Annotated in this window: 88 protein-coding genes, 1 tRNA gene and 3 pseudogenes; 38 read left to right on the top strand and 54 right to left on the bottom strand. The window is 70.6% G+C overall.

What is annotated here, in order from left to right; translation table 11 throughout:
- Positions 1-268, bottom strand: a 268-nt coding sequence (locus tag AB0E85_RS22185) for a response regulator (RefSeq protein ID WP_361929765.1), incomplete at its 3' end; no start/stop codon positions are given.
- Between the two features lie 116 nt (positions 269-384).
- Between AB0E85_RS22185 and AB0E85_RS22180 the strand changes: the two genes are divergently transcribed.
- Positions 385-1,044, top strand: coding sequence for a PepSY domain-containing protein (locus tag AB0E85_RS22180; protein ID WP_361929763.1), 660 nt, complete (start codon positions 385-387; stop codon positions 1,042-1,044).
- A gap of 449 nt (positions 1,045-1,493) precedes the next feature.
- Here the strand turns inward: AB0E85_RS22180 and meaB are convergent, their stop codons facing one another.
- Positions 1,494-2,450 (bottom strand): methylmalonyl Co-A mutase-associated GTPase MeaB, encoded by a 957-nt coding sequence (meaB, locus tag AB0E85_RS22175; protein ID WP_361929760.1) that lies wholly within the window; start codon positions 2,448-2,450, stop codon positions 1,494-1,496.
- Between the two features lie 47 nt (positions 2,451-2,497).
- The gene (locus tag AB0E85_RS22170) at positions 2,498-3,706 is read right to left on the bottom strand and encodes an acetyl-CoA C-acetyltransferase (RefSeq protein WP_361929757.1); all 1,209 of its coding nucleotides are present in this window, start codon (positions 3,704-3,706) and stop codon (positions 2,498-2,500) included.
- Between the two features lie 148 nt (positions 3,707-3,854).
- Here AB0E85_RS22170 and mce point away from each other — a divergent pair, with 148 nt between their 5' ends.
- The 7 genes from mce to AB0E85_RS22135 all read left to right on the top strand — a co-directional run bounded on the left by mce (position 3,855) and on the right by AB0E85_RS22135 (position 13,755).
- Entirely contained in the window at positions 3,855-4,295 is a 441-nt protein-coding gene (gene mce, locus AB0E85_RS22165) for a methylmalonyl-CoA epimerase (protein WP_031107947.1), read from the top strand.
- Positions 4,296-4,528: 233 nt separating this feature from the next.
- Positions 4,529-8,476 (top strand): polarized growth protein Scy, encoded by a 3,948-nt coding sequence (scy, locus tag AB0E85_RS22160; protein WP_361929753.1) that lies wholly within the window; start codon positions 4,529-4,531, stop codon positions 8,474-8,476.
- Positions 8,477-8,659: 183 nt separating this feature from the next.
- Complete coding sequence (locus AB0E85_RS22155; RefSeq protein WP_031107949.1) at positions 8,660-9,595, top strand: cellulose-binding protein; 936 nt, start codon at positions 8,660-8,662, stop codon at positions 9,593-9,595.
- A gap of 86 nt (positions 9,596-9,681) precedes the next feature.
- Complete coding sequence (locus AB0E85_RS22150) at positions 9,682-10,650, top strand: ABC transporter ATP-binding protein (RefSeq protein ID WP_361929750.1); 969 nt, start codon at positions 9,682-9,684, stop codon at positions 10,648-10,650.
- A 2-nt stretch (positions 10,651-10,652) separates the two neighbouring features.
- The gene (locus AB0E85_RS22145; RefSeq protein WP_359156658.1) at positions 10,653-11,423 is read left to right on the top strand and encodes an ABC transporter permease; all 771 of its coding nucleotides are present in this window, start codon (positions 10,653-10,655) and stop codon (positions 11,421-11,423) included.
- Between the two features lie 122 nt (positions 11,424-11,545).
- Positions 11,546-12,877: an ABC transporter ATP-binding protein gene (locus tag AB0E85_RS22140; protein ID WP_361929746.1), complete on the top strand. Its 1,332-nt coding sequence runs from the start codon at positions 11,546-11,548 to the stop codon at positions 12,875-12,877.
- Positions 12,874-13,755 (top strand): ABC transporter permease, encoded by an 882-nt coding sequence (locus tag AB0E85_RS22135; protein WP_361929744.1) that lies wholly within the window; start codon positions 12,874-12,876, stop codon positions 13,753-13,755. The genes AB0E85_RS22140 and AB0E85_RS22135 overlap by 4 nt, the downstream gene beginning before the upstream one ends.
- Positions 13,756-13,761: 6 nt before the next feature.
- On the opposite strand, the gene AB0E85_RS22130 is transcribed toward AB0E85_RS22135, so the two are convergent.
- On the bottom strand, positions 13,762-14,094 hold the full coding sequence (locus tag AB0E85_RS22130; RefSeq protein WP_361929741.1) for an ATP/GTP-binding protein: 333 nt from the start codon (positions 14,092-14,094) through the stop codon (positions 13,762-13,764).
- Between the two features lie 264 nt (positions 14,095-14,358).
- On the opposite strand from AB0E85_RS22130, the gene AB0E85_RS22125 reads away from it, so the two are divergent.
- A complete protein-coding gene (locus AB0E85_RS22125) occupies positions 14,359-15,387 on the top strand; it encodes an LLM class flavin-dependent oxidoreductase (RefSeq protein WP_361929738.1) in 1,029 nt (342 codons plus the stop codon).
- An 84-nt stretch (positions 15,388-15,471) separates the two neighbouring features.
- On the opposite strand, the gene AB0E85_RS22120 is transcribed toward AB0E85_RS22125, so the two are convergent.
- Positions 15,472-15,864, bottom strand: coding sequence for an SCO5389 family protein (locus tag AB0E85_RS22120; RefSeq protein WP_361929736.1), 393 nt, complete (start codon positions 15,862-15,864; stop codon positions 15,472-15,474).
- A gap of 253 nt (positions 15,865-16,117) precedes the next feature.
- Between AB0E85_RS22120 and nucS the strand changes: the two genes are divergently transcribed.
- Complete coding sequence (gene nucS / locus AB0E85_RS22115) at positions 16,118-16,789, top strand: endonuclease NucS (RefSeq protein ID WP_361929733.1); 672 nt, start codon at positions 16,118-16,120, stop codon at positions 16,787-16,789.
- Positions 16,790-16,864: 75 nt separating this feature from the next.
- Here nucS and AB0E85_RS22110 read toward each other — a convergent pair whose 3' ends face one another.
- The 3 genes from AB0E85_RS22110 to AB0E85_RS22100 form a co-directional block, all read right to left on the bottom strand.
- Complete coding sequence (locus AB0E85_RS22110; protein WP_361929730.1) at positions 16,865-19,378, bottom strand: ATP-binding protein; 2,514 nt, start codon at positions 19,376-19,378, stop codon at positions 16,865-16,867.
- Positions 19,379-19,644: 266 nt separating this feature from the next.
- Positions 19,645-19,968, bottom strand: coding sequence for an STAS domain-containing protein (locus tag AB0E85_RS22105; RefSeq protein ID WP_361929727.1), 324 nt, complete (start codon positions 19,966-19,968; stop codon positions 19,645-19,647).
- Positions 19,969-20,118: 150 nt separating this feature from the next.
- Positions 20,119-20,967, bottom strand: coding sequence for a 3-hydroxyacyl-CoA dehydrogenase family protein (locus AB0E85_RS22100; protein WP_361929724.1), 849 nt, complete (start codon positions 20,965-20,967; stop codon positions 20,119-20,121).
- A gap of 277 nt (positions 20,968-21,244) precedes the next feature.
- Here AB0E85_RS22100 and AB0E85_RS22095 point away from each other — a divergent pair, with 277 nt between their 5' ends.
- The gene (locus AB0E85_RS22095) at positions 21,245-21,817 is read left to right on the top strand and encodes a cob(I)yrinic acid a,c-diamide adenosyltransferase (RefSeq protein ID WP_361929721.1); all 573 of its coding nucleotides are present in this window, start codon (positions 21,245-21,247) and stop codon (positions 21,815-21,817) included.
- Here AB0E85_RS22095 and AB0E85_RS22090 read toward each other — a convergent pair whose 3' ends face one another.
- Complete coding sequence (locus AB0E85_RS22090) at positions 21,818-22,006, bottom strand: DUF5708 family protein (protein ID WP_361929718.1); 189 nt, start codon at positions 22,004-22,006, stop codon at positions 21,818-21,820.
- The gene (locus AB0E85_RS22085) at positions 22,003-22,581 is read right to left on the bottom strand and encodes a hypothetical protein (RefSeq protein WP_361929715.1); all 579 of its coding nucleotides are present in this window, start codon (positions 22,579-22,581) and stop codon (positions 22,003-22,005) included. Before AB0E85_RS22085 ends, AB0E85_RS22090 begins: the two co-directional genes overlap by 4 nt.
- Before the next feature lie 152 nt (positions 22,582-22,733).
- Here AB0E85_RS22085 and AB0E85_RS22080 point away from each other — a divergent pair, with 152 nt between their 5' ends.
- From AB0E85_RS22080 to AB0E85_RS22070, 3 genes are all read left to right on the top strand, one after another.
- Positions 22,734-23,927: a histidine kinase gene (locus AB0E85_RS22080; protein WP_361929713.1), complete on the top strand. Its 1,194-nt coding sequence runs from the start codon at positions 22,734-22,736 to the stop codon at positions 23,925-23,927.
- Positions 23,924-24,565 carry a response regulator transcription factor gene (locus AB0E85_RS22075; protein ID WP_361929711.1) on the top strand — a complete coding sequence of 214 codons (642 nt, stop codon included), beginning with the start codon at positions 23,924-23,926 and terminating at the stop codon, positions 24,563-24,565. The genes AB0E85_RS22080 and AB0E85_RS22075 overlap by 4 nt, the downstream gene beginning before the upstream one ends.
- A 123-nt stretch (positions 24,566-24,688) precedes the next feature.
- Positions 24,689-26,512 (top strand): glycoside hydrolase family 18 chitinase, encoded by a 1,824-nt coding sequence (locus AB0E85_RS22070; protein WP_361929708.1) that lies wholly within the window; start codon positions 24,689-24,691, stop codon positions 26,510-26,512.
- Between the two features lie 100 nt (positions 26,513-26,612).
- On the opposite strand, the gene AB0E85_RS22065 is transcribed toward AB0E85_RS22070, so the two are convergent.
- The 26 genes from AB0E85_RS22065 to AB0E85_RS21940 form a co-directional block, all read right to left on the bottom strand.
- Entirely contained in the window at positions 26,613-27,059 is a 447-nt protein-coding gene (locus tag AB0E85_RS22065) for a DUF2550 domain-containing protein (protein WP_361929706.1), read from the bottom strand.
- A 131-nt stretch (positions 27,060-27,190) separates the two neighbouring features.
- Positions 27,191-27,568, bottom strand: a complete 378-nt coding sequence (locus AB0E85_RS22060; RefSeq protein WP_033312984.1) for a F0F1 ATP synthase subunit epsilon — start codon at positions 27,566-27,568, stop codon at positions 27,191-27,193.
- A 111-nt stretch (positions 27,569-27,679) separates the two neighbouring features.
- On the bottom strand, positions 27,680-29,116 hold the full coding sequence (atpD, locus tag AB0E85_RS22055; RefSeq protein ID WP_361929703.1) for a F0F1 ATP synthase subunit beta: 1,437 nt from the start codon (positions 29,114-29,116) through the stop codon (positions 27,680-27,682).
- 3 nt (positions 29,117-29,119) lie between these two features.
- The gene (locus AB0E85_RS22050) at positions 29,120-30,034 is read right to left on the bottom strand and encodes a F0F1 ATP synthase subunit gamma (RefSeq protein WP_361929700.1); all 915 of its coding nucleotides are present in this window, start codon (positions 30,032-30,034) and stop codon (positions 29,120-29,122) included.
- A gap of 20 nt (positions 30,035-30,054) precedes the next feature.
- Complete coding sequence (gene atpA / locus AB0E85_RS22045; protein WP_361929698.1) at positions 30,055-31,644, bottom strand: F0F1 ATP synthase subunit alpha; 1,590 nt, start codon at positions 31,642-31,644, stop codon at positions 30,055-30,057.
- 126 nt (positions 31,645-31,770) lie between these two features.
- Positions 31,771-32,586, bottom strand: coding sequence for a F0F1 ATP synthase subunit delta (locus AB0E85_RS22040; protein ID WP_361929695.1), 816 nt, complete (start codon positions 32,584-32,586; stop codon positions 31,771-31,773).
- Complete coding sequence (locus tag AB0E85_RS22035) at positions 32,583-33,131, bottom strand: F0F1 ATP synthase subunit B (RefSeq protein ID WP_142159450.1); 549 nt, start codon at positions 33,129-33,131, stop codon at positions 32,583-32,585. The genes AB0E85_RS22040 and AB0E85_RS22035 overlap by 4 nt, the downstream gene beginning before the upstream one ends.
- Before the next feature lie 39 nt (positions 33,132-33,170).
- The gene (locus AB0E85_RS22030) at positions 33,171-33,407 is read right to left on the bottom strand and encodes an ATP synthase subunit C (RefSeq protein WP_010040161.1); all 237 of its coding nucleotides are present in this window, start codon (positions 33,405-33,407) and stop codon (positions 33,171-33,173) included.
- Positions 33,408-33,485: 78 nt separating this feature from the next.
- Positions 33,486-34,253, bottom strand: a complete 768-nt coding sequence (gene atpB / locus AB0E85_RS22025; RefSeq protein ID WP_094055975.1) for a F0F1 ATP synthase subunit A — start codon at positions 34,251-34,253, stop codon at positions 33,486-33,488.
- 273 nt (positions 34,254-34,526) lie between these two features.
- On the bottom strand, positions 34,527-34,964 hold the full coding sequence (locus tag AB0E85_RS22020; protein ID WP_361929692.1) for a hypothetical protein: 438 nt from the start codon (positions 34,962-34,964) through the stop codon (positions 34,527-34,529).
- 297 nt (positions 34,965-35,261) lie between these two features.
- Positions 35,262-36,608, bottom strand: coding sequence for an MraY family glycosyltransferase (locus tag AB0E85_RS22015; protein WP_361929689.1), 1,347 nt, complete (start codon positions 36,606-36,608; stop codon positions 35,262-35,264).
- Between the two features lie 129 nt (positions 36,609-36,737).
- Positions 36,738-37,976, bottom strand: a complete 1,239-nt coding sequence (gene glyA / locus AB0E85_RS22010) for a serine hydroxymethyltransferase (protein WP_361929686.1) — start codon at positions 37,974-37,976, stop codon at positions 36,738-36,740.
- Between the two features lie 194 nt (positions 37,977-38,170).
- Positions 38,171-38,851 (bottom strand): low molecular weight phosphatase family protein, encoded by a 681-nt coding sequence (locus tag AB0E85_RS22005; RefSeq protein WP_033312994.1) that lies wholly within the window; start codon positions 38,849-38,851, stop codon positions 38,171-38,173.
- Complete coding sequence (locus AB0E85_RS22000; protein WP_361929683.1) at positions 38,848-39,495, bottom strand: L-threonylcarbamoyladenylate synthase; 648 nt, start codon at positions 39,493-39,495, stop codon at positions 38,848-38,850. The genes AB0E85_RS22005 and AB0E85_RS22000 overlap by 4 nt, the downstream gene beginning before the upstream one ends.
- 88 nt (positions 39,496-39,583) lie before the next feature.
- Positions 39,584-40,423 carry a peptide chain release factor N(5)-glutamine methyltransferase gene (gene prmC / locus AB0E85_RS21995; protein ID WP_361929680.1) on the bottom strand — a complete coding sequence of 280 codons (840 nt, stop codon included), beginning with the start codon at positions 40,421-40,423 and terminating at the stop codon, positions 39,584-39,586.
- 95 nt (positions 40,424-40,518) lie between these two features.
- The gene (gene prfA, locus AB0E85_RS21990; RefSeq protein WP_361929678.1) at positions 40,519-41,595 is read right to left on the bottom strand and encodes a peptide chain release factor 1; all 1,077 of its coding nucleotides are present in this window, start codon (positions 41,593-41,595) and stop codon (positions 40,519-40,521) included.
- A 105-nt stretch (positions 41,596-41,700) separates the two neighbouring features.
- Complete coding sequence (gene rpmE / locus AB0E85_RS21985) at positions 41,701-41,922, bottom strand: 50S ribosomal protein L31 (RefSeq protein WP_003992975.1); 222 nt, start codon at positions 41,920-41,922, stop codon at positions 41,701-41,703.
- Positions 41,923-42,093: 171 nt separating this feature from the next.
- Entirely contained in the window at positions 42,094-43,230 is a 1,137-nt protein-coding gene (locus AB0E85_RS21980; RefSeq protein ID WP_361929675.1) for an LCP family protein, read from the bottom strand.
- Between the two features lie 207 nt (positions 43,231-43,437).
- Entirely contained in the window at positions 43,438-45,225 is a 1,788-nt protein-coding gene (locus AB0E85_RS21975) for a trypsin-like serine protease (RefSeq protein ID WP_361929770.1), read from the bottom strand.
- A gap of 139 nt (positions 45,226-45,364) precedes the next feature.
- Positions 45,365-47,419: a transcription termination factor Rho gene (gene rho / locus AB0E85_RS21970; protein ID WP_361929672.1), complete on the bottom strand. Its 2,055-nt coding sequence runs from the start codon at positions 47,417-47,419 to the stop codon at positions 45,365-45,367.
- A 402-nt stretch (positions 47,420-47,821) separates the two neighbouring features.
- Positions 47,822-48,751 (bottom strand): homoserine kinase, encoded by a 930-nt coding sequence (thrB, locus tag AB0E85_RS21965; protein WP_361929670.1) that lies wholly within the window; start codon positions 48,749-48,751, stop codon positions 47,822-47,824.
- Between the two features lie 361 nt (positions 48,752-49,112).
- On the bottom strand, positions 49,113-50,171 hold the full coding sequence (gene thrC / locus AB0E85_RS21960) for a threonine synthase (RefSeq protein ID WP_361929667.1): 1,059 nt from the start codon (positions 50,169-50,171) through the stop codon (positions 49,113-49,115).
- Between the two features lie 6 nt (positions 50,172-50,177).
- The gene (locus AB0E85_RS21955) at positions 50,178-51,470 is read right to left on the bottom strand and encodes a homoserine dehydrogenase (RefSeq protein ID WP_361929665.1); all 1,293 of its coding nucleotides are present in this window, start codon (positions 51,468-51,470) and stop codon (positions 50,178-50,180) included.
- Positions 51,471-51,635: 165 nt separating this feature from the next.
- Positions 51,636-53,027 carry a diaminopimelate decarboxylase gene (lysA, locus tag AB0E85_RS21950; RefSeq protein WP_361929663.1) on the bottom strand — a complete coding sequence of 464 codons (1,392 nt, stop codon included), beginning with the start codon at positions 53,025-53,027 and terminating at the stop codon, positions 51,636-51,638.
- A 16-nt stretch (positions 53,028-53,043) separates the two neighbouring features.
- Positions 53,044-54,087 carry an ArgS-related anticodon-binding protein NrtL gene (nrtL, locus tag AB0E85_RS21945; RefSeq protein WP_361929660.1) on the bottom strand — a complete coding sequence of 348 codons (1,044 nt, stop codon included), beginning with the start codon at positions 54,085-54,087 and terminating at the stop codon, positions 53,044-53,046.
- A 103-nt stretch (positions 54,088-54,190) separates the two neighbouring features.
- On the bottom strand, positions 54,191-54,724 hold the full coding sequence (locus AB0E85_RS21940; protein ID WP_361929657.1) for a response regulator: 534 nt from the start codon (positions 54,722-54,724) through the stop codon (positions 54,191-54,193).
- 115 nt (positions 54,725-54,839) lie between these two features.
- On the opposite strand from AB0E85_RS21940, the gene AB0E85_RS21935 reads away from it, so the two are divergent.
- Together AB0E85_RS21935 and AB0E85_RS21930 are read left to right on the top strand one after the other, a co-directional pair.
- Positions 54,840-54,911 (top strand) — tRNA-Arg (locus AB0E85_RS21935).
- A gap of 240 nt (positions 54,912-55,151) precedes the next feature.
- Positions 55,152-55,817: a hypothetical protein gene (locus AB0E85_RS21930; RefSeq protein WP_361929654.1), complete on the top strand. Its 666-nt coding sequence runs from the start codon at positions 55,152-55,154 to the stop codon at positions 55,815-55,817.
- A 6-nt stretch (positions 55,818-55,823) separates the two neighbouring features.
- Here AB0E85_RS21930 and AB0E85_RS21925 read toward each other — a convergent pair whose 3' ends face one another.
- Both AB0E85_RS21925 and AB0E85_RS21920 read right to left on the bottom strand, forming a co-directional pair.
- A complete protein-coding gene (locus AB0E85_RS21925; protein ID WP_361929652.1) occupies positions 55,824-56,015 on the bottom strand; it encodes a mobile element transfer protein in 192 nt (63 codons plus the stop codon).
- Entirely contained in the window at positions 56,015-56,206 is a 192-nt protein-coding gene (locus AB0E85_RS21920; protein ID WP_361929649.1) for a hypothetical protein, read from the bottom strand. Before AB0E85_RS21920 ends, AB0E85_RS21925 begins: the two co-directional genes overlap by 1 nt.
- A gap of 139 nt (positions 56,207-56,345) precedes the next feature.
- On the opposite strand from AB0E85_RS21920, the gene AB0E85_RS21915 reads away from it, so the two are divergent.
- Together AB0E85_RS21915 and AB0E85_RS21910 are read left to right on the top strand one after the other, a co-directional pair.
- Positions 56,346-56,834 carry a hypothetical protein gene (locus AB0E85_RS21915; protein ID WP_361929646.1) on the top strand — a complete coding sequence of 163 codons (489 nt, stop codon included), beginning with the start codon at positions 56,346-56,348 and terminating at the stop codon, positions 56,832-56,834.
- Positions 56,835-56,932: 98 nt separating this feature from the next.
- Positions 56,933-57,057 (top strand): annotated as a pseudogene (locus AB0E85_RS21910) (IS5/IS1182 family transposase); the annotation flags it as partial.
- Positions 57,058-57,474: 417 nt separating this feature from the next.
- Here AB0E85_RS21910 and AB0E85_RS21905 read toward each other — a convergent pair.
- The 3 genes from AB0E85_RS21905 to AB0E85_RS21895 all read right to left on the bottom strand — a co-directional run bounded on the left by AB0E85_RS21905 (position 57,475) and on the right by AB0E85_RS21895 (position 61,163).
- Positions 57,475-58,431, bottom strand: coding sequence for a BsuBI/PstI family type II restriction endonuclease (locus tag AB0E85_RS21905; RefSeq protein ID WP_361929639.1), 957 nt, complete (start codon positions 58,429-58,431; stop codon positions 57,475-57,477).
- A complete protein-coding gene (locus AB0E85_RS21900) occupies positions 58,428-59,888 on the bottom strand; it encodes an N-6 DNA methylase (protein ID WP_361929636.1) in 1,461 nt (486 codons plus the stop codon). The genes AB0E85_RS21905 and AB0E85_RS21900 overlap by 4 nt, the downstream gene beginning before the upstream one ends.
- A 252-nt stretch (positions 59,889-60,140) precedes the next feature.
- Positions 60,141-61,163, bottom strand: a complete 1,023-nt coding sequence (locus AB0E85_RS21895) for a hypothetical protein (RefSeq protein ID WP_361929634.1) — start codon at positions 61,161-61,163, stop codon at positions 60,141-60,143.
- Positions 61,164-61,475: 312 nt separating this feature from the next.
- On the opposite strand from AB0E85_RS21895, the pseudogene AB0E85_RS21890 reads away from it, so the two are divergent.
- Positions 61,476-61,643 (top strand): annotated as a pseudogene (locus AB0E85_RS21890) (CopG family transcriptional regulator); the annotation flags it as partial.
- A gap of 217 nt (positions 61,644-61,860) precedes the next feature.
- Here the strand turns inward: AB0E85_RS21890 and AB0E85_RS21885 are convergent.
- Both AB0E85_RS21885 and AB0E85_RS21880 read right to left on the bottom strand, forming a co-directional pair.
- Entirely contained in the window at positions 61,861-62,466 is a 606-nt protein-coding gene (locus AB0E85_RS21885; protein WP_361929631.1) for a dihydrofolate reductase family protein, read from the bottom strand.
- Positions 62,467-62,581: 115 nt separating this feature from the next.
- Entirely contained in the window at positions 62,582-63,025 is a 444-nt protein-coding gene (locus AB0E85_RS21880) for a hypothetical protein (RefSeq protein ID WP_361929628.1), read from the bottom strand.
- Positions 63,026-63,231: 206 nt separating this feature from the next.
- On the opposite strand from AB0E85_RS21880, the gene AB0E85_RS21875 reads away from it, so the two are divergent.
- Positions 63,232-63,705, top strand: a complete 474-nt coding sequence (locus AB0E85_RS21875) for an Asp23/Gls24 family envelope stress response protein (RefSeq protein ID WP_361929625.1) — start codon at positions 63,232-63,234, stop codon at positions 63,703-63,705.
- A gap of 16 nt (positions 63,706-63,721) precedes the next feature.
- Here the strand turns inward: AB0E85_RS21875 and AB0E85_RS21870 are convergent.
- Positions 63,722-64,003: pseudogene (locus AB0E85_RS21870) on the bottom strand (MBL fold metallo-hydrolase); the annotation flags it as partial.
- 217 nt (positions 64,004-64,220) lie between these two features.
- Positions 64,221-65,261 (bottom strand): Ku protein, encoded by a 1,041-nt coding sequence (locus tag AB0E85_RS21865; protein WP_361929768.1) that lies wholly within the window; start codon positions 65,259-65,261, stop codon positions 64,221-64,223.
- Between the two features lie 54 nt (positions 65,262-65,315).
- Between AB0E85_RS21865 and ligD the strand changes: the two genes are divergently transcribed.
- Complete coding sequence (ligD, locus tag AB0E85_RS21860) at positions 65,316-66,197, top strand: non-homologous end-joining DNA ligase (RefSeq protein WP_361929622.1); 882 nt, start codon at positions 65,316-65,318, stop codon at positions 66,195-66,197.
- A gap of 254 nt (positions 66,198-66,451) precedes the next feature.
- Here the strand turns inward: ligD and AB0E85_RS21855 are convergent, their stop codons facing one another.
- Entirely contained in the window at positions 66,452-67,255 is an 804-nt protein-coding gene (locus AB0E85_RS21855; protein WP_361929619.1) for a nuclease-related domain-containing protein, read from the bottom strand.
- A 119-nt stretch (positions 67,256-67,374) separates the two neighbouring features.
- On the opposite strand from AB0E85_RS21855, the gene AB0E85_RS21850 reads away from it, so the two are divergent.
- The 11 genes from AB0E85_RS21850 (at position 67,375) to AB0E85_RS21800 (ending at position 77,629) form a co-directional block, all read left to right on the top strand.
- Positions 67,375-67,878, top strand: a complete 504-nt coding sequence (locus tag AB0E85_RS21850; protein ID WP_229856394.1) for a dual specificity protein phosphatase family protein — start codon at positions 67,375-67,377, stop codon at positions 67,876-67,878.
- Between the two features lie 141 nt (positions 67,879-68,019).
- Positions 68,020-68,781 carry a hypothetical protein gene (locus AB0E85_RS21845; RefSeq protein ID WP_361929616.1) on the top strand — a complete coding sequence of 254 codons (762 nt, stop codon included), beginning with the start codon at positions 68,020-68,022 and terminating at the stop codon, positions 68,779-68,781.
- Positions 68,778-70,049 carry an ATP-binding protein gene (locus AB0E85_RS21840; RefSeq protein WP_361929613.1) on the top strand — a complete coding sequence of 424 codons (1,272 nt, stop codon included), beginning with the start codon at positions 68,778-68,780 and terminating at the stop codon, positions 70,047-70,049. Before AB0E85_RS21845 ends, AB0E85_RS21840 begins: the two co-directional genes overlap by 4 nt.
- A gap of 113 nt (positions 70,050-70,162) precedes the next feature.
- Positions 70,163-70,774: an SH3 domain-containing protein gene (locus AB0E85_RS21835; RefSeq protein WP_361929610.1), complete on the top strand. Its 612-nt coding sequence runs from the start codon at positions 70,163-70,165 to the stop codon at positions 70,772-70,774.
- Positions 70,775-70,826: 52 nt separating this feature from the next.
- On the top strand, positions 70,827-72,191 hold the full coding sequence (locus tag AB0E85_RS21830) for an FtsW/RodA/SpoVE family cell cycle protein (RefSeq protein ID WP_361929607.1): 1,365 nt from the start codon (positions 70,827-70,829) through the stop codon (positions 72,189-72,191).
- Positions 72,188-73,648 (top strand): penicillin-binding transpeptidase domain-containing protein, encoded by a 1,461-nt coding sequence (locus AB0E85_RS21825; protein WP_361929604.1) that lies wholly within the window; start codon positions 72,188-72,190, stop codon positions 73,646-73,648. Before AB0E85_RS21830 ends, AB0E85_RS21825 begins: the two co-directional genes overlap by 4 nt.
- 62 nt (positions 73,649-73,710) lie before the next feature.
- Complete coding sequence (locus tag AB0E85_RS21820) at positions 73,711-74,220, top strand: DUF3291 domain-containing protein (protein WP_361929601.1); 510 nt, start codon at positions 73,711-73,713, stop codon at positions 74,218-74,220.
- A 124-nt stretch (positions 74,221-74,344) separates the two neighbouring features.
- Positions 74,345-75,283 (top strand): diiron oxygenase, encoded by a 939-nt coding sequence (locus AB0E85_RS21815; RefSeq protein WP_033313517.1) that lies wholly within the window; start codon positions 74,345-74,347, stop codon positions 75,281-75,283.
- A 37-nt stretch (positions 75,284-75,320) separates the two neighbouring features.
- A complete protein-coding gene (locus AB0E85_RS21810) occupies positions 75,321-75,974 on the top strand; it encodes a TetR/AcrR family transcriptional regulator (RefSeq protein WP_361929597.1) in 654 nt (217 codons plus the stop codon).
- A gap of 10 nt (positions 75,975-75,984) precedes the next feature.
- The gene (locus AB0E85_RS21805; RefSeq protein WP_361929594.1) at positions 75,985-76,284 is read left to right on the top strand and encodes a hypothetical protein; all 300 of its coding nucleotides are present in this window, start codon (positions 75,985-75,987) and stop codon (positions 76,282-76,284) included.
- 106 nt (positions 76,285-76,390) lie between these two features.
- Entirely contained in the window at positions 76,391-77,629 is a 1,239-nt protein-coding gene (locus AB0E85_RS21800; protein ID WP_361929591.1) for an NlpC/P60 family protein, read from the top strand.
- On the opposite strand, the gene AB0E85_RS21795 is transcribed toward AB0E85_RS21800, so the two are convergent.
- From AB0E85_RS21795 to AB0E85_RS21775, 5 genes are read right to left on the bottom strand one after another with little or no spacing between them, the layout of a single operon-like run.
- Complete coding sequence (locus AB0E85_RS21795; protein WP_361929589.1) at positions 77,593-78,855, bottom strand: styrene monooxygenase/indole monooxygenase family protein; 1,263 nt, start codon at positions 78,853-78,855, stop codon at positions 77,593-77,595. The two genes, AB0E85_RS21800 and AB0E85_RS21795, sit on opposite strands and share 37 nt — an antisense overlap.
- Positions 78,856-78,867: 12 nt before the next feature.
- Entirely contained in the window at positions 78,868-79,515 is a 648-nt protein-coding gene (locus AB0E85_RS21790; RefSeq protein ID WP_361929587.1) for an ATP/GTP-binding protein, read from the bottom strand.
- Positions 79,496-79,918, bottom strand: coding sequence for a DUF742 domain-containing protein (locus AB0E85_RS21785; protein ID WP_361929584.1), 423 nt, complete (start codon positions 79,916-79,918; stop codon positions 79,496-79,498). Before AB0E85_RS21785 ends, AB0E85_RS21790 begins: the two co-directional genes overlap by 20 nt.
- Positions 79,915-80,439, bottom strand: coding sequence for a roadblock/LC7 domain-containing protein (locus AB0E85_RS21780; protein ID WP_361929582.1), 525 nt, complete (start codon positions 80,437-80,439; stop codon positions 79,915-79,917). Before AB0E85_RS21780 ends, AB0E85_RS21785 begins: the two co-directional genes overlap by 4 nt.
- Positions 80,436-83,621 carry a nitrate- and nitrite sensing domain-containing protein gene (locus AB0E85_RS21775; RefSeq protein WP_361929580.1) on the bottom strand — a complete coding sequence of 1,062 codons (3,186 nt, stop codon included), beginning with the start codon at positions 83,619-83,621 and terminating at the stop codon, positions 80,436-80,438. The genes AB0E85_RS21780 and AB0E85_RS21775 overlap by 4 nt, the downstream gene beginning before the upstream one ends.
- 367 nt (positions 83,622-83,988) lie before the next feature.
- Between AB0E85_RS21775 and AB0E85_RS21770 the strand changes: the two genes are divergently transcribed.
- Positions 83,989-84,774: a protein phosphatase 2C domain-containing protein gene (locus tag AB0E85_RS21770; protein WP_361929577.1), complete on the top strand. Its 786-nt coding sequence runs from the start codon at positions 83,989-83,991 to the stop codon at positions 84,772-84,774.
- Positions 84,775-84,794: 20 nt separating this feature from the next.
- Here AB0E85_RS21770 and AB0E85_RS21765 read toward each other — a convergent pair whose 3' ends face one another.
- Entirely contained in the window at positions 84,795-85,283 is a 489-nt protein-coding gene (locus tag AB0E85_RS21765) for a MarR family transcriptional regulator (RefSeq protein ID WP_062929039.1), read from the bottom strand.
- A 190-nt stretch (positions 85,284-85,473) separates the two neighbouring features.
- Positions 85,474-87,888, bottom strand: a complete 2,415-nt coding sequence (gene lon / locus AB0E85_RS21760; RefSeq protein ID WP_361929574.1) for an endopeptidase La — start codon at positions 87,886-87,888, stop codon at positions 85,474-85,476.
- Between the two features lie 175 nt (positions 87,889-88,063).
- On the opposite strand from lon, the gene AB0E85_RS21755 reads away from it, so the two are divergent.
- Positions 88,064-88,723 (top strand): GNAT family N-acetyltransferase, encoded by a 660-nt coding sequence (locus AB0E85_RS21755; protein WP_361929571.1) that lies wholly within the window; start codon positions 88,064-88,066, stop codon positions 88,721-88,723.
- Positions 88,724-88,829: 106 nt separating this feature from the next.
- Here the strand turns inward: AB0E85_RS21755 and AB0E85_RS21750 are convergent, their stop codons facing one another.
- A complete protein-coding gene (locus AB0E85_RS21750) occupies positions 88,830-89,633 on the bottom strand; it encodes a rhomboid-like protein (protein ID WP_361929569.1) in 804 nt (267 codons plus the stop codon).
- Between the two features lie 170 nt (positions 89,634-89,803).
- Here AB0E85_RS21750 and AB0E85_RS21745 point away from each other — a divergent pair, with 170 nt between their 5' ends.
- The 4 genes from AB0E85_RS21745 to AB0E85_RS21730 all read left to right on the top strand — a co-directional run.
- The gene (locus tag AB0E85_RS21745; RefSeq protein ID WP_361929566.1) at positions 89,804-90,481 is read left to right on the top strand and encodes a spermidine synthase; all 678 of its coding nucleotides are present in this window, start codon (positions 89,804-89,806) and stop codon (positions 90,479-90,481) included.
- Positions 90,482-90,616: 135 nt separating this feature from the next.
- Positions 90,617-91,357, top strand: a complete 741-nt coding sequence (locus tag AB0E85_RS21740; RefSeq protein ID WP_030851757.1) for a response regulator transcription factor — start codon at positions 90,617-90,619, stop codon at positions 91,355-91,357.
- The gene (locus AB0E85_RS21735; RefSeq protein ID WP_361929563.1) at positions 91,354-92,463 is read left to right on the top strand and encodes a HAMP domain-containing sensor histidine kinase; all 1,110 of its coding nucleotides are present in this window, start codon (positions 91,354-91,356) and stop codon (positions 92,461-92,463) included. The genes AB0E85_RS21740 and AB0E85_RS21735 overlap by 4 nt, the downstream gene beginning before the upstream one ends.
- A 281-nt stretch (positions 92,464-92,744) precedes the next feature.
- On the top strand, positions 92,745-94,329 hold a 1,585-nt coding region (locus tag AB0E85_RS21730; protein ID WP_361929560.1), incomplete at its 3' end, for a 2-oxo acid dehydrogenase subunit E2.

Below are 94,329 nucleotides of genomic sequence, written 5' to 3'. Positions count from 1 at the left end.
CCTCGGCCTCGTCGTACTCGCCGTCCTTGGCCGTCAGCATCAGGATCGGCACGTCGTGCCCGGCGGCGCGCAGGGCGGCGCAGACCCGGTAGCCGTTCAGGCCGGGCAGCATGATGTCGAGGATGACCAGGTCGTACGTGCCCTCCGATGCCTGGTGCAGCCCCTCCCGTCCGTCGTGGACGACGTCCACGGCGTACCCCTCGGCCGTCAGGCCCCTGGCGAGCGACAGGGCCAGCCGCTTCTCGTCCTCCACGATCAACAGGCGCATGCGTAAAGAGTGGCAAAGGGAACCTGAAGATCACTTCAGGGGTCTTCAGGTTCCTCTCAGCCTCCGTCAGCCAGAGTCGAAGACGTCGAAAACGAAACGACTCGGGAGGAATCCGCATGAAGCGCAACATCGTGATCGCCGCTGTGACTGCCGCCGCTCTGATCGGAGGCGGTACGGCCACGGCTCTCGCGACCACGGGAGACGACCAGGGCTCGGCGCGGCAGGCGGCGAACACGAAGCTGTCGGACGACGGCAACCGTGACGACCAGGACGACCGCGACGACCGCGACGACGACGCCGCCAAGGTCTCCTCCTCCGACGTCACCGCGCCCGAGGCCATCGCCTCCGCGCTGAAGCACACGTCGGGCACGGTCGTCTCCGCCGAGCTGGACGACGAGGACGACAGCGACAAGGTGGTCTGGAAGGTCGACGTCCTGTCGGGCGACGACACCTGGCACAGCGTGAGCGTCGACCCGTCCAACGGCAAGGTCCTCGGTGCGCAGACCGACGACGAGGACGACACGGCGCAGGTGCGGGCCGCGCTGAAGGGTTCCTCGGTGACGGCCGAGGAGGCCGCGAAGGCCGCCGCCGGCAAGGGCGTGGTGACGTCCGTCGGCCTCGACGAGGACGGCAAGGACAAGTCCTGGGAGGCCGAGACCCGCAAGTCCGGCGGCGCGGAGCAGGACTGGAAGATCGACCTGAAGTCGGGCAAGGTCACGGCGGACCGCGCCGACGCGCAGGACGACGACGCAGACGACGCCGACGACCAGGACTGATCAGCAGCTGCCCCTCTTCACGGCCCCGGCGTCCCCACGGACGCCGGGGCCGGGTGGTTCCGCAACGCTGCGTCGCAGGGTGCCGCCGCGTCGCTGCTGAAGCCGGGTGGGTCCGCATCCCGGCGGAGCGGGGTGCCTCCCCCAGCGGCACGCATGCCCACAGCGCGGGCGGCTCGCAGCCAGGCGAAACGGGCGTCCGCAGCCTGCGCCACCACAGCCGGCCCGCACCCGCGTACGGCGAGCAGGGGACGTGTCGGGGGGTGTCCGCCCGCAGCGGTTGTCGCGTCGACGGACAGTCAGTCGGCACGCAACCCCGTCGCGACGTTCCGAGGACGGACACCCCCCGGCGCGGCCCCGACCCACCACCCGCCGTCAGGCGAAAACGCGCACCCCCACCGAAGCAGCCACGGCCGCCGACTCGGCGATGGCAACCCCCGGCAGGCGGCGCCTCAGCCCTCCGTCAACCCCGCGACCAGCTCGTCAGCCGCCCGGTACGGATCCAGCTCCCCCGCGACGATCCGCTCCGCCAGGGCATCCAGGCGCCGGTCCCCGTGCAGGTCTCCGATCCGCTCCCGCAGTGCCGTCACCGCGATCGTCTCGACCTCGCGCGAAGCCCGGGCCGCCCGCCGCTCCGCCAGTACGCCCCGCTCCTCCATCCAGGCCCGGTGCTTCTCCAGCGCCTCGACGACCTCGTCGACGCCCTCCCCCCGCGCGGCGACCGTCTTCACGATCGGCGGACGCCAGTCACCCGGCCCCCGGGACTCCCCCAGCCCCAGCATGTGGTTCAGCTCGCGAGCCGTCGCGTCCGCCCCGTCCCGGTCGGCCTTGTTCACGACGTACACGTCGCCGATCTCCAGGATTCCGGCCTTGGCCGCCTGGATTCCGTCCCCCATCCCCGGCGCGAGCAGCACCACGGACGTGTCGGCCTGGGAGGCGATCTCCACCTCGGACTGCCCCACACCCACCGTCTCGACCAGGATCACGTCGCAGCCGGCGGCGTCCAGGACCCTGATCGCCTGCGGGGCCGCCCAGGCCAGCCCGCCCAGATGCCCGCGCGTCGCCATCGACCGGATGTACACCCCCGGGTCGGACGCGTGCTCCGACATCCGCACCCGGTCCCCGAGCAGCGCACCGCCCGAGAACGGCGACGACGGGTCGACGGCGAGCACGCCGACCCGCTTGTCCTGCTTGCGGTAGGCGGAGACCAGCGCCGAGGTCGACGTGGACTTGCCGACCCCGGGCGACCCGGTCAGCCCGACCACGTACGCCCCGCCCGTCAGCGGCGCGAGCGCCGCCATGACCTCCCGCAGCTGCGGGGACGCCCCCTCCACCAGGGAGATCAGCCGGGCCACGGCCCGCGGCCGGCCCTCCCTCGCCTGGGCCACCAGGGTGGAGACGTCCTGCATCACAGCTCCGTTCAGATAAGGGGACGTACCGAAACTCGGGCCTGGGCCTAGGCCTTGGGCACGCGCACGATCAGCGCGTCACCCTGCCCGCCGCCACCGCACAGCGCCGCCGCGCCCACGCCACCGCCGCGCCGCTTCAGCTCCAGCGCGAGATGCAGCACGAGCCGCGCACCGGACATACCGATCGGGTGACCCAGCGCAATCGCCCCACCGTTGACATTCACCTTTTCGGTGGACACCCCGAGATCCTTCATGGACTGCACGGCGACGGCCGCGAACGCCTCGTTGATCTCGATGAGGTCGAGGTCCGAGACCTCCAGGCCCTCCTTCTTCAGCGCGTGCACGATCGCGTTGGACGGCTGCGACTGCAACGAGTTGTCCGGCCCGGCCACGTTGCCGTGCGCCCCGATCTCGGCGATCCACTCCAGACCCAGCTCCCGGGCCTTGGCCTTGCTCATCACGACGACGGCGGCGGCACCGTCGGAGATCTGCGAGGCGGAACCGGCCGTGATCGTGCCGTCCTTGGAGAACGCCGGACGCAGCTTTCCGAGCGACTCCGCGGTCGTGTCACCGCGAATGCCCTCGTCCTTGCTGAACAGCACCGGGTCGCCCTTGCGCTGCGGGATCTCGACGGGCGTGATCTCGGCCTCGAACAGGCCGTTCTTCTGCGCGGCGGCGGCCCGCTGGTGCGACAGCGCGGCGATCTCGTCCTGCTCGGGCCGGGCGATGCCCAGACGGGTGTTGTGCTTCTCCGTGGACTCGCCCATGGCGACGCCGTCGAAGGAGTCGGTCAGACCGTCGTGGGCCATGGAGTCGAGCATCTGGATGGCGCCGTACTTGAAGCCCTCGCGGGACTTCGGCAGCAGGTGCGGCGCGTTGGTCATGGACTCCTGGCCGCCGGCGACGACCACGTCGAACTCGCCCGCGCGGATGAGCTGGTCGGCGAGCGCGATGGCGTCGAGGCCCGACAGACACACCTTGTTGATGGTCAGCGCCGGCACGTTCATGGGGATGCCGGCCTTGACCGCGGCCTGCCGGGCCGGGATCTGCCCCGCCCCGGCCTGGAGCACCTGGCCCATGATCACGTACTGCACCTGGTCGCCACCGATCCCCGCACGGTCGAGGGCGGCCTTGATCGCGAAGCCGCCGAGGTCGGCTCCGGAGAAGGACTTCAGCGATCCGAGCAACCGCCCCATGGGCGTACGCGCTCCCGCGACGATCACCGAGCTGTTCGCTTCGGAAGTTCCAGAAGACATGAGCTGCGATCCCCTTACCGGCTGCACAGCCGAGGAGTGAACGAGGGTTTACTTCGAATGTACTGAGTGGCACTCCGTGCCGTCATCGGGCTGTCGGTGTGATCGCGCGCACGTTGCGTAACCACCTCCGGGGCGTTGCACTGAATCCATGCTGACGCGAATCGACCACATCGGAATCGCCTGTTTCGACCTCGACAAGACCGTCGAGTTCTACCGTGCCACCTACGGCTTCGAGGTGTTCCACTCCGAGGTCAACGAGGAGCAGGGCGTGCGCGAGGCCATGCTCAAGATCAACGAGACGTCCGACGGCGGCGCCTCCTACCTCCAGCTCCTGGAGCCGACCCGCGAGGACTCCACCGTCGCCAAGTGGCTGGCCAAGAACGGCGAGGGCGTGCACCACATCGCTTTCGGTACGGCAGATGTCGACGGCGACGCCGAGGAGATCAAGGGCAAGGGCGTACGCGTGCTGTACGAAGAGCCGCGAGTCGGTTCCATGGGGTCACGGATCACCTTCCTGCACCCCAAGGACTGTCATGGCGTACTGACAGAACTGGTCACTTCGGCGCCTGTTGAGTCACCTGAGCACTGACCCTCGTACATAGGGGCCGGTAGGGTTGGGTGCGGTCGCCGCTCAGTCCAGGGTGACCGCGGTCCCGCCGTGCTACGGCAGGACCACCGGGGTCCGGGTTTCGGGGGACGAGCGTCGGGGCAGCAGCCTCTGCTCCGCCGATGATCTGACACCATTCCCCGGGGGCCCCGTTCGGCGGATGGACGGAGCTCGTTTGGAGAGTGTTGCGACCAGGGGACGGATGGGACCGCGCAGTGCGGGGCTACGAGAGCCAGGAGCGAGAGCCGGCGGCTGACGTCGACCACCTCTCTCGGTTCGAAGCCGAGATGAAGCGGCTGAAGACCGAACGGGAAAAGGCGATCCAGCACGCCGAGGACCTCGGCTACCAGGTCGAGGTGCTGCGCGCCAAGCTGCACGAGGCGCGGCGCACCATCATGTCCCGGCCCTCCTTCGAGGGGGGCGACATCGGCTGGCAGGCCGAGCAGTTGCTGCGCAACGCTCAGGTGCAGGCCGACCAGATCCGCGCGGACGCCGACCGCGAGCTGAGCGAGGCCCGGGCGCAGACCCAGCGGATCCTCCAGGAGCACGCCGAGCAGGCAGCCCGGCTCCAGGCCGAGCTGCACCAGGAGGCGGTGACCCGCCGCCAGCAGCTGGACCAGGAGCTGGCCGAGCGCCGCCAGACGGTCGAGTCGCACGTCAACGAGAACGTGGCCTGGGCCGAGCAGCTGCGGGCCCGCACCGAGCAGCAGGCCCGCCGGCTGCTTGAGGAGTCCCGCGCCGAGGCCGAGCAGGCCCTGGCCACCGCCCGCGCGGAGGCCGAGCGGCTGGCGACGGAGGCCCGGCAGCGCCTGACCGGCGCGGCCGAGGAGGCCCGGGCCGAGGCCGAGCAGATCCTGCGCCGCGCCCGCACGGACGCCGAGCGCCTGCTCAACGCCGCCTCCACGCAGGCCCAGGAGGCCACCGACCACGCCGAGCAGCTGCGCACGTCCAGCGCCACGGAGTCGGAGTCGGCGCGCCGCGAGGCCCAGGAGCTGAGCAAGGCCGCCGAGCAGCGGATGACCGAGGCCGAGGAGGCGCTGCGCAAGGCGCAGACCGAGTCGGAGAAGCTGGTCACGGAGGCCAAGGAAGCCGCCGCCAAGGCCCTGGCGAGTGCCGAGTCCGCGAACGAGACGCGCACGCGCACCGCCAAGGAGCAGGTCGCCCGGCTGGTCGAGGAGGCCACGAAGGAGGCCGAGAACACCAAGTCCGAGGCCGAGCAGCTGGTCGCCGACGCCCGTGCCGAGGCCGAGAAGATCGTCGCGGAGGCCTCCGAGAAGGCCCGCACGCTCACCGCCGAGGAGACCGCGACCCAGCTGTCCAAGGCGGCCAGGACCGCCGAGGAGGTCCTCGACAAGGCGTCGGAGGACGCCAAGAAGACGACGAAGGCGGCGGCCGAGGAGGCCGAGCGGATCCGCTCGGAGGCCGAGGCCGAGGCGGACCGGCTGCGGGCCGAGGCGCACGACATCGCCGAGCAGCTCAAGGGCGCGGCGAAGGACGACACCAAGGAGTACCGCGCCAAGACGGTCGAACTGCAGGAGGAGGCCCGCCGGCTGCGCGGCGAGGCCGAGCAGCTGCGGGCGGACGCGGTCGACGAGGGCGAGAAGATCCGCGCCGAGGCCCGCAAGGAGGCCGTGGCGCAGATCGAGGAGGCGGCGAAGTCCGCCGAGGAGCTGCTCGCCAAGGCCAAGGCGGACGCGGACGAGCTGCGCACCACGGCCCAGGCCGACAGCGAGAAGGTCCGCACCGAGGCCATCGAGCGGGCGACGACGCTGCGCCGGCAGGCGGAGGAGACCCTCCAGCGCACCCGGCAGGAGGCCGAGCGGCACCGCGAGGAGGTCGTCGAGCAGGCCGAGGCGCTCCGCGAGGACGCCGAGCGCGCGGCGCGGGAGCTGCACGAGGAGACCGAGCGGGCCATAGAGGTCCGCCGGGCGGAGGCAGCCGAGGAGCTGACGCGGCTCCAGACGGAGGCGGAGGAGCGGCTGGCGGCCGCCGAGCAGGCGCTGTCGGACGCCCGTGAGGAGGCCGCGCGGATCCGCCGCGAGGCCACCGAGGAGAACGAGCGGCTGCGCGCCGAGGCCGCCGAGCGGATCCGGACGCTCCAGCAGCAGGCCGAGACGGAGGCCGAGCGGCTGCGTGACGAGGCCGCGTCCGACGCGTCCGCGGCGCGGGCCGAGGGCGAGGCCGTCGCCGTACGGCTGCGTTCGGAGGCGGCGAGCGAGGCCGAGCGGCTGAAGTCGGAGGCGCAGGAGAGCGCCGACCGGATGCGCGCGGAGGCGCAGTCCGCCGCCGAGCGGCTCGCCGCGGAGGCGTCGGAGACGCTGGCCGCCGCCCAGGAGGAGGCCAACCGGCGCCGCCGCGAGGCCGAGGAGCTCCTCGGCAGCGCCCGGCAGGAGGCCGACCAGGAGCGCGAGCGGGCCCGCGAGCAGAGCGAGGAGCTGCTGGCCTCGGCGCGCAAGCGCGTCGAGGATGCGCAGACCGAGGCGGTACGGCTGGTCGAGGAGGCCGACCGTCGTGCCACGGAGATGGTGTCGGCGGCCGAGCAGCACGCCCAGCAGGTCCGGGACTCCGTCGCGGGTCTGCACGAGCAGGCCCAGGAGGAGATCACCGGTCTGCGGTCCGCCGCCGAGCACGTGGCGGACCGTACGCGCCGCGAGGCCCAGGAGGAGGCGGACCGGGTCCGCTCCGACGCCTACGCCGAGCGGGAGCGGGCGAGCGAGGACGCGGGCCGGCTGCGGCGCGAGGCGCACGAGGAGTCCGAGGCGGCCAAGGCGCTCGCCGAGCGGACGATGTCCGAGGCGATCTCGGAGGCGGAGCGGATCCGCGCGGACGTCGCCGAGCACGCCCAGCGAGTGCGCACGGAGGCGTCGGACGCGATCGCCGAGGCCGAGCAGAGCGCCTCGCGCACCCGGGCGGACGCCCGGGAGGACGCCAACCGCATCCGCTCGGACGCGGCGACGCAGGCGGACACCCTCATCACCGAGGCCCGCAACGAGGCGGAGCGGCTGACGACGGAGACGGTCCAGGAGACCGACCGGCTGCGCATGGACACGGTCGCCGAGGCCGAGCGGGTCCGTACGGAGGCGATCTCCGAGGCCGAGCGCGTCCGTTCCGAGGCGGCCACGGAGGCCGAGCGGGTGCGCTCGGAGTCGGTCGCCAAGGCCGACCAGCTGGTCGGGGAGGCCACGAGCGAGGCGGAGCGGCTGCGGGCCGAGGCCGCCGAGACGGTCGGTTCGGCGCAGAGCCACGCGGAGCGGGTCCGCGCCGAGGCCAGTCGGGTGAAGACCGATGCGGAGGCGGAGGCGGAGCGGCTGGTCGGCGCCGCGCGCGAGGAGGCCGACCGCACGCTGGACGAGGCCCGCAAGGACGCCAACAAGCGGCGCTCCGAGGCGGCCGAGCAGGTCGACAAGCTCATCACGGAGACCACGGCCGAGGCGGACAAGCTGCTGACCGAGGCGCAGCAGCAGGCGCACAAGACCACCGCGGAGGCCGAGTCGCGGGCCGACACCATGGTGGGCGCGGCCCGCAAGGAGGCCGACCGGCTCGTCTCCGAGGCGACGGTCGAGGGCAACTCCCTGGTGGAGAAGGCCCGTACGGACGCGGACGAGCTGCTCGTCGGCGCACGCCGGGACGCCACGCAGATAAGGGAGCGTGCCGAGGAGCTGCGCGACCGCATCACCTCCGAGATCGAGGAGCTGCACGAGCGGGCCCGCCGCGAGTCGGCCGAGACGATGAAGTCGGCGGGCGACCGCTGCGACGCGCTCGTCAAGGCGGCCGAGGAGCAGCTGGCGAAGGCGCAGGCGAAGGCCAAGGAGATCGTCTCGGAGGCCAACTCGGAGGCGGGCAAGGTCCGTATCGCCGCGGTGAAGAAGGCGGAGGGGCTGCTCAAGGAGGCCGAGCAGAAGAAGTCCACGCTGGTCCGGGAGGCCGAGGAGCTCAAGGCCGAGGCGATCCGCGAGGCCAAGCGCACGGTCGAGGAGGGCAAGCGCGAGCTGGAGGTCCTGGTCCGCCGCCGCGAGGACATCAACGCCGAGATCTCCCGTGTCCAGGACGTCCTGGAGGCGTTGGAGTCCTTCGAGGCCCCCGCCACGGGCAAGGACAACGGAGTCAAGGCGGGCGCGACGATCGGCGCACCCCGTTCGGGTGGCAAGGGCTCGGATAGCTAGCCAAACGGGGCGAATCCGGTGTGTGCTGGGACCTTTGACCAAGTTTTTGGCAAGCGGTCCGGGGGTTAGCCACTCAAAAGGGGTGTCATTTTCCAGATCAAACGCGCATCCGCTCGATGACACACCGTTTCGGCCCCTAGGATTCCACCTATCACCTCACCGGTCTCATTCGACAGGAACCCCATGAGCGACACTTCCCCCTACGGCTTCGAGCTTGTGCGGCGTGGGTACGACCGCGCTCAGGTGGACGAACGTATCTCCAAGCTCGTCTCCGACCGTGACAGCGCTCTCGCCCGCATCACCGCTCTGGAAAAGCGCATCGAAGAGCTCCACCTCGAGACGCAGAACGCCCAGGCCCAGATCACCGACGCCGAGCCGTCGTACGCGGGTCTCGGCGCGCGCGTGGAGAAGATCCTCCGCCTCGCCGAGGAAGAGGCGAAGGACCTGCGCGAGGAGGCCCGGCGCGCGGCCGAGCAGCACCGCGAGCTCGCCGAGTCGGCGGCCCAGCAGGTGCGCAACGACGCCGAGTCGTACTCGGCGGAGCGCAAGGCGAAGGCCGAGGACGAGGGCCTGCGGATCGTCGAGAAGGCCAAGAGTGACGCGTCCCAGCTGCGTGCCGAGGCGCAGAAGGACGCGCAGTCCAAGCGCGAGGAGGCGGACGCCCTCTTCGAGGAGACCCGTGCGAAGGCCGCGCAGGCCGCCGCCGACTTCGAGACGAACCTGGCCAAGCGCCGCGAGCAGTCCGAGCGCGACCTGGCCTCCCGTCAGGCCAAGGCCGAGAAGCGCCTCGCCGAGATCGAGCACCGCGCCGAGCAGCTGCGCCTGGAGGCCGAGAAGCTGCGCACGGACGCCGAGCGCCGCGCCCGCCAGACGGTGGAGACGGCCCAGCGCCAGGCCGAGGACATCGTGGCCGACGCCAACGCCAAGGCCGACCGCATCCGCTCGGAATCCGAGCGCGAGCTGGCGGCGCTGACGAACCGTCGCGACTCCATCAACGCGCAGCTGACGAACGTCCGCGAGATGCTCGCGACGCTCACCGGCGCCGCGGTGGCCGCCGCCGGCACGCCGGCCGAGGACGAGCCCATCTCCCGTGGGGTCCCGGCCCAGCAGTCCCGGTAACAGCCCGGCATACGGAGTCTGAACCTCCGCAAAGCCCTCTGCCGCTCGGGTGGCAGAGGGCTTTGCCGCGCTCTAGCGTGGCGGTCATGATTGAGCTGGAGGGGCTGACCAAGCGGTACGGCGAGAAGGTGGCGGTCAACAACCTGTCCTTCACCGTGAGACCGGGCATCGTCACCGGCTTCCTGGGGCCGAACGGCGCGGGCAAGTCGACGACCATGCGGATGATCCTGGGCCTGGACCACCCGACCGCGGGCGACGTCCGTATCGACGGCAAGCACTACCAGCAGCTCAAGGATCCGCTGACGTACATCGGCGCCCTGCTGGAGGCCAAGGCATGGCACGGCGGGCGCACCGCCTACAACCATCTGCTGTGTCTCGCGCAGAGCAACGGCATTCCGAGCGGCCGCGTGCGGGACGTGCTGGAGACGGTCGGGCTGACAGCGGTCGCGAAGAAGAAGACCAAGGGCTTCTCGATGGGCATGGGACAGCGGCTCGGCATCGCCGCCGCACTGCTCGGCGACCCGCGGATCCTGATGTTCGACGAGCCGGTCAACGGCCTCGACCCCGAGGGCATCCACTGGATCCGCACGCTGATGAAATCGCTCGCCGCGCAGGGCCGGACCGTGTTCGTCTCCTCCCATCTGATGAGCGAGATGGCCCTGACGGCCGAGCACCTGGTCGTCATCGGGCAGGGCAGGCTGCTCGCGGACACCTCCATGGCGGACTTCATCGCCCGCAACTCACGCAGTTACGTCCGGGTCCGCAGTCCGCAGCGGGAGCGGCTGCTCGATGTGCTGCACCAGGCCGGGGTGGTGGCGGTGGAGAGCGGGGACGGGGTGCTGGAGGTGGACGGCGGCAAGGCCGAGCAGATCGGTGAGCTGGCGGCGCAGCACCGGATCACGCTGCACGAGCTGAGCCCGCAACAGGCCTCGCTGGAGGAGGCGTTCATGCAGCTGACCGCGGAGTCGGTGGAGTACCACGCACACAGCGGGACGAGCGCGACGGGCCCCGAGCCGGCGCGGCAGCAGTGGGGCGACGGCTGGAAGAGGGGTTGAGCATGGCGACGACACAGGTCGTTCGGTCGGAGTGGACCAAGATCCGGTCGGTGGCGTCCACGGTGTGGACCCTCTCGCTGGTGGTGGTCGTGACGGTCGCCCTCGGCATGCTGATCTCGGCGCTGTCGAAGAACGAGTTCGACTCGATGAACGCGCAGGACCGGGCCGAGTTCGACCCCACGTTCATCAGCTTCGCGGGGATGAGTCTCGGTCAGCTCGCGATGATCGTCTTCGGGGTGCTGGTCGTGTCGAACGAGTACAGCACCGGCATGATCCGCACCTCGCTGGCCGCGGTGCCGCAGCGCGGCTCCTTCCTGTTCAGCAAGATCGCCGTCGCCAGTGGGCTCGCCCTCCTGGTCGGCCTCGTCACCAGCTTCGCCGCCTTCTTCCTGGGGCAGGCGATGCTGGGCTCGCACCGGGCGGAGATCGGCGACCCGGGGGTGCTGCGGGCCGTGTTCGGCGGCGGCCTCTACATGGCGCTGATCGCGATGTTCTCCATGGGCGTCGCCGCGATGCTGCGCTCACCGATGCTGTCACTGGGCATCCTGATGCCGTTCTTCTTCCTGATCTCCAACATCCTGGGCAATGTCGACGCGACGAAGAAGGTCGGCCGGTTTCTTCCCGACCAGGCCGGCAGCAAGATCATGCAGGTGGTCACGCCGATCGACGACGACACCCCGTACGGGCCCTGGGGCGGCCTCGGGATCATGGGGTTGTGGGTGCTCGCCGCGCTCGTCGGCGGTTACGTGCTGCTGAAGAAGCGCGACGCCTAGAGGGACGGACGCGGGCCGGCCTTTTACCTCCTCTTGGAAGGAACCGTCAGCGCCTCGATATCCTCCTAACCCTTACGGGGGCGTGTGCCCCGCTGTCCTGAACCTTGCGATGGGTGCGGAGCATGATCGAAGCAGTCGGCCTGACGAAGCGCTACGGCGACAAGACCGCTGTGTACAACCTTTCCTTCCAGGTGCGGCCCGGGGCCGTCACCGGCTTCCTCGGGCCGAACGGTTCGGGCAAGTCCACGACGATGCGGATGATCCTCGGCCTGGACAATCCGACGGCCGGGCAGGTGACGATCGGCGGCTATCCGTACCGCAGGCTGCCCAACGCCGCCCGCCAGGTCGGTGCCCTGCTGGACGCCAAGGCGGTGCACGGCGGCCGGTCCGCCCGCAACCACCTGCTCTCGCTGGCCCAGCTGTCGGGCATCCCGGCCCGGCGGGTGGACGAGGTGCTCGGGGTCGTCGGTCTCCAGGACGTGGCCAAGAAGCGGTCCAAGGGCTTCTCCCTCGGCATGGGGCAGCGGCTCGGCATCGCCGCGGCGCTGCTCGGCGACCCGCAGGTGCTGCTGTTCGACGAGCCGGTCAACGGCCTCGACCCGGAGGGCATCCTCTGGGTGCGCAACCTGATGAAGGCGCTGGCGGCGGAGGGCCGCACGGTCTTCGTCTCCTCCCACCTGATGAGCGAGATGGCGCTGACCGCCGACCACCTCATCGTCATCGGGCGCGGTCAGCTGCTCGCCGACATGAGCGTGACCGACTTCATCTCGGCGAACTCCGCGGACTTCGCGCGGGTGCGCACCCCCGACACCGAGCCGCAGCAGCGCGAGAAGCTGTCGGCCGCGCTGACCGAGTCGGGCGGCCATGTGCTGCCCGAGCAGGACGGCGCTCTGCGCGTCACGGGGCTGGCCCTGCCGCGCATCAGCGACATCGCGCACGACCACGACGTACGGCTGTGGGAACTGTCGCCGCACCAGGCCTCCCTGGAGGAGGCGTACATGCGGATGACGCAGGGCGCCGTCGACTACCGCTCGACGATCGACCAGAAGGAAGGGCTCCAGCAGCCGCTGCCGCCCGGCGCGCAGCCGCCGATGCCGGTACCCGGTCAGGGCCAGCCGGGCTGGTACGCCCCGCCGCCGCCCCAGCAGGGCGGCCAGCCGTTCCCGGCTGCGCCGCAGGGCGCTCCGGGACAGGCTCCGGCGGGCCCGTACGGCGCCCCGGGGGCTCCCGGCGCCGCTCCGAGCGCCCCTGGCGCCCCCGGGGCCGGAGCACCCAACCCGTACGCCCAGCCGGCGCCCCAGGCGCCTCAGGGCACCGCACAGCCCGCCCCGCAGGCACCCGCGGCCCCCGCCGCCCCGCCGGCCGCCTCGGCCCCCGCGCAGCCCGCTCCGGCGCCGCCGGCGCCCGCCGCCGCCCCGACCTCCGACCTGACCGAGCCCGAGGACGCCCGATGAGCAGCCCCCAGTCCCAGATGCCGCAGGCCGCGCCCGCCTGGCAGGCGGCGCCCGGTTCCGCCCCGTACGCCGGCAGCCCCGGCTACACCTCGCCGATCCCCGTCGTGCGCACGCACCTCGGCAACGCCATCGCCTCCGAGTGGACGAAGATCAGGTCGGTGCGCTCCACGATGTGGACGCTCGGCGTGTTCGTCCTGCTCGTCGTCGGCATCGGTCTGCTGACCGGCGTGGTGGTGGCCAACTCCGACCCGGCCCTGGACGGCGAGAGCCCTCTCGGCCTGGGCTTCTTCGGGCTGCTGCTGGGCAGCATGTGCATCATCACGCTGGGCGTGCTGACCACGGCCTCGGAGTACGGCACCGGCATGATCCGCACCACGATGGTCGCGTGCCCGAGCCGGGGCAGGGTGCTGGCGGCGAAGGCCGTGGTGTTCTTCCTGACGGCGTTCACCGTGACGCTGGTGTCCGCGTCCCTCGTCGCCTTCCTGCACGTGGCGATGCTGGAGGGCGACGGCGCCGAGTCGCCCTCCGGCGGTGAGTGGCTGAAGGGCACGGTCGGCATCTCGCTCTACGTCGCGCTGCTGGGCCTGCTCTCGCTCCTCGTCGGCTCGATGATCCGGCACTCGGCCGGCGCCATCACGATCATGATCGGCGCCGTGCTGGCCCCGCTGGTGATCGCGCTGTTCATGTTCTCGGAGTCCCTGCAAGGCGTGCGCGACGCCCTGTTCGAGTACTCGATCCCGAACCAGCTCAGCGTCTTCTACGCCAACTCCCTCAGCCAGTCCGGCCCGTCCGGCTGGGACCCGCTGTGGATCATCCTCGGCGCCACGGCCGTCGCCTTCGCGGGCGCCTTCGCGCTGCTGGAGAAGCGGGACGTCTGAGTCCGCTCAGAACTTCGGCGCGTTACGGGACCGCTGCACCCCCGGGGTGCGGCGGTCCCGCGCGTTCCAGCAGGCCTTGTGCCAGTGTCTGCGGTCGTCGACACCCGTGTGCTCGGCCCAGGCCACCACGTGCGGCACCCCGTCCGGGATCATCTGGTCGCAGCCGGGGCAGCGGTAGGACTTGCCCTGCGCGCTCGCGCCGGCCACGTGCCGCACGCTCCAGTTCTCGCCCTGCCAGTTCTCCGAGGACTGCCAGCCGCCGTAGCGGCCGGGACGGTCGCCCTCGGCGCTCGAGCCGGACGAAGCGGCGCCCTTGGGTCGGTTGCGACGCGGGGACACGGGACACCTCTCGGAGCTATACAGGAAGCACGGGCCGCTTCCAGCCTACGCGGCGCGGACACGGGTACGCGTACGGCGCCAATCGCCACAAGTCCTTCGCGGGCGCGGCGGAACCGGCCACGGTGTCCTCCCAGGGCCCCCGGCGGAACGCCCCATTCTGCAGACAATCCGCAAAATACTCCGCCCGGCCGTGTCCTCGGCACGTGTCAGACGGTTATGCGCTGTGGGGGAGCTCCGTGTCGGAGCCAAGGAAGCAGGAAAGCAATGCGCGTTGGAAGTTTCGTGTTGGCGGCCCAGTTCCCCGGTCAGGGCGAGGGAGAGGCGCTGCACCGCGCGGTCCGCTCGGCCGAGGTGGCCGAGGAGGCCGGGCTCGACACGGTCTGGCTGGCCGAGCACCACTTCGTGCCGTACGGCACATGTCCGTCGGCCATCACCCTGGCCGCCTTACTGCTGGGCCGCACCCGCCGTATCCGGGTCGGCACGGCGGTCAGCGTCCTGCCGACCGTCCACCCCGTGGCGCTCGGCGAACAGGCGGCACTGCTGCACCACACGAGCGGCGGCCGTTTCACGCTCGGTGTCGGGCGCGGCGGCCCGTGGGTCGACCTGGAGGTGTTCGGCGCGGGCCTGGAGGCGTACGAGAAGGGGTTCCCGGAGTCCCTGGAGCTGCTGGTGCGGTGGCTGCGCGAGTCGTCCGTGGCGGCCGACGGGGAGCGCTTCCGCTTCCGTGCAGTCCCGGTGGTGCCCCGGCCGTCGGAGGCGCTGACGGAGGCCACGGGGCCCGAGCTGGTCGTCGCCTGCACCTCGCCGTCGAGTGTGCGGCTGGCGGCCGAGCGGGGTCTTTCGATGCTGCTCGGGATGCACGTGGGGGACGAGGAGAAGGCCGAGATGGTCGCGCTGTGGCGGCAGCACGCGCGGGCCTGCGGCCGCTCGCCGGAGGAGATCCGGGGCGCGTCCCACGTGTCGGCCGGCGTCTGCCAGATCGCGGACCGGCGGGTCGACGCGGCGGAGACGCTGATGAAGGCGATGCCGGGCTGGCTGAAGCAGGGCCTGGAGGCCCATGTGACGGTCGACGGGCGCACACGCCGGATGCGCGACCCGCTGGCGTACACCGAACTGCTCTGCGGACTGCACCCGGTGGGCACCCCGCGGCTGTGCGCGGACCGGCTCGCGGCGACCAGCGAGCGGACGGGCATCTCCCGCTTCGCGCTGCTCGTCGAGGGCTCCGGGGACCTGGCGGCGACCGAGGAGAACGTGCGGCGGCTGGGCGCCGAGGTGCTCCCCCAACTCGCCTGAGGGCGCGGGGGGTTCCTGGGGGCTTGCCGCTCCGGTACAGAACTGCACCTCCCGCATACGGAGCGGCAAGCAAGCGGCGCCGCGTCAGCAGTCCCGGAACTCGGGTGACTGGTTCAGCACCTGGCTGCGGACCGAGGTGAAGCGGCCCAGCTTCTCGTCGACCGAGGAGTCAAGCGGGAACACGGCCACCCGGTGGCAGTTCTGGAAAGCCAGCCGCACACCGAAGTGCCGTTGCAGCGCGCCGCGTATCGCGTCACTCGCAAGCGCACGCAGCAGCTGGCCGCGTGCCTGCTCGTCCGGCGGGGGCGTCTGGTTGTCGGCGAACGCGCCGCCGTCCACCTTCAGCTGGGCCACCAGTGAGCTGATCATCTCCCATGCGTAAGGCAGGGAGATCCGGACGCAGTCGACGAATTCCGCTTCGTCGACCTCGCCTCGCTCGGCCTGTTCGAGTAGGGCCGGTGAGACGTCGAGCGACATGAGTTCTCCTCTCGCACCCCCGGTGAGCAGGGGTTGCCGGACAGATAGGGGGAGTTCGCGATACCGGACACGCTGCGTACACGCCTCGCGACCTCCCGTTCATACGGTAAGCAACGTACGGTGACCGCACCAGGAAAATGCGCAGATGAGACACTCCCGCTGAGCACACCGTGCACACAATCGGCCATTACCGAACACGTGTTTTCCAGGGCGAATCGCGTCGACAGGCGCCCGTCGAGTAGCGTTGCCGACCATGCGTCTCGTCATTGCCCGCTGCTCCGTGGACTACGCCGGGCGGCTCACCGCCCACCTTCCCTCGGCCCCGCGCCTGATCCTGGTGAAGGCGGACGGCAGCGTCTCGATCCACGCCGACGACCGGGCCTACAAGCCCCTGAACTGGATGTCGCCGCCGTGCACCCTGAAAGAGGGCACCGGCGAGGAAGAGGGCGTCTGGACCGTCGTCAACAAGGCGGGCGAGAAGCTCATCATCACGATGGAGGAAGTGCTCCACGACTCCTCGCACGAACTGGGCGTCGATCCCGGCCTGATCAAGGACGGCGTGGAAGCGCACCTCCAGGAGCTGCTCGCCGACCGCATCGAGACACTCGGCGAGGGCTACACGCTGATCCGCCGCGAGTACCCCACGGCCATCGGGCCGGTCGACATCCTGTGCCGGGACGCCGACGGCAAAACCGTCGCGGTGGAGATCAAGCGGCGCGGTGAGATCGACGGCGTGGAGCAGCTCACGCGCTATCTGGAGCTGCTGAACCGCGATCCCCGTCTCGCCCCGGTGCGCGGTGTCTTCGCCGCCCAGGAGATCAAGCCCCAGGCCCGCGTCCTCGCCACCGACCGCGGCATCGGCTGCCAGGTCCTCGACTACGACGCGCTGCGGGGCATCGAGGACGACAAGCTGCGGCTGTTCTGACAGCCGCTCCGAAGACGAACAGACGAACAGGGCCGGGTCCGCGGAACGGACCCGGCCCTGCCGTGTGCACGGGTGTCAGATCACCGTCTCCGAGCCGCTCGGCGTGCCCGTGGTGCTCTCCGACGCACTCGCGGTGGTGCTCGTGGGAGCGCTCGGCGCCGGACCGCTGGCCGAGTCGGAGGTGGACGGGCTGGTCGTGGGCGGGGTGGTCGTCGGTGTGGGCGTTCCCGGGTCCGACGGCGTAGGCGTCGGCGAGGACGGGGTCGACGGGTTCGTCGGCGGTTTGGTCGAGGACGAAGGCGGCTTCGGCGAACTCGGCTTCGGCGAGGACGGCGGCTTCGAGGACGACGACGGCTTCGACGGCGACGCGGAGTCACCGGGGTCCTGCGAACCGCTCGGGGAGTCCGTCGGCGTGGGGTCGTCCGACGTGCCGAGGGTGCCGTCCGGGCCCGGGTCGGTCGGGCGGGCGGCCGCCTCGCCGGTGCCGGCCCCGCCCCCGCCCTCGTTCGCCGGCCGGTCGGCGCCGAGGCTGCCGTCGTTGATGCCCTGGCTGGCGGAGGGGTTGACGCCGACCTGATCGGACGGCGGGTTCTGATCCTTGTCGGAGGTGGCGCCGAGCGTCACCACCGTGCCCAGGACGGCGACGAGCAGGGCACCGGCACCGGCGGCCACGAGGTTGCGCCGGGCCAGGCCCTGGAGGCCGCCGCGCGCCTTGCGCGAGGGCGCGGGCGAGCTGCGGTGGGTGACCAGGGTCGGGGAAGGCGGCTTCTGGAGCGTCGGGAAGGCCGCCGGAACACCGCCGGGCGGGGACGCCGACTCCTCGTCACGGGCGTCGGGCACCTCCTCCCCCGCGGTCGGCCCGAGCCCGATCGGCGTGCCCGAGCGGTCGGCGACCAAGGCCAGGGCGCGGCGGCCGGCGACGGTCCCGCGCTTGTCGGCGAGGGCGCCGCGCAGGCCGATGGAGGCCTCCAGTTCGGCGCGGGCCCGGTCGAGCTGCCCCCCGCACAGGGCGAGGACACCGAGCTCGTGGTGGAAGTAGGCCTCCTCGCCGACGTCGCCGGCGAGCCGGGCGGCCTCGGCGCCGGCCCGCAGGGCCCGCTCCCAGGCGCTCCAGTGCAGTCCGGCGGCGAACGCGGGGGCGGCGGTGCGGGCCAGGTGGACGGCCGCGCTCTCCTCGTCCTCGGCGGGCGGGCGGGTGGCCGGTCCGAGGAGGGCCAGGGCGGCGAGGATCGCGTCCGCCTCGGCGCACACGCGCTCCGGGGTGACCGAGGGGTGCCCGGCCCACCAGGAGTAGTGCTGGGCGGCGCTGCGGGCGCCGGCCTCGGCCTCGTCGGCGTACCCGGCGGCCTCCAGCTGGGCCGGCACCCCGGCCGCGAGGCGGTAGCGGGATCCGACCGGGGAGACCAGGCCGCAGGCGGCCAGTTCGCCGAGTGCGGCGTCCGCGTGGGTGTCGCCGACCAGGGCGGGCAGATGCGCCTGGTGCGGGACCTCACCGCCCAGGGCGACGGCGAACCGCAGGGTGGCGCGGGCGGAGGCGCTCAGCCGGGAGGCGAGCAGCGGCGCGGGCGCTGCGGCCTCGCCGAGCGCCGGCAGCGGCACGTCGTCACCGAGGTCGTAGGCGTCGGCGGGGTCGGCCGGGGGCACGTCCTCGAAGACACCGAACTCGTCGACGGCACTGGTGCCGGCGCGCAGCCGGTCGCGCTGCCGCAGCAGAGCGCCGGCCTGGACGAAGCGCAGCGGCAGGCCCTCGGACTCGAACCAGAGGTCGCCCGCCCAGTTGGACTCGTCCTCGGTGAGGGTCCGGCCGACGGCGTGTTCCAGCAGGTCGAGCCCGGCGGCGCGCTCCAGCCCGCCGAGGAGGACCTCCTCGACGGCGGCGTCGGCGGAGGGAGCCGGCACGTCCGGGGTGGCGCCGAGCAGGAAGGCGCACTCGGGGGTCGCCTCCAGCAGCTCGTCGAGCGCGGCGCCGCCGAACTCCAGGTCGTCGAGGACGACGACCGCGCCGATCTCACGGACGTAGGTGAGCAGTTCGTCCCGGTCCGGGCGGTGCAGCGGGGCGCTGTAGACGGCGTGGAACAGGTCGTACAGCAGGTCGCCGGCGGTGCGTCCGAAGCCGTTGAGGCGCACGACACCGTCGGGGGCGAGGTCGGAGCAGTCCTCGGCGACGAGGTCGAGGAGGCGGGTGCGGCCGGAGCCGGCCGCACCGGTGAGGCGCGTGGAGCGGCCGCGGGCGAGCAGGCGCACCAGACGCTCGCGCTCGTCCTGGCGGGCCAGCAGCGGCAGGGCGGGCAGCGCGGGGCCGGGCGGGACGGGCGGGCGGGCGGCGCGCTCCGCCTCGGCGCGCTCGGCAGCGGTGAGCTTCACGGGCCGGGCGGGTCGTTCGGCGGGCGGGCAGGCCTCTATCTCGCTGCCGTCGACGGGGTTGACGGTCAGCAGGAAGTCGCCGGAGACCAGCTGCACCGTGCGCGCGAGTGCCGGCGCGTGCTGCGCGAAGTCCGGTGTGAGGGATTCCCTGGGAGGGCGCTGGCGCGGCGCGGGGCCGTCACCTTCGTGGCCGTACTCCTCGGGTCCCTGGTTGTCAGGATCCATAGGTCAAGCCCCCCAAAAGCGTGTGTGTGCTTGGAAAAGCCCCTCCCGGCCTTGCTGCACACCGCGCTGTCGCTTCTGGTCCGGTCCCGCCGAAGGGTGTCAAGGCAGCGGGCAGCCGAACCCTAAACCTTCGCACAGTATCTACGACAGTCCGGGGTACCGCGCCGTCCGTAACGTCACGGTCTCGTGAGGATTGTGCGCGTCGCACGAATCGACGACGTGCGTCCGGGTCTCCCCGGTCGCCCGGCTCACACCCGTACGAGGTGTCACACGCGGGGAAGCGTCTCCACCCCGATGCCCCCCTCGATCGCCAGGATCCGGTGCAGGCGGGTGGCCACCAGCAGGCGCTGCATCTGCGGCGGTACTCCGCGCAGCACCAGGCGCCGGCCACAGCGGCCGGCCCGCCGGTGGGCTCCCATGATCACGCCCAGTCCGGTGGCGTCCCAGGAGTCCAGTTCGGACAGGTCGAGCACCAGGTCGCCGACTCCGTCGTCGACGGCCGAGTGCAGGACCGTTCGGGCGTCCGCCGCGCTCCGGACGTCGAGGCGGCCCCCGACGACCAGCCCGGCGTGGTCGCCCCTGATGTGCATATGCGCTCCCCGTGCGTGCGAATCGTGCTCCGCGTTCTGGATGTGGGTGATGCAACCTCTGACTGTGTGGAGGAGTCAGAGGTTGCTTCTTGTAAGCGAACCGATACCGAATTCACCCGGGCGTGTGATGCGCCCGGGGCATGTGCGGTTTCAGTGCTTGTAGAAGCCCTGCCCGCTCTTGCGTCCGATGTCACCGGCATCAACCATCCGGCGCATCGACTCGGGGGCCGCGAACTTCTCGTCCTGGGACTCGGTGTAGATGTTGTTCGTGGCGTGCAGCAGGATGTCGACGCCGGTCAGGTCCGCCGTCGCCAGCGGGCCCATGGCGTGGCCGAAGCCCAGCTTGCAGGCCAGGTCGATGTCCTCGGCGCTGGCCACGCCCGACTCCTGGAGCTTCGCGGCCTCGACGACCAGGGCGCAGATGAGACGGGTCGTCACGAAGCCGGCGACGTCGCGGTTGACGACGATGCAGGTCTTGCCGACCGACTCGGCGAACCGCCGGGCCGTGGCGAGGGTTTCGTCGCTGGTCTTGTAGCCGCGGACGAGTTCGCACAGCTGCATCATCGGCACCGGCGAGAAGAAGTGCGTGCCGACGACCCGCTCCGGGCGCTCCGTGGCCGCCGCGATCTTGGTGATCGGGATGGCGGAGGTGTTGGAGGCGAGGATCGCCTCGTCCTTCACGATCTTGTCGAGCGCGCGGAAGATCTCGTGCTTGACCTCGAGCTTCTCGAACACGGCCTCGACGACCACGTCCGCGTCGGCAGCGGCGTCCAGGTCGGTGGTCGCGGTGATGCGCGCGAGGGCGGCGTCGGCGTCGTGCGCCTCCAGCCTGCCCTTGGCGACGAACTTGTCGTACGACGCCTTGATGCCGTCGGTACCGCGCGTCAGTGCCTCGTCGGTGACGTCACGCAGGACCACCTCCCAGCCCGCCTGAGCGGAGACCTGGGCGATGCCGGCTCCCATGAGGCCGGCCCCGATGACGGCGAGCTTCCCTGCCACTGTGCGACTCCCCTGACGCGCTGCTTATATCTGCCTCTCCGGCGGACACTAGCGCTCGTGAGGCGGCACGCGCCTGACTTAGTAACGCGTTTCACGTCTCAGGGAGTGAGACCCCTGTCACGTCCCGCATTCGCTTGCGTTTTGGGGTGGTTGGCGCTTCACGGACCGGCCTGCGCCGAGCCGTCGGCACCCTGCCACCCGCGCGGGCGGGCGGTAGTCCGGTCACCCGCCGCAGGTGGGGAGGTGAGCCCATGACGCCTGCGTCTAGATTGGCCACATGGTCAATCTGACGCGCATCTACACCAGGACCGGCGATCAGGGCACCACCGCCCTCGGCGACATGAGCCGGGTCGCCAAGACCGATCTGCGGATCTCCGCGTACGCCGACGCCAACGAGGCGAACGCGGTGATCGGCACGGCGATCGCGCTGGGCGGTCTGGACGAGGAGGTCGTCGAGGTCCTCACGCGCGTCCAGAACGACCTGTTCGACGTGGGCGCGGACCTGTCGACGCCGGTGGTGGAGAACCCGGAGTTCCCGCCCCTGCGGGTCGAGCAGTTCTACATCGACAAGCTGGAGGCGGACTGCGACCGCTTCAACGAACAGCTGGAGAAGCTCCGCTCCTTCATCCTCCCCGGCGGCACCCCGGGCGCGGCCCTGCTCCACCAGGCCTGCACGGTCGTACGCCGGGCGGAGCGCTCCACGTGGGCGGCGCTGGAGGTGCACGGCGAGGTGATGAACCCGCTGACCGCGACCTACCTCAACCGCCTCTCCGACCTCCTGTTCATCCTCGCGAGGACGGCGAACAAGCAGGTCGGGGACGTGTTGTGGGTTCCGGGCGGGGAGCGGTAGTCAGTTTCTGCCGCGTGCCGCCTGCCACAGGCCGGAGGCGACCAGCACGCCGCCGACGCACATCATCACGATGCCGACCTTCGTGAGGGTCACGACGGGGACCGCCACGTCGCCGGTGAACAGCCACAGCCCGAGGCCGATCACGAAGGTGACGACGCCTTCCACCAGATGCGCGCGGGCCTTGCTCATCGGTGCGCCCTCTCCTTCTCCACCGTCACCCCGGTCTCCCCCGCGGGAGCCTTCCGCGGCCAGATCGCATAGCTCAGCGCGATCAGGCCGTGGATCCCCGCCGCGCGCCAGGCCACATGGCGCCAGCTCTCCAGGGAGGTCACGCGGCTCGGGTCGTCCACGTACCAGATCGCGAGCTGGAGGAGCACGGTCGCGACGACGGCGCCCACCAGCGTGCCCAGCCAGACCTTGCCCTCGTGGCGGGCCCGGGCCACGCCATGACGCGGTGGGCCGGCCGGCTTCGGGGCGCCGCCCAGCCGGTGGGCGGCGTGGCCGTCCAGCCACTTCACCGTGCGGTGGCCGTGCCCGACGGTGTAGCCGATGTACAGCGCGGCCAGGCCGTGCGTCCAGTTCGGCTCGGCACCGTTCTTCAGGTCCAGCGCGGTGGCGACCAGCAGGACGACCTCCAGCAGCGGCTCGCACAGCAGCAGGCCCAGCCCCAGCCGTGGCATGCGCAGCAGGTAGCGGGCGCCCAGGCCGGCCGCCAGCAGCACCCAGAAGCCGATCTCGCAGGCTGCGATCAAGGCGACGATCACGGTTCGCTCCTCTCGGTCACCTCTTCAGGCTCCCGTGCGGCGCGCCCGGAATCGTCGTCGCGACTGACGAACCCGCAGTACATCGAAGGATGCAGCCGGGGACCCTCCGCGGGGATCACGCGCCGGGCGCGACGGCCGTGTTGGATGGTGACATGGCCGTACGACTCCCCCGCCCCCGCCGCTTCGACGTCCACGTCGCGCTGGGCGGACTCCTCGGCGGGCTGCTGCTGTGGGGCGTCGGCCTGGCCACCCGGCCGCACACCGAGGCGTACGTGCTGCTGCCGGGGCGCTGGCCGGTACTGCTGCCGCTCTTCGTCATGGCGGGCTGCGAGCTGCTGCGCCGGAGCGCCCCCCGCACCGCTCTGCTGATCGGGACGCCCGCGATCGTCCTGGACACCGTCACCCAGGGCAACCTGGTCACGATCCTGATGTACACCGATCTGATGTACGCGGCCGTCCTGTACGGCCCGCCCGCGTCGGCCCACCGCATCCCGCGGATCACCGGGCTGCTCTCGGTGGCCGCGGCGGTGGTGCCGTTCGCTCTGTGGCGCGAGCCCGAGGCGCTGCTGATCGGCGTGATCACCGGCCTCGTGTCCTTCGGCCCCGCCGCCACCGGACTGATCGTCCGCAACCACCGGGACGCCGCCGAGGCGGCCCGGCTGCGCGCCGAACAGACCGCGCTGCTCGCCGAGATGGACCGCACCCAGGCGGTCACCGCCGAACGTGCCCGGATGGCCCGCGAGCTGCACGACATGGTCGCCAACCACCTGTCGGCGATCGCCATCCACTCCACCGCCGCGCTGTCCCTCGACGATCCGAAGACCTCTCAGGAGGCGCTCGTGGTCATCCGCGAGAACAGCGTGGAGGGGCTCGCCGAGATGCGGCGGCTGATCGGCATCCTGCGCGACAGCAGCGGCGACGTGGAACCGTCCGCCGCTCCCACGCTCGACGGTCTCGGCGCGCTGGTGGAGGGCGCCCGCACCAACGGCCTCGACGTCACCCTCGACGCCGAACGGAGCGAGGTGCCCGCCCCTGTCGAGCTCGCCGCCTACCGCATCGTGCAGGAGTCGCTGACCAACGCGCTCAAGCACGCCGCCCCGGGCCGGGTCACCGTGGCACTCGCCCGGCGGGACGGCTCCCTCGTCGTCAGCGTGACCAGCCCCTACGGGGACCGGGACGCCCCGCGCGCCCCCGGGTCCGGCGCGGGTCTGGTCGGCATGAGAGAGCGCGTGGCCCTGCTGGACGGCACGTTCGAAGCCGCCCCCGAGGACTCGCCCGAGGGCAAGATCTGGGTGGTACGCGCCACCCTCCCCGTCAGCCACAGCCTCGAAGGAGACACCGCATGATCCGCGTCCTGGTCGCCGAGGACCAGTCCGCCGTCCGCGCCGGGCTCGTCCTCATCCTGCGCAGCGCGCCCGACATCGAGGTGGTCGGTGAGGCGGCGGACGGCGAGCAGGCGGTGGCGCTGGCGCGGGAGCTGCGGCCGGACCTGGTGCTGATGGACGTTCAGATGCCGCGCCTTGACGGGGTGTCGGCGACCCGGCAGGTCGTCGGGGAGCGGCTCGCCGACGTGCTGGTGCTGACCACCTTCGACCTCGATGAGTACGTCTTCGGGGCACTGCGGGCGGGCGCGGCCGGCTTCCTGCTGAAGAACACCGAGGCGGCGGAGCTGCTGGAGGCCGTGCGGACGGTCGCGCGCGGGGAGGGGCTGATCGCCCCGGCGGTCACCCGGCGGCTGATCGCGGAGTTCGCCGCGAAGCCCACCAGGGAACCGGCGGCCGATCCGGCGGTGCTCGAACAGCTGACCCGGCGGGAGCGCGAGGTGCTGTCCTGCCTCGGCCAGGGGCTGTCCAACGCGGGCATCGCGGAGCGGCTCGACATGGCCGAGGCGACGGTGAAGACCCACGTCAGCAGGCTGCTGGGGAAGCTGGAGCTGCGCAGCCGGGTGCAAGCCGCCGTGCTGGCCCAGGAGTTGGGTGTCTGAATCACGATCGGTGCTGGTGGTCCAGACCTATTGACCGGTGGTCCAGACCTTTCTATTCTCACCGCACCATGAGTGGGCGTGAGGCTCAGTCACGCCCCCACAACTCCATCAAGGAGGCGCACCATGCGCTTCAGACACAGAGCCGCGGCAGGGTTCGCGACCCTGTTGCTCCCCTTCGCCGGCCTCGTCGGCCTGGCGAGCCCGGCCCAGGCAGCCACGTCCGCCACCGCGACCTACGCCAAGACCCAGGACTGGGGCTCCGGCTTCGAGGGCAAGTGGACGGTGAAGAACACCGGCACCACGGCCCTCAGTTCCTGGACGGTCGAGTGGGACTTCCCCTCCGGCACGTCCGTCACCTCCTCCTGGGACGCCGACGTCACCTCCTCCGGCGCTCACTGGACCGCGAAGAACAAGTCCTGGAACGGCACCCTGGCCCCCGGCGCCTCCGTCACCTTCGGCTTCAACGGCAGCGGCACCGGCTCCCCGGCCAACTGCAAGCTCAACGGCGGCAGCTGTGACGGCGGCACCACGGAACCCGGCGACAGCGCACCGAGCGCCCCCGGCACCCCGACCGCCTCGGACATCACCAACACCTCGGTGAAGCTGTCCTGGTCCGCCGCCACCGACGACAAGGGCGTCAAGAACTACGACGTCCTGCGCGACGGCTCCAAGGTCGCCACCGTGACGGGCACGTCGTACACCAGCACCGGCCTCACCGCCGGCACCGACTACTCCTACTCCGTCCAGGCCCGTGACACCGCCGACCAGACCGGCCCGGTCAGCGGAGCCGTCCGGGTCCGCACCACCGGCGGCACCACCGAGCCGCCCACCGGTGACAAGGTCAAGCTCGGCTACTTCACCGAGTGGGGCGTCTACGGCCGCAACTACCACGTGAAGAACCTGGTGACCTCGGGCACGGCCTCGAAGATCACCCACATCAACTACGCCTTCGGCAACGTCAAGAACGGTCAGTGCACCGTCGACGACACCTACGCCGCCTACGACAAGGCCTACACGGCCGACCAGTCGGTCAGCGGCCAGGCCGACACCTGGGACCAGCCGCTGCGCGGCAACTTCAACCAGCTGCGCCAGCTGAAGGCCAAGTACCCGCACATCAAGGTGCTGTACTCCTTCGGCGGCTGGACCTACTCCGGCGGCTTCGGCCAGGCGGCGCAGAACGCGGCCGCGTTCGCCAAGTCCTGCAAGGCCGTCGTGGAGGACCCGCGCTGGGCCGACGTCTTCGACGGCATCGACATCGACTGGGAGTACCCGAACGCCTGCGGCCTGACCTGCGACACGTCCGGCCCGGCGGCCTTCAAGAACCTCTCCCAGGCCCTGCGCGCCGAGTTCGGCGCGAACTACCTGGTCACCGCGGCCATCACCGCCGACGGCTCCTCCGGCGGCAAGATCGACGCGGCCGACTACGGCGGCGCCGCCCAGTACCTCGACTGGTACAACGTGATGACGTACGACTACTTCGGCGCCTTCGACAAGGACGGCCCGACCGCCCCGCACTCCCCGCTCACGTCCTACCCGGGGATCCCGCAGGCGGGCTTCAACTCGGCCGACGCGATCGCCAAGCTGAAGGCCAAGGGCGTCCCGTCCAAGAAGCTCCTGCTCGGCATCGGCTTCTACGGCCGCGGCTGGACCGGCGTCACCCAGTCCGCCCCGGGCGGCTCGGCCACCGGCGCGGCTCCGGGCACGTACGAGGCGGGCATCGAGGACTACAAGGTCCTGAAGAACTCCTGCCCGGCCACCGGCACCATCGCCGGCACGGCGTACGCGCACTGCGGCAGCAACTGGTGGTCGTACGACACCCCGGCGACCATCGCGGGCAAGATGAGCTGGGCCAAGAACCAGGGCCTGGGCGGCGCGTTCTTCTGGGAGTTCAGCGGAGACACCGCGAACGGAGAGCTCGCGACCGCGATCGACAGCGGCCTGAAGTAGGCCGGATCACAGAGAAGTTCGAAGGGTCGTAGACCCTAGGCGACATTGACGCTCCCCCAGACTTCGTCCGGGGGGACCCCCACCCAGCGGGTGAATGTGGCTACGCCACATTCACCCGCTGTCCGGGCGGGGCTGCCTCAAGCCACGCGAGGAAACCGGTCAGCGCGTCTTCGCTCATCGCGAGTTCCAGACGCGTGCCCCGGTGCAGACAGGCCAGGATCACATGGTCGGACAGGAGCGCCAGCTCCTCCTCGCCCTCCGGCACCCGGCGGCCGGCCACCTCGATGGCGGACCGCTCCAGGGTGCGGCGCGGACGCGGTGAGTACGAGAAGACGCGGTACCACTCCACGCGGTCGCCGTTGTACCGGGCCACCCCGTACGCCCAGCCCTTGCCGTTGCTGTCGCCCTCGGCCGGGGCGTCCCAGCGCAGGCTGGCGTCGAAGGTGCCGCCCGAGCGCTGGATCAGCCGGCGGCGCAGACCGAAGACGAACAGGCCCACCACCACGAGGGCCACCACGATTCCGCACACAGTCAGAGCGAGGACCATCGACACCGACCTCCTCGTCTCCTAGGTAACGGAACGTAAAAATCACCCACATCCGCCTCAGCCGCGGCCGGGTCCGGATCTCTCCGGTACCCAGCCGCGGCTGAGTGACGTCATCACACGGCGGACTCCGGTCAGCGCGCCGCCGTGGCAGCCCGCAGACGGACGTCCGCGCGGCGCTGGGCCTCCGCGTCGTCCTCCGCCTTCGCGCGCTCGAGCTCCTGCTCCGCGCGCTGGACATCGATCTCGTCCGACAGCTCGGCGACTTCCGCCAGCAGCGAGAGCTTGTCGTCCGCGAACGAGATGAATCCGCCGTGGACCGCGGCGACGACCGTCCCGCCCTCACTCGTACGGATGGTCACCGGGCCCGACTCCAGCACACCGAGCAGCGGCTGGTGACCGGGCATGACGCCGATGTCGCCGGACGTGGTGCGCGCGACGACCAGGGTGGCCTGGCCGGACCAGACCTCACGGTCGGCCGCGACCAGCGCGACGTGCAGCTCAGCAGCCAAGGGTGGCTCCTCGGGTCACCACCCGGCAGGGGTGCCGGGTGTTGGTTACAAGTCTAGTAGGCGTGGCAGAGGGGGCGGGACGAACCCCGCCCCCTCCGACGAGCACGGGGCTCAGGAGACGCCGAGCTCCTTGGCGTTGTTCTTGAGGTCCTCAAGACCACCGCACATGAAGAACGCCTGCTCCGGGAAGTGGTCGTACTCGCCGTCGCAGATCGCGTTGAACGCGGCGATCGACTCGTCCAGCGGCACGTCCGAACCGTCCACGCCGGTGAACTGCTTGGCGGCGTGGGTGTTCTGGGACAGGAAGCGCTCCACGCGACGGGCACGGTGGACGACGAGCTTGTCCTCCTCGCCGAGCTCGTCGATACCGAGGATCGCGATGATGTCCTGCAGGTCCTTGTACTTCTGAAGGATGTTCTTCACGCGCATCGCGGCGTTGTAGTGCTCCGCCGAGATGTACCGCGGGTCGAGGATGCGGGACGTCGAGTCCAGCGGGTCCACGGCCGGGTAGATGCCCTTCTCGGAGATCGGACGGGACAGAACCGTCGTCGCGTCGAGGTGGGCGAAGGTGGTGGCCGGGGCCGGGTCGGTCAGGTCGTCCGCGGGGACGTAGATCGCCTGCATCGAGGTGATCGAGTGACCACGGGTCGAGGTGATGCGCTCCTGGAGGGTGCCCATCTCGTCGGCCAGGTTCGGCTGGTAGCCCACCGCGGAGGGCATACGGCCGAGCAGGGTCGACACCTCGGAACCGGCCTGGGTGAAGCGGAAGATGTTGTCGATGAAGAACAGCACGTCCTGCTTCTGGACGTCACGGAAGTACTCCGCCATCGTCAGGCCGGCCAGGGCCACGCGCAGACGGGTGCCCGGGGGCTCGTCCATCTGGCCGAAGACCAGGGCGGTCTTGTCCAGAACGCCGGACTCTTCCATCTCCGCGATGAGGTCGTTGCCCTCACGGGTGCGCTCGCCGACACCCGCGAAGACGGAGACGCCCTCGTGGAGGTTGGCGACACGCATGATCATTTCCTGGATCAGCACGGTCTTGCCGACACCGGCACCACCGAACAGACCGATCTTGCCGCCCTTGACGTACGGGGTGAGCAGGTCGACGACCTTCAGGCCCGTCTCGAACATCTCGGTCTTCGACTCGAGCTGGTCGAACGCGGGGGCCTTGCGGTGGATGGACCAGCGCTCGCCCTCGTGCGTCTCGTCGCTGTTCAGCACCTCACCGAGGGTGTTGAACACCTTGCCCTTGGTGAAGTCGCCGACCGGGACGGTGATGCCCGCACCGGTGTCGACGACCGGGGCCTGGCGGACCAGACCGTCGGTGGGCTGCATGGAGATCGCGCGGACCAGGCCGTCACCCAGGTGCTGGGCGACCTCCAGGGTCAGCGTCTTCTTCTCGCCCGCGAGCGCCGGGTCGGCGACCTCGACGTGAAGGGCGTTGTAGATGTCCGGCATCGCGTCGACGGGGAACTCCACGTCGACGACCGGGCCGATGACCCGCGCGACGCGGCCCGTCGCCGTGGCCGTCTCAACAGTGGTGGTCATTTGTCAGTCACTCCCCGCGGTCGCGTCGGCCAGGGCACTGGCGCCACCGACGATCTCGCTGATTTCCTGGGTGATTTCGGCCTGGCGGGCCTGGTTGGCAAGCCGGGTGAGCGTCTCGATGAGCTCTCCGGCGTTGTCGGTGGCCGACTTCATCGCGCGCCGCGTGGCGGCGTGCTTGGAGGCAGCCGACTGGAGCAGCGCGTTGTAGATGCGGCTCTCGACGTAGCGCGGCAGCAGGGCGTCGAGGACGTCCTCCGCCGAGGGCTCGAAGTCGAACAGCGGGAGGATCTCGCCCTTGGGCTTGGCCTCCGCCGCCACCTCGTCGAGGCTGAGCGGCAGCAGCCGCGCCTCGATCGCCGTCTGCGTCATCATCGACACGAACTCGGTGTAGACGATGTGGAGCTCGTCCACGCCGCCCTCGGCCGTCTCCGTCTCGATCGCCTCGATCAGCGGGGCCGCGACCTTCTTGGCGTCCGCGTACGAGGGCTCGTCGGTGAAGCCCGTGAACGACTCCGCGATCTTGCGCTCGCGGAAGTTGTAGTGGGCGACACCGCGGCGGCCGACGATGTAGTTGACGACCTCCTTGCCCTCGGCCTCGAGCTGCGCCGTGAGCTTCTCCGCGGCCTTGATGGCGTTGGAGTTGAAGGCGCCGGCCAGACCGCGGTCGCTCGTGAGGAGCAGGACCGCGGCGCGGGTCGGGTTCTCGGGCTCGGTCGTGAGCGGGTGCTTGGTGTTGGATCCGCCGGCGACCGCCGTGACCGCCCGGGTGAGCTCGGTCGCGTACGGCGTGGAGGCCGCCACCTTGCGCTGCGCCTTGACGACGCGCGAGGCGGCGATCATCTCCATCGCCTTGGTGATCTTCTTGGTCGCGGTGACGGATCGGATGCGACGCTTGTAGACCCGGAGCTGGGCTCCCATGAGTCAGGTCCCTTCCGTCGTCACTTACCGGCAGCCGGGGTGTCCTCGCCGAGCAGCTTGCCGTCGGAGGTCTCGAACTGCTTCTTGAACTCCACGATGGCGTCGGCGACGGCCTGGAGGGTGTCGTCGGACATCTTGCCGCCCTCGCGGATGGAGGTCATGAGGCCCTGCTCCTTGCGGTGCAGGTACTCCAGCAGCTCCTTCTCGAAGCGGCGGATGTCGGCGACGGGGACGTCGTCCATCTTGCCGGTGGTGCCGGCCCAGACGGAGACGACCTGGTCCTCGGTGGCCATCGGCTGGTACTGCGCCTGCTTCAGCAGCTCGACCATGCGCTGACCGCGCTCCAGCTGCGCCTTGGACGCGGCGTCCAGGTCGGAACCGAAGGCGGCGAACGCCTCCAGCTCACGGAACTGGGCGAGGTCCACGCGCAGACGGCCGGAGACCTGCTTCATCGCCTTGTGCTGCGCGGAACCACCGACTCGGGAGACGGAGATACCGACGTTCAGCGCGGGGCGCTGACCGGCGTTGAACAGGTCCGACTCCAGGAAGCACTGGCCGTCGGTGATGGAGATGACGTTGGTCGGGATGAACGCCGAGACGTCGTTGGCCTTCGTCTCGACGATCGGCAGACCGGTCATCGAGCCGGCACCCATCTCGTCGGAGAGCTTCGCACAGCGCTCCAGCAGACGGGAGTGCAGGTAGAAGACGTCACCCGGGTAGGCCTCACGGCCCGGCGGGCGGCGCAGCAGCAGCGACACGGCGCGGTAGGCGTCGGCCTGCTTCGACAGGTCGTCGAAGATGATCAGGACGTGCTTGCCCTGGTACATCCAGTGCTGGCCGATGGCCGAGCCGGTGTACGGCGCCAGGTACTTGAAGCCGGCCGGGTCGGACGCCGGGGCGGCGACGATGGTCGTGTACTCCAGCGCGCCGGCCTCCTCCAGAGCGCCGCGCACACCGGCGATCGTGGAGCCCTTCTGGCCGATGGCGACGTAGATGCAGCGGACCTGCTTGTTCGGGTCGCCCGTGCGCCAGTTGTCGCGCTGGTTGATGATGGTGTCGACGGCCAGGGCGGTCTTGCCGGTCTGGCGGTCACCGATGATCAGCTGACGCTGGCCACGGCCGATCGGGGTCATCGCGTCGACGGCCTTGTAGCCCGTCTCCATCGGCTCGTGCACCGACTTGCGGACCATGACGCCCGGGGCCTGCAGCTCCAAGGCGCGGCGGTCCTCGGTCTCGATCTCGCCGAGGCCGTCGATCGGGTTGCCGAGGGGGTCCACCACGCGGCCGAGGTAGCCCTCGCCCACCGCAACGGAGAGAACCTCACCGGTACGGGAGACCGGCTGGCCCTCCTCGACGCCGCTGAACTCGCCGAGGACGATGGCACCGATCTCGCGCTCCTCGAGGTTGAGGGCGAGGCCGAGGGTGCCGTCCTCGAACTTCAGCAGCTCGTTGGCCATGGTCGAGGGCAGGCCCTCGACCTTCGCGATGCCGTCACCGGCGAAGGTGACCGTACCGACCTCCTCGCGCGAGGCCGCGTCCGGCTTGTACGCCTGGACGAAGTTCTCCAGCGCGTCCCGGATCTCCTCCGGCCGGATCGTGAGCTCCGCCATCTGGGTTCCCTGCTCTCCTTGTTGGGCCCGAAGTTTCACTTTGGGGGTCTGGGGGCGACCCCCAGGATTCTTCTGCACGGCCCAACCAGGGCCGTCGTAAGTACGTACTGCCTATTGAGTTGCTGCTCAGCCGGCGAGCCGACGGCCGGCGTCCTCGATGCGGTCCGCGAGGGAGCCGTTGATGACCTCGTCACCGACCTGCACCCGGATTCCGCCGAGGACCTCGGGGTCCACGTCCAGGTTGAGGTGCATCGTGCGGCCGTAGAGCTTCGCGAGGGCGGCGCCCAGGCGCTGCTTCTGCGGGTCGCTCAGCGGCACCGCCGAGGTGACGATGGCCACCATGCGGTCCCGGCGCTCGGCGGCGAGCTTGGACAGGGACTCCAGTCCCGACTCCAGGCTACGTCCCCGCGGCGCGGTCACAAGGCGCGTGACCAGACGCTCGGTGGCCGACTGCGCCCGGCCGCCGAGCAGGCTGCGCAGCAGCTCGCTCTTCGCCGAGGTGGTGGCCTTGCGGTCGGTCAGCGCGGCACGCAGCTCGGTGCTGCCGGAGACGATCCGGCCGAACCGGAACAGCTCGTCCTCGACGTCGTCGAGCTTGCCGGCCTGCTGCGCGGCGGTGAGGTCAGCGGTGTTCGCCAGCACCTCCAGCGCGTCCACCAGGTCGCGCGACTGCGACCAGCGGGAGCGCACCATGCCGGCGACCAGGTCGGCGGCCGGGCCGCTGACCTGGGTGCCGAGCAGACGCTGGGCCAGACCTGCCTTGGCCTCCGCGTCCTGCGCCGGGTCGGTGAGGACCCGGCGCAGCGACACCTCGCGGTCGAGCAGCGCGGTGACGGCGGCCAGCTCGTCGGCGAGCGAGCCCGCGTTCACGGACGTCGAGTCCGTCAGCGCGTCGAGACGCTCACGTGCGGCTGCCAGGGCCTCGCGGCTCGCTCCGTTCATCGTCCGGCCTCGGCCTTCTCCTCGAGCTCGTCGAGGAACCGGTCGATCACGCGGCTCTGGCGGGCGTGGTCCTCGAGGGACTCCCCGACGAGCTTGCCGGCCAGGTCGGTGGCGAGCTTGCCGACGTCCTGGCGCAGCGCGGAAGCGGCGGCCTTGCGGTCGGCCTCGATCTGGGAGTGGCCGGCGGCGACGATCTCCTCGCGCTGACGCTGGCCCTCGGCCCGCATCTCGGCGATGAGCGTGGCACCCTGCTCCTGCGCCTCCTGGCGCAGGCGCGCGGCCTCGTGCCGGGCCTCGGCGAGCTGTGCCTTGTACTGCTCAAGGACGCTCTGGGCCTCGACCTTCATGGTCTCGGCCTCTTCGATACCGCCTTCGATCGCCGCGCGGCGCTCCTCCAGAACCTTGTTGATGTTCGGAAGCAGCTTCTTCCAGAAGAAGAAGAACACGATGGCGAAGGCGATGGTGCCGACGAGCAGCTCGGGGCCCGGAGGAACGAGCGGGTTCTGCTCTTCCTCGGCCGCCAGCTGCACCAGGTTGGCGATCACATCAGTGCCTTTCGTCGAAACGTGTCGGTGAGCAGGTAATTACTGACCGAACACGAACGGCATAACGATGCCGATGAGGGCGAGCGCCTCACAGAAGGCGAAGCCCAGGATCTGGTTGGCGCGGATCAGGCCGGCGGCCTCGGGCTGACGGGCCAGGGCCTGGGTGCCGTTACCGAAGATGATGCCGACGCCGATGCCGGGGCCGATGGCGGAGAGGCCGTAGCCGATGGAGCCGAGCGAACCGGAGACAGCGGCAAGGGTCTCAGTGGCAGCCATGCTGAATCTTCCTTCTCTTTCACGGACCGGCGGGGGTTGGCCACCGGACGTTCTTGGGATCTTGCGGGGGTGAGGGGCTCAGTGGTGCTCGGCCAGAGCGCCCTGGATGTACGTGCAGGCGAGGAGTACGAACACGTACGCCTGGACGGCCTGCACGAAAAGCTCGAAGACGATCATGGCCATGGTCATCACGAAGGAGATACCGGCCGCCGGGATCATCCAGCTGTTGAGCAGGTACCAGGAGGCGACGGTGAACATGACCAGCATCAGGTGACCGGCGAACATGTTCGCGAACAGTCGGACGGCGTGGGTGAACGGCCGGACGAGCAGGTTCGAGAAGAACTCGATGATCATGACCAGCGGCAGCACCGGGCCGAGCGACTTGTCGTAGCCGGTGATGTTCTTGAAGAACCCGACGAAGCCGTGCCGCTTGAAGGTCAGCGAGACCCAGGTCACGTAGACGACCGCGGCGAGGACCGCCGGATAGGCGATGACCGACGACACCGGGAACTGCGCCAGCGGGATCACGGACCAGATGTTCATGATCCAGATGAAGAAGAACAGCGAGACCATCAGGGGGACGTACTTCTCGCCCTCCTTCTTTCCGAGGGTCTCGTAGACGATGCCGCGGCGGACGAAGTCGTATCCGGCCTCACCGACCATCTGCAGCTTGCCGGGCACCACCTTGGCCTTGCCGAAGGCCGCCCAGAAGAAGCCGATGACGAGGATGGTGGTGATGATGGCGAGCAGCATCACCTTGTTGAACTCGTACCCTCCAACCGTGGCAATCGGCTTGAAGAGGAACGAGTGCAGGCCCGGTGCCGGAAAACCACACCCGTCGGACATGATCCGACAGCTCCAGTCAAAGGCGAGCTGGGTCTGGTCAGCACTCACCGCGGGCTCCTTCGGCGTGACGCATAGGTACGGCAACCTCGTTGTGTCGGCGCGGCGCGCAGCCGCGGTTCGGCACGGGACTGGTGTTACGGATGTGAGGGCGGCTGGGGGGCATCGAGCCTCGCGTTCGAGCAGGCGTCAGCTCAGATGCCCGCGCCCGCGATGCCGCAGTTGGCACCGGACGATAGCAGGAGTTCCTACTGCCCTTTATCGCGCCCCTACTCGTCACGACGACGGTCCGGTCTTCTCGGGCTTCTCGCTCTTCTCGGAGTCCGGGTCGATGTAGAAGATCTTGGCCTTCATATGCGCACGAGCCTGCGCGGCCATCCACACGACGGTGGCGATGACGAGCCCGAGGGCGAACGCCTTCGCGTTGAAGAGAGAGGTGTCCTTGAAGAGGGCGACGAAGATCAGGAGAAGCAGCAGCTGGGCGACATAGAGCATCAGCCCCATGGCCTGGAACAACTGCGGGAGCGTTTTTGCCGTCCACTGGAGAACGTAGAGGCCGACCCCCATGAAGAGGATGGCCAGCACGGTGCCGACGGCCGCTCCGATGGCTCCCTTGCCTCCGGCCACCACGCCACTGACGGCGACCACGACCACACCGGCAGCGGCTGTGGGTACAGCGCACTGCACGAGGTTCCGGGCGTCATTGGACGGCATGGCGGCAACTCCGCTTTCGCAGGGGGCAGGGGTGTCGTCATGGACGAGCGTAGTCCCGGGCTGAGTGGAGACCTCACGCCAATGGACCGTCGCACTGCGGTCCTTCGGCTCTATCCGGGGGGTTCTCGTGAACCGTATCACAAACTATTTGATGCAGTCTTTACCTGGAGGTGTGCGGACTGTCACACATGAGAGTGAACCCGCGCGTCTGAGCGGGAAGCGCGCCCAGATGTCTGGTATTGGGCGCTTCGCACCCCCATCGCAACCCCACGACTTGGCAATGCTCTAGTCAGATTCTTACCTTGTCCCCGCCTTGCGCCGGTCGGCCAGGCGCGAACGGGGGCCGATGGCGGTCGCGCCGTTGACACCGGCCACCCCGGACACCACGGGGGTGCGGTTCTCTGCGCCGGCGGGGACGTGCTGGTCCGCCGCGGACGCCGGGGTCGAGGCCTCCGGTGCGAGGGCCGCGACCGAGCCGCGACGCCGGTAGCGGGGCGGCACGAAGCGCTCCATCCAGCGCGGGGCCCGCGGTGTGAAGCGCGGCAGCAGAAGCAGCAGGAGCCCGATCGCGCTGAGGAACACCACACCCAGCACGATCCACATGGACGCCGAGTTGACCGAGTAGGCGAGGGCGCCGAAGGCGATCAGCGCGGACCAGAAGTACATGATGAGCACCGCGCGGCTGTGCGAGTGGCCGATCTCCAGCAGCCGGTGGTGCAGGTGGCCGCGGTCGGCGGCGAACGGGGACTGGCCGCGCCAGGTGCGGCGCACGATCGCCAGGATCAGGTCGGCGGCCGGCACCGCGATGATCGTCAGCGGCAGCAGCAGCGGGATGTAGACGGGGACCGTCTGGTGCACGGCCTCCTTCTCGGAGCCCACGTACAGGTTGAGCGCGTCCGGGTCGACCTGGCCCGTGACGGAGATCGCGCCGGCGGCCAGGACCAGGCCGATCAGCATCGAGCCCGAGTCGCCCATGAAGATCCGGGCCGGGTGCATGTTGTGCGGCAGGAAGCCCAGGCACATGCCCATCAGGATCGCCGAGAAGAGGGTGGCCGGGGCGGCGGCCTCGATGCCGTACGAGTACCAGATGCGGTAGGCGTACAGGAAGAACGCCGTGGCGGCGATGCAGACCATGCCGGCCGCGAGGCCGTCCAGGCCGTCGACGAAGTTGACCGCGTTGATGGTGATGACGACGAGCGCCACCGTGAGCAGGGTGCCCTGCCACTGGGTGAGCGCCACCGAGCCCACGCCCGGGATCGGCAGCCACAGGATCGTCAGACCCTGCACGACCATCACGCCCGCGGCGATCATCTGGCCGCCCAGCTTGATCAGGGCGTCGATCTCGAACTTGTCGTCCAGGACACCGATCAGCCAGATCAGCGCCGCCCCGGACAGCAGCGCCCGGGGTTCGTTCGACGTCTCGAAGACCTGGTTGAGGTTGGTCAGGTGGTCGGCGACCAGCAGGCCCGCGCACAGGCCGAAGAACATCGCGATACCGCCGAGGCGCGGAGTGGGCTCCCGGTGCACGTCACGTGCCCGGATCTCCGGCATCGCTCCGGCCACGATCGCGAACTTCCGTACCGGCCCTGTCAGCAGATACGTCACCGCGGCCGTGATGCAGAGCGTCAGGAGGTATTCACGCACGGGCTTCCCCACAGGTCTCGCTGGCCATCTCAGCCCCACACCCTAGCGATGCGCGCATATGAGTGGGGACTTCCGGGTAGCGACGATGGTTGCACGAGTGGCTGTGCACCCTGATGCGCTTACCCCGGCTCACGCCGGATACGGCGGAAATCCACCGGCCAGCTCCCGCACATCTTCACGGGCTCTTGAGGGATCCGTCACGCCCCCGAGCACCCCGGCGAGCAGCTCGGCGATCCGGGCCATCTCCGCCTCGCCCATACCTTGCGTGGTGACCGCGGCCGTGCCGAGCCGCAGCCCCCGGGCATCGCCGTGCGGCAGGGCGCAGCAGTCCATGACCAGGCCGGACGCGGCGAGACGGCCCCGGGCCGTGCGCCCGTCCACACCGAGGGGCGCCGGGTCGGCGGTGATCAGGTGGGTGTCCGTGCCGCCGGTGGTGACGACCAGTCCCGCCGCGCCCAGCCGGGCCGCCAGAACCCGCGCATTCGCCACCACCTGATGGGCGTACGCGGCGAACGCCGGTGTTGCCGCCTCCCCGAACGCGACCGCCTTGGCGGCGATGGTGTGCATCTGCGCACCGCCCTGTGTGAAAGGGAACACCGCCCGGTCGACCCGCTCGGCCAGCTCCGCCCGGCACAGGATCAAGCCGCCGCGCGGGCCCCGCAGCACCTTGTGGGTGGTCCCGCAGACGATGTCCGCGTACGGCACCGGATTCGGCGCCGCTCCCCCGGCGACGAGTCCGAGGGGGTGCGCGGCGTCCGCGATGAGGTAGGCGCCCACCTCGTCGGCGACCTCGCGGAAGAACGCGTAGTCGAGGTGCCGGGGGTAGGCGATGGAGCCGCACACGATCGCCTTGGGCCGGCGCGTGCGGGCCAGGGTGCGCACCTGCTCGTGGTCGATGAACCCCGACTCGGCCTCCACCCCGTATCCGACGAAGTCGAACCAGCGGCCGGAGAAGTTGGCCGGTGAGCCGTGCGTGAGGTGACCGCCGTAGGGCAGGCCGAGGGCGAGGACGGTGTCACCGGGACGCAGCAGGGCCGCGTAGGCGGCGAGCACCGCCGAAGAGCCCGAGTGCGGCTGGACGTTGGCGTGGTCGGCGCCGAACAGGGCTTTCGCCCGCTCCACGGCGAGGCGCTCGGCGACGTCGGCGATCTCGCAGCCGCCGTGGTGCCGCGCCCCCGGGTACCCCTCGGCGTACTTGTTCGCGAGCGGTGACCCGAGGGCGGCCAGTACGGCAGGGGAGCTGAAGTTCTCGGCGGCGATCAGCTGGAGCGTGGTCGACTGCCGCTCCCGCTCGCCGAGCAGGATGTCGGCGAGCTCGGGGTCCTGGCGGCGCAGGACGTCGGCCTGGATGGCAGAGGTGACCGTCATGGTGGGCTCCGGGCGGCGTCGCATTGCGGGGCGGTTCGCCTCCGGGGCGCCTGAGTCGGTCCTGAGGGGCCGATGGTGCTCAGCCCTCCGGGCCTTTGCGCGTTCGGCCTCTCGGGACCGACGCGCCCCTTCGGCTCACGCGCCGGGGTGACGTACGTCCAATGTAGGCCCGGGGCCCACGAGGCGCTCGGCTGTTACATCTTTGCGGGGACACCGGTCAGAGCCGTGACGACCGGATCGAGTGCCTGGTGTATCTCGTCGCCGATGGACCGGAAGAACGTCAGGGGCGCGCCGTAGGGGTCGTAGACCTCGTCCGCCTCGGCGTTCGGTGCCAGCAGCCACCCGCGTAGAGCCGCCGCGGCGCGGACCAGCGCACGCGCGCGGACGACCACGCCCTCCTCCAGGGGCGGCAGGGTCACCGGGTCGATGGCCTTGACCAGACGGGTGAACTCCTTGAGCGTGAAGGTCCGCAGGCCCGCCGAGTGACCCATGGAGATGACCTGCGCCCGGTGGTCCCTGGTGGCGGTCAGTACCAGGTCGGCGCGGATCACGTGCTCGTCGAGGAGCTCGCGCCCGGTGAAGCCGGAGGCGTCCGCGCCGAAGTCGGCCAGGACGGTCTCCGCGTGGGACTCCATGGGCGCGCCCTCGTGGCCCCAGGTGCCGGCGCTCTCCACGATCAGCCCGCCGCCCAGGATGCCGAGCCGCTCCCGCACCGCATGGCGGGTCAGCCGCTCGGTGATGGGCGAGCGGCACACGTTGCCGGTGCTGACGTGGAGGATGCGGAAGCTGTCGCGCGGAAGTCCCACGAAGGTCGTCGTGATCTCCGCCGCGCTTTCCCCGTTGCCTATGCCACGCCCCGATCCAGGGGCCGTCAATTCGCCACCTCGAGGTCGGGTACGACCTTTCGCAGCTCGTCCGCCGAGATGGCACCGGCGCGCAGCAGCAGCGGCACCTCACGGGTCACGTCGACGATCGACGAGGGCACGATGCCGGGGGTCGGGCCACCGTCGAGGTAGACGGAGACGGAGTCGCCCAGCATCTCCTGCGCGGCGTCGCAGTCCTCCGGCGCGGGATGGCCGGTCAGGTTCGCGGAGGAGACGGCCATGGGACCGACCTCGGTCAGCAGTTCGATGGCGACCGGGTGCAGGGGCATGCGCACGGCGACCGTGCCCCGGGTGTCCCCGAGGTCCCACTGGAGGGACGGCTGGTGCCGGGCGACGAGCGTCAGGGCTCCCGGCCAGAACGCGTCGACCAGCTCCCAGGCCGGCTCGGAGAAGTCCGTGACGAGACCGTGCAGCGTGTTCGGGGAGCCGATGAGGACGGGGGTGGGCATGTTGCGGCCCCGGCCCTTCGCCTCCAGCAGGTCGGCGACCGCCTCCGAGGAGAACGCGTCGGCGCCGATGCCGTACACCGTGTCCGTCGGCAGCACCACGAGCTCGCCACGGCGGACGGCGGACGCTGCCTCGCGCAGACCGGTCACACGGTCGGTCGCGTCGTTGGTGTCGTATCGCCGTGCCATCTTTAGCTGGCCTCCTCGTACACGTGCTGCTGGGATGAAGTCCACGAAGTCAACGAAGTCCGCGAAGAGCGCGGGGTGCCCGGTGTGCTCACGGCAGGGCCTTGCGGGCCGTGGCGAAGCGCGGGCGGTTGTTGAGGTCCGGGTGGTCGGCCGCGTCCGTCCAGCCGCGGTCCTCGGCGAAGATCCACGGCACCTGGCCGCCCTGGGTGTCGGCGTGCTCGACGACGACGACGCCGCCCGGCCGCAGCAGCCGGTGCGCGGTGCGCTCCAGGCCGCGGATGAGGTCGAGGCCGTCCTCGCCGGAGAAGAGGGCCAGGTCGGGGTCGTAGTCCCGCGCCTCGGGGGCGACGTACTCCCACTCGGTGAGCGGGATGTAGGGCGGGTTGGTGATGACCAGGTCGACCTGGCCGTCCAGGTCCGGGAAGGCCGTGAGCGCGTTGCCCTGCCGCAGGTCGACCCTGGACCCCTCGACGTTCTTGCGGGTCCACTTGAGGGCGTCCTCGGACAGCTCCACGGCGTGCACGCGCGAGCGCGGCACCTCCTGGGCGAGGGCGAGGGCGATGGCGCCGGAGCCGGTGCACAGGTCGACGATGCACGGCTCGACGACGTCCATGGCCCGTACGGCGTCTATGGCCCAGCCGACCACGGACTCCGTCTCGGGCCGCGGCACGAACACCCCGGGGCCGACCTGGAGTTCCAGATAGCGGAAGTAGGCGCGCCCGGTGATGTGCTGGAGCGGTTCGCGGGCCTCGCGGCGGGCGATGACCTCCCAGTAGCGGGCGTCGAAGTCGGAGTCCTTGACGGAGTGCAGCTCGCCGCGCTTGACGCCGTGCACGAACGCGGCGAGTTCCTCCGCGTCGGTGCGCGGCGAGGGCACGCCTGCGTCGGCGAGCCGCTGGGTGGCCTGGGCCACCTCCGCGAGCAGCACGCTGCGGGGGCTTGGGGGTCGCCCCCCAAATGACTGCTGCACGCAAGTCCTCCGTATTACTCGTACGTGATCATTCGTACGCGCTCGTGCCTGCCTTACGCAGCCGCCAGCTTCGCCGCCGAGTCCGCGTCGACGCATGCCTGGATCACCGCGTCGAGGTCGCCGTCCAGGACCTGGTCCAGGTTGTACGCCTTGAAGCCGACGCGGTGGTCGGAGATGCGGTTCTCCGGGAAGTTGTAGGTGCGGATCTTCTCGGAGCGGTCGACGGTGCGGACCTGGCTGCGGCGGGCGTCGGCCGCCTCCCTCTCCGCCTCCTCCTGCGCCGCCGCGAGCAGCCTGGAGCGCAGGATACGCAGAGCCTGCTCCTTGTTCTGCAGCTGGCTCTTCTCGTTCTGGCAGGAGGCGACGACTCCGGTCGGGATGTGCGTGATGCGCACGGCGGAGTCGGTGGTGTTGACGGACTGCCCGCCGGGCCCGGAGGACCGGTAGACGTCGATGCGGAGGTCGTTGGGGTTGATCTCGACGTCGACCTCCTCGGCCTCGGGCGTGACGAGCACACCGGCCGCTGAGGTGTGGATCCGCCCCTGGGACTCCGTGGCGGGCACGCGCTGCACGCGGTGCACGCCGCCCTCGTACTTCATCCGCGCCCAGACGCCCTGGCCCGGCTCGGTGGCACCCTGGCCGCCCTTGGTCTTCACGGCGACCTGCACGTCCTTGTAGCCGCCCAGCTCCGACTCGGTGGCGTCGATGATCTCGGTCTTCCAGCCGACGCGCTCGGCGTAGCGCAGGTACATGCGCAGCAGGTCGCCGGCGAACAGGGCCGACTCGTCGCCGCCCGCGCCCGCCTTGATCTCCAGGATGACGTCCTTGTCGTCGCTGGGGTCGCGCGGGACGAGCAGGAGGCGCAGCTTCTCCGTGAGCTCCTCGCGCGCCTTCTCCAGCTCCTTGACCTCGGCGGCGAACTCCGGGTCGTCGGCGCCCAGTTCACGCGCGGTCTCGATGTCGTCGCCCGTCTGCGTCCAGGAGCGGTACGTGGCGACGATGGGGGTGAGCTCGGCGTAACGCTTGTTCAGCTTGCGCGCGTTGGCCTGGTCGGAGTGGACCGACGGGTCGGCGAGCTTCTTCTCCAGGTCGGCGTGCTCGGCGACGAGTTCCTCGACGGCCTCGAACATCTTGGGCTCCTGTGCGGGACGGGGGTGAAGGGCGGGCGACCAAAAACGCCGGTCCCGGAGCGCCCGGTGAGGGGGCGCTTCCGTGGACCGGCGGTATGGGGCTCGCTACTTCTTGGAGCCGGCGGCCTTGCCGAAGCGGGCCTCGAAGCGGGCCACACGGCCACCGGTGTCGAGGATCTTCTGCTTGCCCGTGTAGAACGGGTGGCACTCGGAGCAGACATCGGCGCGGATGGTGCCGGACTCGATGGTGCTGCGGGTGGTGAACGACGCGCCACAGGTGCAGCTGACCTGCGTCTCGACGTACTCGGGGTGGATGTCGCGCTTCAAGGTGTCTCCTAGGTTCGGGAGGGCGCCGGGTCGCTGCCGCGGGGTGCGGGAGCGTGAACCGGAGCCGACGTACCAGTCTGCCAGGACTGGGGCCATCCCCCAAAACCGGGGGTTGCCGTTGTTTGTTCCCTGCGGGCCGGTGTCGCTTGCTCGCGCAGTTCCCCGCGCCCTTTACGGCGCGGTCACGACACCCTTGGCCTCGCCCGAGGCGTTGCCCTTCGTCGCGCTCTTCGGGATCGGCTTGTCGTCCTCCAGGGCCTTCCAGATCTGGTCGGCCTTCTTCTTCTGGAGGAGGACGCGGTTGGGGTCGGCCGGGTCGTAGGCCACCGGCATCGTGACCATGTGCATGTTGGACGGGCTGATGCCCTTCAGGCCGCTCGCGAAGGAGGCGAGCTTGTTGACCGAGCCGAGGTCGGAGTCGGTCGTCACCGTCTTGGTCGCGGTCTCCGCGAGGTCGAGCAGCTTCTTCGGGTTCGAGAAGACGCCGACGTCCTTGATCTGGTTGACCAGGGCCTTGATGAAGGCCTGCTGGAGCTGGATGCGGCCCAGGTCGGAGCCGTCACCCACGCCGTGTCTGGTGCGGACCAGGCCGAGGGCCTGCTCACCGTCGAGGGTGTGGGTGCCGGCCTTCAGGTTCAGATGGCTGTCGGGGTCGTCGATGCTCTTGGTCGTGGTGATCTCGACGCCGCCGAGGTCGTCGATGAGCTTCTGGAAGCCGGCGAAGTCGACCTCCAGATAGTGGTCCATGCGCAGGTCGGTGATCGACTCGACGGTCTTCACGGCGCAGGCGGCCCCGCCGGTGGAGTACGCGGAGTTGAACATCACGCTGCGCGCGGCCGGGTACTCGTTGCCCTTGGTGTCCGTGCACGAAGGGCGGTCGATGAGGGTGTCACGCGGGATGGAGACCACGCTGGCCTTCTTGTGCCCCTTGTAGACGTGCACGATCATCGCCGTGTCGGAGCGGGCGCTGCCGTCGTCGGTGCCGCCGCCGAGCTTCTTGTTGCCGCCGGCGCGGGTGTCCGAGCCGAGGACCAGGATGTTCTCGGAGCCGTTGTCGGCCTTCTTGGGCCGGTCCGTGCCGAGGGCCTGGTCGATGTCGACGCTCTTGAGGTTGCCGTTGAGCTTGAAGTACAGGTAGCCGGCTCCGGCACCGCCCAGGACGACGATGCCCGCGGCCGTCCAGGCCGTGATCAGCAGGCCCTTGTTGCGCTGCGGGGGCTTGCGGCGCCGGCCCTTGCCGCGGTGGCGCGCTCCACTGGTGCCGGTATCGCCCGGTATCCCCGGGTCGGGTGTGCTCTCGGCGGACATGTACTCCTCAGCTCTTCTACGGTCGGTTACCCCCTGCGGTCAGTGCCAGGCGTGGCCGGAGAAGACCCTTCCTCGCACTATCGTCGCCCCACCTGGTCAGACGGAGAAACTCGGGAAAGGGTTGCACAACGGACTGTGCCCACCGCGTGCGGCGGTGGGCACAATGCGTGTTCGGCGTGATCGAGCGGAACCCGCTCACCTGCAATTTCAGCCGAAGATGTCGTACTGCTTGAAATCGGTGCCCACGGACTTTCTTGTGGCAAAGATCTCGCTTGTCCCCTTGCCGGTGCCCGCGTACAGGTACAGCGTGCCGCCGGGGGTGCGGGCGAGGAAGTCGGCCTTGCCGTCGCCGGTGACGTCACCGGGAGCGTCGAAGGCGTTGTAGTCGGCCCAGGTGCGCACCTTGACCCGGGCCGAGAAGGCGCCCGAGCCGGCCTTGCCGGTGCCCTTGTACAGGTAGATGGCGCTGCCGGACTTGCTGCGGGCGAGCAGGTCGGTCTTGCCGTCCCCGTTGTAGTCGCCCTTGCCGCGCACGGAGTTGTACTGGTTCCAGCCGGAGCCGACCTTCACGCGCGGCGCGAAGGTGCCGTTGCCCTTGCCCGGGTAGATCCACATGACGCCCGCCGAGTCGACCGAGAGCAGGTCGGGCAGGTAGTCCCCGGTGACGTCACCGGGGGTGATGATCCGGGTGCGGGTCTTCCAGTTGTCGGCGATCTGCTTGGTGGACCAGGTGCCGCTGGAGATGACGTAGTGCGTCCAGAAGACGTCGCCGGTGGAGCTGACCCGGTAGACGAGGTCCTGGTAGCCGTCGCGGTCGAGGTCGGTCTGGAGGACGACGTTCACGCCGTTCCAGTTGCCCCAGGACTCGCGGGCGGCGAAGGACGTGCCCTTGGAGTCCTTGGAGTAGCCGGTCTTGGTGGAGGCGTTGCGCACCCAGAGGTCGGCCTTGTGATCGCCGCTGATGTTGGTGTCGTCCAGGCGCGGGTAGGCGGCGCCGACGTAGGAGCTGACCTTGGCGAAGACGCTGTAGGCGCCCTTGGCGACGCAGTCGGTCACGCCCCAGGACACGACACCGACGATCCGGTTGTTGACGACCAGGGGGCCGCCGGAGTCGCCGTTGCACGCGGAGACGGTGCCGGTGTCGCTGCCGGTGGCGGGCTTGCCCGCGCAGACCATGTGGCCCTTGACGAAGTCCGCGCCGTACGCGCCGGAGCACGTCGTGTCGGACTGCATGGGCAGCGTGGCCGTCTTCAGCGTCTCGGAGATGTCTTCGCTGGTGGAGCTGGTGCGGCCCCAGCCGTAGACCTTGGCGCTGGTGCCGGCCTTGTACGACGTGGTGTCGCCCGACGTCGTCATCCGGATCGGGGTGGCCTTGACCGGGACGGGCAGGGTCAGCACCGCGATGTCGTTGTCGATGGTCGTCGCGCTGTACGACGGGTGGTTCCACTGCCGCCAGACACCGGTGACGGTGCCGCCGTGCAGGTCGGTGCCGTCGGCCGAGGGCAGCTGGGAGGTGCCGGTGACGACAGCGCCGTTGGCGTTCCAGTTGTAGCCCTTGACGCAGTGCGCGGCGGTGAGGATCTTCGTCGGCGCGACGACGGCGCCGCCGCAGAAGAAGCCGATGTCGTCGCTGGTGCCCGCGGTGCCCCGGTCGTCGTAGTAGTGGAGCTGCGCCATCCACGGGGCCGTGCTGATGGTGGTCTCGTTGCCACCGATGATCTTGGGATCGATGCTGCCGGCGACGGTGCCCGCGCTGAGCGAGGCCTTGCTCGTCTTGCCGGCGACGTCGTCACCGGCCATGGCGCCCGCGACGCGCTTCTCCAGCTCGGCGAGCGACGGCGAGCTGACGGCGGGCTTGACCGTCGGCTGCGGCAGCGGGGTGGCCGCACCGGCGGACGTCGTCAGCAGCGCGCCGGCCACGGCGGCGGCGACACCGGCCGCGGCGACGGGCAGTGCGATGCGTATCCGGCGTCTGTGCCGACCGCCCCCGGGCATGGGTGTACCCACGTATGTCCCCCCTCGGGATCACAAGTTCGAAGAGAGCGTGATCCTACCCGCACACGAACAGCACAAAGAGGGCCGCCCCCGTCCGGGAGCGACCCTCTTCGTGCAGTCCTTACCTCAGCCGACCGTCTCAGTCGCCGTTGCCCGGCGTCGGGGTGGTCTTCTGGATCTGCATCAGGAACTCGACGTTCGACTTCGTCTGCTTCATCTTGTCGAGCAGCAGCTCGATCGCCTGCTGCTGGTCGAGCGCGTGCAGCACCCGGCGCAGCTTCCAGACGACCGCGAGCTCCTCGTTGCCGAGCAGGATCTCTTCCTTACGGGTACCGGACGCGTCGACGTCCACCGCCGGGAAGATGCGCTTGTCGGCGAGCTTGCGGTCGAGCTTGAGCTCCATGTTGCCGGTGCCCTTGAACTCCTCGAAGATCACCTCGTCCATGCGGGACCCGGTGTCCACCAGGGCGGTGGCGAGGATGGTCAGCGAGCCGCCGTCCTCGATGTTGCGGGCCGCACCGAAGAAGCGCTTCGGCGGGTACAGGGCGGTGGAGTCGACACCACCGGACAGGATGCGCCCGGAGGCCGGGGCGGCGAGGTTGTACGCACGGCCCAGACGGGTGATCGAGTCGAGCAGCACGACCACGTCGTGACCCAGCTCCACCAGGCGCTTGGCGCGCTCGATGGCGAGCTCGGCGACGGTGGTGTGGTCCTCGGCCGGGCGGTCGAAGGTCGAGGAGATGACCTCGCCCTTCACCGACCGCTGCATGTCGGTGACCTCTTCCGGACGCTCGTCGACGAGGACGACCATCAGGTGGCACTCGGGGTTGTTGTGCGTGATCGCGTTGGCGATCGCCTGCATGATCATGGTCTTGCCGGTCTTCGGCGGGGCCACGATCAGACCGCGCTGGCCCTTACCGATCGGCGACACGAGGTCGATGATGCGGGTGGTGAGCACGCCCGGGTCCGTCTCCAGGCGGAGGCGGTCCTGCGGGTACAGCGGGGTGAGCTTGTTGAACTCCGGGCGGCCGCGGCCGTGTTCGGGCGCCATGCCGTTGACGGAGTCCAGGCGGACCAGCGCGTTGAACTTCTCGCGCCGCTCGCCTTCCTTGGGCTGGCGCACGGCACCGGTGATGTGGTCGCCCTTGCGCAGGCCGTTCTTGCGGACCTGGGCGAGGGAGACGTACACGTCGTTCGGGCCGGGCAGGTAGCCGGACGTGCGGATGAACGCGTAGTTGTCGAGGATGTCCAGGATGCCCGCGACGGGGATCAGGACGTCGTCCTCGGTGATCTGCGGCTCCTGGACGTCGTCACGGCCGCGACGGCCACGGCGGTCGCGGTAGCGCCCGCGACGGCCACGACGGCCACCGTCGAAGTCGTCGTCGTCCTGCTGCACCTGCTGGCCACGGTCCTGGCGGCCGCCGCCCTGCTGGTTCTGCTGCTGGCCGCGGTCCTGGCGGCCGCCGCCCTGCTGGTCGTCGCCCTTGCCGCCGCGGCGGTCGCCACGGTCACGCCCGCGGTCCCGGTCGCGGTCACGGCGGTCGCGACGACGGCCCTCGCCGTCACCGGACTCGGACTTGGCCTCGTTGTTCTGGGACTGCTGCTGCGACTGCGCCTCGGCCTTGGTGTCGGTCTTCGCCTCGGCGACGATGGTCTCCCCGGCGGAAGCAGGGGCTCCGGCCTCGGCGGTGGCCCGGCGGCGACGGCGCTCGGGCGCGTCGTCTCCCGCGCGCTCGTTCTCGCTCGACCGGGAGGCGCCTCCGGCGGGCTGGCCGGGGATCTCGATCTGCTGCTGCGCCACGGCCTTCTCGGCCTTGTCCGCGGGGGCCTTGGCCTCCTTCGCGTCCGCCTTCTTCTCCGCCTTCTCGGCGTTGTCGCCCGTACGGGTCCGCGAGGTGGCGCGGCGCTTGGGCTTGGTCTCGGCGGGGGCGTCGGCCTTGGCAGCCGGAGCGGCGCCGCCGGACGCCTGCGCCTCCTTGATGACCTCGATCAGCTGGCTCTTGCGCATACGCGCCGTGCCCCTGATGCCGAGGCCGGATGCGACCTGCTGAAGCTCGGCCAGCACCATGCCCTCGAGGCCGGTACCGCGGCGCCGCCGGGAGCCGGCACCGCTGGCAGGCGCGGAGGCGTCCGTGGCGGGCGCGGCAGCGGTCTCCTCGACACGTGCGCCCATCAGATCGGTGGTGTCGCTCACGAAGGGTCCTTCCCTGGAGCGGACGTCGGCCTGTCTGGCTCGGCGACCGGTTGTGCTGTCCGGCTTCGGTCCGTGTGGTGTGAACCGTGCCGGGGCGGTGGTCCGCCTAAGCGGCGGAGGAATCTGGTGATGGCGCTTCCTTGTGTCGTGGCACCCAGTGTCAGTGTCACGCGGCGTGGTAGCACCGGTTCCGGAGCGTGCCCTGCGCCCCGCTCAGTGTCCTCGTACGGCGTACGGTCCGACGTACGGAACACAGTGCGGCTTGGGGGGCTCCCGGAAGAATGTCTGTCCCGGACGGGGACACGAGGCACCTCGCCATGGTGGGGTCGGGTGCAGACTTGAGGTTAACACTACCGGATCCAACAAACATTCCCTCTCTCGAAATCCGGCAACCGCGCGGTTTCAGATGTCTCCGGAGGCGGCGAGCGGCAGCACGCTCGCGCCCTGCTGATCGAGGCGGAGCCGGTTCGCCGCCCAGTCCGCGCCCGCCAGGGCCTCGACCTTGCCGGCGGTGTCCTCGTCGGCCAGTGCCATGACCGTCGGTCCGGCCCCGGAGATGACCGCGGGGATGCCGTCACCCCGCAACCGCTCCACCAGTGCCGCGCTCTCGGGCATGGCCGGCGCGCGGTACTCCTGGTGCAGGCGGTCCTCGGTGGCGGGCAGCAGCAGTTCGGGTCGGCGCGTCAGGGCCTCGACGAGCAGGGCGGCCCGGCCGGCGTTGGCGGCCGCGTCGACGTGCGGCACGGAGCGCGGCAGCAGCCCGCGCGCGGTTTCCGTGAGAACCGGCTTTCCGGGCACGAAAACCACCGGAACGATGGAATCCGCGGGCTTCATCCTGATCGCGCGGGCGGCTCCGCCCTCCATCCAGGACAGCGTGAAGCCGCCCAGCAGGCACGCCGCGACATTGTCGGGGTGGCCCTCGATCTCCGTGGCGAGTTCGAGCAGCGCGGTGTCGTCGAGCTTCGCGTCGGCCCCTATGGTCACGGCGCGGGCGGCGACGATGCCCGCGCAGATGGCCGCCGAGGAGGAGCCGAGGCCCCGGCCGTGCGGAATGCGGTTGGCGCAGACGATCTCCAGACCGCGCGGCTGTCCGCCGAGCAGGTCGAATGCGGTGCGCAGGGACCGTACGAGAAGGTGCTGCTCGTCGCGCGGGAGCGTCTCGCTTCCCTCACCTGCGATGTCGATGTGCAGCCCGGAGTCGGCCACCCGGACGACCACGTCGTCGTACAAGCCCAGCGCGAGGCCGAGGGCGTCGAAGCCCGGGCCGAGATTGGCGCTGGTGGCGGGGACGCGCACCCGGACGGCGGCGGCGCGGAACGCTGGACCGGCCATCGCTCGATGACTCTCCTTGAGCTGCGTGATTGTCGAATGACGTTCAGTGGACATTCGATGGCGTACGAGAACCCTGGGGGCCGCTGCCGACCGGGCTGGCCGGCGGCTGTCCCGGCCGCGGAGACGGCGCGGCACGGTGCTCCATGCGGAGGCATATGCGGCGGGCGGGTTCAGTACAGCCTATCGAAGGAAGGTTCTGTGGCGACATAGGGCGCACAGGAGGCGCACGATGCGTGTCGTAAGCCCCCTGTGCACCCCCCGTAGGGAATCTCCCCCGGCCGGCGCCGTCTTACGCCGGAACGTGTCCGGCGTAACACCGGCGCTCGGCGCATCGGCGCACGTCAGCCCGGTTCGAGCGCCGTCAGGCGAGACCCAGGCGCTCCGCCGCTGCCGCGGAGTCCACCGGCACGGTGACCGGCTGCGGGGCACCGGCGACGGCCCAGTCGGGGTCCTTCAGCCCGTTGCCGGTGACGGTGCAGACGATCCGCTGCCCCGGGTCGACCTTGCCCTGCTCCGCGGCCTTCAGCAGACCGGCGACGGACGCGGCGGACGCCGGCTCGACGAAGACGCCCTCCTGGGACGCCAACAGCCGGTAGGCGCGCAGGATCTCACGGTCCGTCACCTCGTCGATGGAACCGCCGGACTCGTCCCGCGCGGCGAGCGCGTACTGCCACGAGGCCGGGTTGCCGATGCGGATGGCGGTGGCGATGGTCGAGGGGTCCTTGACGACCTCGCCGCGCACGATCGGGGCGCTGCCGGAGGCCTGGAAGCCCCACATCCGCGGCTTCCGGGTCGCCACGCCGTCGGCGGCGTACTCCGTGTAGCCCTTCCAATAGGCCGTGATGTTGCCCGCGTTGCCGACCGGCAGGACGTGGATGTCGGGCGCGTCGCCGAGCATGTCCACGATCTCGAAAGCGGCCGTCTTCTGACCCTCGATACGCACCGGGTTGACCGAATTGACCAGGGCGACGGGGTAGTTGTCGCTCAGGCCGCGCGCGAGGGTGAGGCAGTCGTCGAAGTTGCCGTCGACCTGGAGGATCTTCGCGCCGTGCACGAGGGCCTGGCCCATCTTGCCGAGCGCGATCTTGCCCGTCGGCACGAGCACGGCGCACACCATCCCGGCCCGCACGGCGTAGGCGGCGGCGGAGGCCGACGTGTTGCCGGTGGAGGCGCAGATGACGGCCTTCGCGCCCTCCTCCTTGGCCCGGGTGATGGCCATGGTCATGCCCCGGTCCTTGAAGGAACCGGTCGGGTTCGCGCCCTCCACCTTGAGGTGGACCTCGCAGCCCGTGCGCTCGGAGAGCACCTGCGCGGGCACGAGCGGCGTGCCGCCCTCGCGCAGCGTCACGACCGGCGTGGTGTCGGATACCGGCAGCCGGTCCCGGTACTCCTCGATGATTCCGCGCCACTGGTGGGTCATTGCTGGTTACTCTCCTTCAACCCGCATGATGCTGGCGACACCACGCACGGTGTCGAGCTTGCGCAACGCCTCGACGGTCCCGGTGAGGGCGGCGTCGGACGCGCGGTGCGTGACGACGACGAGGGAGGCCTCGCCGTCCTTCCCCGACTGGCGAACCGTATCGATCGAGACTCCGTGCTCGGCGAAGACGGTCGCCACCTGGGCGAGAACACCCGGTTTGTCAGCCACGTCGAGGCTGATGTGGTACCGCGTGACGACGTCGCCCATCGGGGACACCGGCAGCGCGGCGTAGGCGGACTCGCCCGGTCCGGTCGCGCCGCCGATCCGGTTGCGGCACACCGCGACGAGGTCGCCGAGCACGGCGGAGGCGGTCGGGGCACCCCCTGCTCCGGGGCCGTAGAACATGAGCTGCCCGGCGGCGTCGGACTCGACGAACACGGCGTTGTAGGCGCCGCGGACGGAGGCCAGCGGGTGGCTCAGCGGGATCATGGCCGGGTGCACGCGCGCGGTGACGGACGCCCCGTCCTCGGCCCGCTCGCAGATGGCGAGCAGTTTGATGGTGCAGCCCATCTCCTTCGCGGAGGCGAAGTCGGCCGCGGTCACCTCGGTCATGCCCTCGCGGTAGACGTCGTCGAGGCGCACCCGCGTGTGGAAGGCGATACCGGCGAGGATCGCGGCTTTGGCCGCGGCGTCGAAGCCCTCGACGTCGGCGGTCGGATCGGCCTCCGCGTACCCCAGGGCGGTGGCCTCGTCGAGGGCCTCCTGGTAGCCGGCGCCGGTGGAGTCCATCTTGTCGAGGATGAAGTTCGTCGTGCCGTTGACGATCCCCATCACCCGGTTGATCTTGTCGCCGGCGAGGGACTCGCGCACCGGCCGGATCAGCGGGATGGCACCGGCGACGGCGGCCTCGTAGTAGAGGTCCCTGCCGTACTGCTCGGCGACGGCGTGCAGGGCGGCCCCGTCCTGGGCGAGCAGCGCCTTGTTGGCGGAGACGACGGAGGCGCCGTGCTCGAAGGCGGTGGTGATGAGGCTGCGCGCGGGCTCGATGCCGCCGATGACCTCGACCACGACGTCGATGTCGCCGCGCTTGACCAGGGCGGTGGCGTCGGTGGTGACCAGCTCGGGGGCGATGCCCTCACGCACCCGGTCCGGCCGCCGAACGGCCACGCCCGCGAGCTCCACCGGGGCCCCGATCCGGGCCGTGAGGTCGTCGGCGTGCGTCGTCATGATGCGCGCCACCTCTGAGCCGACCACTCCACAGCCCAGCAGCGCCACCTTCAGCGGACGCGTACGCATCATCCGACCTCGTTTCCTCTTTACCGTCTACGGTGGAACCAGTCTCACTCACCGGACGGGAGTTTCTGCCCCCGGTCCGGATCGTGAGATGTCTATTTCATTTTCACGGAGGCGAAAGACAGGAGATCTTCCGCCGCCCGCTTGCTTCGGCTTTCGGCCTTTTGTCGTTCAGCCGACGTCGAGACGCAGCAGGTCCTCCTCGGTCTCGCGACGGACGATCACCCGAGCCTCACCGCCGTCGACGGCGACGACCGGCGGGCGCAGCACATGGTTGTAGTTGCTGGCCATGGACCGGCAGTACGCGCCGGTGGCCGGTACGGCGAGGAGGTCGCCCGGTGCCACGTCGGACGGCAGGAACGCGTCCTTGACCACGATGTCCCCGCTCTCGCAGTGCTTGCCCACGACCCGGGCGAGCATCGGCTCGGCGTCGGAGGTGCGGGAGACCAGGGCGACGCTGTACTCGGCGTCGTACAGCGCGGTGCGGATGTTGTCCGACATGCCGCCGTCGACGGAGACGTAGGTCCGCAGCCCGTCGAGGGGCTTGATGGTGCCGACCTCGTAGAGCGTGAAGGCGGTCGGGCCGACGATGGCCCGCCCCGGCTCGACGGAGATACGAGGAGTGCGCAGCTTGGCGGCATCGCACTCCCGGGTGACGATCTCGCTCAGCGCCTTGGCGATCTCGTGCGGCTCACGGGGGTCGTCGTCGCTGGTGTACGCGATGCCGAGGCCGCCGCCGAGGTCGATCTCGGGCAGCTCGACACCGTGCTCGTCACGGACGGCCTTCAGCAGCGAGACGACCCGGTGCGCGGCGACCTCGAACCCGGACATGTCGAAGATCTGCGACCCGATGTGGCTGTGGATGCCGACCAGCTCGAGACCGTCGAGTTGCAGGGCCCGGCGCACGGCCTCCGCGGCCTGCCCGCCGGCCAGCGGGATGCCGAACTTCTGGTCCTCGTGGGCCGTGGCGATGAACTCGTGGGTGTGGGCCTCGACGCCGACGGTGATGCGGATGAGGACCTTCTGCCGCTTGCCCATGCCCTGCGCGATGTGCGCGACGCGGACGATCTCCTGGAAGGAGTCGAGGACGATGTGCCCGACTCCGGCCTCGATCGCACGGGTGATCTCGTCGACCGACTTGTTGTTGCCGTGGAAGGCGATGCGGTCGGCGGGCATGCCGGCGGACAGGGCGGTGGCCAGCTCGCCGCCGGAGCAGACGTCGACGTTCAGCCCCTCCTCGTGGAGCCAGCGCACGACGGCGCGGGACAGGAACGCCTTGCCCGCGTAGAAGACGTCGGCGTCGGCCCCGAAGGCGGTGCGCCAGGCCCGCGCCCGGGCCCGGAAGTCGGCCTCGTCGAGGATGTACGCGGGGGTGCCGTACTCCTCGGCGAGCCGGGTGACGGGGATGCCTCCGACGGTCACGACCCCGTCCTCGTCACGCGTCACGGTCTGGGCCCACACCTTGGGGTCCAGCGCGTTGAGGTCGGCGGGCGGGGCGGAGTAGTGGCCCTCGGGAAGGACATCGGCGTGACGGGGCCCGGCGGGGTGTGCGGAACGGCTCATGATCTGTTCGTGTCTCTCAGAGATGGTCGGGAGCGTCGATGCCGAGCAGGGACAGGCCGCCGGCCAGCACCGTCCCGGCGGCTTCGGCGAGCGCGAGCCGGGCACGGTGGGCGGCCGAGGGTTTCTCCTCACCGAGGGGCAGCACGGCGGGGAGCAGGGGCATCGCGGCATCGGCGACGGTGACGAGGTGCCGGGCCAGGCGGTCGGGGGTGTGCTGCGCGGCGGTGGCGGCGACGACGCGGGGGTGGTCGCCGAGTACGGCGGTCAGCGCGTCCGCTTCGCTCACGGGACCGGGCTCGGGGTGGAAGCCGAGGTCGGCGGCGTTGCGCAGGAGAGCCCGGGTGCGGGCGTGGACGTACCGGACGCGGAAGAGAGGGTTGCCCTCCCGCTGGACGAGGTGGTCGCCGGGGATCCGGGGCCGGTCGTGGGCGGCGGGGTGCAGCAGCGCCCAGCGTCCGGCGTCCCGGCCGAGCGGCAGCGGGTCGGCCGGGGCGGGCACGGGGCGGACGGTGACGTGCCGGTCGGCTGTGCGCGGCCCCCGGGCGGTGACGTCCGCCCCGAGGACGGACTCCCACTCCCGGGCGGGCCGGCCCTCGCACTCGACATGGGCGACGTCACCCTGGCTGCGCAGCACGCGGGCCAGGGCGTCCGCGACCACGACGGCACGCACCTCGGCCGGGCACGAGAGGCGGACGACGCTCCCGACGGTCCCGGTCGTCGCGTGCCCGTACCGCCGCCCGCGCCGCAGGATCTCCTCGACGAGCCCGGCGGAGGCGGTGCCGCGCAGGCTGACGTTGAGGAAGCCGGGTCCGGTGACCACGACGTCGGCGAACCGCTGCTCGTCGAGAAGCCGCGCCCGCAGCACCTCGGCCACGTCACGCGGCGGCCGCCCGGCCGCGCGGGCCAGCTGGAGGGCGATGTTGGTGGCGTAGTCGCCGCAGCCCCCGGGCCCCGGTGGAGCGACCACGGCCCGCTCCGGAACGGTCACGCTGAGCTCACCCTCGTCGACAGCGCGGCGCACGGCGTGCAGCACGGTGCGGGAGAGCTCGGCGGGGGTCACGGGACAAGCGTATGGGAGGAAGGGGGTGGGTATGCGAGCCGGTTTCCGTACGGTCCGGGATGTGGACGCGGCGCCTGTTCAGCGCTGCGCCCGAGTCACCCGCCTACGGCACGGCGGGCAGATCCACTTCCTTGGCCTGCTCCTCGGCTGCCCTCGCGTGATCCTCCGCGTGATCGTTCGCCCGGGCGCCACCGCGCTGCCGGCCCTCACTCATGGCCCGCTCGACCAACTGCCGGACCATACGGACCAGTTCGGCGGGCTCGAAGGGCTTGGCGAGGAAGGCGTCGACGCCGGCTTCGAGTCCGGCCTCGACCTCGTGATCCCCGCAGGCGCTGACGATGGCGAGGGGCAGGTCGCGGGTGCGCGGATCGGCCCGGAGGCGAGCGGCCGTCCGGATCCCGTCCAGACGGGGCATGACGACATCGAGGGTCACGACATCGGGCCGCACCTGATGCACGACATCAAGACACTCGGCACCATCGGCCGCGGTCACGACCTCCAGCCCCTCCAGCTCGAGGTTGACCCTGATCAACTGCCGGATGACCTTGTTGTCGTCCACAACAAGCACCCGGCCCGACGCGCCTGGCACAACTCGAGAGTAGGTCGGCCCCCGCCACCGCGTCCGGGTTTTCCCCACTTCCACCCCGCACGAGCGACCGACACCCCCGCCCCCGACAGCCAAAACCCGTTCATGACCACCCCGAGGGAGCTGGTAGTGTTCTACCCGTCGCCGCGAGCAACGCGACGAACACGCCCCCGTAGCTCAGGGGATAGAGCAACGGCCTCCGGAGCCGTGTGCGCAGGTTCGAATCCTGCCGGGGGCACCTTGCATGAGGTGCCCAAAGACCCCGCCATCAGCGCTTTCGCTGGGACGGGGTCTTCGCGTATGTGCAGGCGTGTGCCGCTCGGAGCGGCCGTATGCCGGGGTCTGTGGACGAGGCGTGGACGGGATCTTGAAGCGTTGCCCCAGGTGAGTCGTACTGTCCACGGTCTTCAAGTTCGGTGCGACAGTGACACGTCGGGCAGGAGCCTGACGTGTCAGATGCGTGCGCTTGGATGAGCGGGTGACCGTTCATGACGTTGCTCGACACCTGCCTGAGATAACAGTCCTCCGTGAGCACTGCCGTTCCATGGCCGTCCTGGAGGCAGTCCTGAGCCCTGAGTGGGAGAGCCGCCACCACTCGTTCGACGACCACTGGTCCGAGACGGAGTCGATGGCCTCGATGCGGAACGGATCGGGCGACGAATACTCCGTTGTTTTCTCACCCGCCGGCGTCTACGTGCGGGGATTCGATCATGAATCGCCCATGAGCCCCTATGCGGAAGACGGCCCATGGCCCGGAGTGCTCGACGAGGTCCCTGAGGTCTTCCGGCCGTATGTCGAGGAGCCGGCGTTCTCGGACGAAGACGCGATGCCCATCGTCACGGCCTGTATCTGGCGGGAGACAGCCGACGACCGCTGGAAGGCGGGAGCGATCGATTTTCCCGATTCGGCAACGGAGGATCCGGACGGTGCCAGATACCTCTTCCAGCGGTTGGTGGATCGCTCGCCGGAAACGTTTCAACGATGGGCCGAGGACTACTACGAAATCCCGGTCGATCTGGAGGCCGTTCGTCACGTCTTCTCTTCTCGCCCGCTGACCGAGGAAGTCGTCCGCGCGTTGAACCCGAAAATCGTCCTAGCGGATCTCTCGGAGGACATCGCCGAGATCGGCTACCCGACGAGCTGAAACTCCTCAGCGGACGCGGCAGCGGTGGGTGCGCGCGGCCAGCTCGGCGGCGGCGCGGCTGTCGTAGTCGGTGGAGAAGCCGCAGCGCGGAGCCGTGCAGGCGGCGGAGTGCTTCTCGCGGCCCCGGCCGTCGTAGTAGGTGCCGACCTGGACGGGGCCGATGCGGAGGACGTGGCGGAAACGGCGGTTGGCGGACATCAGGGCATCTCCTTGTGGGTCTCGCCGGTGAAATCGGTGACGTGGTCGGCCAGCCAGCGCAAGATCTCGTCGCCCTCGTAGCTGTCGGCGGCGAGGATCACCGGTTCGGCTATCAGCACGGCTTCGGTCCGACGGTTCTGTCGGGTCAGCTCGGCGGCGCGCTTCAGCGCGCGGAGCGTGGACGGGCGCAAGGGAGTAACTGATCGTTTCAGAATGACTCCGGCCGATAGCAGCAATCCTGTTGGCACTTGTACAGCTGAGTTGGCACCTTGGCCCATGGCCTTGTGCGGGCGGCTTGGTCCGGACCGGTCGGAACGTAGGAGTGGATGGATGGGCGTGGATGCGGAGCGGGAGTGCTGGGAGCTGCGGTCGGGAACCGGTGTGGGTCCGTTGCAGTTCGGGATGTCTCCAGCCGAGGTCGCCCAGGCGCTTTTGGTCCCTGGACCGCAGGAACGGGCTGGCGGTCCGTTTGCGCAGGAGGACTTCCCGGCTGGGATGAAAGCGTTCTACGACGCGGGCAAGCTCGCCTGTGTTGCTCTGGATGCGGTCACCGGTCCGCAGGTCTTCCTGTCTGGCTTCCCGCTGGCGGGAAGCGATCAGGAGCAGGGCCGGCAGTTCCTGCTGGACCACGCTGCGGAGCATGGGAACTGTCTGCTCTACACGCCTGATGACTCGCTTTCCCTGACTGATCTGGGGGTTCTTCTGCGCTCGCAGCAGGTCGGGGCAGCGCGCCTGACCCGTCCGCTCTTCGTGAAGGAGGAGTGGTTGGAGTCGGAGTACTTCCGAGACCACCTTCCGCTGGAGGGCACCTCAGGCTGAGCGCTCGATCTGGCTAACTGACGCCAGACTCTGCGTGCAAGTCGCGATGAGATGCCGCAGGTCTTGTCCTCGACGATCTCGGTCGGCAAGGTGTCCGAGTGCGTGCTGATCTTGTTCCGGACGACCTGTGGGAGCGGGTGGCCCCGTTGCTGCCACCCCCTCCCGAACGACACCACCTGCATCCCGGGCGGTTGCGTGTTCCTGACCAACAACACTCGCCGGGACAGCAGGACCGAACTGGACCAGCGCAGGGTGAAGACCCGCGACGAGATCAGTCGACTGGTCAGAGCGTCCAAGCGCCATCTCTGATGCGCCTGCCAACGCGCCTACACGTACGGTCAGTCCGTCACAGCCGGGCTCCGGGCGGGCCGCACCACAAGCGCACCAGATGAGGCGGGGAACAGCGGGGAATCACGGTGAAAGCCGTCCAGAAGATGCGGCAGCCAGGGCGTCTCCCCAGGTCATTGCCCGGACAGGCCTCGGATGATCGCATGCTTCCCAAGCTGATGGTCCAACAGCTCAGTACGGCCGCGGAGCCTCGTCTCGTTCAACGCAGCCTCGTACCGTGCCAACAGAGCATCCAGGCCCGCGAGAAGAAGGCCGGCAAAGTCCCAACAATAAGAGCGCGAGCTGATAAGGCTTATTCATAGGGGCCGAGGAATCGAGAGCCGTTCAGGTGGATCAGGTGGTCAGGCGCGTCAGCCACCCAGGCCTCAGTCTCCCATGCGAGGTCGGCCAGCCATTTACGCATCGTGGCACGGTCCGGGAAGCAGTTCACGAACACCAGCCCTGCCTTGTCCGTCGCGAAGAGGTTTTTCAGGTGCTCACGCCGTCCGAAGTCGATCGGTCCGTGAGAAGTCACGGCCTCCATCAGGAAAAGCCAACTTCGCTGCTCGTCGTAGACCACGAGGTCCGGGTTCTTGCCGTGCTCGTCGAAAGCCAGCCCGAGACGTGCGAAGACGTCGTCTTGGCGGATGTCGTAGCGGTGGTCCTTGGCGTCCCCCAGGTAGAGCACCTGTCCGCCGGGGGCGAAGCGAGGGCAGAACTCCTCGACCATGTTCCGGATCAGGGGGTTCTGGCCACCGGGAGAGAGACGGAACAGTGAGCCATCGGGCAGCGTGACCGGGAGCATCTGCATCTCGCGGGTGGCCTTGTAAGCGGCCTGCTGGGTGGGAGCTCCGGCTACCCAGGCGTCGAGGGCATCTTGGAATCCCCGAGTGCCGAAGAGACGCACTACGGACAGAGCAGCCGGAGCGATCCGGTAATTGTTCTTGGAGGAGTTGACCGCGCGCCCTTCGGGAGCATCGGAGTTGTGCTCAGCGAACCCCGCGTCGACGAACTGATGGAGCGTCTGCTTGCGGAAGGTCTCGCGCGTGTTCGGGGCGTACTCCTTCCCCCACTTCTCCGCGATGACGCCCATGACTTCCGTGACGCCTAGACGCGGGTTGGTCGCCCTGTCCCACGGCTCGCCGGGCTCCAGGCCGAGCAGCACGAGGGCCGTCAGGGCAGACCTGCTATTGCAGCGGACCTTGTCGAAGCCGAAGGCTTGCAGGAGGGTGCTGGCGTTGTCGACGGATGCTCGTAAAGCGCTAATCACTCTATTGAGCCTACGACACCGGGGAACAAGTCAGCCACGAGGGCATCGAGTTTCGACTGCTCCGGGAGCCATTCCGGCGCGTTCTGTGCCAAACGCACCAGGTCGTCACGTGAGGGGAAGGGGAGCGTCCTGACGTCCCCAGCATTGACCTGGGTGTGCCCGGAGAAGGTGCGGAAGATCGCGTCGAGCGTCGAGGAGTTCAGCCAGAGCATCAGCCCGTGCGCGAGCTGAGGGTCGAGAGGCCCCTTCTTCTCGTGCAGGTAGTTGGTCTTGTTGTCCAGGGCAACCGGGCCCTCGTGCTTCCAAACGCCCGCGACCACGCGCCGCTTTTCCTCCTTCGCGGAGAAGCGCTTGATGACGACGTAGTGCCCTTCGGGCAGGAGCAGTTTGCGGGCAGCCTCGGTGCTGGGAGAGAAGCCCTGCGGCTTCTTTGCGGGGCGCTGTGGCCACTCGATCTCTCCGCCGCGAACGTTGGCCTGATAGACCATCGGCACGACACCGTCGGCGCCGAGGTCTTCGGTCAAGTGCTCGCGGTTGCGAAAGTCGACGACCTTGCCCGTGCTGACGCCCAGGCCCAGGTCGGCCAAGGTGAATGAGACGGCCGGCGGCACGACAGCGGAATCATCGAAGCGGACAAACCGCTCGCGGTCCCCGGGCAGGACTACGGCGTCGAACGGGACGGTGCGGCGGAGCGGGGCGTCGTCGTGCGCAATCGACGCCGACAGGACAACCTGTGGCTGCTGGTCGCCCCGTGTGCCAACCACGATGACGTTTTCCTGGAGGACGCCGGTGTCGGCGAACACTGTGTTGCGGCTCTCGAAGACGTGTAGGAGGTCGAGGCAGGTGCGATCGAGTACCCACTGACGAAAGGCGCGATGGTAGGTGCCGTTGGCCCACGAGCGGGGAACGATGATTGCGATCTGGCCGCCGGGGGCGAGGGCTGCTGTCGCCCTGGCCCAGAAGGCTGTGTAGATGTTGCTGGTATCAACCAGATGCTGCGCAATGCGCGTACGGTGCAGGCTGCCTGCAGCGAGCTTTCCATAGGGCGGGTTGGCGACGACAAGGTCGAACGGCCCGTCGATGAGTGCGTCATCGTCGGTGAGGTAGTCGCCCTGCACAAGGTCGAAAGTGGTGCCGTAGGTGTCCCTGCATTCCTTGAGCGTGGTTCGCAGGTAGGGCACGACCTGTGGGTCGGTCTCCACAGCAACGACGTGAACGTCCACGCCGGGGCGCTCTTCGTGCAGTCGGGCCACCAGTGCGGCGGTCAGCGAGCCGACCCCGGCGCCGGGGTCCAGAACACGCACAGTGTTACTCAGCGCGTCCAGGCGAGGCATTGAGGCGATCAGGGCGGCGGCTGGTGCAGGGGTGAAGAACTGCCCCAGTGCGGCCTGGGTCGCAGGGGCAAGGACACTGAGCGCCTCCACCCGTCGTGCCTCGGTGTTCTCGATCAGTTTCACGGCGGTGATTCTCTCACGGGGCGCCCCCTCACGAAGTCGTTGGGGGAAATCTATGCGGCGTCACTGGACGGACCCGAGCTCGATCGGACGGCTGATGACCTGCGGCAGCTTCTGAGCCGCGGGGGCAGTTCACCAACCTGCGAGCCAGGATTGCCTGTAGCTGCTGCTGACCTGTCTGTGAAATTGCGAGGTTGAGGCCGTGCCCTGATAGCAACCGACACAATGAACTACTGCGGCCGTGCATCACTCAAGTCAGCGCCGATACAGGACAGGAAAGCCATCGCGTTGCACGGATTCCAAATCGTAAGGAAATTGGTTCTTCATATAAGCAGGAAACTCTGTGAAGGGGCGAAACATATCGGTCTTGAAGTAAGCAGCATCTCTCGTTTCGCGTGGACGTCTTCGGACAGATTCGCAGTGCTGAAGCATGTCCCACGGCCGGGCGAACCACAACCCCACTCCTACATACCGTTCTGTCGGTGCGTGCGCTCGACCGATGACCTGGGCGTGGACCAAGAAAATTGGGGCGTTCAACACTGCTGCGGCTGCCGTTATGTCATCGCAGTCGGTTGTGTCGAGTTGAAACTGAGACATGGGACTCCCTATGCCGCCTCCAGCAAGTGCACTGCGGCCGCTTTTCAGTTCGATCCCCAGCGCGGCCTTACCTGACACGTAATTGGCCACAAAATCGGCTATCGCCACCCGATCCGCGTCTGACCGCTGCCCCCGAGGGCGCAACTCAACCGGATCAATTTCCCGAAGTGACAACTCCGGCGTCTCCCGGAATTTGGCCGCCCACTCCGATTCAACAAATTTGGCGGATGCAATGCCCCGCCCGATCGACCGCACGACACGATCACAGGTACCGCAAAGAAACCACTGTGAGAGGCGCACTTCTCGGAATTCATTACAATGGCCGCAGTATCCGTCGATCTGCTCCCTCGAAACCCACTCCGGTCTCCGATCGCCGAAGGCGCGGTGGGCGTAAGCGTCTCTACACGAGTTACACAAGAAGTAGGCCCGTAGTTCGGCGTCTCGGGCAACCTCTGAATGGCGGGCACATTCATACGCCGCGTATGGGTCGGCAGCTAGAGATAGTCCTGCCTCCTCCAGCACCGAGACGATGTGCGATATGGTGCTCGGTCCGATCCCGGGCAACAACCGAAGCTGGCGCTCGTTCAGCGCAAGCAGCTGCTCAACATTGACGACCTCGACCCCCAGCAACTTCTTCTCGACTGCGCGCGCAAATGGCACCTCTGAACCGTGGAACTCCACGGCCCCCCCTCCATGTTGACCCGACCGGGCGATCAACCTAACAGGGAGCATGCACTGAGGCGTCAGGGGTTGTGGACTATCTGTGGACAGGAAGGCGACTCCGGGGCCCTGGAACCGCCGTGACCAGGGTGAACGCAGATAGCCGAAGCGCCCTCCGGAGCCGTGTGCGCAGGTTCGAATCCTGCCGGGGGCACTCCGGATCAAGGCGCTGAACTGTAGAAATGCAGATCAGCGCCTTCCTTGTGCCTGGCAGAACTGCATGGGCCCAGCTTTGCCGTGTCGCCCGACGCCCTGGAACGCTGATCTGGGGACGCCAAGGCCCGCGGCGGCCCCTGGGGGCTGTCCGCCTACGTGGCCGTCGCCGTGGCCCGTCAGATCGGACGCGGCAATCTGAACGAGCTCATCCAGGCTGCTGAGGCCCAACACGGGCCCGTCGCGGACGAGGAGATCCAGACTTTCCGCGACCAGCTCCACAAGGCCGACGCGGACGCTGGTTGGACGGCCACAAGCAAGCTGTCGACGGAATGGTCAGCGCCACGGCCCTCGCCGCTCCCGGCCCGGTCTCCGACCAGCATCCTGTCCTGATGCAGCGTCAGCCTCGTCGTACTGCGAGGATGGGCTGGGCGTCCTGGCGTTGGCCGTTCGCCCCCTGTGGGGTCTTGCTCCGCGGCCGTCCCAGCCGGCGGACGGGGCGACGTCACGCGGGGGCGCCGAGAGGCGGGTGCTCCAGTACGCGGGGCCTGTACTCGACCAGTTGGATGCGGCCGTCGAAGGTGCGGTGCTCGGTCATCTCGAGGGCAACGTCCGGATAGCCGTCGTAGATGCGTTCCTCGCCCGTGGCTCCGGTGATCACCGGGAACATCACGACCCGGAAGCGGTCGACGAGTCCGGCGCGCAGCAGGGAACGGCACAGGCTGAGGCTGCCGATCGTGCTGAGCAGCCCCGAGCCGTTCGACTTCATGGCGCGGACCGCCTCGACAGCGTCGTCGCGGACGAGTGTGGAGTTGGCCCACGTCAGTGGCTCCTCCAGTGAGGAGGAGAACACCACCTTGGACGCCTGTGTGAGTTCGTCGACGGATGCCTCTTCTTCGGGCCGGAACTCGTCTTGGCCCTTCGGGACCTCGCCTGCGGCGAAGCCCGACATCAGACGGTAGGTGTTCGCTCCCATCAGGTAGGTGGCCGCGGGCTGCTCGCCGAGCCATGCGAGGTACTCCGGGCCCTCGAGGCCCCAGAACCCGGGCCATCCCTCTCCCGATGCGTAGCCGTCGAGGGAGGTGATGAAGTCGACGAGAAGCTCCGACATGGCGGTGTCCTTTCCGAGAGTGTCACGAGCTTGGACCGGCCCGGAGCCACAAACTCATCGGCCGCGCCGTGGTTTGACGAGAGTTCCCCGGCTCGCGCCTTCTCGCCGTTGTGTCTCACATGCCCGGCGGCCTCTCGAACGGGACGAACACGTCGTCCTTTCTCATCGCGCACAGGGCCCAGATGATGAAGCCCGAGACGGTGATCATGACGACCGACCAGACCGGGTAGTACGGCAGCGACAGGAAGTGGGCGATGATGACCAGGCCGGCGATGGCGACGCCCAGGACGCGGGCCCATGTCGACCCCATGAACAGGCCGAAGCTGACAACGAAGGCGATCACGCCCAGGGTGAGGTGGATCCAGCCCCAGGCCGTGAGGTCGAACGCGAAGACGTAGTTCCGCGTCGAGACGAAGATGTCGTCCGCGGCGATCTCCGCGATGCCGCGCATGACGTCGAGAATGCCGCCGATCATGAGCATGATGGCGGCGAAGACGGTCACACCGGTGGCCCATTCCCGCATCGACGTGCGGGCGCTGTCCGGGTGTGTGGTGGTCATGCCGGCTCCCTCGCTTCCCCTGTCGCCCCCCACCGCCAACGTCCTGCCGTTCTCAGCCTGCTCGCGGCGGGACGCGGGCTGCCTCACCCGGGGAGGGTGAAGCACGCGAAGGAACAGGGCACCACTTTCGCCCCATACGCACCATTGTTCTACCGTGGAGAGGAACGACGCTGCTCATCCCCTCACCGATCATCGAGGTGACGGTCATGACGGAGACCACTCAGCGCAGGACCACAGCGGGCCGGCAGGACGGGGCGACATCGCAGGGCGGTAAGGGCGCTCCCGGCACCCGCGGGAACACCGCCATCGCGGACACGGTCGTCGCGAAGATCGCGGGCATGGCGGCCCGGGAGATTCCCGAGGTGCACAACCTCGGCGGAGGAATGACCAGGGCCTTCGGGGCCGTGCGTCAGCGGGTGCCGGGCGGGGGCAGTGGGGTCACCCAGGGGGTGAAGGTCGAGGTCGGTGAGCGCCAGGCCGCCGTCGATCTCGATGTGGTCGTCGAGTACGGCGCCGCTATCGCCGACACCGCGGCGGACGTCCGGACCAACGTCGTCAACGCGGTGGAGCGGATGACGGGCCTGGAGGTCGTGGAGGTCAACATCGCCGTCGACGATGTCCATCTGCCCGACGAGGAGGAGGACGAGTCCGAGCAGCAGGAGGGCAGGCGGGTGGCCTGAGGGCCGGAGGCGGGGGTCAGTAGACCTCCGGGGCCGCCCCGGGGTCGCACGGCACGCGCACGTGCTCGCCGTGGCCGCAGTGGACGATCCGGTCAATGATGCCGACGGCGTCGGTCCCGGCCAGGAACGCGGACAGCGGCGAGCGCATCACCGTGTAGTCCCCGTAGTGCACGGGCAGCACGAGCCGGGGGTCGAGACGACGGGCGAGTTCGACCCCCCGGGTGCCGTCCATCGTGACGACGAAGCCCCCGGGCAGGCGCGTGCCGCCCAGGTGGAGGACGGCGAGATCGGGCGGCCGGGAAGCGTCCGATGAAGTGGATGTCGATCGCGTCGCCGGTGGGGTGCCGGTGGGTACCGGTGGCGGTCGTGGTCGTTCGTGGGCTGAGGCATGGGCGCTCTCCGGTCGCCCCGTGGGGACAGCCGTCTCGCCCTGGGGGCAGCCATCTCCCCCCGGGGACCGCATACTCCCTCTGGGGACAGCCGTCGCCGCGAGGGAGTACCCGCCCCGGAATGGGTCAGGCCGAGCGTTTGCGCGGGGTCGACTTCTTCGCCGTCGTCTTCTTGGCGGTGCTCTTCGACGCCGTCTTCTTGGTCGTCCCCTGGCCCTGGCCCTGGCCCGACTTGGCCGTCGACTTCTTCGCCGCCGTGGTCTTCTTGGCCGCCGTCTTCTTCGCTGTGGACGTCGACTTCTTGCCGCCGGTCTGCTTGGGGGCCGCGCGGGTCGTCTTGCGCTGCGGGAGCGACTTGACCTCGGCGTGCTCGGCGTCCTCGCCCCGGGACTCGCGGGCCGCGCGGACGCTGCTCTCCAGGGCCGCCATCAGGTCCAGGACCTTGCCGCCCGTGGCCGGTTCCGGGGCCTGCGGCGGAGCCTCGCCGGCGGCCTTCGCGGCGATGACCTCCTCCACCGCCTCGCGGTACTCGTCGTGCAGGTCCTCCAGGTCGACTTCGCCCAGGGTGTCCATCAGGGCGTCGGCCAGGTCCAGTTCCTGGTCGCGGACCTTGACGTCGGTGTCGGGGGCCAGGCCCTCGGGGGCGCGGACCTCGTCCGGCCAGAGCAGGCCGTGCATGGCGATGGCCTCGCCGACGACCCTGAGCATGCCCAGGCGCTCGCGCCCGCGCAGGGCGAACTTCGCGATCGCCACCTTGTTGCTGCGCTTCAGGGCCTCGCGCAGCAGCGTGTACGGCTTCGCCGCCGGGGCGCCGCTCGCCTGGAGGTAGTACGCGGCGTCCATCTGGAGCGGGTCGATCCGGTCCGCCGGGACGAAGGCGACGATCTCGATCGTCTTCGCCGTCGGGATGGGCAGGCTGGACAGGTCCTCCTCGGTGATCGGGATGATCGTGCCGTCCGCGTCCTCGTAGCCCTTGCCGATCTCCCCCTGGGTGACCTCGCGGTCCTCCAGTTCGCAGAATTTGCGGTAGCGGATGCGGCCGCCGTCCTCGGTGTGGATCTGGCGGAAGGAGATCGAGTGGCTCTCGGTGGCGTTCACCAGCTTGATCGGAATGCTGACCAGGCCGAACGAGATGGCGCCGTTCCATATGGATCTCACGTGCTGCACCCTTCCGGTCACGCTCGGGAGTGTTCATCACAGTTTGCGTGGGATTCTTATCGTATGGCGCCTATCACAGTGGTGGAGGGGCGACGGCTCGCTCTCAGCAATCTGGAGAAGGTGCTGTATCCCGCCACGGGCTTCACCAAGGGCGAGGTGCTGCACTACTACGCGACCGTCGCCGAGGTCCTCCTGCCCCATCTGCGGGACCGGGCGGTGTCCTTCCTGCGGTATCCGGACGGCCCGGACGGGCAGGTGTTCTTCACGAAGAACGTGCCGCCGGGTACGCCCGAGTGGGTCACCACCGCCGAGGTGCCACGGGTCGAGGGGCCCTCGCGGATGGTCCTGGTGCAGGATCTGCCGAGCCTGATGTGGTCGGCGAACCTCGTGGCCGAGTTCCACACCCACCAGTGGCTCGTCGGCACGCCGGACGAGGCCGACCGGATCGTGTTCGACCTGGACCCCGGGGCTCCGGCGAGCATCGTGCAGTGCTGCGAGGTCGCGCTGTGGCTGCGGGCGCGGCTCGCGCGCGACGGCATCGAGGCCTACGCCAAGACCTCCGGCTCGAAGGGGCTGCACCTGCTGGCCGCCGTGCGGGGGGCGTCCTCCGAGCGGGTGTCCGAGTACGCCAAGGCACTCGCCGTCGAGGCGGAGAAGGCCATGCCCCGCCTGGCGCTGCACCGGATGACCAGGAGCCTGCGTCCGGGGAAGGTCTTCGTCGACTGGAGCCAGAATGCCGCCCGCAAGACGACGGCGACCCCCTACACCCTCCGGGCCCGCACCGAGCCGGCCGTCTCGGCCCCGGTGACCTGGGAGGAGGTCGAGGAGTGCCGGGCGCCGGGCCTGCTGGACTTCCGTGCGGTCGACATCGCCCCGCGGGTGCAGGACTACGGCGACCTGCTGGCTCCCCTGCTGGACACGGACACGGCCGGGACGCTCCCGTAGCCGGACGCCTGCCGGGCTCCGACGGGCCCGCCGGGCTCCCATGGAACGGCCGAGTTTCGACGGGCCCACCGGGCTCCCACGGGACGGCCGAGCTTCGACGGGCCTGCCGGGCTCCGACGGGCCTGCCGGGCTCCCACGGGCCGAGCGTGGTCAGGTGCCGCGGCCGGCCGCGGGCTCCGACGGACCCGCCGGGCTCCCACGGGCCTGCCGTGGTCAGGTGCCGCGGCCGGCCCGGCCGTCCCCGGTCGCTTCCCTCACACCCGCGCCCACGTGGTCCGGTCGCGGGCCATCGCGTGCAGGGCCTCCACGTCCGCCGGTTTCAGGACGCCGCCCCGCCGGGACAGGCCCTCCACCTCCGCGGCCGTCAGGACGTGGACCTCCCGGGGAGCGGTCGGGACCGACAGCGTCGCCGGGTCCACCAGGGCGAGCACCGGGCGGACCTCCGCCGTCAGGGCGTAGGAGGCGCGGTCGGCGTCGGAGCGGACGCGGCGCAGGAGGGGGTACGGGGCGCGGCGGCCCAGGGTGATCATGGGGTCGGCGATGCGGACGCGCTGCCTGCGGGCGTGGAGGGTGTGGACGGCGTAGAGGCCGCCGGGGCCGATCAGCAGGTGGTGGATGCGGTCGCCACCGGGGAGTGGCACAGAGTGCAGGGCGTGCCAGCCCGCGCCGTCGAGGCGGTCGAGGGCGTCACCGACCGTCTGCTCGGCGGCCAGGGCCCGGCGGCGCGGGTCGGGGCGCAGCCGGTGGGTGGGGCCGGGGTCGCGGTCGAGGGCGACGAGGAGGGCCTCGCCGGGGCGGTTGGGGGCCAGGTCGTCGTCGGGGTGGAGGGCGAGGCGGGCCAGTTCGGCCGGGGTCGGCACCGGGGGTGGCCCGACGGTGACGGTGCCGGTGATGAAGGGGCCGAGGGCCCGCAGGACGTCGTCCTCGCGGTCCGGGCCGAGCAGGTTCACCCGGGCGGCCTCACGGTCGTACCAGGCGATGTTCCTGCCGTCCGGGAGACAGACGTACAGCCGTTCCCGGCCGTGATGCCAGGTCGGTATGACGCGCAGTCCGTTCATGCACCATCACCCCAGTCCATGGGAACAGGCGGGGTGCTGCGGGGGCAAGAACCCGGTTACCTTGGAGAGGAGTTGGGCCTGCCCGCGGACCCTCGGGCGATGATCGTGGGGAGGCGCCGTTGCGTACCCGCAGTAAACCCGACGTGCCCGCGCCGGAGAGCCCGTGGAGCGAGGTCGTCCCCGGGCTCTGGATGGGCGGTCACGAGTACACGGGGGCCTTGGGGCACCTGGAGTTCGCCGTCGTACGGAACGAGTTCGACCTCGTGCAGACGCTGCTGCGGCTGCCGGGGCACGGGCCCGATCCCGGCGTCCGCCACCATGTGTGGCCCATCCCCGACGGCCCTCTGGACGGGACGCAGCTCGCCGGGGTGATCCGGCTGGCCGAGGCGGCGTGCGAGGCGATGAGCGAGGGCCGCAGGGTTCTCGTCCGCTGTTACCACGGGTACAACCGCTCCGGTCTGGTCGTCGCGCACGCGCTGATGCGCCAGGGCAGCTCCGCCGAGGCGGCGATCCGGCTGATCCGGGACCGCCGCTCGCCCTGGGCGCTGCACAACGACCTGTTCGTCGAGTACCTGCGGGCCGGGCTGGCCACGGCCCGGCTGCTGGAGGAGCTCGCCGAGTAGCCCGGCACCCGTACGGCTTCGCGCCCGGGGGCGCACACGTCCGGCTGCCCTCTCGCGCAAATGGGACTTCCCCACGAATAAGGTGTACGCGGCCGACGGTCGCGTCCGCCCGTGTGATCGCCCACGAACGCCAGGAGTGCAGTGCCCTTCAGCCGCCCCGGACAGGCCGCCCGTCGCCTCGCCGTCGTCGCCCTCCTGCTGGCCGCCGCCGTGGGCTGCGGGGACGCCGGGGGTCTGGAGGGCGCGGGGTCGACCCCGACGGCGCAGGGGCCGGCCCGGCTCTGGCCGGAGCTGACCCCGGCGTCCAGCCCGGCCTTCGAGATCGGCGAGGTGAACACCGAGGTGGTCAAGGGGGTGAAGGTCCCCGGCGACGACATCCGCCGGGTGGACCCGGTCGGGATCGTCCGGGCCGAGATCGCCCGGCACCCCGGTGAGTACGACGGCGGCAAGGCGCCCTACCGGGACACGGAGCGCAGGATGGCCGAGTGCGCGAAGGGGCCGGGGCACGGGCGGTGCCCGGTGCTCAGGCCGTACTACCGGGACCTGACCGGCGACGGGCGCGACGACCTGACGCTGGGCTTCCCGCTGCTGCCCGGCAAGACGACCGCGGTCCGCGTCTACACCGTGGAGAAGCACCGGCTGGTGCAGGTGATGGCCTGGGAGGACGCGCTCAGCGGTGTCGAGCTGGCCGGACGCTCCCTGGTGATCCGCTCGCCGTCGGAGGTCGCCGGCTACGAGTACCGCTTGCAGTGGACCTGGGACCGGGACCAGCGGGCCATGCTCCTCACCCACGACGAGATGCTGCGTACGGGCCCGCGCAAGCACTCCCGGCAGCCGTCGGGCTCCCCCACCGCCGCCCCGTCCGCCTCCGCGTCCGGCTCTGCCCCCGTGAGCGGCGGATGAGGCCCGCGCTGCCCCCGTGGTCCGGAACGCTCGCCGCGAAGGCCGCCGCCTTCATCACGGTGATGTGCTGCGCTCTGGCGGCTCTGCTCGGCGTCCTGGTGCACGTACAGGTGACGAACCAGACCGTCGGCCAGGCCCGCGACCAGGCGCTTCAGCGGCTGACGCAGGCGACGGAGCGGTACGAGGCCGGGGACACGCTGCGGCGGGGCGCCGGGGTGGATCCGCCGGAGCTGCCCGGGCCGCTGCGGGACCTGGCGGTGGCCGGGGACCGCGGCACGATGGTCGCCGAACGGGAGGGACGCCCCACGATGTGGGCGGCGGGCCCCGCCGACGGCGGGCGGGCCCTGGCCGTCGCGGTCGACTACTCGCAGCAGGCCCGCACGATCGAGGGCCTGGACCGGGCGATCCTGTGGTCGTCGGGCCTGGCGATCGGGGCGACGCTGCTGGTGGGGGCGTTCGCGGTGACGCGGGTGACCCGGCGGCTGCACACCACGGCACTGGTCGCGCGGCGGATCAGCGCGGGCGATCTGGACGCGCGCGTGAACGACCCCCGCACCGGCCCCCGCGGGCCTTCGCGCACGGGCCCGCGCACGAAGGCCGGCCCGCAGGACGAGGTGGCCGCGGTCGCCGCCGCGCTCGACTCCATGGCGGCCTCGCTCCAGGGCAAGCTGCTCGCCGAGCAGCGGTTCACGGCCGATGTCGCGCATGAGCTGCGCACGCCGCTCATCGGGCTGCACGCGGCGGCCGAGCTGCTGCCGCCGGGCCGCCCGACGGAACTGGTCCGCGACCGGGTGGCGGCGCTGCGCACCCTCACCGAGGACCTGCTGGAGATCTCCCGGCTGGACACCGGCCGGGAGCGGGTGGAGCTGGACACCGAGCAGGTGGGGCCGCTGGCCGAGCGGGTGGTGCGGGCGGCGGAGAACGGCACGGAGGTCAGGGTCGTGCGGGACGTGTCCGTGGAGACCGACCGGCGGCGGCTGGAGCGGGTGCTGGGCAACCTCGTCGCGAACGCGCACAAGCACGGGCGGGGGCCGGTGGTACTGACCGTGGACGGTCCGGTGGTGACCGTTCGCGACCACGGGGACGGGTTCCCCGCGTACCTGGTCGCCCACGGGCCGCAGCGGTTCCGCACGGAGGGCGGTACGCGGGGGCACGGGCTGGGGCTGACCATCGCGCTGGGTCAGGCCGAGGTGCTGGGGGCGCGGCTGGAGTTCGCGAACGCGCCGGAGGGCGGGGCGGTGGCCACCCTGAAGCTGGCGGCGGAGTGAGGGCCCGGGGCACGTTCTCCTATGGCCCAGCGTGAGGGGCGTCGCTCCCTGGGCGCTCCTAATGTGGCGATAAGTCAGCTTCGGCACCCTCGCCCCCACATGGAGGTACCCCCATGTCCCTGCGCACCCGTCTCTCCATAGCCACCGCCGCCGGGTTCCTCGCCGCCGCGGCCGCCGTCACGCCCGCCGCCGCGCACGACGACTGGGACCCGAGCGGCGGCAACGGCAACAGCCAGCACGACCCCAGTGGCGGCAACGGCGGCAACGGCGGCAATGGCGGCAATGGCGGCAACGGCAACGGCGAAAGCGGCAACGGCGGAAACGGGAACGGCGGAAACGGCAGCGGCTGGAACGGCAACGGCAGCGGCGGGAACGGCAACGGTGGGAACGGCAACGGTGGGAACGGCGGCAACGGCAGCGGCGGGAACGGCAACGGTGGGAACGGCGGCAGCGGCGGGAACGGGACCGGCGGCAACGGCCACCACGACCAGCGCCTCTACGAGGGCGTCGTCACGGCGGACACGCTGGCCCTGCGCAGCGCCCCGAACCGCGGTTCGCAGATCATCCGGTTCGCCCACCGGGGCGATGTCGTCAAGATCTTCTGCAAGACGGGCGGCGAGACCGTGCAGGGCAATCCGCTCTGGTACCTGCTGACGGACGGCACCTGGGCCTGGGGCGCGGCCCGGTACATCGACAACATCGGCCCCGCGCCACGCTGGTGCTGACACTCGGTCACCCAAAGGCACACAAGCCGCACTGTTTGGGTAAGTTCCGGACATGAGCAAGGCCGGAATCACCGTGACGACGGCGGACCCGCCCCCTCCCGCCGTCCGCCGTCTCCCCCGGCGCCGGGGCATCGAACTCGCCCTCATCGTGCTGGCCGTCCTGCTGTCGGTGTACGGCTACTGCGCCGTGGGCCTCGCCCGGCACGGGGCGCTGCCGCCCGGCGCCGCGGGCTACGGCGCCGGGCTCGGCGTTCTCGCGCTGCTGGCCCATCTGGCGGTACGCCTGCGGGCCCCGTACGCCGACCCGCTGCTCCTGCCCATCGGCGTACTCCTCAACGGACTCGGCCTGGTGCTGATCTACCGGCTGGACCTGGAGACCCCGGGGGACCGGGCGGCCCCCGCCCAGCTGGTGTGGTCGACGCTGGGCGTGGCGCTGTTCATCCTGGTCGTCCTGCTGCTGCGCGACCACCGGGTGCTCCAGCGCTACACGTACGTCTGTGTGGTCGCGGCCCTGGTCCTGCTCACGCTGCCGATCCTCTTCCCGGCGGTGAACGGGGCCCGCATCTGGATCCGGATCGCCGGATTCTCCATCCAGCCGGGCGAGTTCGCGAAGGTGCTGCTGGCGGTGTTCTTCGCCGCGTACCTGGCGGCGAACCGCAGCGCGCTCGCCTACACCGGCCGCCGCGTCTGGAAGCTCCAGCTCCCCACCGGCCGCGTGCTCGGCCCGATCGTCGCCGTCTGGCTGGTCAGCGTCGGCGTGCTGATCCTGGAGCGCGACCTCGGCACTTCGCTGCTGTTCTTCGGCCTGTTCGTGGTGCTCCTCTACGTGGCCACCGGCCGCACCGGCTGGATCGCGGTCGGCCTGCTGCTGGCCGCGCTGGGTGCGGTCGCCGTGGGCCGGCTGGAGCCGCACGTGCACAGCAGGATCGAGACCTGGCTGCACCCCTTCGCCTCCATCGAGGCGGGCGAGGGTGCGAACCAGCTCGCCCAGTCGCTGTTCGCCTTCGCGGAGGGCGGCCTGCTCGGCGCGGGCCTCGGGCTCGGCCACTCGTACCTCATCGGCTTCGCCGTGAAGTCGGACTTCATCCTGGCCACCGCGGGCGAGGAGCTCGGCCTGGCCGGCATCGGCGCGGTCTTCCTCCTCTACGGCCTGCTGGTGGAGCGCGGCTTCCGTGCGGGCCTCGCGCAGCGCGAGCCCTTCGGACGGCTGCTCGCGGTCGGCCTCGCCTCGCTGGTGGCACTCCAGGTGTTCGTGATCGCGGGCGGGGTGACCGGTCTGATCCCGCTGACCGGCATGGCGATGCCGTTCCTGGCGCAGGGCGGCTCGTCGGTGGTCACCAACTGGGCGATCGTGGCGCTGCTGGTCCGGGTCAGCGACTCGGCCCGGCGCGGCTACGACGGGCAGGACGCCCGGTGACCCGGCACATCCGGCACGCCGGATACTTCTGCGTCCTGCTGCTGGTGGCGCTGCTGGTGAACGCGGCCCGCGTCCAGGTCGTCCAGGCACCGTCGTACGAACGCAACCCGGGCAACCGGCGCCCCGACATCACCCGCTACGAGCAGCCGCGCGGGGACATCCTGGTCGGCGGGCGGCCCGTCACCGGCTCCAGGGACACCCGCGAGCACCTGCGCTACGAACGGACGTACACCGACGGCCCGATGTACGCGCCGGTCACCGGCTTCGCCTCCCAGCTCTACGGGACGACGTTGCTGGAGAGCACCGAGGACGGCGTGCTGTCCGGCGCGGATCCGATGCTGGCGCCGTTCCCGCTGTGGAACGACTTCACGCGGGCGCGCAACGCCGGCGGAGACGTCGTCACGACCCTCCACCCGGCCGCGCAGGAGGCCGCGTACCGGGGGCTCGCGGGCCGCAAGGGCGCGGTGGCGGCGCTGGAGCCGTCGACCGGCCGGATCCTGGCCCTGGTCTCCGCCCCGTCCTACGACCCCCAGCCGCTGTCCGGCAACGGCTCGGCCGCGGCCCGGGCCTGGGCCCGGCTCAACGGGGACGAGGACCGCCCGATGCTCAACCGGGCGGTGCGGCAGACGTACCCGCCGGGCTCGACCTTCAAGGTCGTCACCGCGGCCGCCGCACTGGACACCGGTGTGGTCACGGACCTCGAAGCGCCGACCGGCTCCCCCGACCCCTACCGGCTGCCCGGGACGCGGACGCGCCTGACCAACGCGTCGAAGGGCTGCGCGGACGCCTCCGTGCGCGAGGCCTTCACCCTCTCCTGCAACACGGTGTTCGCCAAGCTCGGTGTGGAGGTGGGCGTGACCGACATGACGGCCACGGCCCACGCGTTCGGCTTCAACAACGGGGAGCTGAGGATCCCCTTCCCGGTGGCCCGGTCCACCTTCGACACCACCCTGGACGAGGCGCAGCTGGCCCTGTCGTCCATCGGCCAGTACAACACCCGTGCCACCCCGCTTCAGATGGCGATGGTCGCGGCGGCCGTGGCCAACGGCGGCCAGGTCCGGGACCCCTATCTGGTGGAGCGCACGACCCGGCCGGGCGGCAGCACCCTCGCGACGGCCGGATCGCGGGCGATCCGCCAGGCGATGTACCCGTCCACCGCGGTCCGGCTGCGGGCGATGATGCGGGACGTGGTCGAGCACGGCGGCGGACGCAAGGCGGCCATCCGCGGCGCCAAGGTCGGCGGCAAGACCGGCACCGCCCAGCACGGCCTCGGCAACTCGGGGACGCCGTACGCCTGGTTCGTCTCCTGGGCGCAGGGCGACCGCGACCCGGCGGCGCGGGTGGCGGTCGCGGTCGTCGTGGAGGACGCGGAAGCGCGGCGTGGGGACATCAGCGGGGGCGGTGACGCGGCGCCGATCGCTCGGGCGGTGATGCAAGCGGTACTCAAGTCGCCTTGAGAGCTGACCGGTTGGTGAGACGGGGGTACCGGCCGGGAAGCTCCCTACCTACCGTTCGGTCCATGACTGAGCCCACTGCCGCGTACGAACTCGCCGAGGTCAACATCGCCCGCCTGAAGGCCCCGCTGGACTCACCGCAGTTGAAGGACTTCGTCGACGCCCTGGACCCGGTGAACGCCGACGCCGACGCGGCCGACGGTTTCGTGTGGCGCCTACAGAGCGACAGTGGCAATGCCACGGACGTGCCCGTCTTCGGCGACTCCTGGCTGATCCTCAACATGTCGGTGTGGCGCGACGCCGACGCGCTGACGGCGTACATGTACCAAGGCAGGCACCGGGAGATGCTTGCCCGGCGGCGTGAGTGGTTCGAGCGGGTGGAGGAGGCCATGGTCACCTTGTGGTGGGTGCCGGCCGGTCACCGCCCGACCGTGGCCGAGGCGGAGTCCCGTCTGCTGCACATCCGCACCCACGGCCCGACGCCGTACGCCTTCACGCTGCGGACACGGTTCCCGCCGCAGGGTGCCGAGCCGCTGATCGGAGAGGTGCCGGAGGGGCTGGGCTGCGCGCTCTGACGAGCGCGCGGGCGCACCCGAGGTAGACACCGGGTCAACAAGTGGCGCGCAGGGGATTGACTGGCTTGCTGACAAGCAGTCTCATAAGTGCATCAGTGACGTGTGCACAACGAGGTGGGCAGCCATGACGACCCTGACGGAAGCCGATGCGCTCGACGGCCTGCGCGACGCCCTCGGCCTGCTGAAGGACCGGGAGCAGGTGGCCCAGCGGCTGCTCGACTCCTCCGCCAAGCACTCCTTCGACCCGGACAAGGAACTGGACTGGGACGCGCCCTTCGAGGAGGGCAAGTGGTTCTGGCCGCCGGAGCTGGTGTCGCTCTACGACACCCCGCTGTGGAAGCGGATGGGCGAGGAGCAGCGGATCCTGCTCTCCCAGCACGAGGCGGCGGCCCTGGCCTCGCTCGGCATCTGGTTCGAGATCATCCTCATGCAGCTGCTGGTGCGGCACATCTACGACAAGGCGGCCACGAGCGCGCACGTCCGTTACGCGCTCACCGAGATCGAGGACGAGTGCCGGCACTCCAGGATGTTCGCCCGGCTGATCGCCCAGGGCGACACGCCCTGGTACCCGGTCAGCCGCGCGCACCAGCAGCTCGGCCGCCTGTTCAAGACCATCTCCACCACGCCGGGTTCCTTCACGGCGACCCTGCTGGGCGAGGAGGTCCTGGACTGGATGCAGCGGCTGACGTTCCCCGACGAGCGCGTCCAGACCCTGGTCCGCGGCGTCACCCGCATCCACGTCGTGGAGGAGGCCCGCCATGTCCGCTACGCCCGTGAGGAACTCCGCCGCCAGATGGTGACCGCGCCCAAGTGGTCCCAGGAGTTCACGCGCATCACCTCCGGAGAGTTCGCCCGCGTCTTCTCGGTGGCGTTCGTGAACCCCGACGTCTACACGAACGTCGGTCTGGACAAGCGGGAGGCCCTCGCCCAGGTCCGCGCGAGCGGCCACCGCCGGGAGGTCATGCAGAACGGCTCCAGGAAGCTGACCGACTTCCTCGACGACATCGGGGTGCTGCGGGGGGTCGGACGGCGGCTGTGGAAGTCGTCCGGGCTGCTGGCGTAGGGGCGCACACCCCGGCACCCCGATTACCCTGCGAGGCATGACACCAGCCGCCCCCACCCCCGCCTACCGGCGACTCAGCGTCGAGGAACGCCGCAGTCAGCTGCTGACCTCCGCGCTGGACCTCTTCGCGCACCGCGCCCCGGAAGAGGTGTCCCTGGACGACGTGGCGGAGGCGGCCGGGGTCTCGCGGCCCCTGGTGTACCGGTACTTCCCGGGCGGCAAGCAGCAGCTCTACGAGGCCGCCCTGCGCTCCGCCGCCGACGAGCTCCAGCACTGTTTCGACGAACCCCGCGAGGGCCCCCTCCTCCCCCGCCTGTCCCGCGCCCTCGACCGCTACCTCACCTTCGTCGACGAGCACGACACCGGCTTCAGCGCCCTCCTCCAGGGCGGCAGCGTCGTCGAGACCTCCCGCACCACCGCCATCGTCGACGGAGTCCGCCGCGTCGCGGCCGAGCACATCCTCAGCCACCTGGGCGTCACCGGGCCCGGTCCCAGCCTGCGCATGACCATCCGCATGTGGATCACCGCGGTGGAGGCGTCGTCGCTCATCTGGCTCGACGAGGACAAGCAGCCCCCCGCCGAGGAGCTCCGCGACTGGCTCGTCGAGCAGTTCATGGCCATGCTGACGGTGACCGCCCGCCGCGACCCGCAGACCGACGCCCTGGTCCGGGCGCTCGCCGAGGATGTCTGACACTGATCCCGTGAAGAGCGAAGACACCCCCTTCGAGGGCGGCCCGATGGACGGCAGGGTCCTGCCCGTCCTCCTCGGCATCACCGGCCACCCGCCCAAGACGTACCGCATCCCCGTCCCGGACCCCGACGGCGGGCCGGACACCGTGCTCGTCTACCGCCGCGTCCCCCGGGGCCCGGGCCGGGTCGGCCTGTCCAACCGCTGGAAGTACGCGTACGCCCCGGAGGGCGTCCCGCCCCGCCGGCTCAACTGGCCCTGGTCGAAGCCAGACGCCACGCCGCGCGGCAAGCCGGACGACGCCGACGGGTGACCCCGTTGCGCCGAACCGCGCACACCCACCGCGCGCACCGGCCGCACACGCCTGATCCTCACGATGTCCGGCGGCACCACGCCGCCCCCGCACCGGAGGTGATGGCATGTCAGGAAAGCTCCTGCGTCTGGTCTGCATCGCGGCGACGGCGGCCGGAGCCGTCCTGGCGCCCGTCCCGGCCACGGCCGCTCCGGAGCCGGAGGCGGAACAGCACCGGATCGCCGATCTGCTGACGGACCTTCAGGAGCTGTACAGGAAGGCGGAGGAGGCCGGCGAGGCCTACAACGCCACCGAGGAGAAGCTGAAGAAGCAGCGCGCCGAGACCGACCGTCTGGACCGCGCCCTCGCGCGCGCCCGGCTCTCCCTGCACGACAGCCGGGGCGCGGCCGGCCGGCTGGCCCGGCAGCAGTACCAGAGCAGCACCGACATCTCGCCCTACGTACGCCTGCTCCTGGCCCGCGACCCGCAGCACGCGATCGAGCAGGGCCATGTGATCGGCCGGCTGGCCCGGGAGCGGGCCGACACCGTCGGCCGGCTGTCCGGCGACGAACGCGAGGCCGACGAACTGGCCCGCAAGGCCCGCGCGGCCCTCGACCGGCAGCTCGCCCTCACCGAGCGGCGCAAGAAGGAACGGGACGAGGTCCGCGCCCGCCTGCACGACGTCGAGGAACTGCTCGCCTCCCTCAGCCACGACCAGCTCACCGACCTCGCCGCGTTCGAGCAGAAGGGCATCGCGAAGGCGCAGAAGGAGTTCATGGCGTCCGGCGCGCTCGGCAGCGAACGCAACGGTGACGACGGCGGCGAAAGCGACGCCGGGGACAGCGAGGACGGGAAGAATCGCGGGAGCAGCGGGAGCAGGAGCGGCGTCCGAGCGCCGTCGGCCGAGGGCCGGCGGGCCGTGCGCTACGCCGTGCGACAGCTCGGCAAACCGTACGAGTGGGGCGCGGAGGGCCCGAGGACGTACGACTGCTCGGGGCTGACCTCGCAAGCCTGGGCCGAGGCCGGGGTGCCCATCCCCCGGACCAGCCAGGAGCAGTGGAAGCGGCTGGAGCGGATCCCCCTGGACGAGCTGCGCCCGGGCGACCTGGTCGTGTACTTCGAGAAGGCCACGCACGTGGCGCTGTACCTGGGGGACGGCAAGGTGGTGCAGGCGCCCCGTCCGGGCGCGAAGGTGAAGGTCTCACCGATCGCGGCCAACCCCGTCCTGGGCGCCGTACGTCCGGACCCGGACGGGAAGCCCCTGCGGCGGTACGAGCCGCCGGAGCTCCCCGAGGGGGCCACGGACGGGTCGGACGAGGGCTACGAGGGTTACGCGGCGCCGGCCCCGGACACCTCGGCCAGGTAGGCCTGCGTCCTGGCCGGGTCGTAGAAGAAGTTCTCGAAGTCGGCCGGGTCGTTGAAGCCGTTGGCGAAGCGGTCGGCGACCGGCTGAAGCTCACCGGCGGCGCCGATGAGGTTCAGGATGTGCTCCGGCGGCGGCGCGAGCATCGCGTTGGTCCACTTGGTGACGTGCTGGGCGGTGTTCCAGTAGCGGTCGAAGGTGGCCCGCATCCACTCCTCGTCGAACGGCTTGTCGCCGTGCTCGGTGATCGAGGCGAGGTAGGCGGCGGCGCACTTGGACGCCGAGTTGGAGCCCTGCCCGGTGATCGGGTCGTTGGCCACGACGACGTCCGCCACGCCGAGCACCAGCCCGCCGCCGGGGAGCCGGCCGATCGGGTTGCGGACGGTCGGGGCGTAGCGCCCGGCCAGGGTGCCGCCGGCGTCGGTCAGTTCGACCTTGGTGGCCCGCGCGTACTCCCAGGGGACGTACCGCTCCATGAGTTCCAGGGTCAGGGAGAGGTGCTCCGCGGGGTCCTTGACGCCGCTGAAGGCGTCGAGCGGGCCGCCGGGTATGCCCTCCCAGAACAGGATGTCGGCACGGCCGGAGGTGGTCAGGGTCGGCATGACGAACAGTTCGCCGACACCGGGCACGAGGTTGCAGCGGACCGCTTCGGTGTCCGGGTGCTCGGGGCGCGGGCCGAGGCCGTGGACGTACGCCACGGCCAGCGCGCGCTGCGGCTCGCTGTACGGGGAGCGCTCGGCGTCGCGGCCGAACATCTGGACCAGTTCGCCCTTGCCGGCCGCGACGAGGACCAGGTCGTAGGTGCGGGAGAAGTAGTCGAGGTCGCCGACGGCCGCGCCGTGGATGACGAGCTGGCCGCCGCGCTGGGCGAACGTCTCCATCCAGCCGGCCATCTTCACGCGCTGGTCGACGGACTGGGCGTATCCGTCGAGTCTGCCCAGCCAGTCGATGGCACGGGCGGAAGGTCCTTCGGACCAGGAGCCGGGGGCGGCGACCGAGACGCCGAGTCCTTCGATCTTCGGGGCCTGGGACTCCCAGAAGTTCAGCTGGAGATCGCGCTCGTGTTGCAGGGCCGTGTGGAACATGCACTGCGTCGACATGACCCGGCCGGTGCGGATCTCGTCCGCCGTCCGGTTGGACATCAGGGTGACCTCGTACCCCTGTGACTGGAGGCCGAGGGCGATCTGGAGCCCGGACTGACCGGCTCCGACGACGAGTATCTTCCGCATGCGGGCTGTCCTCTACTCGGGGGTTTCGTCGAGCGCGTGGCCCACGAGGGCCAGGAGGGTCTCGATCACGGAGATCCGGCGACGCGCGTCCATGATCATGACAGGTATGTGGCGCGGGATGGTCAGTGCCTCCCGCACGTCCTCCGGCTCGAACAGCTCACTGCCGTCGAAGTGGTTGACCGCGACGACGTACGGCAGCCCGGAGCTCTCGAAGTAGTCCAGGACCGGGAAGCAGTCCTTCAGGCGGCGGGTGTCGGCGAGCACGACGGCGCCGATCGCGCCGCGCACGATGTCGTCCCACATGAACCAGAACCGCTGCTGGCCCGGCGTGCCGAACAGGTAGAGCACCAGGTCGTCGTCGAGCGTGATGCGCCCGAAGTCCATGGCCACGGTGGTGGTGGACTTGCCCGGCGTGGCCGTGAGGTCGTCGGTCGCCTCGCTCGCCTCGGTCATCAGCGCCTCGGTCTGGAGGGGCGTGATCTCCGAGACGGCGGTGACCAGCGTGGTCTTGCCCACGCCGAAGCCGCCCGCCACCACGATCTTCGTGGCTATGGGGGCCCGGGTGCGGTCCGTCTCCCAGGCGTGCATGCTGTCGTCCGGCCGGTCGAACGGGGAGGAACCAGCAACGCCGTGAGCGGCGTCAGAGACGACGGAGTCCACTCAGCACCCTTTCCAGCAGAGCCCGGTCCGGGCGGCCCGTGCCGTGGCCGGTGCCCGTTCCGTACACACGGATCTTTCCCTGGTCCGCGAGGTCGCTCAGGAGTACGCGGACCACGCCGAGCGGCATCTTCAGCAGCGCGGCGATCTCGGCCACCGTACGCATGCGGCGGCACAGTTCGACGATGGCCCGCAGCTCCGGCATCACGCGGGTGGAGAGGTGGCCGTTCGTCAGTTCCCTGCGCTCCTCGGGGGCGTCGAGCGCAGCCGTGCTCGCCACGAACGTCTCCACGAGGAGCACGTGGCCGAAGCGGGTGCGGCCGCCGGTGAGCGAGTAGGGGCGGACCCGGGCGGGTTTGCGGTCGCCGCCGCGGACGGGCAGATGCTGCTTCGGCCTACTGCTCATCGGGCACTCCCCGCCGTCTGGGAATCCTCCAGGGATTTACGGAGCTCGCTGCGGAGTTCGGGCGTCAGTACGTGGCCGGCGCGGCCGACGAACAGGGCCATGTGGTACGCCACGACGCTCATGTCGCAGTCCGCGGAGCCGTGGACGCCGAGCAGCGAGCCGTCGCTGATCGACATCACGAACAGGCTGCCCTCGTCCATCGCGACCATCGTGTGCCGGACCCCGCCGAAGTCCATCAGCCGGGCGGCGCCGACGGTGAGGCTGCCGATGCCGGACACGATGGTGGCCAGGTCGGCGGCGGAGCCGCGTGGGCCGGTCCGCTTGGTCCCGCGGGCCTGGAGGGCCTCCCTCGCCTCCTTGTTGCGGTGGTCGTCGGAGGACAGCAGGAGCAGCCCGTCGGAGGAGACCACCGCGACGGAGAGGATGCCGGGTACCTCCTCGACGAGGTTGGTCAGCAGCCAGTGCAGGTTGCGGGCCTCACTGCTCAGTCCGATCAGTCCGAAGGTACTGGGCGCGGTCAACTGCTTGCCTCCTCGACTGTGCCCCCCGTGGATTCTCCGGATCCAGCTGGTCGTGCAGTGCCGGTGGCCGGCCGCTGGTGCGAGGCCGTCCTCTCGGCGATCTCCGCCTCCACGTCGCGGTAGCCGGCCTGGGCGCCCTGGCGGAACCCGCCGAGTCGGCGGCGCAGGGCGTCGGCATCGACGGAGCCGCTGCGCTGACGCGGGGCGGTGGTCTGTGCGGTGATCTTCGGGGTGCGCTTGGGGAGGCCCTTGTCGGTGACGCGGTCCTCCTCCTCGTCGGGCGCGCGTTCGTGCTCCGGGCTGCCGCCCTCGTCCGCGACGCTCCCCGCGTCGGGCACGGACGGGCCGTGCGATATGTCCTCGCCGTCACCGGCCACGGCGTTATGCCCGACCGGGTCCGGCTCCCCCGGCTGCACGGGAATCAGCAGCTCCATCGTGGTCTCCGCGAGGGATTCCACGGGCGCCGCGGCGTCGTCCGGCTCGGCGGGTACCGGCGGGTCGGCGGGGGTGGCGGGTGCACTGGGCGCGGCGGGGGGCGCCGGATCGGCGTGTGCGGCCGGATCGGCAGGCGTCGCCGAGTCGGCAGGCGTCGCCGAGTCGGCGTGTACGTCCGATGCGGCGGGCGTCGCCGGGTCGGCGTGTGCCGCCGGATCTGCGGATGCGACCAGGTCGGTCGGTGCCGCCGGCCCGGTGGGCGCCGCAGGGTCGATGTGGACGGGCAGCTCGGCGGACGCCGGCCGTTCCACCGACGTCGACGGTTCGGCGGGCGCGACCAGCCCGTCGTGCGCGGACTGTTCGACGGGTGCCCCCGGCTCGGCAGGCGCTGCCGGGCCCGCGGGCGCGGACAGGTCGTGGTGCGTCGAGGGTCCGGCGGGCGTCGTGGAAGCCGTCGCCCCGGCCGGTTCCGCCTCGGGCGTGTCGGTGGCTCCCCCGGCCTCGTCCTGGCGGACCGCCTTCTCCGCCAGGGCCACCAGCGGGTCGTCGCCGGCCGCGCGGCCGGGCAGGACGTTGGAGTTGGCCTCGGCGTCGGCGCCCGGGAAGGACACGGAGTGGGCCGTGCCGGCGACGGGGCCGGAGGTGGGGACGGCCACGGCCGGGGCGGCGGCGAGGAGCGTGCGGGGCAGGACGACGACGGCCGCGACACCGCCCTGCTTCTGCTCGCGCAACTGCACGCGCACGCCGTGGCGGTGGGCGAGCCGGGCCACGACGTACAGGCCGAGGCCGAGACCGTCCTCGCCCTCCTGGTCGTAGGGGGCCTCGGGGTCGAAGTCGGTGAGGCGGGAGTTGAGGCGTTCCAGCCGGTCCTCGGCCATGCCGATGCCCTCGTCCTGGACGGAGAGCATGACCTCGCCGTTCTCCAGCAGCCAGCCGGAGATCTCGACCGGCAGGTCCGGCGGGGAGAACGCGGTGGCGTTCTCCATGAGTTCGGCCAGCAGGTGGGAGAGGTCGTCCGCGGCGAACCCGGCGATGTGCGCGTGCGGCGGCAGCGCGGCGATCCGGACCCGCTCGTAGCGCTCGATCTCGCTCACCGCGGCGCGGACGACGTCCACCAGCGGCACCGGTCCGGCGGCGTGCTGGACGTGCTCGGTACCGGCGAGGACCAGCAGGTTCTCGCTGTGCCGGCGCATGACCGTGGCGAAGTGGTCGAGCTTGAACAGCGTGGCGAGCCGGTCCGGGTCCTGCTCGCGCTCCTCCAGGTTCTCGATGACGGCCAGCTGCCGCTCGACGAGACCGAGGGTGCGCAGGGCGAGGTTGACGAACGTCCCGCCGATGGCCGTGCGCAGCCGCTCCAGCTGGGCGGCGGACTCGGCGAGTTCGCCGCGCAGTTCCTCGCGCGCGTCGGCCATCTTCTGGCGCTGGCCGACCAGGTGCTTGCGGTCGGACTCCAGGGTGGTGATCCGCTCGGTGAGGGCGGCCGCGTGCGCGTGCAGGGCGTTGACGGAGCGGACGGCCTGGGCGAACTCGTCGTTGCGGCCGGTGAACTTCACCGGCTCCTCGGCCGCCGGGTCCTCGGCCTCGGCGAGGCGCTTCGACCCCAGGCGCAGGACCGCGAGCGGCCGGGTGAGGCTGCGGGCCATGCCCGTGGCGACGCCGACGGCGAGCAGCATGAGCGCGCCGAGGACGGCGACGCGGATCTCCAGCGCGGTGACGTCGTCGTCGCGCAGCGCCTCCAGGTCCTTGGTGCGCCGGTCGTAGAGGGCCGACTCCACGCCGCGCATCAGGTCGACCCGGGCGGACAGGGCCGCGTCCAGCCTCTTGGTGCTGGTGGCGAGGTCGCTGCGGGAGAGCGTCGGCTGGTCGGTCAGGGTGGCGAGGTACTGGTCGGCGGAGTTGACCTCGCTGCCGGTGACGGTGGAGTCGAAGGAGGCGCGGGCCGGCTTGGGCGCCGTGCCGCGGAAGTCGGCCAGGGCCGCGTCGGAACGCAGCCGGGCCTGCTGGGCGGCGGCACTCAGGGCGTCGCGCTGCCGGGTGTCGGCGTCCGAGGAGGCGGAGGTCTCGGTCGGCAGGCCGGTGACGGGGTCGGTGACCGTCTCCGTGCTGCGCGGCACGCTCAGCGCGGCGAGCAGCAGCCCGCGGGCCGAGGCGGCCTGCTGGACGGCGGAGTCCAGCTCGGCCAGCGCGTACGAGCCGGAGCCGGCGCGCGGCGGCGTCTGCTGCGCCAGCTGCTCGGCGAGCCCGTGGAGCCCGGTGATGGCGGCGGAGTACGCCTGGTGCGCTTCGAGGGCGCTGCTCTTGCCGGTGAGCGCCGCCCTGCGCACGGACGCTATGCCGTCGAGGTCGGAGCGCAGTGAGGCGGGCGTGTCGGTATCGGAGCGCAGCTCCTCGACCTGCCGGTCCACCCGGGCGCTGTGCTGCTCGGACGGCGCCTTGGACTTGGGGCGCCCGGCGGCGATGTAGGAGGTGACGTCGTCCCGCTCGTCGGCGAGGGAGTGCGCGAGGGCGAGGGCGTCCTGCGTCTGCTCCGCGAGCGTCACCAGTTCCTGGGTGTCGTGGAGTTGCCCGGAGGCGGCGATGACGGAGGGCGCGCCGGCTCCGGCGATGGCCGCGGCCACCACGGCCACGGCGACGATCAGCCGGTTGCGTACGTGGGTGGGGCGTCCCTTGCCGGTGGGGGGCGTCGGCTCAGCACCCTGAACGGGGGCCGTCTGCTTGCCTGTGCGACGAGGCCGCGTCTTCTGCACCGGTGCTCGCATTCCTGACTCGTGAACCCTTGGGCCCGGATGACGCTCCGTCAACTGGTGCGTACTCCCGGTACACTTCCGACCCTCCCAGCGCCGGTGGGCAGCGCACGCGCATCACCTGACCCGCCACCCGAAGGAGTGAACCCCGGACCGGAGTTGAGGGGCAAGTTCCGCAGGCCCGGACAGCGACCTTGCGCGGCACGCCGGTTGGACGCCGGAGACGGCCGGTGGCAGTATTCGCCACCACGTCTTCCCGGAACAAATCATTCCAGCCCAAACCCGGCGTCTGACCTGCGCGACTGCGCCGATACGGCAACCGTTGGCGGCCTTTTGCGGACCTTGTGAAGGGCTCGTGCAGACTGGCCGGATGCGTACTGAACTCGCCTCGGAGCCGGGAGACGCCGACCGCCCCAACGAGGACTTCGCCAGTGTCGGACTACCGGCCTCGGGGCAGGGCGGTTCGGTGGTCGTCCTGGACGGGGTCACGCCACCGCAGACCGGGACGGGCTGTCTGCATTCCGTCCCCTGGTTCACGGCGCGCCTCGGTGGCGCACTGACCGAACTGACCGTTTCACTCCCGGATGTTCCTCTCGTCGACGCCCTGTCCCGCGCCATCGCGCGTACCTCCGGGGCGCACGCCGCAACCTGTGACCTTTCTCACCCTCGAACTCCTCAGGCCACGGTGGTCGTGACCCGCTGGAATCCGGACACCGTGGAGTATCTGGTCCTGTCCGACTCCGCCCTCCTCCTGGAGTCCCCGGAGGGCGAGGTGACACCCGTCCTCGACGACCGGCTGGCCCTGCTCCCCCGCTCGGCGCTGGCGACGGACGCGCTGGTGGACTCCACGCTCCGCAACAGGGAGGGCGGTTTCTTCACGGCGGCGGCCGACCCCTCGGTGGCGGCCCGGGCGGTGACCGGAACCCTGCCCCGCGACCGGGTCCGTGCCCTGGCCGCGCTGACGGACGGCGCCTCCCGCTGGGTGGAACGGTTCGAGGAGGGCGACTGGACGGACTGCTTCCGCCTGATCCGCAAGGAGGGCCCGCAGGCCCTGGTGGACCGCGTCCGGACCCTGGAGCGGTCGGACACCGCCGCGACGTTCCTGGGCCGGAGCAAGCGGCACGACGACGCGACGGTCGTGTACGTCGAGTTCTAGGGTCGCGGCGTTCGCCCGGCCTACTTCTCCATGCCCCGGTTGAGCTGGTTCAGCAGCCGGGCCAGTTCCGTGACCTCGCGGGAGTCCCAGTCGGCCAGGCGGCCGGCGTACCGGGCGCGGCGGGCTTCCCGGACCCGGCGGACGCGGTCGTGGCCCTCCTGGGTGAGGGCGACGAGCCAGGCGCGCCCGTCGGCGGGGTCGGGCTCGCGCGCGACCAGCCCGAGTTCCTCCAGGGCGCGCAGCTGGCGGGACATCGTCGCCTTGCCGACCCCGATGTAGGCGGCGAGTTCGGTGGCCCGCTGCTTTCCGCACTCGTCCAGCCGGACCAGCAGGCCGTACGCGGACGACTCCAGGTCGGGGTGGACCTCGCGGGCCATCTCGCCCTGGCTGGCCCGGGCGCGCCGCAGCAACACGGTCAGCTCGCGCTCCAGTGCCAGGAAGGCGGGCTGATCCACACCGCTCGCGGCCACACCGGCGTCGCGGTGTCCGTCGTTGCCTTCCTCGTGCACGTCAGCCCCTGCCTCGGTCGTCGCCCGGCCCTGGGGGTCCGGTACTGGAATTTTCCGCCACCTGCCGCCCTCGCCGCAGTCCGGCAAGTATTCCGCAGGTCAACGGCGTCCGCGTACACAGGGTCACCACACGGTGAAGGCCCGGGCCTCCCTACAGGGACCCGGGCCTCCTCTCATCCGATGACCTCCGTCACGCGGCCACCGGAACCTCCGGCGTCACACCCGCGGTGGCGGGCGCGAGCGCCAGCTCCAGGACCTGGCGGACGTCGGTGACGGCGTGGACGTCGAGCTTGTCCAGCACCTCCGCCGGGACGTCGTCCAGGTCGGGCTCGTTGCGCTTGGGGATGATCACGGTGGTGACACCGGCCCGGTGCGCGGCGAGCAGCTTCTGCTTCACACCGCCGATCGGCAGCACCCGCCCGGTGAGCGAGACCTCGCCGGTCATCGCCACGTCCGTGCGGACCAGCCGGCCGGACAGCAGGGACGCGAGGGCCGTCGTCATCGTGATGCCCGCGCTCGGGCCGTCCTTGGGGACCGCGCCCGCCGGGAAGTGGATGTGCACACCCCGGTCCTTCAGATCCGCCACCGGCAGTTCGAGCTCGGCGCCGTGGGAGCGCAGGAAGCTCAGCGCGATCTGCGCGGACTCCTTCATCACGTCGCCCAGCTGACCGGTCAGCGTCAGCCCGGCCGCGCCCGTCTCCGGGTCGGCCAGCGACGCCTCGACGAACAGCACGTCACCGCCCGCTCCGGTCACCGCGAGCCCGGTCGCCACGCCCGGCACGGACGTCCGCCGCTCGGCCGGGTCCTGGGCGGACTCGGGCACGTGGTGCGGCCGGCCGATCAGGTCGCGCAGGTCCTCGTCCCGGACGGTGAACGGCAGCTTCCGCTCGCCCAGTTCGTGCTGGGCTGCGACCTTGCGCAGCAGCCGTGCGACGGACCGCTCCAGGGTGCGCACGCCCGCCTCGCGCGTGTACTCGCCGGCGAGCTTGCGCAAGGCGCTCTCGTCGATGGTCACCTCGTCCTCGCCGAGTCCGGCCCGCTCCAGCTGGCGCGGGAGCAGGTGGTCGCGGGCGATGACGACCTTCTCGTCCTCGGTGTAGCCGTCCAGGCGGACGATCTCCATGCGGTCGGCCAGCGCCTCCGGGATCGCCTCCAGCACGTTGGCGGTCGCGAGGAAGACGACGTCCGACAGGTCCAGCTCGACCTCCAGGTAGTGGTCCCGGAAGGTGTGGTTCTGCGCCGGGTCGAGCACTTCGAGGAGGGCGGCGGCCGGATCGCCCCGGAAGTCCGAGCCGACCTTGTCGATCTCGTCGAGCAGCACGACCGGGTTCATCGAACCGGCCTCCTTGATCGCCCGGACGATACGGCCCGGCAGGGCGCCGACGTAGGTGCGCCGGTGGCCCCGGACCTCGGCCTCGTCCCGTACGCCGCCGAGGGCGACGCGCACGAACGTGCGGCCCATGGCGTGGGCCACGGACTCGCCCAGGCTGGTCTTGCCGACGCCGGGCGGCCCGACGAGCGCGAGCACGGCACCGCCGCGCCGCCCGCCGACCACGCCGAGGCCCCGGTCGTCACGCCGCTTGCGCACCGCCAGGTACTCGGTGATCCGCTCCTTCACGTCCTCCAGGCCGGAGTGCTCGGCGTCCAGGACGGCCTGGGCGCCCCGGATGTCGTAGGCGTCCTCGGTGCGCTCGTTCCACGGCATCTCCAGGACCGTGTCGAGCCAGGTGCGGATCCAGGAGCCCTCGGGCGACTGGTCGGAGGACCGCTCCAGCTTGTCGACCTCCTTGAGGGCGGCCTCGCGGACCTTCTCGGGGAGGTCGGCGGCCTCCACCCGGGCGCGGTAGTCGTCGGACTCCTCGCCCTCCTGCTCGCCGTTCAGCTCGCGCAGCTCCTTGCGGACGGCTTCGAGCTGTCGCCGCAGCAGGAACTCGCGCTGCTGCTTGTCGACGCCCTCCTGGACGTCCTTGGCGATGGTCTCGGCCACGTCCTGCTCGGCGAGGTGGTCGCGCAGCTGCTGGGTGGCGAGCCTGAGCCGGGCCACCGGGTCGGTGGTCTCCAGCAGTTCGACCTTCTGGTCGGTGGTCAGGAACGGCGAGTAGCCGGAGTTGTCGGCGAGCGCCGAGACGTCGTCGATGGCCTGGACCCGGTCGACGACCTGCCACGCGCCGCGCTTGCGCAGCCAGGCGGTGGCGAGGGCCTTGTACTCCTTGACCAGTTCGGCGACATGCCCGGGCAGCGGGTCCGCGGCGGTGTCGTCCACGCGGGTCCCCTCGACCCAGAGTGCGGCGCCGGGGCCGGTCGTACCCGCGCCGATGCGCACCCGGCTCCGGCCGCGGATCAGGGCGCCCGGGTCGCCGTCGGCGAGCCGGCCGACCTGCTCGACGGTGCCGAGGACACCGGTGTTCGCGTAGGTCCCGTCGATGCGTGGCACCAGGAGTACCCGGGGCTTTCCGGGCGTTGACCGGGCAGCGGCCTGAGCGGCCTCCACCGCGGCACGGACCTCGGAGTCGCTCAGGTCCAGCGGGACCACCATCCCGGGCAGCACGACCTCGCCGTCGAGCGGCAGCACGGGCAGGGTGAGCGGTGTGGACGTCGAAGCCATGATCTCCCCTTCGGCAGTCAAGTTGAGCTATGCCGACTCAATGCTCGGGAGCGCCCGGATGTTCCCCACCCGCCGTTCGCTGTCAGCGATCACCCGTGACACCGAGAACGGGAGAGCGCGTAAGGTCCGGTAAGTAATAGGCGATCGGGCTTTACGATCATTACAGGGGGATGGGTTGGACGAGACCGTGCAGGCGTGGGTGAACGGATGGGTCGTGTCCCGCGGGGCCGCTCCGCCCGTGCCGGAGCCGTGGGGCTGGACCATCGACATGGGGATGCCGGAGCACGTCACGCGGCACGTGTTCGGCGCGACGGGCGACGGCCTCGACGAGACGACCGTCCGCAAGGTGGCCGGTGCCGTCACCGGACAGGGCGTGTGGCTGAAGGCCTTCCGGGACCCGTCGGTGGTCTCCCGCTGGCTGGACGACAACTGGTGGATCGACCCCGAGCCGGGCTACCTGATGACGATTGCGCTGACGGCCGGGGGCGTTCCGGCCGCCCCCGCGGGCTACCGGCTGCGCACCTGGTCGCGCGGCGGGGTGACCCGCGTGATGGTGGCCGCGCCGGACGGGTCCCTGGCGGCGCGCGGGCAGATCAGCCCGACGGGCGAGACCGCCGTCGTCGACCAGATCGAGACGGCCCCCGGACACCGCCGCAAAGGCATGGGCAGCCTCGTCATGCGGACACTTCAGGACGTCGCCGTCCGGCAGGGAGCGCGGACCGGTGTCCTGACCGGGACGCCCGCGGGGCGAGGGCTCTACGAGGCGCTGGGCTGGACGGTCGTGGCCCTGCTGACCAGCGCCAAGTACGAGCCGCCTGCCGCCACCCGGACCTGAAGGGCCTGGTGCTCACCCCCCGACCCGGACCTGAAGGGCCTCGTACTCAGGCCAGACCCGAAGGGCCTCGTACTCACCCCCCACCCGAACTCGAAGGACCTCGTACTCACCCCCCGGCCGGAGCGAGCCGCGCGGCGTACCAGCGCCGGACCACCGGCCAGGTCGCGATGCCGATGCCCAGGGCGATGAGGTGCCCCCAGTTCGTCATGGGGTCGGTGAAGGCCAGCAGGTCCTGGAGGAGCATCCAGCCGAAGGCGGTCAGCAGCGGCAGGCGCAGCCAGAGCGGCAGCAGACCGGCCAGGGCGCCGATTCCGGCGGCGACGCCGAAGCTGACGCCGTAGTCGAGGCGGTGCAGGGAGCTGCCGGGGAGGTGCCCGGCCAGCACCGCGAGCCCCACGGGCACCTCGGTCGCGAGGGTGGCGAGGACGTGCCCGAGCAGGAAGACACCGGCCGTGCGCAGACTCCCGATCCGCCGTTCCAGCGCGGTCAGGACCAGCACGAAGGCGATGGCGAAGGGCGAGGTCACCCCGCCCGCGACCCACAGCGCGCTGCCGATCAGCACCAGTTCCGGCGAGCGCACCAGGTGCGCCACGTCCGTGCTGGAGCCCTGGAGCAGCGCGTGCACCAGGGCCGGGTCCGCGTGGGCGGAGATCAGCGAGGTGAGGCAGAGGAGGGTGGCGTATCCGAAGGTGAACGGCGTTCCCGCGGGGGTGGGCAGCAGCCGCCAGGGGCGGAGCGCCCGCAGTCGGGGCACCGCCGCCGGGACGGGCTCCCGTACTACCGCGTCCACTCCCGCGTCCGCCGTCTCGTACGGGCCCCGCTGCCGCGGCAGTCCGTCCAGCAGCCCCGACACGTCGGTCACGGGCGGTTCCGGCGGGGCCGTCCCGTGGGGCGGCGCGGTCCGTTCCACAGCGGGCGCTCCTTCCGTCGGGTCCCAGCCTTCGCCCCGGACACCCCGCTGTCTGTGATCCGCGCCACGCGAGAGCCGATTCACAGCAACCCGAAAGCCTCGCCCCGCGTCCCGCCCGGGCCGCGGGGAAATGCCGGGCGCCGCATCCCCTCCCCTGCCAGGATGCCCCCATGCCTACCCCGTACGACATTCCCGTTGTCCTGGACCGCCGCGAGGGGCCGCACGGCGAGGTGGTGCTGCGCCGGCACGGCGACCGGCTGGAGATCATCGCCAACGGCTGTTTCCTGATGGACACCTCCGACGGCCGCTCGGAGCGGCGGCTGGTCGACGCGGCACTGGACGCCCTGGACGGCCGGGACCGTCCCGACGTCCTGATCGGCGGACTCGGCGTCGGCTTCTCCCTCGCCCACGCCGCTGCGGACCCGCGCTGGGGACGGATCACGGTGGTGGAACGCGAGCACGCGATCGTCGCCTGGCATCGCGACGGCCCGCTCTCCGCGCTCTCCGCAAGGGCCCTGAGCGACCCCCGCACGGACATCGTCGAGACCGATCTCGTCGCACACGTCAATGAGACATCGGACACGTACGACGCCCTGTGCCTCGACATCGACAACGGGCCGGACTGGACCGTCACGGACGGCAACGGAGATCTCTACCGGGAAGCCGGACTGGCAAGCTGTGCAAGGGTGTTGAGGCCGGGCGGGGTTCTCGCCGTCTGGTCCGCCCAGCCGTCCCCGGAGTTCGAGGAAACCTTGCAGAATGCCGGGTTCCAGCAGGTGCGTACCGAAGAGATCCCGGTTGCCCGGGGCGTTCCGGACGTCGTGCACCTCGCCATCAGCCCTGGATAGCAAAGGCGTACTGACTCCCCGTACGCTGCTCCCCTGACGCCGATCATTCAAGCGTCAATCGCAACCATGCGCAGGCATAGCCAGTCAGAAGGAATCACCCCACTGATTCCGGAAAGCACACCCCAGGGGCGGGCGATGGAGCAGACACAGACCTCCCACAACGGTTCGGCGACGGCTACTCCGGGCGCACAGCGCCGGGTCCTGGTGGTCGAGGACGACGCGACGATCGTGGACGCCATCGCGACCCGCCTGCGGGCCGAGGGATTCCTCGTGCAAACGGCGGGTGACGGCCCGGCAGCCGTCGACACGGCCGAGGCGTGGCAGCCGGACCTGCTGATTCTCGACATCATGCTGCCCGGCTTCGACGGTCTGGAGGTCTGCCGGCGCGTGCAGGCCGCCCGCCCGGTGCCGGTGATGATGCTCACCGCGCGCGACGACGAGACCGACATGCTGGTCGGTCTCGGGGTCGGCGCCGACGACTACATGACGAAGCCGTTCTCGATGCGGGAGCTGGCGGCGCGCGTGCACGTGCTGCTGCGCCGGGTGGAGCGGGCCGCGATCGCGGCGGCCACCCCCCGCTCGGGCATCCTGCGTCTCGGCGAGCTGGAGATCGACCACGCGCAGCGCCGGGTCCGGGTGCGCAGCGAGGACGTCCACCTCACGCCCACCGAGTTCGATCTGCTGGTGTGCCTCGCGAACACCCCGCGCGCGGTGCTCTCCCGTGAGCAGCTGCTCGCCGAAGTCTGGGACTGGGCGGACGCCTCCGGTACCCGCACGGTCGACAGCCACATCAAGGCGCTGCGCCGGAAGATCGGCGCCGAGCGGATCCGCACGGTGCACGGCGTGGGTTACGCCCTGGAGACCCCGACGCCATGAGCGGCGGGCCGGCCGCACGGAGAAACCCCGGGGGCAACCCCTGGGGCGGGGTGAGCCCCTTTTCGATCAAGACCAAGCTGGGCGCGCTGGTCGTCATCTCGGTGCTGATCACCACGGGACTGTCGGTGATCGCGGTGCACACGAAGACGGAGCTGCGCTTCATCACGGTCTTCTCGATGATCGCCACGCTTCTCATTACGCAGTTCGTGGCGCATTCGCTCACCGCGCCGCTGGACGAGATGACGGCGGTGGCCCGTTCCATCTCGCAGGGCGACTACACCCGCCGCACGCGGGAGAACCGCCGTGACGAACTGGGCGACCTGGCCGTGACGATCAATGCCATGGCCGACGAGCTGGAGGCCCAGGACAGCCAGCGCAAGGAGCTGGTGGCGAACGTCTCGCACGAGCTGCGCACCCCCATCGCGGGACTGCGCGCGGTGCTGGAGAACATCGTCGACGGGGTCACACAGGCCGACCCGGAGACCATGCGTACGGCGCTGAAGCAGACCGAGCGCCTCGGCCGGCTGGTGGAGACGCTGCTGGACCTGTCGCGCCTGGACAACGGCGTCGTCCCGCTGAAACAGCGGCGGTTCGAGGTGTGGCCGTATCTGTCGGGCGTGCTCAAGGAGGCCAACATGGTGGCCTCGGTGCGCGCCGGGATCGCCACCGGTTCGGGCAGCCACACCCGTACGGACGTCCATCTGCACCTCGACGTCCACCCACCGGAGTTGACCGCGCACGCGGACCCGGAGCGCATCCACCAGGTCGTCGCCAACCTCATCGACAACGCGGTCAAGCACAGCCCGCCGCACGGCCGGGTGACGGTCAAGGCGCGGCGCGGCCCGCTGCCGGAGTCGCTGGAGCTGGAGGTCCTGGACGAGGGCCCCGGCATTCCGAAGTCCGAGTGGCACCGCGTCTTCGAGCGGTTCAACCGCGGCAGCGCCAAACGGCCGCAGGGGCCGGGCAGCGACGGCGGCACAGGCCTCGGCCTGGCGATCGCCCGCTGGGCGGTGGACCTGCACGGGGGCCGGATCGGAGTGGCCGAATCCGAGCGGGGTTGCCGGATTCTTGTCACTCTTCCGGGACTGTCATCTGTGCCAAGTTGACGTAAAGTTCGAAGCGGAGCCACAAGATCCACGGGCGTCCGTGCTGACGGACACGTGTGATCAGGCACAGGCCCGCGCCATCGGCGCCCGGGGCCCTGCCGAGCCCTTCCCTCATGAAGCGGAACCACGCTTGTTTCCCGCCATTTCAAGCCCCGAAACGCCGTTCCAGATGTGACTTGCACGACGTTGCACCGGCCCGGCCTGACCTTCCCCGTCGGAGGGGCGTAGCCTTGATTCCCGCTGTCCATCATCTTGTGAAGCGGAAGAGGGCGGTTGCCGCCGTGTCGCCACAGTCCCCCAGTAACTCGAGCATCTCGACCGACACCGACCAAGCGGGGAAGAACCCCGCCGCGTCGTTCGGTGCCAACGAGTGGCTCGTCGACGAGATCTATCAGCAGTACCTCCAGGACCCGAATTCCGTAGACCGAGCCTGGTGGGACTTCTTCGCCGACTACAAGCCGGGGGCGGCTGCCGCCTCGGCTCCGGCGGGTACCGCGGCCGCGGGGGCCGCGGGGACCACCACCGCTCCCGCGGCCGCTCCGGCCGCTCCCGCGCAGGCGCCCGCCCCGGCCGCCGAGAAGCCCGCCGCCGCTCCGGCGCCCGCCCCGGCTCCGGCCCCGGCGAAGCCCGCCGCGCAGGCCCCGGCCCAGGCCGCCGCTCCGGCGCAGGCCGCCCCGGCCGCGAAGCCCGCCGCCAAGCCGGCCGCGGCCCCGAAGAAGGCCGAGCCCGCCGCCGAGGCCCCCTCAGGCCCCGAGCAGGTCGTGCTGCGCGGCCCCGCCGCCGCGGTCGCGAAGAACATGAACGCCTCGCTGGAGGTGCCCACGGCCACGTCCGTGCGCGCGGTCCCGGTGAAGCTGCTGTTCGACAACCGCATCGTCATCAACAACCACCTGAAGCGCGCCCGGGGCGGGAAGATCTCCTTCACGCACCTGATCGGCTACGCGATGGTGCAGGCCATCAAGGCCATGCCGTCGATGAACTACTCCTTCGCGGAGAAGGACGGCAAGCCGACCCTGGTCAAGCCGGAGCACGTCAACTTCGGCCTCGCCATCGACCTGGTCAAGCCCAACGGCGACCGCCAGCTCGTGGTCGCGGGCATCAAGAAGGCCGAGACGCTGAACTTCTTCGAGTTCTGGCAGGCCTACGAGGACATCGTCCGCCGCGCCCGCGACGGCAAGCTGGGCATGGACGACTTCACCGGTGTGACGGTCTCCCTGACCAACCCCGGCGGCCTCGGCACCGTCCACTCCGTGCCGCGTCTGATGCCCGGCCAGTCGGTGATCATGGGCGTCGGCTCCATGGACTACCCCGCGGAGTTCCAGGGCACCTCCCAGGACACCCTGAACAAGCTCGGCATCTCGAAGGTCATGACGCTCACGTCGACCTACGACCACCGGGTCATCCAGGGCGCCGCCTCCGGCGAGTTCCTGCGGATCGTCGCGAACCTGCTGCTCGGTGAGAACGGCTTCTACGACGACATCTTCGAGGCGCTGCGCATCCCCTACGAGCCGGTCCGCTGGCTCAAGGACATCGACGCCAGCCACGACGACGACGTCACCAAGGCCGCCCGCGTCTTCGAGCTGATCCACTCCTACCGGGTCCGCGGCCACGTCATGGCCGACACCGACCCGCTGGAGTACCAGCAGCGCAAGCACCCCGACCTGGACATCACCGAGCACGGCCTCACGCTCTGGGACCTGGAGCGCGAGTTCGCCGTCGGCGGCTTCGCCGGCAAGTCGATGATGAAGCTGCGCGACATCCTCGGCGTCCTGCGCGACTCGTACTGCCGCACCACCGGCATCGAGTTCATGCACATCCAGGACCCCAAGCAGCGCAAGTGGATCCAGGACCGCGTGGAGCGCCCGC

Origin of the sequence: Streptomyces sp. NPDC029044, from assembly GCF_040637495.1 — a bacterium.
In the GTDB taxonomy this organism is placed as follows: Bacteria; Actinomycetota; Actinomycetes; order Streptomycetales; family Streptomycetaceae; genus Streptomyces.
The sequence above is the reverse complement of the archived record's forward strand: the minus strand, read 5'-3'. Positions and strand labels throughout refer to the sequence as shown.

Bases quoted from the DNA above. Each gene is read 5' to 3' on its own strand.
- AB0E85_RS22180 (WP_361929763.1), top strand. From the start codon at position 385: ATGAAGCGCAACATCGTGATCGCCGCTGTGACTGCCGCCGCTCTGATC.
- meaB (WP_361929760.1), bottom strand. From the start codon at position 2,450: ATGCAGGACGTCTCCACCCTGGTGGCCCAGGCGAGGGAGGGCCGGCCG.
- AB0E85_RS22170 (WP_361929757.1), bottom strand. From the start codon at position 3,706: ATGTCTTCTGGAACTTCCGAAGCGAACAGCTCGGTGATCGTCGCGGGA.
- mce (WP_031107947.1), top strand. From the start codon at position 3,855: ATGCTGACGCGAATCGACCACATCGGAATCGCCTGTTTCGACCTCGAC.
- AB0E85_RS22155 (WP_031107949.1), top strand. From the start codon at position 8,660: ATGAGCGACACTTCCCCCTACGGCTTCGAGCTTGTGCGGCGTGGGTAC.
- AB0E85_RS22150 (WP_361929750.1), top strand. From the start codon at position 9,682: ATGATTGAGCTGGAGGGGCTGACCAAGCGGTACGGCGAGAAGGTGGCG.
- AB0E85_RS22145 (WP_359156658.1), top strand. From the start codon at position 10,653: ATGGCGACGACACAGGTCGTTCGGTCGGAGTGGACCAAGATCCGGTCG.
- AB0E85_RS22140 (WP_361929746.1), top strand. From the start codon at position 11,546: ATGATCGAAGCAGTCGGCCTGACGAAGCGCTACGGCGACAAGACCGCT.
- AB0E85_RS22135 (WP_361929744.1), top strand. From the start codon at position 12,874: ATGAGCAGCCCCCAGTCCCAGATGCCGCAGGCCGCGCCCGCCTGGCAG.
- AB0E85_RS22125 (WP_361929738.1), top strand. From the start codon at position 14,359: ATGCGCGTTGGAAGTTTCGTGTTGGCGGCCCAGTTCCCCGGTCAGGGC.
- AB0E85_RS22120 (WP_361929736.1), bottom strand. From the start codon at position 15,864: ATGTCGCTCGACGTCTCACCGGCCCTACTCGAACAGGCCGAGCGAGGC.
- nucS (WP_361929733.1), top strand. From the start codon at position 16,118: ATGCGTCTCGTCATTGCCCGCTGCTCCGTGGACTACGCCGGGCGGCTC.
- AB0E85_RS22110 (WP_361929730.1), bottom strand. From the start codon at position 19,378: ATGGATCCTGACAACCAGGGACCCGAGGAGTACGGCCACGAAGGTGAC.
- AB0E85_RS22105 (WP_361929727.1), bottom strand. From the start codon at position 19,968: ATGCACATCAGGGGCGACCACGCCGGGCTGGTCGTCGGGGGCCGCCTC.
- AB0E85_RS22095 (WP_361929721.1), top strand. From the start codon at position 21,245: ATGGTCAATCTGACGCGCATCTACACCAGGACCGGCGATCAGGGCACC.
- AB0E85_RS22090 (WP_361929718.1), bottom strand. From the start codon at position 22,006: ATGAGCAAGGCCCGCGCGCATCTGGTGGAAGGCGTCGTCACCTTCGTG.
- AB0E85_RS22080 (WP_361929713.1), top strand. From the start codon at position 22,734: ATGGCCGTACGACTCCCCCGCCCCCGCCGCTTCGACGTCCACGTCGCG.
- AB0E85_RS22075 (WP_361929711.1), top strand. From the start codon at position 23,924: ATGATCCGCGTCCTGGTCGCCGAGGACCAGTCCGCCGTCCGCGCCGGG.
- AB0E85_RS22070 (WP_361929708.1), top strand. From the start codon at position 24,689: ATGCGCTTCAGACACAGAGCCGCGGCAGGGTTCGCGACCCTGTTGCTC.
- AB0E85_RS22065 (WP_361929706.1), bottom strand. From the start codon at position 27,059: ATGGTCCTCGCTCTGACTGTGTGCGGAATCGTGGTGGCCCTCGTGGTG.
- atpD (WP_361929703.1), bottom strand. From the start codon at position 29,116: ATGACCACCACTGTTGAGACGGCCACGGCGACGGGCCGCGTCGCGCGG.
- AB0E85_RS22050 (WP_361929700.1), bottom strand. From the start codon at position 30,034: ATGGGAGCCCAGCTCCGGGTCTACAAGCGTCGCATCCGATCCGTCACC.
- atpA (WP_361929698.1), bottom strand. From the start codon at position 31,644: ATGGCGGAGCTCACGATCCGGCCGGAGGAGATCCGGGACGCGCTGGAG.
- AB0E85_RS22040 (WP_361929695.1), bottom strand. From the start codon at position 32,586: ATGAACGGAGCGAGCCGCGAGGCCCTGGCAGCCGCACGTGAGCGTCTC.
- AB0E85_RS22030 (WP_010040161.1), bottom strand. From the start codon at position 33,407: ATGGCTGCCACTGAGACCCTTGCCGCTGTCTCCGGTTCGCTCGGCTCC.
- atpB (WP_094055975.1), bottom strand. From the start codon at position 34,253: ATGTCCGACGGGTGTGGTTTTCCGGCACCGGGCCTGCACTCGTTCCTC.
- AB0E85_RS22020 (WP_361929692.1), bottom strand. From the start codon at position 34,964: ATGCCGTCCAATGACGCCCGGAACCTCGTGCAGTGCGCTGTACCCACA.
- glyA (WP_361929686.1), bottom strand. From the start codon at position 37,976: ATGACGGTCACCTCTGCCATCCAGGCCGACGTCCTGCGCCGCCAGGAC.
- AB0E85_RS22000 (WP_361929683.1), bottom strand. From the start codon at position 39,495: ATGGCACGGCGATACGACACCAACGACGCGACCGACCGTGTGACCGGT.
- prfA (WP_361929678.1), bottom strand. From the start codon at position 41,595: ATGTTCGAGGCCGTCGAGGAACTCGTCGCCGAGCACGCCGACCTGGAG.
- AB0E85_RS21980 (WP_361929675.1), bottom strand. From the start codon at position 43,230: ATGTCCGCCGAGAGCACACCCGACCCGGGGATACCGGGCGATACCGGC.
- AB0E85_RS21975 (WP_361929770.1), bottom strand. From the start codon at position 45,225: ATGCCCGGGGGCGGTCGGCACAGACGCCGGATACGCATCGCACTGCCC.
- thrB (WP_361929670.1), bottom strand. From the start codon at position 48,751: ATGGCCGGTCCAGCGTTCCGCGCCGCCGCCGTCCGGGTGCGCGTCCCC.
- thrC (WP_361929667.1), bottom strand. From the start codon at position 50,171: ATGACCCACCAGTGGCGCGGAATCATCGAGGAGTACCGGGACCGGCTG.
- AB0E85_RS21955 (WP_361929665.1), bottom strand. From the start codon at position 51,470: ATGATGCGTACGCGTCCGCTGAAGGTGGCGCTGCTGGGCTGTGGAGTG.
- lysA (WP_361929663.1), bottom strand. From the start codon at position 53,027: ATGAGCCGTTCCGCACACCCCGCCGGGCCCCGTCACGCCGATGTCCTT.
- AB0E85_RS21925 (WP_361929652.1), bottom strand. From the start codon at position 56,015: ATGTCCGCCAACCGCCGTTTCCGCCACGTCCTCCGCATCGGCCCCGTC.
- AB0E85_RS21915 (WP_361929646.1), top strand. From the start codon at position 56,346: ATGGGCGTGGATGCGGAGCGGGAGTGCTGGGAGCTGCGGTCGGGAACC.
- AB0E85_RS21885 (WP_361929631.1), bottom strand. From the start codon at position 62,466: ATGTCGGAGCTTCTCGTCGACTTCATCACCTCCCTCGACGGCTACGCA.
- AB0E85_RS21880 (WP_361929628.1), bottom strand. From the start codon at position 63,025: ATGACCACCACACACCCGGACAGCGCCCGCACGTCGATGCGGGAATGG.
- AB0E85_RS21875 (WP_361929625.1), top strand. From the start codon at position 63,232: ATGACGGAGACCACTCAGCGCAGGACCACAGCGGGCCGGCAGGACGGG.
- ligD (WP_361929622.1), top strand. From the start codon at position 65,316: ATGGCGCCTATCACAGTGGTGGAGGGGCGACGGCTCGCTCTCAGCAAT.
- AB0E85_RS21855 (WP_361929619.1), bottom strand. From the start codon at position 67,255: ATGAACGGACTGCGCGTCATACCGACCTGGCATCACGGCCGGGAACGG.
- AB0E85_RS21840 (WP_361929613.1), top strand. From the start codon at position 68,778: ATGAGGCCCGCGCTGCCCCCGTGGTCCGGAACGCTCGCCGCGAAGGCC.
- AB0E85_RS21835 (WP_361929610.1), top strand. From the start codon at position 70,163: ATGTCCCTGCGCACCCGTCTCTCCATAGCCACCGCCGCCGGGTTCCTC.
- AB0E85_RS21830 (WP_361929607.1), top strand. From the start codon at position 70,827: ATGAGCAAGGCCGGAATCACCGTGACGACGGCGGACCCGCCCCCTCCC.
- AB0E85_RS21820 (WP_361929601.1), top strand. From the start codon at position 73,711: ATGACTGAGCCCACTGCCGCGTACGAACTCGCCGAGGTCAACATCGCC.
- AB0E85_RS21815 (WP_033313517.1), top strand. From the start codon at position 74,345: ATGACGACCCTGACGGAAGCCGATGCGCTCGACGGCCTGCGCGACGCC.
- AB0E85_RS21810 (WP_361929597.1), top strand. From the start codon at position 75,321: ATGACACCAGCCGCCCCCACCCCCGCCTACCGGCGACTCAGCGTCGAG.
- AB0E85_RS21800 (WP_361929591.1), top strand. From the start codon at position 76,391: ATGTCAGGAAAGCTCCTGCGTCTGGTCTGCATCGCGGCGACGGCGGCC.
- AB0E85_RS21795 (WP_361929589.1), bottom strand. From the start codon at position 78,855: ATGCGGAAGATACTCGTCGTCGGAGCCGGTCAGTCCGGGCTCCAGATC.
- AB0E85_RS21785 (WP_361929584.1), bottom strand. From the start codon at position 79,918: ATGAGCAGTAGGCCGAAGCAGCATCTGCCCGTCCGCGGCGGCGACCGC.
- AB0E85_RS21770 (WP_361929577.1), top strand. From the start codon at position 83,989: ATGCGTACTGAACTCGCCTCGGAGCCGGGAGACGCCGACCGCCCCAAC.
- lon (WP_361929574.1), bottom strand. From the start codon at position 87,888: ATGGCTTCGACGTCCACACCGCTCACCCTGCCCGTGCTGCCGCTCGAC.
- AB0E85_RS21745 (WP_361929566.1), top strand. From the start codon at position 89,804: ATGCCTACCCCGTACGACATTCCCGTTGTCCTGGACCGCCGCGAGGGG.
- AB0E85_RS21740 (WP_030851757.1), top strand. From the start codon at position 90,617: ATGGAGCAGACACAGACCTCCCACAACGGTTCGGCGACGGCTACTCCG.
- AB0E85_RS21735 (WP_361929563.1), top strand. From the start codon at position 91,354: ATGAGCGGCGGGCCGGCCGCACGGAGAAACCCCGGGGGCAACCCCTGG.